Annotated in this window: 96 protein-coding genes, 4 tRNA genes and 2 riboswitches (2 of these 102 cut by a window edge); of the genes, 57 read left to right on the top strand and 43 right to left on the bottom strand. The window is 68.2% G+C overall.

Annotated features, from left to right (window positions below; translation table 11 throughout):
* Positions 1-1,627 carry the 5' portion of a hypothetical protein gene (locus tag DAT35_RS25135; protein WP_146209875.1) on the bottom strand. 161 nt of this gene lie to the left of the window's left edge, so the window shows 1,627 of its 1,788 coding nt (coding positions 1-1,627); its start codon is at positions 1,625-1,627; its stop codon lies beyond the left edge, outside the window.
* A 297-nt stretch (positions 1,628-1,924) separates the two neighbouring features.
* Here DAT35_RS25135 and DAT35_RS25125 point away from each other — a divergent pair, with 297 nt between their 5' ends.
* The 3 genes from DAT35_RS25125 to DAT35_RS25115 all read left to right on the top strand — a co-directional run bounded on the left by DAT35_RS25125 (position 1,925) and on the right by DAT35_RS25115 (position 4,587).
* A complete protein-coding gene (locus tag DAT35_RS25125) occupies positions 1,925-2,905 on the top strand; it encodes a zinc-binding dehydrogenase (RefSeq protein WP_108069664.1) in 981 nt (326 codons plus the stop codon).
* An 11-nt stretch (positions 2,906-2,916) separates the two neighbouring features.
* Positions 2,917-3,912 (top strand): Gfo/Idh/MocA family protein, encoded by a 996-nt coding sequence (locus tag DAT35_RS25120; RefSeq protein WP_108069663.1) that lies wholly within the window; start codon positions 2,917-2,919, stop codon positions 3,910-3,912.
* A gap of 129 nt (positions 3,913-4,041) precedes the next feature.
* Positions 4,042-4,587 carry a hypothetical protein gene (locus DAT35_RS25115; protein WP_108069662.1) on the top strand — a complete coding sequence of 182 codons (546 nt, stop codon included), beginning with the start codon at positions 4,042-4,044 and terminating at the stop codon, positions 4,585-4,587.
* Positions 4,588-4,602: 15 nt separating this feature from the next.
* Here the strand turns inward: DAT35_RS25115 and DAT35_RS25110 are convergent, their stop codons facing one another.
* Both DAT35_RS25110 and DAT35_RS25105 read right to left on the bottom strand, forming a co-directional pair.
* Complete coding sequence (locus DAT35_RS25110; protein WP_108069661.1) at positions 4,603-5,355, bottom strand: Imm52 family immunity protein; 753 nt, start codon at positions 5,353-5,355, stop codon at positions 4,603-4,605.
* A 13-nt stretch (positions 5,356-5,368) separates the two neighbouring features.
* Positions 5,369-6,907, bottom strand: coding sequence for a Tox-REase-5 domain-containing protein (locus DAT35_RS25105; RefSeq protein WP_233261690.1), 1,539 nt, complete (start codon positions 6,905-6,907; stop codon positions 5,369-5,371).
* A 212-nt stretch (positions 6,908-7,119) separates the two neighbouring features.
* Between DAT35_RS25105 and DAT35_RS61845 the strand changes: the two genes are divergently transcribed.
* Entirely contained in the window at positions 7,120-7,245 is a 126-nt protein-coding gene (locus DAT35_RS61845; RefSeq protein ID WP_255415204.1) for a hypothetical protein, read from the top strand.
* A gap of 47 nt (positions 7,246-7,292) precedes the next feature.
* Here DAT35_RS61845 and DAT35_RS25100 read toward each other — a convergent pair whose 3' ends face one another.
* Genes DAT35_RS25100 through DAT35_RS25085 form a run of 4 tightly spaced genes read right to left on the bottom strand, consistent with a single transcriptional unit; the run spans position 7,293 to position 11,500 of the window.
* A complete protein-coding gene (locus tag DAT35_RS25100; RefSeq protein WP_199242986.1) occupies positions 7,293-8,681 on the bottom strand; it encodes an adenylosuccinate synthetase in 1,389 nt (462 codons plus the stop codon).
* Positions 8,678-9,589 carry a hypothetical protein gene (locus tag DAT35_RS25095; protein WP_108069660.1) on the bottom strand — a complete coding sequence of 304 codons (912 nt, stop codon included), beginning with the start codon at positions 9,587-9,589 and terminating at the stop codon, positions 8,678-8,680. Before DAT35_RS25095 ends, DAT35_RS25100 begins: the two co-directional genes overlap by 4 nt.
* Positions 9,590-9,626: 37 nt before the next feature.
* On the bottom strand, positions 9,627-10,646 hold the full coding sequence (locus tag DAT35_RS25090) for a serine/threonine-protein kinase (protein ID WP_108069659.1): 1,020 nt from the start codon (positions 10,644-10,646) through the stop codon (positions 9,627-9,629).
* Between the two features lie 26 nt (positions 10,647-10,672).
* Positions 10,673-11,500, bottom strand: coding sequence for a transporter (locus DAT35_RS25085; protein WP_158501864.1), 828 nt, complete (start codon positions 11,498-11,500; stop codon positions 10,673-10,675).
* Positions 11,501-11,702: 202 nt separating this feature from the next.
* On the opposite strand from DAT35_RS25085, the gene DAT35_RS25080 reads away from it, so the two are divergent.
* Positions 11,703-17,432: an ATP-binding sensor histidine kinase gene (locus DAT35_RS25080; RefSeq protein WP_108069657.1), complete on the top strand. Its 5,730-nt coding sequence runs from the start codon at positions 11,703-11,705 to the stop codon at positions 17,430-17,432.
* Positions 17,433-17,462: 30 nt separating this feature from the next.
* On the opposite strand, the gene DAT35_RS25075 is transcribed toward DAT35_RS25080, so the two are convergent.
* The 3 genes from DAT35_RS25075 to DAT35_RS25065 all read right to left on the bottom strand — a co-directional run bounded on the left by DAT35_RS25075 (position 17,463) and on the right by DAT35_RS25065 (position 23,106).
* Entirely contained in the window at positions 17,463-19,199 is a 1,737-nt protein-coding gene (locus DAT35_RS25075) for a tetratricopeptide repeat protein (protein ID WP_108069656.1), read from the bottom strand.
* On the bottom strand, positions 19,199-22,348 hold the full coding sequence (locus DAT35_RS25070) for a DUF4175 family protein (protein WP_108069655.1): 3,150 nt from the start codon (positions 22,346-22,348) through the stop codon (positions 19,199-19,201). The genes DAT35_RS25075 and DAT35_RS25070 overlap by 1 nt, the downstream gene beginning before the upstream one ends.
* 167 nt (positions 22,349-22,515) lie before the next feature.
* Positions 22,516-23,106, bottom strand: coding sequence for a MarR family winged helix-turn-helix transcriptional regulator (locus tag DAT35_RS25065; RefSeq protein ID WP_108069654.1), 591 nt, complete (start codon positions 23,104-23,106; stop codon positions 22,516-22,518).
* A 358-nt stretch (positions 23,107-23,464) separates the two neighbouring features.
* On the opposite strand from DAT35_RS25065, the gene DAT35_RS25060 reads away from it, so the two are divergent.
* Positions 23,465-25,192, top strand: coding sequence for a rhomboid family intramembrane serine protease (locus DAT35_RS25060; RefSeq protein WP_108069653.1), 1,728 nt, complete (start codon positions 23,465-23,467; stop codon positions 25,190-25,192).
* A gap of 39 nt (positions 25,193-25,231) precedes the next feature.
* On the opposite strand, the gene DAT35_RS25055 is transcribed toward DAT35_RS25060, so the two are convergent.
* The 7 genes from DAT35_RS25055 to DAT35_RS25025 all read right to left on the bottom strand — a co-directional run bounded on the left by DAT35_RS25055 (position 25,232) and on the right by DAT35_RS25025 (position 33,399).
* The gene (locus DAT35_RS25055) at positions 25,232-25,960 is read right to left on the bottom strand and encodes an immunity 52 family protein (protein ID WP_108069652.1); all 729 of its coding nucleotides are present in this window, start codon (positions 25,958-25,960) and stop codon (positions 25,232-25,234) included.
* Positions 25,961-25,972: 12 nt separating this feature from the next.
* Entirely contained in the window at positions 25,973-27,406 is a 1,434-nt protein-coding gene (locus DAT35_RS25050; protein ID WP_158501863.1) for a Tox-REase-5 domain-containing protein, read from the bottom strand.
* A 491-nt stretch (positions 27,407-27,897) separates the two neighbouring features.
* Positions 27,898-28,959 carry a sulfate/molybdate ABC transporter ATP-binding protein gene (locus DAT35_RS25045; protein WP_108069650.1) on the bottom strand — a complete coding sequence of 354 codons (1,062 nt, stop codon included), beginning with the start codon at positions 28,957-28,959 and terminating at the stop codon, positions 27,898-27,900.
* Complete coding sequence (gene cysW, locus DAT35_RS25040) at positions 28,956-29,804, bottom strand: sulfate ABC transporter permease subunit CysW (RefSeq protein ID WP_108069649.1); 849 nt, start codon at positions 29,802-29,804, stop codon at positions 28,956-28,958. The genes DAT35_RS25045 and cysW overlap by 4 nt, the downstream gene beginning before the upstream one ends.
* 10 nt (positions 29,805-29,814) lie before the next feature.
* A complete protein-coding gene (gene cysT, locus DAT35_RS25035) occupies positions 29,815-30,654 on the bottom strand; it encodes a sulfate ABC transporter permease subunit CysT (protein ID WP_108069648.1) in 840 nt (279 codons plus the stop codon).
* A gap of 15 nt (positions 30,655-30,669) precedes the next feature.
* Positions 30,670-31,719 (bottom strand): sulfate ABC transporter substrate-binding protein, encoded by a 1,050-nt coding sequence (locus tag DAT35_RS25030; RefSeq protein ID WP_108069647.1) that lies wholly within the window; start codon positions 31,717-31,719, stop codon positions 30,670-30,672.
* A 285-nt stretch (positions 31,720-32,004) separates the two neighbouring features.
* The gene (locus tag DAT35_RS25025) at positions 32,005-33,399 is read right to left on the bottom strand and encodes an OprO/OprP family phosphate-selective porin (RefSeq protein ID WP_233261689.1); all 1,395 of its coding nucleotides are present in this window, start codon (positions 33,397-33,399) and stop codon (positions 32,005-32,007) included.
* Between the two features lie 343 nt (positions 33,400-33,742).
* Here DAT35_RS25025 and DAT35_RS25020 point away from each other — a divergent pair, with 343 nt between their 5' ends.
* From DAT35_RS25020 to DAT35_RS25005, 3 genes are all read left to right on the top strand, one after another.
* Positions 33,743-34,489 (top strand): adenosylcobinamide-GDP ribazoletransferase, encoded by a 747-nt coding sequence (locus DAT35_RS25020; protein ID WP_108069645.1) that lies wholly within the window; start codon positions 33,743-33,745, stop codon positions 34,487-34,489.
* A 3-nt stretch (positions 34,490-34,492) separates the two neighbouring features.
* A complete protein-coding gene (locus DAT35_RS25015) occupies positions 34,493-35,119 on the top strand; it encodes a histidine phosphatase family protein (RefSeq protein WP_233261688.1) in 627 nt (208 codons plus the stop codon).
* Positions 35,120-35,532: 413 nt separating this feature from the next.
* Entirely contained in the window at positions 35,533-37,167 is a 1,635-nt protein-coding gene (locus DAT35_RS25005; protein WP_108069643.1) for a serine/threonine-protein kinase, read from the top strand.
* A gap of 63 nt (positions 37,168-37,230) precedes the next feature.
* Here DAT35_RS25005 and DAT35_RS25000 read toward each other — a convergent pair whose 3' ends face one another.
* Positions 37,231-37,608, bottom strand: a complete 378-nt coding sequence (locus tag DAT35_RS25000; protein ID WP_233261687.1) for a helix-hairpin-helix domain-containing protein — start codon at positions 37,606-37,608, stop codon at positions 37,231-37,233.
* Positions 37,605-37,859 (bottom strand): hypothetical protein, encoded by a 255-nt coding sequence (locus DAT35_RS24995; RefSeq protein ID WP_047863136.1) that lies wholly within the window; start codon positions 37,857-37,859, stop codon positions 37,605-37,607. The genes DAT35_RS25000 and DAT35_RS24995 overlap by 4 nt, the downstream gene beginning before the upstream one ends.
* Before the next feature lie 243 nt (positions 37,860-38,102).
* Between DAT35_RS24995 and DAT35_RS24990 the strand changes: the two genes are divergently transcribed.
* From DAT35_RS24990 to DAT35_RS24945, 11 genes are all read left to right on the top strand, one after another.
* Positions 38,103-38,729, top strand: coding sequence for a hypothetical protein (locus tag DAT35_RS24990; RefSeq protein ID WP_108069642.1), 627 nt, complete (start codon positions 38,103-38,105; stop codon positions 38,727-38,729).
* Positions 38,730-38,842: 113 nt separating this feature from the next.
* Entirely contained in the window at positions 38,843-39,400 is a 558-nt protein-coding gene (locus DAT35_RS24985) for an FHA domain-containing protein (protein ID WP_108069641.1), read from the top strand.
* A gap of 6 nt (positions 39,401-39,406) precedes the next feature.
* Positions 39,407-39,641, top strand: a riboswitch (cobalamin riboswitch).
* A 50-nt stretch (positions 39,642-39,691) separates the two neighbouring features.
* Positions 39,692-41,719 carry a TonB-dependent siderophore receptor gene (locus DAT35_RS24980; protein ID WP_108069640.1) on the top strand — a complete coding sequence of 676 codons (2,028 nt, stop codon included), beginning with the start codon at positions 39,692-39,694 and terminating at the stop codon, positions 41,717-41,719.
* A gap of 53 nt (positions 41,720-41,772) precedes the next feature.
* The gene (locus tag DAT35_RS24975; RefSeq protein WP_108069639.1) at positions 41,773-43,341 is read left to right on the top strand and encodes an MXAN_6577-like cysteine-rich protein; all 1,569 of its coding nucleotides are present in this window, start codon (positions 41,773-41,775) and stop codon (positions 43,339-43,341) included.
* Between the two features lie 7 nt (positions 43,342-43,348).
* Complete coding sequence (locus DAT35_RS24970; RefSeq protein ID WP_108069638.1) at positions 43,349-44,227, top strand: ABC transporter substrate-binding protein; 879 nt, start codon at positions 43,349-43,351, stop codon at positions 44,225-44,227.
* A gap of 2 nt (positions 44,228-44,229) precedes the next feature.
* Positions 44,230-45,300, top strand: a complete 1,071-nt coding sequence (locus DAT35_RS24965; protein WP_108069637.1) for an iron ABC transporter permease — start codon at positions 44,230-44,232, stop codon at positions 45,298-45,300.
* A gap of 80 nt (positions 45,301-45,380) precedes the next feature.
* The gene (locus DAT35_RS59105; protein WP_158501862.1) at positions 45,381-45,533 is read left to right on the top strand and encodes a hypothetical protein; all 153 of its coding nucleotides are present in this window, start codon (positions 45,381-45,383) and stop codon (positions 45,531-45,533) included.
* 96 nt (positions 45,534-45,629) lie between these two features.
* Positions 45,630-45,702: transfer RNA gene (locus tag DAT35_RS24960), tRNA-Glu, on the top strand.
* A gap of 94 nt (positions 45,703-45,796) precedes the next feature.
* Positions 45,797-45,869: transfer RNA gene (locus DAT35_RS24955), tRNA-Gly, on the top strand.
* Between the two features lie 15 nt (positions 45,870-45,884).
* Positions 45,885-45,959 (top strand) — tRNA-Leu (locus DAT35_RS24950).
* Positions 45,960-45,982: 23 nt separating this feature from the next.
* Positions 45,983-46,057, top strand: a tRNA-Leu gene (locus DAT35_RS24945).
* A gap of 22 nt (positions 46,058-46,079) precedes the next feature.
* On the opposite strand, the gene DAT35_RS24940 is transcribed toward DAT35_RS24945, so the two are convergent.
* The 5 genes from DAT35_RS24940 to DAT35_RS24920 form a co-directional block, all read right to left on the bottom strand.
* Positions 46,080-46,238, bottom strand: a complete 159-nt coding sequence (locus DAT35_RS24940) for a DUF1427 family protein (RefSeq protein WP_108069636.1) — start codon at positions 46,236-46,238, stop codon at positions 46,080-46,082.
* The gene (locus tag DAT35_RS24935; protein WP_108069635.1) at positions 46,235-46,462 is read right to left on the bottom strand and encodes a DUF1427 family protein; all 228 of its coding nucleotides are present in this window, start codon (positions 46,460-46,462) and stop codon (positions 46,235-46,237) included. Before DAT35_RS24935 ends, DAT35_RS24940 begins: the two co-directional genes overlap by 4 nt.
* Positions 46,463-46,682: 220 nt before the next feature.
* Positions 46,683-48,548, bottom strand: a complete 1,866-nt coding sequence (locus DAT35_RS24930; RefSeq protein ID WP_108069634.1) for an amidohydrolase — start codon at positions 48,546-48,548, stop codon at positions 46,683-46,685.
* Positions 48,549-48,627: 79 nt separating this feature from the next.
* Complete coding sequence (locus tag DAT35_RS24925) at positions 48,628-49,287, bottom strand: hydrolase (protein WP_233261686.1); 660 nt, start codon at positions 49,285-49,287, stop codon at positions 48,628-48,630.
* Between the two features lie 215 nt (positions 49,288-49,502).
* The gene (locus DAT35_RS24920) at positions 49,503-49,871 is read right to left on the bottom strand and encodes a hypothetical protein (RefSeq protein ID WP_108069633.1); all 369 of its coding nucleotides are present in this window, start codon (positions 49,869-49,871) and stop codon (positions 49,503-49,505) included.
* Positions 49,872-50,032: 161 nt separating this feature from the next.
* On the opposite strand from DAT35_RS24920, the gene DAT35_RS24915 reads away from it, so the two are divergent.
* The 8 genes from DAT35_RS24915 to DAT35_RS24880 all read left to right on the top strand — a co-directional run bounded on the left by DAT35_RS24915 (position 50,033) and on the right by DAT35_RS24880 (position 62,199).
* Positions 50,033-50,665, top strand: a complete 633-nt coding sequence (locus DAT35_RS24915; RefSeq protein ID WP_108069632.1) for a response regulator transcription factor — start codon at positions 50,033-50,035, stop codon at positions 50,663-50,665.
* A 49-nt stretch (positions 50,666-50,714) separates the two neighbouring features.
* Positions 50,715-53,816, top strand: a complete 3,102-nt coding sequence (locus DAT35_RS24910; protein WP_108069631.1) for a sensor histidine kinase — start codon at positions 50,715-50,717, stop codon at positions 53,814-53,816.
* A 21-nt stretch (positions 53,817-53,837) separates the two neighbouring features.
* A riboswitch (cobalamin riboswitch) is annotated at positions 53,838-54,061 on the top strand.
* A 141-nt stretch (positions 54,062-54,202) separates the two neighbouring features.
* Positions 54,203-55,540, top strand: coding sequence for a hypothetical protein (locus DAT35_RS24905; protein ID WP_146209872.1), 1,338 nt, complete (start codon positions 54,203-54,205; stop codon positions 55,538-55,540).
* 2 nt (positions 55,541-55,542) lie between these two features.
* Entirely contained in the window at positions 55,543-56,229 is a 687-nt protein-coding gene (locus DAT35_RS24900) for a cell surface protein (RefSeq protein ID WP_108069629.1), read from the top strand.
* Entirely contained in the window at positions 56,229-56,738 is a 510-nt protein-coding gene (locus DAT35_RS24895; protein ID WP_108069628.1) for a ubiquinol-cytochrome c reductase iron-sulfur subunit, read from the top strand. Before DAT35_RS24900 ends, DAT35_RS24895 begins: the two co-directional genes overlap by 1 nt.
* Positions 56,739-56,876: 138 nt before the next feature.
* Positions 56,877-58,562 (top strand): adenylate/guanylate cyclase domain-containing protein, encoded by a 1,686-nt coding sequence (locus DAT35_RS24890; protein WP_108069627.1) that lies wholly within the window; start codon positions 56,877-56,879, stop codon positions 58,560-58,562.
* 104 nt (positions 58,563-58,666) lie between these two features.
* The gene (locus DAT35_RS24885; RefSeq protein ID WP_108069626.1) at positions 58,667-61,378 is read left to right on the top strand and encodes a serine/threonine-protein kinase; all 2,712 of its coding nucleotides are present in this window, start codon (positions 58,667-58,669) and stop codon (positions 61,376-61,378) included.
* Between the two features lie 26 nt (positions 61,379-61,404).
* A complete protein-coding gene (locus DAT35_RS24880; protein WP_108069625.1) occupies positions 61,405-62,199 on the top strand; it encodes an ABC transporter ATP-binding protein in 795 nt (264 codons plus the stop codon).
* Here the strand turns inward: DAT35_RS24880 and DAT35_RS24875 are convergent.
* Positions 62,196-62,600 (bottom strand): hypothetical protein, encoded by a 405-nt coding sequence (locus tag DAT35_RS24875; RefSeq protein WP_108069624.1) that lies wholly within the window; start codon positions 62,598-62,600, stop codon positions 62,196-62,198. The two genes, DAT35_RS24880 and DAT35_RS24875, sit on opposite strands and share 4 nt — an antisense overlap.
* 311 nt (positions 62,601-62,911) lie before the next feature.
* Between DAT35_RS24875 and DAT35_RS24870 the strand changes: the two genes are divergently transcribed.
* From DAT35_RS24870 to DAT35_RS24840, 7 genes are all read left to right on the top strand, one after another.
* Complete coding sequence (locus DAT35_RS24870) at positions 62,912-63,148, top strand: hypothetical protein (RefSeq protein ID WP_108069623.1); 237 nt, start codon at positions 62,912-62,914, stop codon at positions 63,146-63,148.
* Positions 63,145-64,020: a hypothetical protein gene (locus tag DAT35_RS24865; protein WP_108069622.1), complete on the top strand. Its 876-nt coding sequence runs from the start codon at positions 63,145-63,147 to the stop codon at positions 64,018-64,020. The genes DAT35_RS24870 and DAT35_RS24865 overlap by 4 nt, the downstream gene beginning before the upstream one ends.
* 138 nt (positions 64,021-64,158) lie before the next feature.
* Positions 64,159-64,395: a hypothetical protein gene (locus DAT35_RS24860; RefSeq protein ID WP_108069621.1), complete on the top strand. Its 237-nt coding sequence runs from the start codon at positions 64,159-64,161 to the stop codon at positions 64,393-64,395.
* A complete protein-coding gene (locus DAT35_RS24855) occupies positions 64,392-65,267 on the top strand; it encodes a hypothetical protein (protein WP_146209871.1) in 876 nt (291 codons plus the stop codon). Before DAT35_RS24860 ends, DAT35_RS24855 begins: the two co-directional genes overlap by 4 nt.
* Positions 65,268-65,393: 126 nt before the next feature.
* On the top strand, positions 65,394-66,224 hold the full coding sequence (locus tag DAT35_RS24850; protein ID WP_108069619.1) for a DUF2381 family protein: 831 nt from the start codon (positions 65,394-65,396) through the stop codon (positions 66,222-66,224).
* Entirely contained in the window at positions 66,221-68,065 is a 1,845-nt protein-coding gene (locus tag DAT35_RS24845) for a serine/threonine-protein kinase (RefSeq protein WP_108069618.1), read from the top strand. Before DAT35_RS24850 ends, DAT35_RS24845 begins: the two co-directional genes overlap by 4 nt.
* A 127-nt stretch (positions 68,066-68,192) precedes the next feature.
* Positions 68,193-69,011, top strand: coding sequence for a phosphatidylserine/phosphatidylglycerophosphate/cardiolipin synthase family protein (locus tag DAT35_RS24840; RefSeq protein WP_158501861.1), 819 nt, complete (start codon positions 68,193-68,195; stop codon positions 69,009-69,011).
* Here the strand turns inward: DAT35_RS24840 and DAT35_RS24835 are convergent.
* From DAT35_RS24835 to DAT35_RS24825, 3 genes are all read right to left on the bottom strand, one after another.
* Positions 69,008-69,772, bottom strand: a complete 765-nt coding sequence (locus DAT35_RS24835) for a YoaK family protein (RefSeq protein ID WP_108069616.1) — start codon at positions 69,770-69,772, stop codon at positions 69,008-69,010. The two genes, DAT35_RS24840 and DAT35_RS24835, sit on opposite strands and share 4 nt — an antisense overlap.
* Positions 69,773-69,881: 109 nt before the next feature.
* Complete coding sequence (locus DAT35_RS24830; RefSeq protein ID WP_108069615.1) at positions 69,882-70,226, bottom strand: histidine triad nucleotide-binding protein; 345 nt, start codon at positions 70,224-70,226, stop codon at positions 69,882-69,884.
* Positions 70,227-70,287: 61 nt separating this feature from the next.
* Positions 70,288-71,754 (bottom strand): hypothetical protein, encoded by a 1,467-nt coding sequence (locus DAT35_RS24825; protein WP_108069614.1) that lies wholly within the window; start codon positions 71,752-71,754, stop codon positions 70,288-70,290.
* Between the two features lie 49 nt (positions 71,755-71,803).
* Here DAT35_RS24825 and hprK point away from each other — a divergent pair, with 49 nt between their 5' ends.
* The 8 genes from hprK to ptsP all read left to right on the top strand — a co-directional run bounded on the left by hprK (position 71,804) and on the right by ptsP (position 78,499).
* Positions 71,804-72,769 carry an HPr(Ser) kinase/phosphatase gene (gene hprK / locus DAT35_RS24820; protein ID WP_108069613.1) on the top strand — a complete coding sequence of 322 codons (966 nt, stop codon included), beginning with the start codon at positions 71,804-71,806 and terminating at the stop codon, positions 72,767-72,769.
* Positions 72,766-73,632 (top strand): RNase adapter RapZ, encoded by an 867-nt coding sequence (gene rapZ, locus DAT35_RS24815; RefSeq protein ID WP_108069612.1) that lies wholly within the window; start codon positions 72,766-72,768, stop codon positions 73,630-73,632. Before hprK ends, rapZ begins: the two co-directional genes overlap by 4 nt.
* A gap of 308 nt (positions 73,633-73,940) precedes the next feature.
* Positions 73,941-74,387 (top strand): PTS sugar transporter subunit IIA, encoded by a 447-nt coding sequence (locus tag DAT35_RS24810; RefSeq protein WP_108069611.1) that lies wholly within the window; start codon positions 73,941-73,943, stop codon positions 74,385-74,387.
* A gap of 33 nt (positions 74,388-74,420) precedes the next feature.
* Positions 74,421-74,906, top strand: a complete 486-nt coding sequence (locus DAT35_RS24805) for a PTS sugar transporter subunit IIB (protein ID WP_108069610.1) — start codon at positions 74,421-74,423, stop codon at positions 74,904-74,906.
* Between the two features lie 4 nt (positions 74,907-74,910).
* Positions 74,911-75,627: a PTS sugar transporter subunit IIC gene (locus tag DAT35_RS24800; protein ID WP_108069609.1), complete on the top strand. Its 717-nt coding sequence runs from the start codon at positions 74,911-74,913 to the stop codon at positions 75,625-75,627.
* Positions 75,624-76,391 carry a PTS system mannose/fructose/sorbose family transporter subunit IID gene (locus DAT35_RS24795; RefSeq protein ID WP_108069608.1) on the top strand — a complete coding sequence of 256 codons (768 nt, stop codon included), beginning with the start codon at positions 75,624-75,626 and terminating at the stop codon, positions 76,389-76,391. Before DAT35_RS24800 ends, DAT35_RS24795 begins: the two co-directional genes overlap by 4 nt.
* Before the next feature lie 24 nt (positions 76,392-76,415).
* Complete coding sequence (locus DAT35_RS24790) at positions 76,416-76,694, top strand: HPr family phosphocarrier protein (RefSeq protein WP_108069607.1); 279 nt, start codon at positions 76,416-76,418, stop codon at positions 76,692-76,694.
* Between the two features lie 41 nt (positions 76,695-76,735).
* Positions 76,736-78,499 carry a phosphoenolpyruvate--protein phosphotransferase gene (ptsP, locus tag DAT35_RS24785; protein WP_108069606.1) on the top strand — a complete coding sequence of 588 codons (1,764 nt, stop codon included), beginning with the start codon at positions 76,736-76,738 and terminating at the stop codon, positions 78,497-78,499.
* Between the two features lie 69 nt (positions 78,500-78,568).
* Here ptsP and DAT35_RS24780 read toward each other — a convergent pair whose 3' ends face one another.
* From DAT35_RS24780 to DAT35_RS24750, 8 genes are all read right to left on the bottom strand, one after another.
* Positions 78,569-79,099, bottom strand: coding sequence for an MgtC/SapB family protein (locus DAT35_RS24780; protein ID WP_199242985.1), 531 nt, complete (start codon positions 79,097-79,099; stop codon positions 78,569-78,571).
* A gap of 8 nt (positions 79,100-79,107) precedes the next feature.
* On the bottom strand, positions 79,108-79,701 hold the full coding sequence (locus tag DAT35_RS24775) for an MXAN_6521/LA_1396 family lipoprotein (RefSeq protein WP_108069605.1): 594 nt from the start codon (positions 79,699-79,701) through the stop codon (positions 79,108-79,110).
* A 98-nt stretch (positions 79,702-79,799) separates the two neighbouring features.
* A complete protein-coding gene (locus DAT35_RS24770) occupies positions 79,800-80,825 on the bottom strand; it encodes an inorganic phosphate transporter (RefSeq protein ID WP_108069604.1) in 1,026 nt (341 codons plus the stop codon).
* Positions 80,825-81,451 carry a DUF47 domain-containing protein gene (locus DAT35_RS24765; RefSeq protein ID WP_108069603.1) on the bottom strand — a complete coding sequence of 209 codons (627 nt, stop codon included), beginning with the start codon at positions 81,449-81,451 and terminating at the stop codon, positions 80,825-80,827. Before DAT35_RS24765 ends, DAT35_RS24770 begins: the two co-directional genes overlap by 1 nt.
* A gap of 109 nt (positions 81,452-81,560) precedes the next feature.
* Positions 81,561-81,914 (bottom strand): response regulator, encoded by a 354-nt coding sequence (locus tag DAT35_RS24760; protein WP_146209870.1) that lies wholly within the window; start codon positions 81,912-81,914, stop codon positions 81,561-81,563.
* Positions 81,915-81,991: 77 nt separating this feature from the next.
* The gene (locus tag DAT35_RS24755; protein ID WP_108069601.1) at positions 81,992-84,457 is read right to left on the bottom strand and encodes a hypothetical protein; all 2,466 of its coding nucleotides are present in this window, start codon (positions 84,455-84,457) and stop codon (positions 81,992-81,994) included.
* A 93-nt stretch (positions 84,458-84,550) separates the two neighbouring features.
* On the bottom strand, positions 84,551-84,676 hold the full coding sequence (locus DAT35_RS61840; protein ID WP_255415203.1) for a hypothetical protein: 126 nt from the start codon (positions 84,674-84,676) through the stop codon (positions 84,551-84,553).
* A gap of 370 nt (positions 84,677-85,046) precedes the next feature.
* Positions 85,047-86,213 carry a hypothetical protein gene (locus DAT35_RS24750; RefSeq protein ID WP_146209869.1) on the bottom strand — a complete coding sequence of 389 codons (1,167 nt, stop codon included), beginning with the start codon at positions 86,211-86,213 and terminating at the stop codon, positions 85,047-85,049.
* A gap of 536 nt (positions 86,214-86,749) precedes the next feature.
* Here DAT35_RS24750 and DAT35_RS24745 point away from each other — a divergent pair.
* The 4 genes from DAT35_RS24745 to DAT35_RS24730 all read left to right on the top strand — a co-directional run bounded on the left by DAT35_RS24745 (position 86,750) and on the right by DAT35_RS24730 (position 93,133).
* Entirely contained in the window at positions 86,750-86,959 is a 210-nt protein-coding gene (locus DAT35_RS24745; RefSeq protein ID WP_108069599.1) for a herpeto-tandem family RiPP, read from the top strand.
* Positions 86,960-87,152: 193 nt separating this feature from the next.
* Positions 87,153-88,124, top strand: a complete 972-nt coding sequence (locus DAT35_RS24740) for a hypothetical protein (RefSeq protein ID WP_158501860.1) — start codon at positions 87,153-87,155, stop codon at positions 88,122-88,124.
* Between the two features lie 7 nt (positions 88,125-88,131).
* A complete protein-coding gene (locus tag DAT35_RS24735) occupies positions 88,132-90,264 on the top strand; it encodes a peptidase domain-containing ABC transporter (protein WP_108069597.1) in 2,133 nt (710 codons plus the stop codon).
* Positions 90,265-90,274: 10 nt separating this feature from the next.
* Positions 90,275-93,133, top strand: a complete 2,859-nt coding sequence (locus tag DAT35_RS24730) for a carboxypeptidase regulatory-like domain-containing protein (protein WP_108069596.1) — start codon at positions 90,275-90,277, stop codon at positions 93,131-93,133.
* An 82-nt stretch (positions 93,134-93,215) separates the two neighbouring features.
* Here DAT35_RS24730 and DAT35_RS24725 read toward each other — a convergent pair whose 3' ends face one another.
* The 3 genes from DAT35_RS24725 to DAT35_RS24715 all read right to left on the bottom strand — a co-directional run bounded on the left by DAT35_RS24725 (position 93,216) and on the right by DAT35_RS24715 (position 97,589).
* Positions 93,216-94,742 carry an aminotransferase class V-fold PLP-dependent enzyme gene (locus DAT35_RS24725; RefSeq protein ID WP_108069744.1) on the bottom strand — a complete coding sequence of 509 codons (1,527 nt, stop codon included), beginning with the start codon at positions 94,740-94,742 and terminating at the stop codon, positions 93,216-93,218.
* Positions 94,743-94,794: 52 nt separating this feature from the next.
* A complete protein-coding gene (locus DAT35_RS24720; protein WP_108069595.1) occupies positions 94,795-96,402 on the bottom strand; it encodes an FGGY-family carbohydrate kinase in 1,608 nt (535 codons plus the stop codon).
* A gap of 95 nt (positions 96,403-96,497) precedes the next feature.
* Positions 96,498-97,589 (bottom strand): urea transporter, encoded by a 1,092-nt coding sequence (locus DAT35_RS24715; RefSeq protein WP_146209866.1) that lies wholly within the window; start codon positions 97,587-97,589, stop codon positions 96,498-96,500.
* Between the two features lie 138 nt (positions 97,590-97,727).
* Between DAT35_RS24715 and DAT35_RS24710 the strand changes: the two genes are divergently transcribed.
* From DAT35_RS24710 to ureG, 5 genes are all read left to right on the top strand, one after another.
* A complete protein-coding gene (locus DAT35_RS24710; RefSeq protein ID WP_233261685.1) occupies positions 97,728-98,546 on the top strand; it encodes an urease accessory protein UreD in 819 nt (272 codons plus the stop codon).
* An 86-nt stretch (positions 98,547-98,632) separates the two neighbouring features.
* Positions 98,633-99,397, top strand: coding sequence for an urease subunit gamma (ureA, locus tag DAT35_RS24705; protein ID WP_108069593.1), 765 nt, complete (start codon positions 98,633-98,635; stop codon positions 99,395-99,397).
* Complete coding sequence (gene ureC / locus DAT35_RS24700) at positions 99,394-101,109, top strand: urease subunit alpha (RefSeq protein ID WP_108069592.1); 1,716 nt, start codon at positions 99,394-99,396, stop codon at positions 101,107-101,109. The genes ureA and ureC overlap by 4 nt, the downstream gene beginning before the upstream one ends.
* 12 nt (positions 101,110-101,121) lie before the next feature.
* A complete protein-coding gene (locus tag DAT35_RS24695) occupies positions 101,122-101,784 on the top strand; it encodes an urease accessory protein UreF (RefSeq protein WP_108069591.1) in 663 nt (220 codons plus the stop codon).
* Between the two features lie 8 nt (positions 101,785-101,792).
* The gene (gene ureG, locus DAT35_RS24690; protein WP_108069590.1) at positions 101,793-102,518 is read left to right on the top strand and encodes an urease accessory protein UreG; all 726 of its coding nucleotides are present in this window, start codon (positions 101,793-101,795) and stop codon (positions 102,516-102,518) included.
* Between the two features lie 3 nt (positions 102,519-102,521).
* Here the strand turns inward: ureG and DAT35_RS24685 are convergent, their stop codons facing one another.
* From DAT35_RS24685 to DAT35_RS24670, 4 genes are all read right to left on the bottom strand, one after another.
* On the bottom strand, positions 102,522-103,553 hold the full coding sequence (locus DAT35_RS24685; RefSeq protein ID WP_108069589.1) for a catalase: 1,032 nt from the start codon (positions 103,551-103,553) through the stop codon (positions 102,522-102,524).
* A gap of 23 nt (positions 103,554-103,576) precedes the next feature.
* Positions 103,577-106,216, bottom strand: a complete 2,640-nt coding sequence (locus DAT35_RS24680; RefSeq protein WP_108069588.1) for an RND family transporter — start codon at positions 106,214-106,216, stop codon at positions 103,577-103,579.
* A gap of 196 nt (positions 106,217-106,412) precedes the next feature.
* Positions 106,413-108,509, bottom strand: coding sequence for a site-specific recombinase (locus DAT35_RS24675; protein ID WP_108069587.1), 2,097 nt, complete (start codon positions 108,507-108,509; stop codon positions 106,413-106,415).
* A 111-nt stretch (positions 108,510-108,620) separates the two neighbouring features.
* Positions 108,621-109,199, bottom strand: a complete 579-nt coding sequence (locus DAT35_RS24670) for an ABC transporter substrate-binding protein (protein WP_108069586.1) — start codon at positions 109,197-109,199, stop codon at positions 108,621-108,623.
* Positions 109,200-109,431: 232 nt separating this feature from the next.
* On the opposite strand from DAT35_RS24670, the gene metK reads away from it, so the two are divergent.
* From metK to DAT35_RS24645, 5 genes are all read left to right on the top strand, one after another.
* Positions 109,432-110,607, top strand: a complete 1,176-nt coding sequence (gene metK, locus DAT35_RS24665) for a methionine adenosyltransferase (protein WP_108069585.1) — start codon at positions 109,432-109,434, stop codon at positions 110,605-110,607.
* A 270-nt stretch (positions 110,608-110,877) separates the two neighbouring features.
* Entirely contained in the window at positions 110,878-112,404 is a 1,527-nt protein-coding gene (locus DAT35_RS24660; protein ID WP_108069584.1) for an amidohydrolase family protein, read from the top strand.
* Between the two features lie 305 nt (positions 112,405-112,709).
* A complete protein-coding gene (locus tag DAT35_RS24655; protein ID WP_108069583.1) occupies positions 112,710-113,327 on the top strand; it encodes a flavodoxin family protein in 618 nt (205 codons plus the stop codon).
* Between the two features lie 66 nt (positions 113,328-113,393).
* Complete coding sequence (locus DAT35_RS24650) at positions 113,394-114,833, top strand: amidase (RefSeq protein ID WP_108069582.1); 1,440 nt, start codon at positions 113,394-113,396, stop codon at positions 114,831-114,833.
* 27 nt (positions 114,834-114,860) lie between these two features.
* Positions 114,861-115,343: the start of a methyltransferase gene (locus DAT35_RS24645; protein ID WP_108069581.1), read on the top strand. It continues 522 nt past the right edge of the window; the window shows 483 of its 1,005 coding nt (coding positions 1-483); it begins with the start codon at positions 114,861-114,863; its stop codon lies off the right edge, out of view.

The following is a 115,343-nucleotide window of genomic DNA, read 5'->3' as shown; positions in this document are numbered from 1 at the left end:
AGTCCAGGAGCGCGGCACTGACTGCGTGGCCACTCGCGCGCTCCACGTACTCGGCGAGGATGGCCTGTTCGGCGGCGTCCAGTCCGAGCTCCACCGCGGCGCCCACCACGTCCCAGGCCACGTCCTGGCACCCGATCAGGTCATGCGCCTCGTGATGATCCACCGCATCCGTCTTGAGGAGCCGCCCATCCGGCAGCACGAGCCACTCCCACGCGTGCGGCTTGTTGTCCGTCTCTACCCGGCGAACCTCGGCGGAGAGCGGAGCGAGTCTCGAGGCCCAGACGCCGAGCGCCTCGGCATGACCGTCGCCCAGGACCTGGGCGATGTTGTAGCGCGCCATCTCCCAGAGCTTCGCGAGCGAGGCACCTCGCCCGGGCTCCGCGGGGAAGCGGCGGGCCCGGAATCCCAGGTAGGCCCCCACTCGCGCCACGAGCTCCGCGCGATCGACCCCGTGTGCCAGCGGCAGGGGCCGTGCGCCCTCGAGCCACCGCTGCACGAGGAAGCCGTGCCTCAGTCCCTCCAGGGGCGGTGTCAGGCTCGCGTCCGAGAGCTGGCGAGCGCGCATCAGCCGCTTCTCCCCGTAGCTGCCGAGGCCGGCGAACTTGAGCAGGTAGGTGCCGCGCTCGGCCAGGAGGAGGTATTTGCGCCGCTCCTGCTGGACGTGCACCGCGGGCCAGTCGCGCTCGTCCGGGAAGAGCATGCGCCGCCACGCACCGCCGCCGATATCCACGAGTGGAGCGACGGCGACGCCGGTGAGATCCTCGACCCAGCCGAGGAGCGGTGCGCGGGCGTCGCTCGGGTGGACGAAGAGCGCATCGAAGTTGGCCGTGTACCGGCGAGCCCGCGCCCAGCGCATCCGATGAGGCTCGCTGGCCATGGGACCGAGCTCCCCTGTGTGGCTCGGGAAGAAGAGCAACCTGTCCTCGGGGATGCACCGGTCCTGGAGGAAGTCCGCCACCGCGCCGAAGGAGCTGCCCGACAGCCCGGGTCCCTCATCCACGATGGCGACGTGCGACTCCCGGGCTCGGGCCAGCAACTCCCGCTCCAGCTCGGGCCCGAGGCTGAGGGTTCGTTGGAAGGGATGCCCTTCCGGCCTCACGGTGAAGGGGGGCGCCGCCGTCGCCGCCGCGGCCGAGACTACACATGCGAGGCTCGTTCCGATGCCGCGGATGCCAATCACCACCGGTGGGCGCGGGAGCAGCCGGAGCGAGCGCGCGGCCTCCAGATACAGCTCCGGGTACAGCGCGTCATAGGCGTAGCCCTCGGGCATCTTGAGGGTGACCCGCTCCGGCAGCTCCAGGCTCTCGAGCGTGTCGAGCACCTCGTCGGGGACCTGGCCGTAGCGCACGAAGCCGCTCGCGTGGGAGTTCCGGAGCGCACGAGCGAGGGCTTGTGGAAGCGCGAGGCACGCCATGCTCTGGGGGTCCAGCTCGTCCTGACGCCGTTCGGCGAAGTGCGCATCGAGCAAGCCCTGGGCGAGCTCGCCCGCCTCGATGAGCAGGGCCACCAGCGCTTCATGACGGGCAATGCCGGCGGGCAGGGCGTCCATTCGACGCAAATGCTTACGAAGAGAAGCGAGCACCTCGGCTGGCTGTACCTCGCGCTCATGGTCTCCGTAGACGAGCATGGAGTCGTCTCCCCCTCCTGACCGCGGGGATTCACGGGAAGATAGGGGGGCCACCTCCGGAACGTGCGGTGTCGTGCAGTGCGCGCCCGGTGTGCAGGCATCCATCCGTGCGCCCGGCGCCGGGGGGCCGAGGGTTGATTGTCCGACGCGCCTGGTGCCGGTCTCGTGTAGCAGATGGCATTGGTGGCGTTCACCCGCTCACGCCCGAGGCCCGTGGTCCCGAGGGTCGATTGCCCTGGAGCCTGGCCCGGCCACACTGGGCCACTCCACACGCAGACATGGCGGAGGCAAGGACAGATGAACGCGGGAATGTCGAACGCGACGATGGCGGCGGCGGTGATTGCCGCGCCGAAGAAGGCCCGGGTCGAGCGCGTGGCACGGCCCGAGCCGGGGCCGAACTCCGTGCGGGTGAAGCTCGAGGGCTGCGGCCTGGGCGGGTCCAACCTTCTGGCCTGGGAGGGGCGTGAGTGGTTCCGCTACCCGATGCATCCCGGGGCGCCGGGCCGCGAGGGCTGGGGGGTGGTGGATGCCGTGGGCAGCGGCGTCACCGGCCTCAAGGTGGGGGATCGCGTGGCCACCCTGTCCTCGGCCGCGTGCGCCGAGTACGACGTGGTGAAGACGGACTCGGCGGTGCTGTTGCCGCCCTCGCTCGCCGGAAAGCCCTTCCCGGGTGAGCCGCTGGGCTGCGCGATGAACATCTTCCGCCGCGGTGACATCCAATCCGGGCAGACGGTGGCCATCATCGGCATTGGCTTCCTCGGTGCGCTGGTGACGCGTCTGGCGGTGAACGCCGGAGCGCGTGTCCTCGCCATCTCCCGCAGGCCCTATGCGCTCGGGCTGGCCCGCGCGTACGGTGCCTCCGAGTGCATCCCCATGGATGACCACTCCAGAATCGTGGAGCGTGTGAAGTCGCTCACGAAGGGAGGCTTCTGCGAGCGGGTCATCGAGGTGGTTGGGGAGCAGTGGCCGCTCGACCTGGCCGGAGAGCTCACGCGCGAGCGCGGCAGGCTCATCATCGCGGGCTACCACCAGGACGGGCCGCGCCGGGTCAACATGCAACTGTGGAACTGGCGCGGGCTGGACGTCATCAACGCGCACGAGCGCGATCCCAAGGTCTACGTGGAGGGCATCCGGCTCGCGGTCGACGAGATCGCCTCCGGTAGGTTGGATCCCTTCCCGCTCTTCACCCACCGCTTCGGATTGGACGAGCTCGATCTGGCCTTCGAGATGATGCGCATGCGTCCCGACGGCTTCCTCAAGGCGCTCATCACTGTATGAATGGACACTCGATGAGGAAGACCTCGCCCCGCCCGAGACTCGGCTTCCTGGGCGTGGGGTGGATTGGACGCAACCTCATGGAGGCCATCGTCCAGAGTGAGATGGCCCAGGTGGTGGGCGTGGCGGATCCGGTTCCGGCGGTGGCCCAGGAGGCGCAGACGCTCACACCGGGCAGCGAGCGGGTGGACTCACTCGACGCGCTGCTCGAGCTGGGGCTCGATGGGCTGGTCATCGCCACTCCCAGTGCGTTCCACGCGGAGCAGTCCGTGAGCGCGCTGGAGCGCGGGGTGGCGGTGTTCTGCCAGAAGCCCCTCGCACGTTCGGTGGAGGAGACCAGGCACGTGGTGAACGCCGCGCGTGCCGCGGATCGGCTCCTGGGCGTGGATCTCAGCTACCGCTTCACCACGGGGATGCGGCAGCTGCGCGAGCGCATCCATGGAGGCTCGCTGGGCGACATCTACGCGGTGAACCTCGTCTTCCACAACGCCTACGGCCCGGACAAGGCGTGGTTCTATGATCCGAAACTCGCGGGCGGCGGGTGCGTGATGGACCTGGGCATCCACCTGGTGGACCTGGCCTTCTGGGTGCTGGGCTTCCCCGCGGTGCGCCGCGTGTCGAGCCAGCTCTTCGCCCAGGGCCGCCCGTTGCGCCGGCGTGGGGAGGCCGTCGAGGACTACGCCGCCGCGCAACTGGAGCTCACCAGTGGCACGGCCGTTCAGCTCGCCTGCTCCTGGAAGCTGCCGGCCGGGTGCGATGCCGTCATCGAGGCCTCCTTCTATGGGACGAAGGGGGGCGCCACGTTCCGCAACGTGAATGGCTCGTTCTACGACTTCACGGCGGACCTGTTCTGGGGCACCCGGCGCGAGCGCCTGGCGGATCCTCCGGATGCGTGGGGAGGCCGGGCCGCCGTGGATTGGGCCACCCGTCTGGCCCACGGTGTGCGCTTCGAGCCGGAGTCCGAGTGCCTCGTCCATGTCGCGGATGCGCTCGATTGCATCTACGGCTGAGGCCGGTCCGGACCCGAGTCCCTGCGGGTGTCACCAGCCAGCGGGCTCGGGCTCTGGACGCTCGATGAGACTTGCGCGGTCCAGCCAGGAAGTTTGACCTGCTCGCCTGGAAACACTACCTTTGAGGTCATGGGCAATTGGTACGAAATCATCGCTGACCGCGATGTCTCGGAGGCCGAGGCGCCCCGCCTCGCGGAGCGGATGCGGGTCTGGCTTGCGGAGCGGAAGGTCATCGAGGCTACGCGCAAGAGGGAGTTTCTGGGCAAGTGGATCCATCGCCCGGGTCCCGCGTATCAATCCACGCTTGAGGAGCCCAACCTCTATACCAAAACAGTCAAAGGTCTCGAGTTCGTGGTGAGGCGAAATGTCTTTTTCCAAATGCCTCTCAAGTTGACGTGCGGTGCATGCGGGGTCCGGTTCGAACCTGACGGTGAGTCGTGGGAGCGGTGGAGTGACGCAGCGGATGCTTGGTGTCGCGGAGAGGACACTGTCCCCTATGTTTGCCCGGTATGTGGGGTGGCGGAGCGGCTGACGGAGTGGACCGGGGATGCTCCCTGGGGCTTCGGTTTCCTGGGCCTCGAGTTCTGGGATTGGGCGCCGTTGTCGGAGCAATTCATCCGAGAGGTCACGGAGCAGTTGGGACACCGCACCGTGGTCGTCCGCGGAAAGCTGTGAGGCCCTGGCCCGGTGTCACCTGCCGAGGGGCTCGGGTTTCGGGCGTGCGATGAGGCCCGCACGGTCGAGCAATTCGCGCACGCGCACGGTGAATGCCACATGCTCGGGGTTGCTCGCCGTCATGGGCTCGGGGGAGAGGACGAGGAGCCAGCCCAGCGCGCCCACCGGCTCGATGCGCACAGGGGCGGGCAGCGGCGGTAGAGTACCCAGACGGCGCGACAGGTATGTCAGCCAGCCCACCCGCACCTCGAAATCTCCCTTTTCCACCTGGTCTACCATCTCCGATGAGCTGGCCATGGCGAAGTCGGGGTCCCAGGCGGTGGCCATGCTGGTGAGCACCTCGGTGAGCACTGGCACGCGCAGCAGCCGCTCCCGCACCTCGCCCTGCCTGTCTGGCTTGAGCAGGCAATTGTTGGGGCCACCCCAAGGGGAGTATCCACCGCAAGAAATGGAAAGGTAGGTGGGCTTTTCCTTCGCATTCCACATGATCCGGCTGAAGCCCAGAGCCTCGATGACCTTCTTGCCGACGTCCGTGCGGTTCCTGCTCTTCAGGAGGAGTTTCTCCAGTTCCTCCACCTCCGGGAGGACAGGCCAGCCCGGCAGTTCTCGGGGGCTACCTCGACCCGCGTGGTACCAGTGGGTGAAGGACGGGTCACACCGCGCCAGCATATGGAAGAAGAGTTCCGCGTGCCGGCCGCACTCCAGCGCTGTTTCCTTGCGCGGGCCCCAGTATGCTCCCACGTAATAGCCCTCTGGCTTTGTCTGCATGCGTGCTCCTTCTCTACTGCGCTCGTGTGTAGTGGACGGTGATGTTTTTCCATCCTTCACTCTTGAATTCCTCACGAAGGAACTCCGCGACCTTGGCATCGGCGACATGCCAGGCGACTGGAAATCCCAGTTGCTGGGCAGCCTGTGACTGCCTCCTGGCTTGTGTCATCATCTCGTCGAACCCTCCGGACTTCACGTACCAGGACTTGGGCGTGCCATCCGGGTTGAAGAAGGCGAGGTATCCGGGACCCTTGGCCTCCAGCAACTCCAGGCCTTTGAAGCCGTCGAACTCCACGATGCCCACCATGTATACGTACCAGGCGGGCCGTCCCGTTATCTGCTCCTGGTAGTCCTGGGAACTCTTGGACTCGTTGGTGGGCTTCTTGTACGTCCACTGACCGGGTCCCTTCGGCGACGCCTTCTGGGTGGACTTGCCCGCCTTGCTGCTCGCGCCGCCGCTTTTCCCCTGACCCCGCCCCGCCATGTGCAGGACGGAGAGGCCTCCGAGGTCCATGCCCACCGTGGTGGCCGTCGTGCCTCCTGCCACCACGGCTCGGCCCAGCACCATCTCGCCCTCGGCCGTGAGCGAGAGCACTGGCAGCTCGGCTCCGAGCCCGCTGATGCGCCCCAGCGTGGCCTCTGCGCCCCCGAGCATCATGAGTATGTGCGTGGACAGACGCGCGGCTTCGCGTATCTGGTCCTCCCGGGACATGGCGCCGTAACGTGCGAAGTAGTCGGGCGAGGAGGCGATGAGGAGCGCCACCGTGGTGGGCAGTTGCGTGAGGTCCACCAAGGTGCGGATGGGGTGGCGGATGGATTGGGCAAGCGCCACCGCCATCTCCGCCATGGCGTCCTGCGCTCCGTCCAGCGCGGCGTTGAGCGGGTCTCTCCCCAGGCCCAGCTCGGCCAGGGGCGGGCCGTCCGCGCGCCGCAGGGCCTCGGTGACCGGGTAGAAGATGCCACCGCGTGAGAAGTAGAAGTCGCCCACCGCGAGGCGGCCCACCTTCCACTCGCCCCCCACCAGCTCGAGTGGGCCCATGCGCTGAAGGGGAGTGCCGGTGAGCGCTGCCACCAGGTAGCCATCCGGGCGCACCATCACCAAAAGCCGGAAGCGTTCGGCACGCCACTTCAAATCCTCGTACTCCACGCGCTCGCCACCCGCGAGCACCTCGCGCAGCAGCCAGTAGAGCACCCGGCGCGGGGCGAAGCTCCGCTGCGTCACACGTGTCTTCGCCAACTGGCCCAGAAGCTGGCGCGCCTGCTCCAGGTAGAGCGCCGCGCCGGCCGGGTGCCGGGCCTCTTCCCCCAGGCCACTGGCCTCCTGCGCTACCTGGAAGGCGTCCATCATCTGCTCGGGGAAACCGTCCGCGCTCCCCGCCGCCTCTTCGGGCGCGGGAGTGGAGGCTGGCTGCAAGGGCCCGGTGCTGTAGCGGAGCGAGGAGGGTCGTGAGTGGAACCCGGAGCCGCTTGTCAGGCTCCCGCGCGGATGGCCCGTGGCGCACCCTTCGAGTAGCACGACCACGGCCAGGGCCAGGAGGACTGCTCCACCCACGCCCGTTTCGGAGCGAAGCCGTGTGCACAAGAGAGGCAGGTCAACGGGGCGAGTGGACAAGCTGTACCTCCCTTACCGTTCATCGAGGACTCTACCGCCTGCCTGCCCACCGGCGGGCAGGCGGTGTCTCGTTCGTGCGCATGCCATTCCGACGGACCTGGGGACCCGAGGGGCCACGCGCTTCTGGGAACAGGCGGAGGGGAGGGAGAGCCATGGGCGTTCAGCGCGATGGGTTTTCTCCGTCCGCATCGGCGCGCGGTCATCCGGATCTGTCGCGGCTCAAGACGGTGATGAAGAGCCCGGTCATCTTCGATGGCCGCAACGTGTTCGACCCGTAGCGGGCGCGTGACGAGGGCTTCACGTACTTCGGCATCGGCCGCGGCGGTCAGGTCCTTCGCGGGAGGGTGCGGAGCGAGACGTCACTCGCTCGAGGTCCACGTGATACGAGGTCCACGCTCCTCCCCAGGAGCCGCTCGAGGTGGCCGAGGACGGCGTCCTCCTCCGGCTCACACTCCTCGAGCTGGGGCGTCACGCGTGCGAGCCACCCGGCCAGCCGGGCCTGCCGTTCGAGAGATGGGATGGTGGGCACGGCCAGCCGGGTGACGAGCCCCGCCTCCGTGCGATGCTCGATGAGCTCGGAGTCCCCCGGCATCGGCTCGTGCTGGTAGCCCGCGCAGACCTTCCAGGTGCGCAGCCGCTCCAGCATGTCGAGGTGCGTGATGGCCAGCGCATCGACTCCGCCCACCACGTCGAGCGCGTACCGGGCCAGCACCGCATCGAACCAGCCGTAACGGACGCTTCCCTGCCACGCATTGTGGACGTTGTGCTCGGACAGCAGGGGCCGGAGGGTCTCCGTCTCGGTGGGCAGGGGCCCCGCGCCATGGCGGACCGTGTGGCCGCGCAGGACGCCGATCCGTTCGACGTCGATGTCCAGCCCGCTCTCGGCGATCAAAGCCAGCGCGTTCGCTGGGGTGCAGCACGACCAGGTGGTGAATGGGTGGAAGCCATGCCACTCGTCGAGCAGGACACCCTGGGCCCCCTCAAACACGGTGGCCGGGGCCTCGGCCATCCACGTGGCCAGCGTCGAATCGGGGGCCACCAGCCCGAGCGTCACCACGTGCATCGCTTGTTCGAGCCACGCCTCGAGGACGGTCTTCAGCTCGAAGACGGCCCGCTCGCGTTCGACTCCGGGCCCGGCGGGAAGGGCGCTCCACAGCGTGCGCAGCTCCTCGTGCTTGCGCTCGCGGATGCGCTGGAGCTTCTTCCGTACCCGAGCCGCGTCTCGAAGCTCTCCCGCGTGCAGGGTATCCTCCGGGTGCTCCAACGCGTCCTGCACGGTCTCCCCGACGCCGACGCCGCAGCTCCCATGTCTCGACTCACCGCGGACCAGCTCGCGCAGCCGGTTGGCGGCCTGGTGGAAGGGGGTGATGACGCGCGCCCGCTCGCTGATGCGCAGCCGCGAGAACACGTCGCCCACTCCCTTGTCTCGCAGCGCCCGGCCTTCCAGCAACAGGGCCGTGGGGTGGATGACGACCGGATGGGACAGGAAGGTGCGGACGCCCGGAACGAACGTCCCCGCACCGAACTGCGCGAAGGTGTGGTGCCGGCCCTCGGGCGTGACGACGTTGTGTCCCGCCTGGGCGCCGCCGTTGTACCGCACCACGACGGTCGCTCCCGTTCGCCTCACCAGGAAGTCGGTCAGCAGTCCCTTTCCCGCGTCACCGAAGCCCAGGTCGATGACGATGGAGGCGCGCGGCCGGCGCGGGCCCGTCATTTGACGGCGTTGCGCCCGAGCGCCTCGGCCAGGGGCGTCAGCGCGCGGATGGTCGCGGCCAGCCGGTCACCGGGCACGTTCGCATCCCGCAGGACGCGGCTCAGCCCATCCACGTCCTTCACCAGTCCCTCGTGGAGAGAGACGGCGCCCGCGGTCACGAAGCAGATGTCCTGGGGGGACTCCATGCACAGCACATGGTCCCCGAGCAGGTCCCTCCACCTCCGCTCGCACTTCCTGCGGCGCTCGAGGTCCGGAATCACGAAGAACGGGACGAAGGTCTTCTGGAGCTCGGCGACGACCTCCTCGACCTTCAGGTCGTCATCGAGCCTGTCTCCGATGATTCCCTCGACGATGTGCTTGGAGAGGATGGGGTAGGGCAGCTCGTCCCCCGTCATGAAGAGGTAGCCCTTCTTCTTGCGCTTCACCCAGCAGTCCATCTCGGTGTGCTGGGCCAGGAAGTAGAGGCCGAGCTCATACGTCTCATGGCCCGTGCCTCCGCCGCCTCCTTCGATGAAGGACCAGGTCAGCCACTGGTCCATCAGCTCGGCGGTGGACTCGAACTGTCCGACCTGGAGGGGGGCGCTGTCGCTCGTGGCATCGCCCACGGCCATGAAGAGGAGCTGGGGATCCGGCACCTTGCAGTCGGTGAGGACCTTCATGAACTTGGGCAGCAGCTCCGTGGCCAGCAGCTTGGGAATGGCGCCCATGGAGCCCGTCACATCCAGCGCGAAGACGACGCCCAGCGAATTGGGATGCTCCGCGCTGTCGCGGCTCTCGCGAAGGCGGACGCCCTTCGGGTTCATCAGCGGGTGACAGGCCTTCTGCTGGAAGACCTGCTGCGTGGGGATCTGGGCGCGATCGCGAAGGAGCGCCTCGTGTGCGTCGTTGCTGTAGTTGCCGTATCCCATGGTCCGTGTTCCTTCGTATCGGCGAGCCGCCGCGCCTTCACGGCATCACGAGCGGGTGGAAGCTCGGGCGGCCGAAGACCGCGGACCCCACTTCACCAACCTGCTCACGCAGTGTCCAGGCACCCCCCTGGCTTTCATCGAGGCCCTCCGCGGAGGCGACGCGCCGCAGGAGCGCCGCCAGGGGGCCAGGCACGGAGCCCGGGACGGAGCCTCGCGAGGGCTCTCCTCCGAGGACGGCGATGATGCAACGCGCGCTCATCACCAGGTCCACCGAGGGGGTGAGCGTTTTCGAGCCGAGCAGGCGCGTGGGGTAGAAGTCCTCGAAGCGGGAGGAGACGGTGCTCAGGCGGGCCCCCGCGAGGTCCGTGCAGCTGAACCCCACGAGCCGGACGCCATGCTCCCCGTGTTGGACCAGCAGGTGCTGGGGGAGCACCGCGCCATGCACGAGCCCCGTGCTGTGGATGAAGGAGAGGGTCTCGAGGATCCGGCGCCACATCCAGATGGACACACGCGGGTCGATTCCCGCGGGGTAGGCGTTGCGCACGGCCTCGAAGGTATGGACGAAGCCGCTCGTCCACCGCAGAGCCATGGCCTGCGCCCCCGCGCGAGGCCCCTCTCGGAGGACCCCGCGGACCACGGGCTGGGGGAGCCGGGTGGTGAAGGTCGCGGCCCCATTCGCGGTGCTCTGCTGGAGCTGCTCGAGCACGTCCCACTCGTGCTGGAAGAGCGGCGCATCGCCCGGCTCTCGGAGCACCTTCAGGAGGACGCGCTCGGTGGGCCACCGGGCCCGCTCGGCGAGGTAGACGTCGGAGTGCTCACCGCGTGCGATGAGCCTTCCCGGTGCCCAATGACTGTCCCCGATGGACCACCAGGACGTGTACCCGAGGTGGGAGGGCAGGTTCCACGACTGGAAGGCTTCCCGGAAGCGCGCGGCGGAGACGGCCGTCTGATCGACCAGGACCGTGGTTCCGCAGAAGGAACAGATGACCGAGCGAGCGAATCGGCTCGGCGCGAGTGGTGCGTTGCACTGGGGACACTTCAGGACTCGCTCGGTCATGCGGGAGGCTTCCGGGGAACGTGGGCTCAGCGCTTGCGAGAGGGCTTCTTCTTGGACGCGGGCTTGCTGCTCTTGGAGTCGTCGTCCGACCGGCGCGGGCCCGAGTTGAGGTCGAACTCGTAGGTGGCTCCGAGCAGGATGCGGAACTGGTAGATGTTCGAGAGGTCCGGTGTCACCGCGACGCCAGCGACCGCTTCCAGCACCAGCCCCGGGTACACCTCGTGGCGCACCACCGGGACGATCTCCACCTGGTTGGCGTTGTCCGTCCATACCGGGGTGATGGCCGGCTCGGAGTACTTGCGGCCGATGACCTCCAGGCCGATGAGGGTGGCGTCAGTGAGGTTGTACGTTCCCGCCACGCTCAGCTGCACGGCGTCGGGGACGTCGAAGTCCGGGAGGGCGCCGCGGTCGCGCGTTCCATTGCGCAAGTAGCTCGCGTTGAACATGAAGCGCAGATCCCTGCTCGCCCGCACCTCGGCGATGAGCGTTGCCTCGCCGTCCCATGTCCCGTCGGAGAGACTCGGGGGGATGGCGTCCAGGTCGCTCGGCCCGGTGGGGAAGGTGATGCGGCCATAGGCGGCCAGCGCGAAGGCACGTGATTCCAGGAACGTCCACTGCAGGCCGAGCGGGATGTCACCGAAGGCCAGTTGGAAGTTGCCCAGGCCGGGCGTGCCGATCCCGAGGACCTCGAAATAAACGTTGGCCTCCAGGTTGTCGAAGATGCCCCACCGGATGCTGGGGGAGACCTGGTGGTAGGGCAGCGATTTGGCGTTGTCGAAGGCGAAGAAGCCCTGGTAGCGCAGCCCGATCTCCATGTTGCCGTGTTGCGTCGTCTCCGCGGTGCGGGTCACCATGGCCCGATAGGGTTTTGCACGGGCGGTGGGCGCGGCGAGACACAAGGCTGTTGCGAATGCGAGGGTCGAGAGCCGGGTATTCATACGGCGCTAAACTAGATGACCGCGTTCATCCACGCGAGCAGGCAATCGGTGACTCCCTCTCCCGATACTTCTGAAGGATTCCTCCCGCCGCCATCATGAAGGTCTCGGGGATTGGGTCGTGTCGCTCCAGATTCCTGGCTACCGCGACTTTCTACAAATCCATCAGGGGCGGCAGTACGTCGTATTCCGTGCCCGGGAGGAGAGGACGGGTGAAGCCCGGATCCTCAAGAGGGTCCAACCCGGGCCCACCGCCGCCCACGCCACCGCCGCGCTCCGTCACGAGCACGAAATGCTAGGCGGGTTGGATATTCCAGGGGTGGTGCGGCCCTTGGGGCTGGAGGAGGTGGCGGGAATCCTGACGCTCGTCCTCGAGGACGCAGGCCCGCTGGATTTGGAGCAGCACCTGTGGCAGCAGCCGCTGGAGACCGGGCTCTTCCTGACGCTGGCCATCCAGATTGCCGGCCTCGTCCGGAGCCTTCACCGGCGCAACGTCATCCACCGGGACCTCAACCCGTCCAACCTCGTCGTTCGGCCCGATACGTGGCAGGTGACGCTGATCGACTTCGGCACCGCGACGAGGGCCACGGGCCTGGTTGGAGAGTCGGAGGGGACGCTGGCGTACATCGCGCCCGAGCAGACGGGGAGGATGAACCGGCTGGTGGACCACCGAGCCGACCTCTACGCCCTGGGCGCCACCTTCTACGAGATGCTCACGGGCGTGCCGCCATTCGTCTCGGCGGACCCCGTGGAGCTCATCCATGCCCACCTGGCCCGGCCGCCCGTTCCTCCGGAGCAGCTCAAGCCTTCCATTCCCCAGGTGCTCTCCGACATCGTTCTCAAGCTGCTGGCCAAGATGCCGGAGGAGCGCTACCAGAGCGCGGAGGCCCTCGAGCTGGACCTGCGCGAGGCCCAGCGGCAGTGGCAGGCGTCCGGCACCATCGCTCCCTTCACGCTCGCCTGGCATGACCTGGCGCAGGAGCTCGTCCTCCCCGACAAGCTCTACGGGCGCGAGCACGAACTGGCCTGGCTGTGTGGTGCCTTGAAGCGTGTCACCGCTGGCCCCAGCGAGGTCGTCCTCGTCACGGGCGATGCCGGCTCCGGCAAGTCCTCGCTCGTCCACGACATGCAGGGGCGATGCGAGGGAAGGGCGCGGTTCCTCTTCGGCAAGTTCGACCAGCTCCACGGCAACCTGCCCCATGCCTCGCTGGTGGAGGCGCTCCGGGGGCTCGTCCGAGGCCTGCTCCAGGAGCCACCCGCCGCCGTCCTCTCCTGGCGCCAGAGGCTGCAGGACGCGCTGGGCTCCTCTGCTAGCGCCATGACTCGCTTCATTCCCGAGTTGGTGCAGCTCCTCGGAGAACAGCCAGCCTCCGCTCCCCTGGGAATCTCCGAGACCGAGGGCCGCTTCCAGCTCTCCCTGCAGGCCCTCATCCAGGTTTTCGCCACTCACGAAAGTCCCCTCGTCCTCTTCATGGATGACTTGCAGTGGGCGGATGGGGGCTCGCTCACGGTGCTCCGGAACCTGGCCACGGCGTCGGACCTCCGCCACGTGCTGCTCGTCGGCGCCTATCGCTCCAAGGAGGTGGGGCCGGAGCATCGCTTGACGCAGGTACTGGGGGCCATGCGCACCGCGGGCGTGGCCCTGCGTACCCTCGAGGTGCCGCCGCTGAACCTCGGGGCGCTCACCCGGCTCTGTAGCGACACCCTCCACCGGAAACCCCGGCAGGTCGAGCCCCTGGCGAAGCTCCTGTTGCGCAAGACGGCGGGCAATCCCTTCTTCGTCCAGAGGCTCCTGCGGTTTCTGCACCAGTCCGGGTTGCTGACCTTCGATGCCGAGCAGAGGGAGTGGAGATGGGACCTGGAGCGCATCGAGCAGGTGGAAGTCACCGAGAACGTCATCGAGCTGATGCTGAGGGCGGTGCGCCGGCTTCCCGTGCTCACCCAACAACTCCTGCAGGTGGCGTCCTGCTTCCGGGACCGGGTGGACCTCTGGCTGCTGGCCGCCGTGGCGGGGAAGTCCGTGGAGGAGACAGCCGAGGCGCTCTGGAGCGCCATCCAGGAAGGGCTCCTCGTCCCCGCGAGCCAGGGCTCCTGCTTCGCGTATGGGACGAGCCGGGGTTCCGGGAGTCCCGAAGCGCGTGCCGCCACCTACTGCTTCGTGCACGACCGCATCCAGCAGGCCGTGTACTCGTTGCTGTCGGATGAGGAGAAGCGCCACCTCCACCGGCAGGTGGGGCGCGGGCTGGTGGGGGGCGTCTCCGAGCACGAGCTCGAGGAGCGGCTCTTCGAGGTGGTCGACTATTTCGACATGAGCATGGAGTCGAGCCGGGACCTGGAGCCCTCCGAGCGGCTCCAGCTCGCCGGGCTGTACCTCCGGGCCGGCAGCAAGGCCGAGGCGACCTCCGCCTTTGGCTCCGCGCTCGTCTACCTGCGGCATGGCCTCGAGTGTCTCCCGCGGGAGGCGTGGGCGTCACACCACGCGCTGGCACTCCAGCTCCACCGGCAAGCGGCGGAGTGTGCACATCTCACCAGCGATCATGCCCTCGCCGAGGAGCTGGTCCGGGCCGCACTGCCCCATGTCACTTCCGACCTGGAGAAGTTGAACCTCTACGAGATTCACGTCATCGCCTACAGCATCTGCCGGGGCTACCTGGAGGCGATCCGGTGGGGGAGGGAAGGGCTGCGGCTGATGGGGCAGGAGCCACCCTCCGAGCGCGAGCTCGAGCGGGCGTTCGCGGACGAGGCTGCCCTCGTGAACGAGAAGCTGCGAGGCCGTACCCGGGAGGAGCTCCTGGGGGTTCCCTCCGCGCAGGACCCGCGGTTCCTCACGCTCATGCGGTTCATGTCGAGCGTCGTCATGGCCGCATGGTTCTCGAACCAGCACCTGTTGTTCGCCTTCTTCCAGGCACGGATGATCCACCTCTCCCTGGAGCGCGGCCACAGCCCCTACTCGGCGCATGCCTACGTGTCCTACGCGATGGTCCTGGGGTCCATGGGCGACTACGACATGGGCATGAAGCTCGGCGAGGCCGGAGTGGAGCTGAGCCGGCGCTACGCGGATCGAAAGCAGGAGTGCCGGTGCCTGCTCATCTTCGCCGCGGGCGTGAGCCACTGGCGGGTGCCGTTCCGGACCAACCTCCCCCTGCTGCGGAGGGCCGTCGCCGCCGGGATGGAGGGCAATGAGTTCCTGTTCGCCAGCTATGCCGCCGCGTACCTGGCGATCCTCCTGTTCAGCACGGGCACGGAGCTCCCGCTCGTCCATGCCGAAGCCGAGGAGAACCTGGTGTTCGTCCAGAAGGTCGGCCACCGGGACATGGTGGGTCTTCTCCTCGCCTACCGCCAGGCCGTCCGGTGCCTCCAGGATCGGACCCACCAGAAGGCGCGCTACGAGGATGACGGGTTCTCCGAGAAGGAGTACGCCGACTCCATTCGCGAGAGCCCCTCGATCCTTTGCGAATACCAGGCGCTGCGTGCCCAGACGTCCTACCTGCTGGGAGACCTCGCGGATGCCCTGGAGATGTCTCGCGCCGCGAGCAAGAACTACCCCCTCATGCAGCCGGCCCTCCCTGGGATCGACTATGTCTTCTACACGGCGCTGACGCTCGCGGCGTGCTACCCCGGGGCTGCCTCGTCCGAAAAGGACTCGCTCCTGTCCCAGCTCCAGGAGCACCTGCATCGGCTCGACACCTGGGCCCAGGGCTGCCCCGAGAACTTCCGCCACAAGCATCAGCTGGTCTCCGCCGAGCTCGCGCGTATCGAGGGCAATCAGGGCGAGGCGATGCGCCTGTACGACCTGGCCATCGACTCCGCCCACCAGAATGAGAACCCTCGGGACGAGGCCCTGGCCCAGGAACTCGCGGGCCGCTACTACCACTCCCTCGGCCACCGCCGGATCGCCTCCCTCTACCTCCACTCCGCCATGAAGGGGTTCGCTCGCTGGGGCGCCACGGCCAAGGTGGCGGCGCTCGAAGAGGAGTTCCCGGACCTCGCTCTGGATGAGGCCCTTCCCTGGAAGACGCCCACCACGCGCGAGCATGCGGAGTCACGGGGCGCCAGGCTCGACCTGCTGAGCATCCTCAAGGCCGCGGAGACCCTCTCGGGCGAAGTGGTGCTCGACAGGCTCCTCGAGAAGCTCATGACGGTCTGCCTCGAAGTCGCCGGTGCGCAACGCGGAGCCCTCCTCCTGCACGAGGATGGCTCCCTCTTCGTTCGAGCCATCGGCTCCACCTCCGCCGTCTCTCTCGAGCGCACCGTCTTCCATTCCTCGCGGCACGTTCCTCCCACCATGGTGGCCCAGGCGTACGACTCCGGGAGCGCCGTCATCCTCGCCGATGCCCGCCGGAGCCCCTTCTCCTCGGACTCCTACGTCGTCTCTCACGCCCTCAAGTCCGCCGTGGCCGTGCCCATCCGCCGGCAGGCCTCCTCCGTTGGCGTGCTCTACCTGGAGAACAACCTGGCCACCCGGGCCTTCGCGCCCGGTCGCATCCGGGTGCTTCAGCTCCTCTCCTCTCAGATGGCCATCTCGCTGGAGAACAGCCTGTTGTTCGAGAAGCTCCACGTGGAAGTGGAGGAGCGCCGCCGGGCCGAGCGCGCCGTGCGTTTCCTCGCGGAGTCCTCGGTGGTGCTCGCCGAGTCCCTCGACTACGAGACGACGCTGGCCCGCATCGCGCGCCTGGCCGTGCCCTTCCTCGCCGATTGCTGCATGGTGCTCGTGCAGGAGGAGCCCCAGACGCTCCACTGCGTCGCCATCGCCTGCGCCAGCACGGCCAAGGAGGCATTGCTGCGCGACATCCAGCGGAGGAATCCCCCTCAATGGGATTCCCAGTTGCCGGGGGTGGTGGCGGTACGCACGGGAGCGCCGCAGTTCATCCCCGAGGTGACCGAGGATTACCTCCAGGCCTTCAGTCAGGAGACGGGGTACGCGGAGCTGATGCGAGCCTTCGGCACCCGGTGTGGTGTGGCCGTGCCGCTGATCGCTCAGGACAAGAGCATCGGCTCCATCAGCCTCTTCCGCGTCACCCCCGAGTGTGGCTACGGGCCCGCCGATCTCGCGCTGGCCCAGGAGATGGCACGCCGTGCCGCCATCTCCATCGACAATGCGCGGCTGTACCGCGAAGCCCGCGAGGCCGTCCGCCTGCGCGACGAGTTCCTCTCCATCGCCTCGCACGAGCTGTACACCCCGCTCACCTCGCTCAAACTCTCCATGCAGGGCCTCGAGCGCGGGAACGCCTCCATCTCCCCCGAGGCCCTCTCCCGTATCTCCCAGAACGCCCGGCTCCAGATACGCCGCCTCACCCGCCTCATCGACGAGCTGCTCTCCGTCTCCCGGCTCCAGGCGGGTCAGGTCCACCTCGAGTTCGAGGAGGTGGACCTCGTGGCCATCACCCGAGGCGTCGCCGAGGACTTCCGTGAGGAGTCCGCCCGCTCCCGTTCACCGCTCCTCATCCGGGCGGACGCCCCCGTCTTCGGCCGCTGGGACAAGACCCGGCTCGAGCAGGTCATCACCAACCTTCTCGCCAACGCCATCAAGTTCGGCAACCGCAAGCCGGTGGAGATCTCCGTCGACTCCAACGAAGGCACCGCGCTGCTCACGGTGAAGGACCACGGCATCGGCATCGCGCCGGACAGGCTGCCGCACATCTTCGAGCGCTTCGAGCGGGCCGTCTCCGTGCGTGAGTACGGAGGGCTGGGCCTGGGGCTCTACATCGCTCACGAGATTGTCTCGGCGCTGGGAGGCTCCGTGCAGGTGGAGAGCACGCCCGGAGAGGGCACGTGCTTCACCCTCCAGCTTCCGCGCGCGGGTCCCCCTGCTTCCGGAGTCGGTGACCCGCAGGCCGCCGGGCATGCGTGACGGCCTGGCCGCGGCCAGGCCCGATGGGCCTCAGGGGCCTCCGTCCTTCACGGGGGCGGCCTTCGGCGCAGGCGCGGCCTTCTCGTCGGCGTTGGCGATGTTCTCGCCTTCGACCAGCTCCTTGTCGTCGCGCATGAAGTCCTGGGCCATCCGGTCCACATCATCGGGCTTGAGGCCGGTGAGTACCACGCTCGCCGCCCGTGTGCGGGTGACGAGCGCCGTCTCACCCAGTGCCCCGTGGATGCGCATCAGCGCGAGGTGGATTTCGGGGTCGAAGGGATCCGCGGCCAGGGCCTCCAGGTAGGCCTGCTTCGCCTTCGGGTAGTCCTTGCGGAACAGGAGGATGCGGCCCAGGTGCACGCTGGTGCTCGGCGAGCCCGGGTGGACGCGCAGCGAGCCGCGCAGCACGGCCTCCGCCTCATCCAGCCGGCGCAGCTCCAGCAGGGCCAGGGCGTACTTGTTGGACACGGACTCGTACTTGTCGCCCACCAGCTTGTGCGCCTTGGCGTACTCCTCGGCGGCGGCCTTGATGCGGTTGCGCTCGCGCATCAGCTCGCCCAGGTGCGCGAACTTGCGCGCCGGCACTTCCGTCACCTCCGCGAAGTCGCCGAACGAGATTTCACGCCCCTTCTTCTTCTCGTCCTGGTCCTTGGCGTTCTCCTTGAGCACCACCTCCTCGCGCGGCAGCAGCTCCTTGGGGAAGGGCTGCTTCTTGATGTGCGCGAGCCAGCTCTTCTCGAAGAGGGCGAAGGGCATGCCCGTGGCCGACTCCACTGCCTTCTTGTCCTGCTTGCCATCGCGCAGGCCGATGATGATCTCCCGCAGGCCCTTGTTGCCCTGCGTGGAGTAGATGTAGTCGATGGCGTAGTAGACCTCGGCGAAGGCGGTGGCCGCGTCCTCGGCGGTGGGCAGCATGGCGATGGACGGATGCATCTTCTCGAAGGGGATGAGCTTGTCCTCCTTCACCCGCCGGCCCAGCAGCGCCAGGGTGGAGGGCGTCATCGCCTGTCCCGGCTTGCCGCGCCAGCGCGACTCCAGGAACTTGGCCAGGCCCTCGTGCAGCCAGATGGGCACCGTGTTGTGGCTCATCTGGCTCACCACCAGGTGGATGTACTCGTGCGCCAGGGTGTCCTGCCAGTCGTAGCCCCGTGCCACTGCCTTGGGGCTCGTCACCATCAGCTTGTTGAACTTGCAGATGGCGATGGTGCCCGTCGTTTGAATCTGCTGGTAGGTGAGGGTGCTGACCTTCGACAGCTCGCGTGCGTTGTTCACCACCTCCACGCGAATCTTGCCCGGGGGCCGGTGTCCCAGGTCCTCGGCGAGCGCGTTGTGGATGGACTCCAGCGTCTCGAGCGCGTACGGCACCAGCACCTCGTCCTTCCCCTTGGGGTAGAAGAAGATGAAGTGCTCGCTCTCCGCGCGGGCGTGGTCCTTCACGATGTTGCGCGTGTCCTTGGCCAGCCGCAGGTAGCTGCCCGGCTTGTCCTCGATGTTGGCCGCCTGGAGCAACTCGACGGCCTCGGTGTAGCGGCCCTCCTCGAAGGCCACGCGGCCCTGGAAGTACTTGAGCGGCTCGATGTCCTCCGGGACGAGGCTCTCCAGCGCCTGCAATTCGCGCCGTGCGCCCGGCACGTCCCAGCCATCCAGCGCCGCCTCCACCTTCCCCAGCCGCTCCTTGGCCTCGGCCTTCAGCGACTCCTCGGCCCAGGCGGGCGCCGTGGTGAGGAGCACGGCCAGCGCGAGCAGCAATCCCCTCGTGGCGTGCATCACTTCACCAGCTCCTCGTAGTAGCGCTTCACCTGGTCCCGGTACTTCTCCGGCGCCCCCTGCTTCATCGCGTCCAGCAGATCCTTCCGGAACTCCTTCGGCGCCTGGTAGGCCTCCTCGTCCGGAATCTCCACCTTGTCGCGCGGGTCGCGCCCGTTGCCCTCACTCTTGCCCATGCCCATGGGCAGGGGCAGCCCGCGCCCCTTGCCCCGGCCGCGCTGGCTCTCCTTCATCTGCTGCTGGAACTGCTTGATGCCCTCCAGCGCCGCCTGCTGCTCGCCATAGCCGCGGTTGGCGTCCTTGCCCTGCATCCGCTGCGCGGCCTCGCCCATCCGCCGGCCGATCTCCTCCATCTGGTCCCCGGCCTCCTGGCCGAAGAGCGGCGCCATCTGCTCCATGTCCTGCATCTGCTGGCGCAGGCCCTTGGCCTTCTCCTCCAGCTCCTCCTGCTGCTGGGCGAGCTGCTGCAACTGCTGCTTCTCCTGCTGGCTCATCTGCGAGCCCGGCGGCGGGAAGAGCGACTGCAGCTTGCGGTTGACGTCCTCCACCGACTTCGCGTCCTTCTCCAGCTTCTCGGCGAGCTGCGCGGACTGCTTCCGCACGTCGTCCGGGTTGCCGTACATCTCGTCGAGCGCGCGCTGCTGCTCGCCGTAGCTGGAGAGCTGCTGCGCCGCCTCGGAGGCCCGCTGTGCCGCCTCGGCCGCCAGGTCGTAGTCGTCCACCTTCAGCGCGTTCTTCACGTTCTCCAGCTCGGCCTGGGCCTCCTCCAGGGGACGCGAGGCCCGGCTGCTGATCTCATCGGGCCGCAGCTGCTGGTAGTTCTTCTGCACCTGCTCGACCTGACGCTGCAGCTCGTCCTTCATGGCCTTGCCGCGCTCGGCCAGCCGGTCCTTGTTCTGCTGCCGCGCCTGGTCGCGCAGCGCCTTGGTGGCGTCGGCCACGCGCTGCTGCTCCTGCGCCGTCTTCTCCAGGTCGTTCATGAACTGGCCGAACTTCTGCGCCAGCTCCGGGAACTGCTCGCCGCCGAACTGGTCCTGCGCCTCGTTCAGGCCGTTGAGCATCTCGTCCATCTGCATGGACAGCTCCTGCAGCTTGGCGAGCGCCTCGTCCGTCTTGCCCTCGCGCATGAGCCGCTCCACCTCGTCGAGCGCGCTCTGCATGTCCTGGTCCTTCATCATCTCCTGAAGGGCCTCGGCGTTGAGGTGCTCGTCGCGGATGCCCTGGCGCATCTCCGCCATGCGCTGCATCAGCTCGTTGATGCGGTTGCGCACCTGTTGAATCTGCTGCATCACCTGCTCGCGCACCTGCTCATCCGGGTTCTGCTTGTACTGCTCGATGAGGTTGGCCAGCTCACGCCTCTCGGAGGCGAGCTGTTTGGCCAGCTCCTGGAGCGCCTCCAGCTTCTGCCGGTCCAGCAGCGACTCCAGATAGAGGATGTCCTTCTCCAGCTCGGAGATTTCATCGTCCACCAGCGCGCCCAGGCGGGCCCCGGTGCCGAAGTCATCGCCGGCCCGGCGCTGCTGGGTGCGCAGGTAGATGCGGCGCAGGTCCCCCGTGGCGCGCACCCGCTGGCCCAGCGTCGCGGAGATGTTGGCGAGCGCGGTGACGAGCTCGGCGGGATTGTCCCGTTCACGGCCCAGCTCCTGGGAGAGCGCGCGCATGTCCGCCACCAGCGTGAGGCCACTGGTGTCCACCGCCTGTCCCGAGGCCACCTTCTGCGCGTCCTTCACCTTGTCCCGGTCCGGGCCCTCCAGGCGATCCGCCAGGTGGTCCACCATGCGGCCCCAGATGGCCTCGGCCTTCTCCAGGGCGGCGCGCAGGTGCTCGGCGGCGCTGTAGACGCGCAGCACCTGGGTGCGGCTCACGCCCCGCTTGGGGCCCTCCACCGCGTCGTTGTCCTTCGCCTCGATGTAATAGGAGATGCGGTCTCCCGGCTGCACCTTCAGCGTGCCCAGGTTCCACTTGTAGAGGCCCTTGTCGCGGCGCCCATCCTCCTTCGGCAGGGGAATGCGCGTCTCCTCTTTCGCGCCCGGTGTCCGGAAGACGAGCGCCAGCCCGTTGAGGCCGTAGTCGTCGGTGGCCTCGTACTTGAGCGTCACCTCCTGGCCCGGGTCGATCTCAATCTCCGCCGCGGGCGTGAGGAGCTGGACCTGGGGCGGGGTGTCCGCCTCCACGTTGAGCGGGATGTCCGGCCCGGTGGCGATGGGCTTGCGGCCCGTGCCGTAGAAGAGGAAGTGGTAGTTGCCCGTCTTCTTCGCCACGAAGGTGCCGGCCAGCTCGCGCTTGCCGGTGACGGTGAGCGGGAGCGTCTCGCCGTTGACGACGAGCTCCGCGCGCTCCACCTCGCGGTCCGAGCGCGTCTTGAGCTGCACCTCGGTGCCGGCCGGCGCGCTCACCTCGCCGTTGGTGCCCGGCACGGTGCGCTGGGTGAGTCCCGTGTAGGCCGGGTAGCGGTACGTCAGCTCGATGTCGCCGGTGATGGGCTCGCGCTGCTCGGCCGTGGCGCTCTGGCTCGCGGACTCGAGCGCCTTGCCCAGGCCCACGCGCCACTGCGCGCCCGCCAGGCCCAGCACCACCGCCAGCACGAGCGCCACGCCGCCCAGCACCAGGCCCGCGTGCTTGAGCCGCGTGCCGTCCACCACCGTGCCCGCGTCCACCTGCTCGGCGCGCAGGTCCATCTGCCGCAGGAAGGCCTCCGCGAGCTCAGCCGAGTGCTGCGAGTCGCGGCCGTGCTCGTGCGACAGCTCCACCGCGGCGAGCACGTCCAGGGACAGCTCGGGCCGTCGCTCGCCGATGAGACGCGCGGTGCGGACGTCGTCACCCACGGTGCGCAGGGAGAGCCAGATGCCGAAGGCACAGGCCACGAGCGTGCCCGCCACCGGGGAGAGCATCAGCACCCAACGGCCAGCGGCCGGGGCGGCGAGTGCCAGGAAGCCACCCGCCACCGCCAGGAGGAGCAGGGTGGAGGTGCCCAGCAGCGCGCCTTGCAGCCAGAGCTGGCGGCGCTGGCGGGCTCGTACCGCGGCGAGCAGCCGCTCCACGCCATGCGAGCGGGGCTCCTCGCGAGGCTCCGATGGCGGAGCGGGAGGCTGCGGGGGTAGCGGAGGCGGGAGCTCCGGGCCTGGGGTCTGCGGGGATTCGAGGTTCACGCTGTCACGTCCGCTCGGTCGTGTGGCAACCCATGGCCGGGCCACCTATTTCCCGAATCTGTAGCAGGCCCGGGCGCGCGGCGCGTCTCCCAGCTCTCCGGACGGGTTCCACGCGCTTCCGGGTGTCTGCCGGTGGAACCTTGTCGGGGAGCCGGGAGGCGAGGGGTTCAACGGCTGGCGGTCTTGCTCGAGGCGGCCTCGTCGTCCTTCGCCAGGGGTAGGTGCCCCTCGGGGCCGGACGGGGGAGTCCCGTTGGGGTGGTCGGCCGGGGCGTCGCCGGCGCCCAGCTCCTCGGCGAGCGCGGTCAGCACGTCCTGGGCGCCCGCGAGGCGGGCGTGCGACATGCGCGAGATGGCCCGTTGCACCGCGGACTCCACCGTCCCCGTGGTGGGGATGTCCATCCCACGGCCCGCGTCGGTGAGGGCGAAGAGGGCCTTGCGCCCGTCGAGCGGGTCCGACTTGCGCTCGAGCAGCCCGCGCTTCTCCATGCGCTTGAGCACGCCTGTGAGCGTACTGGGGTGCACGTGCATGATTTGCGCGAGCCGGCCTGCGGTGATGCCCGGGAAGCGGCCCACGAGCCGGAGCACCAGCCGTTGAGGGCCCGTCAGCCCGAGAGTGGCCTCCATGCGCTTGGACGTGGATTGCAGACCATGGTCCACGGCCCACAGCAGTCGCATGAACTCCAACACCTCTCCCAGCACAGGGGCCTTGTTCGCATCTGCGGAAGACTGCGTACTGACCTCTTCGTTCGGCTTCATTTCTACGGTGTCCCCCAGAATGCCTTCATTTCTACAGTGTCCCCCAAATTCCACCCGGGTGTCGCCTGTCTCATCTTTGGACAGATCGTACGCATAGGACCCACCAGGGTAGAGAATGTATTGCGTGGAGCGCGGATGCGGGACAGGACGCACCGGCGCCCACCTGAGGACGGTCCATGTATTTGTTGGGTTCCCTACCTTTTTACTCCCCGAGCCGGATGGCGATGATGCAGTGCGTCAATTCGGCGCCGAGGGATACCGGGGGGAGCGGCCAGGGGAGGGCGGAGGAGCGGGGGCGCGCCCCCGTTGAGCCCGGGAGGGGTGGCCCGCTTGGGGGCGCGGTAACACCGAGAGGGACATGCAACAGGTCGAACTGAGAGGCGATGACGAGGAGACCTTCCTGCATCCGTCGGAGCTGGAGGAGGAAATCCGGCGAGGACGGGTGCTCAGCTCGGCCGAGGTCCGCTACGTCCCCTGGACAGGGACGGAGTTCGCCCGCATCGAGACGATCGCGACGTTGGCCAGCGCCGTGGATGCACCCGCGGCCCGAGCGGCGGCGCGGCTGGCGAAGAAGCCCTTCCCGTGGGCCACCGCGCTCCTCTGCGTGCTGCTGCTGCTGGCCTTCTTCCTTCAGGCCAGGCTCGGCCAGATGGGGCTGGCACCCGAGCGGCTGGGCGCTGTCGGGTTCGAGCCGACGATACTCGAGGCGGCCTGGTGGAGCCCGTGGACGGCGCCCTGGCTCCATGCCCACGCCCCGCACCTGTTTTTCAACCTGCCGCTCCTGGCCTACAGCTGCTTCCGGGTCGAGCGGGTGCTGGGCATGACGGGCCTGCTCCTGGTGCTGCTCGGGGCGAGCCTGGGGGCGGCGCTGCTCATCGTCCCTTTCTCGGCTCTGCCGGTCGTGGGCTCGTCGGTGCTGGCCTACGGCGCCTGGGGCGCCCAGCTGGGCCTGGGGCTGCGGCTGGGGGAGGCCATCCCTCGAGATCAGCGCGCCGCCTACGGCTGGCGCTCCTACGTGCTGTTCGTCTTCTTCCTCCTGCTGCCTAGCTTTTCGGCTCCGAGCGTCTCGGTGCTGGGCCACGTGGGCGGCTACCTCGGAGGGCTGGCTGTGTCGCTGTGGGCCCGCCCGGAGACGCTGGCACCTCGCACGGGCAAGGCCCTCACGCGGCTGCGCGTGCTGGGCGCCAGCCTGGGCCTCCTGGCGCTCCCGGCGGGACTGGCGTGGCTCCTGGCCTCCTCGCCAACGCTGCTCTGCTCGCTCAGCCGGCACGCCGGAGTCCCCAGGGACGGGCTGGAGTTGTCGATCTGCTGGCGCATGGCAAACCACCCGGGCTCGCTCGCGGGGCTGAACGCGTGGCAAGTGGGCCCGAGCTCCGACAGCGCCGTCTTCGCGGCCTCCCACCTGCTCCGGCAGCCGGATCAACTGGATCCCGAGCTGCTGCACCAGGACTGGGAGCGGCGCCTGGGAGGCTCCGTCACCCGGACCGAGGTCTCGGCCCTACAGGAGGGCTGGCGGGCCTGGACGTTCACCGGGCAGAACCGCAGCGTTTTCGAGCAGGCCCGCGTGGAGGGAATCCGGATTTACCGGATCGGCTGGTACACGGAGCGCTCCGTGACGCCGTCCCGCCAGGCGTTCTACGAGGCCGTGCTGAAGACGGTTCGGCTGTCCGAGCCGGCCGAGTTGAAGAGCCGACGGGAAGCCTGGTCGAAGCTCCAGGATTCTCCGCAGCGCACCTTCGAGTATGGCGAGGCCTTGCAGGACCTCGGGCGCTACGACGAGGCCCTGGCGCTCTTCGCGCGGCTGGAGACCCGCGACGACGGTTGGGAGTGGGAGTCCACCCGGGCTCGCTTCCAGATCTGCTCCGCGCATCCTCGCCTGGTGGCCTGCGGGGGCACCTGGCGCGAGGACTGGCTGAAGAAGGCGACGCTGGAGGACGTCGAGATCCGCATGCCGGCCATCCAATGGCTGGTGGCCGAGGGCCGCTGCCCGGAGGCCCGGACGCAAGCTCGTCGGCTGGAAGGCGTGCCCGAGGTAGATCCCGAGGAGGTCAAGCAAATCCTGAGCATCTGCGAGGCGCCGCGATAGTTCCAGCATGAACCACGCGCACCTCTTTGAAGACGCCGGTTATGACGAGGTGGATGCGTAGGCGCTGGACTCCTGCAGCAACCCCGCTCGTTCGAGCGACGCGCGCACCTGGTCGGCGAGGGCGACGTGCGCCGGGTTGTCCACGGTGAAGCGCTCCGGCGTGAGGATGACGAGCGTGCCCTTGTCCTCCACGGGCTCTACGCGCACGGGTTCTGGCAACGGGGGCACCTCTCCCCGGCGGCGCGAGAAGTACATGAGCCAACCCGTGTAGGGGGGGCCTACGGGTTCTTGCCTCAGCTTTCGATAGCCATGCGAGAAGACCCCACCGTGGTCTGGCTCCCAGGCCAGAGCCATGGCGCGCACCACCTCTGTCATGACGGGTGCGGAAAGTATCCGCGCCTCCTCTGGGTCTTTCGAGGGCGGATAGAGAAGGCACACGTTGGGAGAGTATTCCGAGGCGGTGCCACACGTGAGACTGATGTTGCTACCGCACCTGATTCCATTCCAGGCACTAAAGTTGAACCCATCCTTGTCTGTCTTGCCAAATCGATACGTCTTCCGGCTGAAGAAACGCAGGAAAGTCTCGTATGTGGGCTCGAACTGGAGTTGGAGTGCCTTCTTGAGAGACTTCGCCTGCTCGAACCAGTGGGTGTAGAGAGGATCGCATTGCGAGAGCAGCCGGATGAAGGCTTCCGTGCGCCGGGCGCATTGCTCGGCGGATTCGGCGCGTGCCGGCCAGTAGACTCCCGCGTAATAGGTCTCTTTCATGGGTGACGTGCCTCAGGGCTGCGGTCGGGTATAGACAACGGTGATACCTCTGATGCTCGCGTCCTCGAACAGTTTGTTGATGATGTCCACCATCCGGGGCTCCGCCACATGCCAGCGGATGGGTACACCCTGGGCGAACTGGAGCTGTCTCTTGGCCGCCTCAACGAGCCCGTTGGCGCCTTGATAATATTCCTCGTATTCGAAATTCTCGTCGAACCACTTGTCGTAGCCAGGGCCCTTGGCGTCGAGCAGGAAACCGTCCTGGGGGTTGTACCCGTCGAAGTCCATATACTCATCGCCCAACCAGACACGATACACCCAGCCCGGGGGCGCCTTCGTCACCTGTGACTGGTACTTGCGTGCTCGCGGCTTCATGCCCTCGTTCTTGGGTATCCACTTTCCCGGCCCGCCCGCCGGTGGCGTCCACGAGACTCCGCCCGCTGCCGCTACGCCTACCGACGCCATGTGCAACACGTAGGTGGCGCTGAGCGCCCCTCCCGCCACGGCGACAGCACGCCCGGGTATCGCCACCAGTTGCAGCGCCAGCTCGCCCTTGCCCGTCAGAGACAACAGGGGCATGGAGAGGCGGCTCAGCTTGTCGCCCCATAAGGCCGCCGCGGCCGCCCCCTCACCCGCGGTGCCCACCGTCAGCAGCACGTGCGTGGTGAGCCGTGAAATGAGCCGCACCTGCTCGCCTCGTGGCTTGTGGCGGAAGGACTCCCAGTACTCGGGAGCGTTCTGGACGAGCTCGCGCACCGCGCCCGGCAACCGGGCGAGGCCTTCCAGTGTGTCCCAAGGGTGGATGAAGGTATTGACGAGCCCCTGCACCGAGTCCACCAGCGCCAGCCCCGCTCCCTCCAGCGCGGGCAGCAACACCCCGTTATCCGGCACGTAGGGGCCGAGCGGCTGCGCATTTCGGGGCACCTCCAGCCCCGTATCCACCGGCCACAACTGTCCGTCCTCAATCGCGTAGAAGGGGCCCACCTCGTACCGGCCGGCGCGCAGGGTGCCGTCTTCGGCCAGCCGCACCTCACCGGCCTTCTGCACGGCCTCATCCGTGATGGGCCGCACCAGGTAGCCGTCTGGCCGCAGCACGCGCAGCCGGTGGAAGCGGTCCATGCGCGCGTGCAATTCCTCTCGTGATACCGGCTCCGACCCTGTGGCCACCTCCAGCAGCAGGTGCACCGCCATGCGCTTCCGGGCGAAGTCGCCCAGCGTTGCCTCCGCGTTCAGCAGGTGCGGCAACAGCCGCAGCGCCTGTTCGGGCGAGAGGGTGCGCCCGTCTACTGGAAGTGCCTCGGCGGGTACGCCCGCATGCACCAGGAAGCCCTGGAAGTAGTCCAGGCTCATGGGCACCGTCCAGGGACGCCCGTCTCCTACTCCATCCGGCCAGCCCACTTGGCCCTCGCCCCCATCATCCAGCGTGTCATCTTCGCTGGCCGCCATCGGACGGTGTGTCCGAGTTGGGGTCTTCGTCAGGGCCTCATCCGCCAATGCTTTGAGAGTGCTCTCTCCTTCGCCTCCCGGGCTTTCCGGGTCACCGTCCTTATTGGCTGCTCCCTTGCTGCCTGGCGGTGAAGTTGGAACGGAACTGGAGCTCGTCGTGGGCCGCTGCTTCAACGCGCGTGGAAAGGCTGGCGTCAGGGAGTTGGAGTGCAGGCCTGGAAACAGACTGGCTGGAGGGGCGCCGGTGGCGCATCCAGCCAATGCCACCGCCGCAACCATGGCCAATGCAGCAGCGGAGTACCCGCATCCGCGTACGCGGGGGGCAGGGTAATGCACGGGCATGGGGCAGGCCTCCGAGGAATTAGGATTCCAGATTCTACCTGTCCAGCCCGGCCCTCCCGGGGCGGCCGTCACGCAATGAGACCGTGCCGTGAGGAACAGAGGTGGCCGCGCGTGCCGCGGCGGAGCACCGGGGATTGCCGCCTCCGCCCTCAGATGGCGAAGTCGCCGAGGAACACCTTGGCCATGCGCACGTCGGCGTGGACGAGGTCGCCCTCGACGACGCCCAGGTTCTCGAACTCGGCGCGGGGCACCTCGACGGTGATCGTCTCTCCGGAGGGCAGCTTGAGCAGCACCTTCACGTAGCCGCCCACGGACTTCAGGCGCTCGACGAGCACGGTGCTGGAGCCGTTGGCCCCGTTGGCGGGCTTGGCGATCTTGATGTCATGGGGGCGGACGAACGCGTGCACCGCCTCGCCCTCGCGGGCGCTCTGGGGCGCCTCCACCACGAGGGTGCCCACCTCGGCTCTCCCGGATCGGACGTGTCCGCGCAGGATGCTGGTGCCGCCCACGAAGGAGGCGACGAACGGCGTGGCCGGCCGGTCATAAATCTCTTCCGGAGGGCCCGCCTGGGCCACGCGCCCGTCCGAGAGCACGACCACGTGCTGTGAAATCTCGAGCGCCTCCTCCTGGTCATGGGTGACGAGCAGGGTGGTGACGCCCGTCTGCTCGTGCAGGGAGTGGAGCCACTCGCGCAGCTCCACGCGCACGCGGCTGTCGAGCGCGCCGAAGGGCTCGTCCAGCAGCAGCAGCTTGGGGCGGATGGCGAGCGCCCGGGCGAAGGCCACGCGCTGCCGCTGTCCGCCGGAGAGCTGTCCGGGGTAGCGCTTGCCCAGGTCATCCAACTGCACCAGGCGCAGCATCTCGTCCACACGCGCCTCGATGTCGGCGCGGGGCAGCCGGCGCGTCTCCAGCCCGAAGGCGATGTTCTGCCGCACCGTCATGTGCTTGAAGAGCGCGTAGCTCTGGAAGACGACGCCGATGCCCCGCTTCTGCACGGGCTGGTGGGTACAGTCCACGCCCTCGATGCGCACGGAGCCAGAGTCCGGCAGCTCGAGCCCGGCGATGAGGCGCAGCAGGGTGGACTTGCCCGCCCCGGAGGGCCCGAGCAGCGTGGTGATGGCCCCGGACGGAGCGTGGAACGACACGTCCGAGACAGCGGGTGTTCCCCCGGCGGTGAAGCGCTTGGTGAGCTGCTCGACGATGACACTCATGGGGACTCCGCCTTCCACTCGACGTACTTCTTGACGGCCAGGGTCACCAGCGCGAGCACCGTGAGCAGCGAGGCCACGGCGAACGCACCGGAGAGGTTGTATTCGTTGTAGAGAATCTCCGCGTGCAGCGGCAGCGTGTTGGTCACCCCGCGCACGTGGCCGGAGACGACGGACACGGCGCCGAACTCGCCCATCGCGCGGGCGTTGCACAGCAGCACGCCGTAGAGCACGCCCCACTTCACCTTGGGCAGCGTGACATGCAGGAAGGTGCGCCAGCCGCTCGCACCCAGGGAGAGCGCGGCCTCCTCCTCGTCCTGCCCCTGCGCCTGCATGACGGGCAGCACCTCGCGCGCCACGAAGGGGAACGTCACGAAGACGGTGGCGAGCACGATGCCGGGCACCGCGAAGATGATGTGGATGTCATGCGCGTCCAGCCAGGGCCCGAGCCACCCCTGTCTGCCGAAGAGCAACACGAAGATGAGCCCGGCGATGACGGGCGACACGCTGAAGGGCAGGTCGATGAGCGTGAGGAGCACGTCCCGGCCGGGGAAGCGGAAGCGGGCGATGAGCCACGCGGCGGCGAGCCCGAAGACCAGGTTGAGGGGCACGGCGATGGCGGCGGCCAGCAGGGTGAGGCGGATGGCGGACCAGGACTCGGGCTCCTGGATGGTGGCGAAGTAGTAACCCACGCCCTTCTGCAGGGCATAGGTGAAGACGGCGACCAGCGGCACCACGAGGAAGACGCCGAGGAACACGAGCGCCAGCCCAATGAGCAACCAGCGCACGGCGGCGGGGCCGGAGACAGTGCGTCGGTTGCGGCGTGGAGCGTGCGAGGTCGGGTGCATGGCGGAGGTCCTATCCGGGCCGGGCCTCGAGCCGGCGGCTGCTCCAGCGCTGCACGAGGTTGACGGCGAGCAGGAGCGCGAACGAGGCCGCGAGCATCACCCCGGCGATGGCCGTGGCGCCCGGGTAGTCGTACTGCTCGAGCCGGGTGATGATGAGCAGCGGGGCGATCTCCGTCTTCATGGGCATGTTGCCGGAGATGAAGACGACGGAGCCGTACTCGCCAATGGCCCGGGCGAAGGCGAGGGTGAAGCCGCTGAGCAGGGCGGGGAACACGCTGGGGAAGAGGACGCGGGTGAAGACCTGCCAGGGCGTGGCCCCGAGCGTGGCGGCGGCCTCCTCCACATCGGCGTCGATGTCCTCGAGCACGGGCTGCACGGTGCGCACCACGAAGGGCAGCCCGATGAAGGTGAGCGCCACCACCACGCCCAGGGGCGTGAAGGCCACCTTGACGCCGAGCGCCTCCAGGTACTGCCCGTACCAGCCGTTGTGCGAGTACAGGGTGGTGAGCGTGAGTCCCGCCACGGCGGTGGGCAGGGCGAAGGGCAGGTCCACCAGCGCGTCCACCAGGGCCTTACCCGGGAAGCGGTAGCGCACCAGCACCCAGGCCACGAGCAGGCCGAACACGGCGTTGGCCAGCGCGGCGAGCAGGGCCGCGCCGAAGCTGAGCCGGTACGCCGCGAGCACGCGGGGAGCGGCCACCGTCTCCCAGAACTGGGCCCAGGTGAGGCTGAAGGTTTTCAGGAAGAGTCCGGAGAGCGGCAGCAGGACGATGAGGCCCAGGTACAACCAGCTGAGCCCCATCGTCAGTCCGAAGCCCGGCAGGACGCGGCGTCTTGCGCTCGGGTACATGCGGTGCGGCTCCGGCTACTGCGCCTTGGGGACGTAGAGCTGATCGAAGGCGCCTCCGTCGTCGAAGTGCGTCTTCTGCGCCTTCTTCCAGCCGCCGAACACCTCGTCGATGGTGAACAGGCTCACCGCGGGGAAGTGGCTGGCGTACTTCGCGGCCACCGCTTGGGAGCGCGGCCGGAAGTGGTGCTTCGCGGCGATCTCCTGGCCTTCCTCTGAGTAGAGGTACTGGAGGTAGGCCTCGGCCGCGGCCCGCGTACCCTTGCGCTCGACGTTCCGGTCCACGATGGCCACGGGCGGCTCGGCGAGGATGCTCACCGAGGGGACGACAATTTCGAACTTGTCCTTGCCCACCTCGTCGGTGAGCAGGAATGCCTCGTTCTCCCAGGCGATGAGCACGTCGCCGATGCCGCGCTCGGCGAAGGTGGTGGTGGCGCCGCGCGCCCCCGAGTCCAGCACGGGCACGTTCTTGAAGAGGCGGGAGATGTAGTCGCGCGCCTTGGCCTCGTCACCGCCGGACTTGCGCAGCGCGTAGCCCCAGGCGGCCAGGTAGTTCCAGCGCGCGCCGCCGGACGTCTTGGGGTTGGGCGTGATGACGGACACGTCGGGCTTGAGCAGGTCCTCCCAGTCGTGGATGGCCTTGGGGTTGCCCTTGTGCACCACGAAGACGATGGTGGACGTGTACGGCGAGCTGTTGTTGGGCAGCCGCGACTGCCAGGTGTCCGGCAGCAGGTTGCCCTTGTCGTGCAGCATGTCCACGTCGTACGCGAGCGCGAGCGTCACCACGTCCGCGTCCAGCCCATCGATGACGGCGCGCGCCTGCTTGCCGGAGCCGCCGTGTGACTGCTTGATGACGAGCTTCGTCCCGTTCTTCGCCTCCCACTGCTTGGCGAAGGCGGCGTTGAAGTCCGTGTAGAGCTCGCGCGTGGGGTCGTACGAGACGTTGAGCAGGGTGATGGGCTCCGTCTGTGCGGCGCCCGGCTTCGAGCAGCCTCCCAACGCGGGCACGACGGAGAGCAGCAGGGACAGCAGGGCGGCGGCGGGCTTGTTCGGGGACAGCGGCTTCATGGCGGTACCTCGATGCGGAAGGGTGGCGGCGAGGTCTCGGTGGGTTCGAGTCCCATGAAGCTCGAAAGCCCACCTTCCCTCGCGGGTCGTGTGGGCTCTCCAGAGCTCGCGGCCGTCAGCCTTCAGGCCTCCAGCGGGCGAGCGCCCACTCCGGGTGCCGTTGGCAACACGACATCTTCTGGCGGGGGGTGGGCATGAACGGACGACAAGGTGCCCGCGGGGCATCCGTTTGTCAAGCGGTTCGTCCGTTATAGCGGATGGCGCCCGGAGGCGCCGATCCGTGGATCACCAACTGGCCTGGAAGCGCTCGAGCAGGACGAACTCCGGCTTGCGGTCGCCACCGTCCGCGGCACCGCCCTCGAAGGTGGTCCGCTCCAGGTCGAGGCCGATGCGGTTGTTGCCGCCGATGTACCAGTTGGCGGCGGCGCCCCAGCCCTTCGCCACGCGCGCGGAGCGGTTGGGGTCCGCGAAGCGGGGGAAGGCCTCCGGGTCGATGTGCAGCTCGGCGTAGTGGGCGGCGAGCTCGACGGCGCCCCAGGTCCCCTCGGAGGGCCGCACGGGGCGGGCGGGGCGGACGCCCTCGAAGGTGGGGCTGCCTCCGAAGAGCACGTAGGACGCGGCGACCTGCCACGCGTCGTTCCTCACCTGGTCGTGCTCGGTGCCGCGCCGCAGCTCCTGCGTGGAGGTGACGTACTCGGCGAGCAGGCCGAACGGCCCGAAGTAGAAGTAGCCCTGGGGCGACAGCCGCGTGTGCACGCCATCCGCGATGACGGTGTCCGCCGGGGTGGTGGTGCTCGAGAGGTAGTTGAAGAAGGTCTGCTGCCCCACGGTGCGGAAGGGGGCCAGGCCGGTGGCCGCGGTGGTGCCGTGCTGGCTGCCGCGGCTTGCCGCCAAGCCGAACCCGAGTCCCTGCAGGGGCTTCAGGTCGGTGCGCCGGAACGGGTGCACGAAGAGGCGGCCCACGAGGTCCACGTTGTCGTCGAGGTTGGCGTCCACGCTGGCGTCGTCGGGCGTGCCGTTGAAGGCCCCGGCGGCGTAGGAGAGCACTCCGCCGAAGGCCTCTCCGAAGAGCTGGGCGCCCTCGTCCCGGTTGGGGACGAGGTTGGTGGGCAGGTTGCGCTCGACGAAGACGATGTTGGTGTCGGACTGGAGCTGCTCGAGTCCGATGGGCGGCTTGAACTTGCCCACGCGCAGCCGCAGCTCGGACCAGGGGCGGATGTCCAGGTACGCATCCTGGAGCACCGTCGTGCCACCGCCAAAGTCGGGCACCAGGCGGAAGTCGATGCTTCCAAAGAGGGTGCCCTCGAGGACGGGGCGGGCCCGCCGGATGAGGAAGGTGTTGACCGCGGGCCGGTCCTTTTCATCCAAGAAGAGACGGCCATCCGCCTGGATGTAGCCGCGCAGCTTGAGTTGGAACTGCTTGTCGGAGGAGGCGAGCGTGAAGCCCTCTGGCCCGGCGTTGACGACCACCTTCGGGGCGGACTGCGGCTCGGCGGCGGGGCGCGAGGGCTCCGTCTTCGGGCTCTCTTCCTTCGAGGGCTCCGTCTTCGGGGGCTCCTCCTTCTTCACGTCCTCCGTGGCCTGCTGGGCCCACGCGGCCGTGGGGAGGGCCAGCCACGTTGCGGCGAGCACCGCGCGCGGCAGCGCTCCACGGCGAGGAGACTTCCATGACTGCTTCATCCAGGGTGAATCGTCCAAGGTGAGACCTCGTTTGGGGAAATCAGCCCGCGAGACGTCCGGATGGATTCGAGGACACCTGAAACTCGAGAGCCCACCGGTTCCTCGCGGAAGGTGGGCTCCTGAACAATGCGGCTGTCAGCCCTCAAGCTTCGTGCACGCGAGCGCCCACCCCTGGAAAGCGACAGCAACAGACCATCAGCGAGAGGGAGGTGGGCATGGAGCGGGGGAGACGGTGCCCGGGGGGCCTCCGTTTGTCAAGCAGGTCGTCCGCTATAGCGGACGGACACTCCGTGTGGAGTGCAGTGCCATCCGCGTGAAAAACGTGGCAAGAGGCGCGCTCTCCATGAGGCGCCTGTTCGCCGGCATCGCATTCCTCAGCCGCATCCCCGTGCCCGGGGCGGCCACGTTCGACGCGGCGGACGTGGGCCGCGCGACGTTGCTGTTTCCCGTGGTGGGCGCGCTGCTCGGAGGGCTGCTGGTGCTGGTGCGTCACGCGCTCTACCCGGCACTGCCGCCCCTGGTGGCCGCCTTCCTGCTGCTGGCCGTGGGGGCGTTGCTCACGGGCGCGCTGCACCTGGACGGCCTGGCGGACATGGCGGATGGCTTCGGGGGCGGGCGCACGAAGGAGGACGTGCTGCGCATCATGCGCGACCACCTCATTGGCGCGTACGGGGCGGTGGCGTTGTTGCTGGTGGTGGGGCTGAAGGCGAGCGCCCTGGCGGCGCTGCTCGAGCGGGGCCAGGCGGATGGCGCCCTGCTGGTGGCCCCGGTTCTGGGGCGGTGGGCCTCGGTCTTCCAGGGCCGGTTCCTGCCGTATGCCCGTCGCTCGGGTGGGTTGGGGTCGGCCATCACGGACCATGTAGGGTGGATGGAGTGGGTGGGAGCGACGCTGCTGACACTCGGAGGGGTGGGGGGGCTGCTCGGCTGGTGGGGTGGCGTGGTATTCGGGGGAGTGACAGCGGTGTCCGCGATCCAGGGCGCGTGGTGCAAGACACGGATTGGGGGGATTACGGGAGACACGATGGGAGCGAACACGGAAGTGTGTGAAGCGCTGGTGTTCGTGGTGCTGCTCGGGTGGGGGGAGGGGTAGGCGATGATGGACTGGCGACTTCCGAAGGGCGTGACGCGCATGGTGCTGGTGCGGCACGGGCAACCGGTGGAGGAGACGCGAGGCCGGTGCTACGGGCGGCTGGACGTGGGGTTGTCCTCCACGGGCCGGCTGCAGGCCGAGCGCGCCGCGCGTTTCCTGGCCGAGGCGCCCCTGCTGCGCATCTACGTGAGCCCGCGCCAGCGCGCGCTGGAGAGCGCGGCGCCCCTGGCGGAGTTGAAGGGGATGTCGGTGGACGCGGAGGAGGCGTTCCGGGAGATCGACTTCGGCCTCTTCGAGGGCCTCACGTACGAGGAGGCGGAGGCTCGCTATCCGGAGGTGTACGCGGAGTGGATGGCGCATCCGGCGCGGGTGCAGTTCCCCCAGGGGGAGAGCTACCCGGAGATGCGCGAGCGGGTGAGGTCGGCGGGCCGGACGCTGCGCACGCGGCACGCGGGAGAGACGTTCGTGCTGGTGTCGCACGGCGGGGTGAACCGGACGTTGCTGGCCGAGGCGCTGGGCATGCCGGACGACAACCTGTTCCGGCTGGAGCAGGGGTACGGGGCGGTGAACATCATCGACTTCTACGGTGACGAGCCCATCGTGAAGCTGATGAATGTGACGTTCGGCTGAGCCCCGGGCAGGGTGCTGCCTCTTGGAGAGGTGCCCCTCGGGTGCGCGAGGTCGGGGCTATTGTTCGGACATATGACGCGTGGCGCTCAACGTGTACTCGACGAGGCCCTCAGCCTCTCGCCTGAGGAGCAGGTGCTCGTGCTGCGTGAGCTGCTGGCCCGCCTGGAGGGAGAGCCTGCGCTCGATGCCGAGGTGGAGTGGGCTCGGGAGATAGAGGGTCGGGCGGCAGAAGCGCGCGCCGAAGCCCCTTCGGCTGGAGACTGGGCGACGGTCTGCGACGAGTTCGAAGCAGAGGTCCGTCGGCGGTAAGCAGGCGGCTGACGTTCTCGGCCCACGCACGGGCGGAGCTTCGCGGGCGTTGTGGGAAGTTGGGTTCGGGCGTATGGCCCACGTGTCCGGTAGACTCGTCCGCCATGGAAGCCGCCGCTCCCCGAGTGCCGCACTCCGCACGACTGCTGCAGGAGTTCCTGGACCAGGACGTCGTCCCACGCGAGATGACCATCGCGCGCTTCATGCGCGGCATGATGGTGCTCGGCTGCGTGGCCTCGCTGTTGCTCATCGGGGTGATTGGCCCCGGCCTGTCGCTGTGCCTCGCGGGGCTGACGGGGGGGCTGGGCATCTACTACACCCTCATGCTGTGGGCGCTGCGGCAGAACGGCTTCCATCCGGCGATGCAGTGGGTGGACAGCGCCATCACCGTGTCCATTCCGGCGGTGGCGTGCGCCATCGACGCCTACTTCCACGGTGCCGTGTACGCCCTCACCACGCCGCCAGCGATGGCGTGGGGCGCGCTCATCGTGGTGTGTGCGCTCCGGGCGGGCAAGAAGCTGGCGTACTCGGCGGCGGCGCTCGCCGCGGTGGAGTACCTGGCGCTGTACGTGTTCGTGTTCCAGCCGCGGCTCCCGCCCGAGCCCATGAGCACCCTGACGTTCCCGATGGTGCTGCTGCGCTGCGTGTTCCTTTTCGCCTACGGGCCGCTGACGGCGACGCTGGCCGGCCTCATCGTGAGCAAGGCCGAGGCGGCGCTGCGCGCCATCCGCGAGAAGGACGTGATGGGGAAGTACTTCCTCCACGAACGCCTGGGCGTGGGCGGCATGGCCGAGGTGTTCCGCGCCACCTATAGCCCCGAGGGCGGCTTCGAGAAGCAGGTGGCCGTCAAGCGTATCCTCCCGGCCTACGCGGACAATGAAGAGTTCCTCGCCATGTTCCGGCGGGAGGCCGAGCTGGGCTCGCTGCTCATCCACCCCAACATCGTGCAGGTGCTCGACCTGGGGCGGCACCAGGGCACGGTCTTCCTGGCCATGGAGTTCGTGGACGGCATGCCGCTCAGCTCGCTGCTGGGGCGCCTCGCCCTGAGGCGGCTGCCCCCGGCGGCGGTGGCCTACATCGGTGCGGAGGTCGCCTCGGCGCTGGCGTACATGCACGGCCGCACGGGACCCCGAGGCGAGCCGCTGGGCCTGGTGCATCGCGACCTCAACCCGCCCAACGTCCTGCTGTCGCGCATCGGTGAGGTGAAGCTGTCGGACTTCGGCATCGCGCGTGCGGCGAACCGGCTCGCCCTCACCAAGGTGCAGACGGTGCGCGGCAAGGCGGGCTACATGGCGCCGGAGCAGGCCTACGGCAAGCCGCTGGACGGCCGGGCGGATCTCTTCGCGCTGGGCCTCACCCTGCACGAGGCCCTCACCGGCGAGCGCGCCCTGCAGGGGGACAGCGAGACGGAGCTGATGGTCGCCTCCACGCGGCAGGAGGTGCTGCCGCCCTCGCACTTCGTGCCCGGTATCTCGCCCGCGCTGGATGCCATCATCATGGGAATGCTCGTGCTCGACCGGGAGCAGCGCACACCCTCGGGCGAGGTACTGCATCAGCAGTTCTCGGCACTCACGGGTCAGGAAGCGCCCTATCCCCATGGACGGCAACAGCTGGTCGAGGCCATGCGTCATGCCACGACCCAGACCTCCATGCCCGTGCGGCCGCTCCTGCTCACGCCCGACATGGCCCTCACCGAGCAGGCCGAGCCGGTCCAGCTGCCCCGCGGGGCTCGCCAGTGAGCCTCACCCGTGGACGCGGGAGGGAGGATGCCCGGGACTCGGGGCACCCTTCCTCCCGGGCGCTCAGTGCTTCGCCGCCGGATCGCCCGTGACGCGGACCTCGCCCATCTGCACGGGCACCTTGTCCGCCTTCAGGGTCGTCGGGCCCTCCAACGTCAGGTGGGGCTTGAGCCTCAGGAACTGCTTCTTGCCGAAGCCCTTCACCCGCACCAGCTCCTCGATGCGCTTGAAGGCCCGCTTCTGCCTCCAGGCGATGATGCGCTGCGCGGCCTTCGCGCCCACGCCCGGCAGCAGATCCAACTGCGCCACCGTGGCCTCGTTCAGGTTCACCACTCCCGTGTACTGCGTCCGGGTCTTCGCGCTCGCCGCCTCTGCGCTCCCGGGTCCGAGCAGCACCAGTCCCAGCAGCGCGGCGACCACGCCTGCCACCCGCCTGCTCACGAGTGGCCTCCCACCGGCAGCGAGTCCAGCCCACCGTCGAGCCCGTAGCGCCCGCCGCCGCCCGCCTGCACCGTGTCCTTCTTGTCCCCCGCCTCCCGCACGTGCAGCTTCCCATCCAGCGGAAGCACATCCAGCAGCACGTTGAGCGAGCCATCCTTGTTCACGAAGGCGCTCCCCGCCCGCACCCAGATGCTCCCGCCCTTGCCCTCGCGGATGGAGAACACCGCCAACCGCTTCCCCGCCGTCAGCATCTCAATCACCTCTCGACCATCTCCTTCGCGCCTCCATTGGCGCGGCGTCACTCCTGAGCAGATGCCATGCCAGTGACGCTTCCCTCGGAGGTCGCGCGTGTGAGGCGTACAGCATCGCTCGGAGTGTCCCGGGTGTGGGATGGCGTGGGCCCGACACTCCGAGGCGCAATTGGCTGGCGGGTTCCTCCTTCCGTGTCGAGGATGGCAGCGGCCGGAAAATCATCGATGAGGAGGAGCAGGCTCATGCGCTTCCGGATTCTGGGTGTCGTGCTGCTAGGGCTGCTGTCGGGTTGTTCCACCTCGGGGCGGCTTCTTCCCACGCCTGCTCCCGAGGTCGTCGTCTCGACGGACGGGCGCATCGCCGCCATCGCGAGCAATGGGGTGCGGCTCGTGGCGAGCGCGGACACCTGGAAGGGCAATCCCTCCGACCTCGAGAACGCCCTCACGCCGGTGGAGCTCATTCTGGAGAACACCAGTGGCCGGAACCTGCGCGTCGAGTACGCGGACTTCGCGCTGGTGGGCGAGGCACGTTACGCCGCGATCCAACCCCAATCGCTCTCCAGGCCCGCCACGAGCGCCCATGTGCCGGTGGCTCCTCCTTCGTACTCCCCGTATGGTCATCTCAGCCGGGAGTCCCAACCCACCTGCCTGACCTGCTCCGCGGGATTGCCGACCGCGGACATGCTGCGCCTGGCCTTTCCCGAGGGCCTCCTGAAGGATGAGTCCTCCTGGTCGGGCTTCCTCTACTTCCAGCTTCTCGGCGCTCACGAGCGCCAGGTCACGCTGCAGGCCCGTCTGGTGGATGCGAGCACCGGAGAAGCGTTCGGCACGCTGCGCATCCCCTTCCACGTGCGCGGCTCCTCCCGCTGAGCACCTCCACCGTGGGTGTCCTCCCTTCCCTCACTGGCCGAGGGGGGACTGGCCCGGGGCTCTCTTCGTGCACACCGTGTTCGTCACTCCCACGCGTGCTGGAGGGCCGTTTCGTGCACCTGAAGTTCTCCGTGCTCGCCTCACAGTTCCTCGATGATCCTCAGTCCGTGCGACGCGCCGTGTGCTGGCCGGTGCTGGTCTGGGAGGCACCTCCCATGGGAGTGCGTCCGCTCTTCACTCGCAGCACGCTGACCGGGCTGTCGCTGCACCGGCCCACCGTCGCCGAGCCGCTCGTGCTCGAGGTCCGCAAGCGTCCACAGGGCGTCATCCCGCCTCCGGGCATCAGGCTGGGACGTACGCCCGACAACGATGTCGTCGTGGAGGACCCCACGGTCTCCCGGGTGCACGCCACCTTCACCGAGGAGAAGCACACGAGAGTCTGGTACGTCGCTGACAGTGGCAGCCACAACGGCACCTGGCACAACGGCACCCTGCTCATCCCCGGGCGGCCCACGCCGCTCTTCGATCGCGCCTCGCTGCGCTTCGGGGACATGCTGGCCACCTTCCTCCAGTTCTCCGCCTTCAACGAGTTCATCCTCGACTGGTTGGCCCGCCATTCCCGAGGCAGCCGGACGCACGTGGGCGAGGGTGGCTTGACGCGCGGGGGTTGAGCCCCTAGGAAGGGCCTGCCCTTGGGTGCCCATGTCGGGCCTTCAAGAGGGAAGCCGGTGCGAGTCCGGCGCGGTCCCGCCACTGTGATCGGGCAGCCCTGAGGTCAGGGAAGGGGTCCTCGGCAGTCGCCACTCCGGTCTCGAGACCGGGGGAAGGCGGAGGAACCCTTCTGGGAGGCGCGGTGTGCGCCTCGGCCGGAGCCCGGAAGCCAGGAGACCTGCCCGGGGGTGTGGGCGTGAAGCGCCCGCGAAGGCCTTCTCTCTTCGCCGGAGAGAGCGGAAGGCGGGTCCATGCGGTGGTTGCACCTCGCCGGGCGGCTGCTCTGCCTGGCGCTCAGCACGAGCGGCGTCGCGCGGGCCCAACAGGCAGTCGAGCCTCCTGTCCGGGACACGCCGGCTCTGGACGCCTCTGGCAGTGATGAGCCCCTGCTCGTGCCTCCCGTGGAGGTGCAGGAGGTGCCCGTGACTCCCGAGCCCCCGGACTCGGCCACCGTGAGAGATCCGAGCGGCGCCCTCACCGTCATCCGAGTGGACGAGTTCGGCGGCGCGGCCCGGGACACCGCGGCGATGCTGTCCACCGCGCCCGGTGTCACGCTGCAGGACCTGGGAGGCTACGGGCAGAGCAAGAGCCTCGTGGTGCGGGGCGCGTCCGCCAACGGGACGCTGGTGCTGCTCGACGGCATTCCCCTCAACGGCGCGGGCGGCATCGCGGACCTGTCCCGTGTGCCGGTGGCGCTGGCCGAGCGCTTCGAGGTGCTGCGCGGCGGCGCCGGAGCACGCTACGGCTCGGGCGGACTGGGGGGGGCCATCAACATCATCACCCGTCGTCCCGGCGCGAGCGCGCGTGTCGCGGGTGAGCTCTCCTATGGGAGCTGGGATACGGCGCTCGGGTGGCTGTCGGCCTCGGGGCCGCTCGCGGGTGGCGAGGCGCTGCTGCTCGTGCACGGAGGCACCTCCAGCGGGCGCTTCCCGTACTTCTTCGACCCGAGCCCCACGCTGCCTGGGGATGCGCTCCTCGAGCGCCAGCGCACCAACAACGACGCGCGTGGGGCGGGGGGCCTGCTGCGGCTGCGGAGGGATCTGGGCGGGGGCTTCTCCGCGGACCTGCTGGGCGAGCTCTCCTTCGACGATCGAGGCCTCGCGGGCACCGCGCAGAACCCGAGCGAGGACGCGAGGCAGTCGGGAGGACGTGGCTCGGCGAGCCTGCGCGTGTCGGGCACGCTGCCGGGCGGAGTGCGGACGAGCGCTCGCGCCTACTACCGCCGGGACCGGGTGGCGCTGTCTGGTGGGCCCTGGGGCCAGTCGAGCCCGCAGGTGCAGCAACTGGGAGGGGTGGAGCTGGAGGGGCAGGTGTTGCTGGGCGGGTGGCACTCGGTGTCCGCGCTGGTGGGCGTGGGCGGTGAGTCCGTGTCCGCTGCGGAGACGACCGAGGCCTCCGGTGGCGAGCCCGCGTGGCTGCGCGCCAGCGTGATGGCGATGGACGAGGTGCTGCTGTGGGACGGGCGGCTGACCGTTGCTCCCTCGTTGCGTGTGGAGCGGGCGGGCCCGTACACGCTGCTGTCCCCGAAGGTGGGCGCCACCGTGCTACTGCCCTGGGGCTTCGAGCTGCGCGCCAACGCGGGCCGCTCCCACCGAGCGCCCTCCTTCCTGGAGCTGTACGTGCGCCAGGGCACGCTCCTGCCCAACCCGGACCTGCGCCCCGAGAGCGCGCTGTACGCGGACGCGGCGGTGGTGCACCGCACGAGCGTGTCCGTCGCCTCGGTGGGTGGCTTCGCCAGCCTCTACGAGGACCTCATCTCCTACGAGGCCTATCCGCCCGGCGCGGCCAGGCCGTACAACTTCGCCAACGCGCGCGTGATGGGGCTCGAGGCCGAGGGGGAGTGGAGGCCCCATCCACTGATCTCCGGCGTCTTCAGTTACACGCTCACCCTGTCGAATGACCTGCAGCGGGACGGGCGCTTCTACCTGCGAGAGCTGCCCTACCGGCCTCGCCACAAGCTGGCCGCCCGGGTGATGGGCGGGCCCAGGTGGCTCACGGGGCGCGTGGAGGTGGCGGCCCAGTCCGCCCACTTCCTCACCCGGGATGGCGCGATGTCGCTGCCCGGGCGCGCCTTCGTCCACGCGGGAGTATCCAGCACGTTTGGTTCGCGCACGGAGCTCACGGTGTCGTGCGAGGTGAAGAACCTCTTCGATGCGCGTGCCGAGGACTTCGTTGGATACCCACTCCCCGGCCGCTCCGTGTATCTGTCGGTGGCCGGGGCCTTCGGGCCGGGTGCCTCCTCTTCTGCCTCCTCGGCTTCTCGGACGGATGCTCCATGATTCGGAAAGACTCTCACCCCGGTCCTCATTCGAGCAGAGCGGGGGCATGCGCGATGCTGCTCCTGGGGACGCTGTCCCTGCTGCTGGCGGGGTGCCCGGAGGAGGTCCTCCTGTGCCCCGAGGGACTGGTCCGCTGCGGCAATGTGTGCGCGGACCTTTCCAGCACCTCCGCCCATTGTGGCGCCTGTGGTGTGGCCTGCTCCACCACGGAGGTCTGTATCGAGGGCGCGTGCCGCTGCCGCTCGGGTGCCACGCTGTGTGATGGGCGGTGTGTCGTCACGGCCTCGGACCCGTCCCACTGCGGCGGCTGCGCGGGAGCGGGGGGCACGGCTTGTGCTCCGGACCAGGTATGCGAGCAGGGACAGTGCAAGGCGTCCTGCGCCCTGGCCTCCTCCGAGCGATGTGATCGCTCGTGCGTGGACCTGGACACGGATGCCTTCAACTGTGGGGCCTGCGGCGACGTGTGCGCGGACTCCCGGAGCTGCCGTGGCGGCATCTGCACCTATGACCTCGTCGCCGCATGCTTCAACACCGGGCAGGTGGTGGGCATCCAGGCGGGCTCGGACGTGAAGGGGCCCCCGATGGCGGTGGGGACCAATCCCCAGACCGTCGCGCGCATGCAGGACGTGCTGCTGGTGCTGGATTCCTCCACGCGACTGCTCCAGGCCCGGCTCGTCGACTACGGCGAGCTGCCCGCCCGGAACACCACGGGCCTGGTGCCCAATCACTTGCTCGTCCAGGACCCCTACGTCTTCATCCTCAACTCCACGAGCAACACCCTGCAGGTGCTCCGGCGTGACGAGGAGCCCTCCAGCGACCCCGGTCCTCGCTTCCCCGATGGCATCACGCTCACCAACGTGGGCAGTGTGAACTTCGGCGCGAACACCAACCCGTATGGGTTCACGTTGAAGGGCTCGGATGCGTACGTCACGCTGCTGGGCAACCTTCAGACGGCTCCGTCCGCGGGTGGCAAGGTGGTGCGGGTCTCGGTGGCCGATCCCTCCGCGCCCACCATCACAGACACCTTCGAGCTGCCCACGGGCGAGGCCCTGAAGCCCTTCTCGAAGCACACCTCCGTGCCCTCGCCCGCCGGCATCGTCACGCACCACGGCCGGGTGTATGCCGCCCTCGGCAACCTGGACCCCACGGACTTCTCCGTGGGGGGCCCCGGGTTCCTGGCCCGCATCAATCCCTCCACTCGCGCGGTGGACCTCCTCGAGCTCGGCGAGGGCTGCCTCAACCCGTTCTGGGTGGCTCCCGTGGGGGAGCGGTTGTTGGTGAGCTGCAGCGGCGCGGCGACCTATGACCGCAGCTTCAACCTCCTCGACGTGAAGGGGACGGGCCTGGTGCTGCTCGGCGCGGATGACCGCGTGATCGCCTCGTTCGCGCTGCGGTGCCCGGTGGGGACCTCGTGCCCACACCCCTCCGCCGGCCGGTTCTCCGTGGTGGGCACCCGCGTCTACGTGGGTGACAACAGCGCGGGCCGCATCTTCGTCGTCGAGGTGGTGGGCGATTCGCTCGTGGAGCGGCGCGGGCTCGGGTCCGGTGCCGAGCCCCCCATCCTCGCCTGCCCCCGGAGCAATGGCCCTTCCCTCGTTGGTGACGTCGTCGCGATTCCCTGAGCCTCCCATGAAGACCCGTCTCGTCCCGTTCGTCCTGCTCGCCGCGCTGTGCCTGGTCACCGCCGCACGCGCCGATGCCCCCAAGGGAGGCCCCCGCTTCCTGGGTCCCAAGCCTCCCGAGAAGGTGAAGCGCGTGGTGACGCTCGCCCCGTCCCTCACGGAGACGGTGCTCGCGCTCGGGGCCGGGAGCACCCTCGTGGGCGTCTCCCGCTTCGACGAGGCGAAGGAGGTAGCCGGCCTGCCTCGCGTGGGCGGCTTCATCGACCCGTCCGTCGAGGCCGTGGTGGCCATCAAGCCGGACCTCTTGCTCGTCCAACCGGGGCCTGGCAACCAGCGGCCCGTGGAGAAGCTGGCCGAGCTGGGGATTCCCGTGCTGCTGCTGCCCCTGCACACCGTGGCCGATACCCTGGCGGCCCTTGGCGCCGTGGGCAAGGCGCTCGGGAAGGAGAAGGAGGCCGAGGCCCTCGTTCACAGCATCGAGTCCACACGTGCTCGCATCCGCGAGGCCGCCAAGACGTTGAAGCCTCCCCGTGTCCTGCTCGTCTATGGCTTCGAGCCGCTCGTCGTCGCGGGGCCCGGCTCCTTCGCGGATGAGTTGCTGCGCGATGCGGGAGCCATCAACATCGCGGCGGACGCGGGCTCGGCGTACCCCGTGTATTCCGTCGAGCGCGCCATCCGTGCGCGGCCGGACGTGGTGGTGGATGCCTCGGACGTGGACGTGGGCAAGGACAAGCTCGTCGCGCTTCCGGGGCTCTCGCAGGCCCGGTGGGTGGAGGTGCCGTCGATGGCGCTGCTACAGCCGGGGCCCTCGCTGGGGCGGGGGCTGGAGGAACTGTTCTGGCTGTTGCACCCCTCCATGAAGCCCGATGCAGGGACTGTGCGCTAGGCATGCGTGAGCCAGGCAGAGCGAGTGGGGGAGCGGGATTCACCCTGGCGCGGGCACTCGGGCTGTGCGGGGTGTTCCTCGTCCTGGTGGTCGCGGCGTTCCTCGTGGCCGTCCGTTTCGGAGATGAGCCCATCTCCCTCTCCACCGTGCTGGGCGACCCCGGCTCCACCGACGCCGTCATCTTCTGGTCCCTCCGCCTGCCGCGGGCCCTGCTGGCGGCCATCGTCGGCGCGGGGCTCGCGGCCTCCGGGTCCACGCTGCAGGGCGTGCTGCGCAACCCGCTGGCGGACCCCTTCATCCTCGGTGTCTCCGGTGGCGCGGCGCTGGGAGCCACCCTCGCCCTGGCCGTGGGGCTCGGCACGGTGGGCCAGGTGGCTTCGGGCCTCACGGTCGGGCTGGCGCGTCTCTCGGCCCCGGCCCTGTTCGCCTTTCTCGGTGCCGCGGCGGCCATGGTCTTCGTGCTCGTCGCGAGTCAGGGCCATGGGGGCCGAGCGCCCTATGCCGCGCTCCTCATCGGCGTCGTCTTCAACTCCTTCGCCTCCGCCGCCATCACCGTCATCAAGACACTCTCCGACCCGAACCGGCTGGGGGAGATCGTCTACTGGCTCGTCGGGTCCCTGGGCTACGAACGCATCGGCACGCTCGCCCTGTCCGCGCTCCTCCAAGGTGGGGCCATTGGCGTGATGCTCGCGCTCTCGGGACGGCTCAACCTGCTCACGTTGGGTGATGACGACGCGGCGTCGCTCGGGGTCTCCGTGGCGGCCACGCGGCGGGTGCTGCTGCTCGCCGCGAGCGCCAGCGTCGCCGGAGCCGTGGCGATCTCGGGGCTCATCGGCTTCGTCGGGCTCATCGTGCCCCACCTGCTGCGGCTCGCTTTCGGGCCGGACCAGCGGCTGCTCGTGCCGCTCTCCGCGCTGGGGGGCGCGGCGTTCCTCATGCTCGCGGACCTGCTGGCGCGGTTGGCGCTCCCCTTGTTCGGGAACCCGCTTCCCGTGGGGGCGGTGACGGCGCTGCTCGGTGGGCCGCTGTTCCTGTCGCTGCTGTACCGCAGCGGGCGTGTCCCGGTGGCCTGAGGGGCAGACGGGCGGCGTGAGCGCGCGCTGTCAGGAACGGATTTCCGCCGCGTCTTTTCTCGATGAAAGGAGCGGTGACCATGACGACGGTGACGACGCAGAGCCCGATGAACCTCAAGCACCTGAACGACGCTGACACTGGCATCGACGCGCTCTCGCGTACCGGTCTGGATACCGCTCTGGACCTCCTGCTCGGCCTGGAGCTGGTTGGCGGCCGACCGCCCGGACTCTGAACCTTCCGCGTCCTCGTCTCGAACGAGGCACGGGACTCAGAGGCCGGGCTCCCAAGAAGGGACCCGGCCTTTCTCTTTTCCGGGTCCCGACTTCCTGCCCCGTTCGTCTATCGGCGAAGGACACCGCACTCTCACTGCGGAAAGACGGGTTCGACTCCCGTACGGGGTACTCGCAACACAAGCTCCTGGATGCGATTGGATCGCAGCACGGCCGTCTACCGTGTGAACTGGGTTCGATTCCCTGCAGGAGCGCTCGCACACATGCGGTCGTGGCCGAGAGGCAGAGGCCCCTGAGCGCCACTCAGGTGTACGCGGGTTCGAATCCCGCCGACCGCTCTTCGCAGTCCCGTTGCCGGAGTAGCCCAACCTGGTAGAGGCCCCAGATCGAGAGTCTGGTGGTTGCGGGTTCGAATCCCGCCTTCGGCACTCACAGTCCAGCAGAGTCACATGCCGCGGTAGCCCAACCTGGTAGAGGTGCTGCGCTCAGAACGCAGAGGTTGCGGGTTCGAATCCCGCCCGCGGTATTCGCAGTGGTGGTACGCGTGCTCAGCTCAGGAGATGATCGCCGATCAGGTAGCCGACGGTCATGGCCAGCACCAGCAGCGCGCCTTGCAATTTTGGCGGGGCGGGCAAGGGGATGTCGAGCAGGCGGCAGCCAGCACCGATCGTCAATGCCAGGACGGGACCGACGATGGCCGGCATCATGTGCGCGTCTCCTTGATTTCACCGCTGGGCCCGCCGCAGTTATGGCGGTGCTGAGCAGGGTGCGTCGCGATGTAGCGGTCGGCCAGCAGGTAGCCGCTCGTCATGGCGACAACGAGTGAAGCGCCCACCAGCACCGGCGGCGCGGGTACCGGAATGCCCAGCCAACGGCAACCCAAGCCGATGCTGAGACCGAGCAACAAGCCTATACAGAATTTCCAGCTCAAGGGACGTTCTCCTGCGTGACGACGTGAGGGCTTGATGGCGTGGCGCCGACGAAGTGACGCACGGACGGCGGCAGTGCGTCGCGATGCAGGGCACGAAATGTGATGCAGGAACTCTTCGCGCTCCGCCTGCTCGATGCGGTATTCCACCGTACCTGGGATGGCGGAGCGGTGCCCATGCCCCAGTCGCTGGAGCATGGGCAGCAGATGGGTCACGCCCGTATCAGAAGGCGTAGCACAAGCATCCCAATGCACCCCAGAAGTCGCGCAGCCCGCCGCCCGGCGTTTGGTAGTGCGCGGCGTGATCCTTGCCATGCCCATGCACGGCACACGACGTTCCGTGTGAGTGCGAATGCCGTTGCGCTTGAGCGAGCATGGCACGGACCTGCGCCTGGGTGCCGCCCTGGTAGCCACCGAACCGGTTCACTGGAGACCAGTCCGGCATGGGCTTGGGCAGCACGGGGGCGAGCGGGCCGAAGTCATCGCTGCCATGCACCACCTTGCCGCCCACCACGGTCAGCACGCTGGTGATGTCCTTGATCGCCTCTTCCGGCACGCGGAGGAAGTCCGAGGACAGCAGCGCGAAGTCGGCATAGTGGCCAGCCTTCAGGAGGCCCTTGCGATCCTGCTCATGGGAGAACCACGCGCTGCCGTGCGTATACAGGCGCAGCGCTTCTTCTCGTTCCAGCCGGTTGTCGTCGCCGTACATCGACAGGCCGCCCACGGTGCGGCCGGTGACCAGCCAGTACAACGACACCCACGGGTTGTAACTGGCCACGCGCGTGGCATCGGTGCCGGCGCCGACCGGAATGCCCGCGTTCAGCATCTTGCGCACCGGTGGCGTGTTCCGGACCGCCTCGCTGCCGTAGCGCTCCGCGAAGTACTCGCCCTGGTACGCCATGCGATGCTGGATGGCGATACCGCCCTTCAAGGCGTACACGCGTTCGAGATTGCGGTCGGAGATGGTCTCGGCGTGGTCGATGAACCAGTGCAGTCCGTCGAAGGACACCTCGCGGTTCACCTTCTCGTAGACATCGAGCACGCGGCTGATGCTCTCGTTGTAGGTGGCATGGATGCGGAACGGCCAGCGGCGCTCCGCCAGCAGTCGCACCACGTCTTCCAGCTCGCCCTCCATGCCCTGCGGCAGCTCCGGGCGCGGTTCACGGAAATCCTCGAAGTCCGCCGCCGAGAAGACCAGCATCTCGCCAGCGCCGTTGTGGCGCAGCATGCCGTCACCCTGGAGCGGCTTCAGCATCCGCGTCCACTTGTCGAAGTCCGCGAGCTCGCCACCCTTCTTCTGGGTGAACAGGTTGTAGGCGATGCGCACCGTCAGCTCGCCGTCGGCATGCAGCTTCTGGATGATCTCGTAGTCTTCCGGATAGTTCTGGAAGCCTCCGCCGGCATCGATCACCGAAGTGATGCCCAGCCGGTTCAGCTCGCGCATGAAATGGCGGGTGGAATTGAGCTGGAATTCCGGCGGCAGCTTCGGTCCCATCGCCAACGTCGCGTACAGGATCAGCGCGTTGGGTTTGGCCAGCAGCAGGCCGGTGGGATTGCCCGCATGGTCTCGTTCGATCCGCCCACCGAGCGGCTCCGGACTGTCCTTGGTGTAGCCGACCGCGCGCAAGGCGGCGCGGTTGAGGAGGGCCCGATCGTACAGATGCAGGATGAAGACCGGGGTCTCCGGCGCGGCCTCGTTGAGCTCCTGCAGCGTCGGGAGCCGCTTCTCGGCGAACTGGTGTTCGGTGAAGCCGCCCACCACGCGCACCCACTGCGGCGCTGGCGTCCGGGCCACCTGCTCCCTGAGCATCGCCATCGCGTCGGCCAGCGTGCGCACGCCGTCCCAGCGCAGCTCCATGTTGTAGTTCAAGCCACCGCGGATCAGGTGGAGGTGGCTGTCATTGAGGCCGGGAATCAGGCGCCGGCCTCCGGCATCGATGACCCGGGTCTTGGCGGTGGCATGTGCCATCACCGAGGCATCGTCGCCGACTGCCAGCACGTTGCCCTCGGCGACGGCCAATGCCGTCGCCGAGGGGTTGTCCTTGTCCAGGGTGGTGATCCTGGCGTTTCTGATGATCATGTCGGCCATCGGTACAGTCCTTCCTATTCCGGCGACTCGAGCCGGAGACAATTGTTATCACCTATGAGATCCGATGGCCGCATGGCCATCAGTGACCGCCTTCGGACGCGCCAAACATCGTCTTGGCGTACTGCAGGCCGATTCCGTAGCCGCCGGCGTGGGTCTTGGCGATGCCGGTGGTCAGGGCGTACGTGGCCTCCCGCGCCCAGTCGCGCTGCAGCTCGAGCAGGTACTGCACGCTGGTCATCGGAATCGCACCGGCCTGGATCATCCGCTGCACCGCACGCTCGTGCGCCTCGTCGGACACATCACCACAGGCATCGGTGATGATGTACGCCTTGAAGCCCTGCTCGATCGCCGACACCACGGGACCCACGATGCACACGCCGGTCCACAGGCCCGCGAACACCAGCTTCTCCTTCTCGTACGCGTTGATCTGCGCGATCACGTGCTTGTCTTCCCAGGCGTTCATGCTGGTGCGGTCGTAGACCTTCGCGCCAGGAAACACCTCGGTGATCTCCGGGAACAACGGCCCCGAGAAGCTCTTCTCCGCGACCGTGGTCAGCAGGGTCGGCACGTGGAAGCCGGCGGCGGCCTTGGAGATCAGCGCGGTGTTGTTGCGCAGCTGCGCGATGTCGATCGAATGGGTCGCGAAGGTCATCTGCGACTGGTGGTCGATCAGGATCAGGGCATGGTCGGTGGGCGACAGCAGGCCATTTCCGGGCGTCGGGGTTGCTTTGGGAATCATCGGGTTGCTCCTCGGATAGGGGTTGTCAGGTGATGCCTGATTGCTGGCGGGACCGGGCATTTGCTCGGAAGTGTGCCGTGCCAATGTTTTCAATGGCGTGCGGCCCGTGGGTCCCGTCCATTGCTGACAAGATAGAGCGACTGGTCTCGGGGTAAAACACCCGGAAGCGTATGGAAACACTCACCCGAAAGAGGGAGGGACAGCTCGCCCGCCATTCATCCACGCTCGTTCCTTCTTCGCGGCGACAGGGTGACCACGCGTCTTCCGAACAACCGGGCATCCAGCGAATGAGCGCCGGGTCCGAGGAGCATCAGTGCGCCCGCGGTCAGGATCCTGATGCCCAGCTCGGGAAGGGTCGTGCCGCCCATGACGATGAAGTCGTAGACATTGAGCAGACAACACATAGCCGCCAGGGCAGGCGTCAGAGCTCCCAGGCAGATACCGACGGCCGGGAGCGCGAGCAGCGCATGCTTCAGTAGCCCGTCAGATGGGTTGAACCGCAGTGATAAGGCAACCGAGAGGCGCAGCAGCAGCAGACCGGCCCCCGGGCCACCTTCGGGAAACATGGAGAAGAGGCGTTGCACCGGTCCAGACTACCCCGCTGGCGGAACGCGAAAATATCTGGAATAAGGGAGTCCGTCCTCCCCTATTCGGGGGATTTCGACGGCGGTGATGCCGGGTATCCAGCACCTCTCCGCTGGTCGAGTTCCATGGAGCGAGGCTGTTTGACGGAGGGTTCTGAGCGATGAGTTCCACCCACCCACCCATTCGAATCCTGGTGGTCGACGACCACCCTCTGCTGCGCGAAGGGCTCAGCGGCATGATCGCCGGACAGCCGGATATGACGCTGGTCGCCGAGGCGGAGAATGGGGAGCAGGCCTTGCAAGCCTTCCGCGAGCATCGGCCAGACATCACGCTGATGGATGTGCGGATGCCCATGATGAACGGCATCGATGCGATCTCCGCTATTCGCGCGGAGTTCCCCGCGGCGAGAATCATCGTCCTGACGACCTACAAGGGCGATGTTCAGGCGCTGCGCGCCATCAAGGCGGGTGCGGCCGGATATCTGCTCAAGAGCATGTTGCGCAAGGAGCTGGTGGAAACGATCCGTAGCGTGCACGCGGGACGCCGCCGCATTGCCGCGGATATCGCCTCCGAGATGGCCGAGCACATGGCCGACGACGAATTGACGGCGCGAGAGCGCGACGTCCTGCTCCACGTTGCCGCCGGCAGCGCCAACAAGGAAGTCGCCGCCAAGATGGGGATCTCCGAGGAGACGGTCAAGACACACATGAAGAACGTCCTGACCAAGCTCGGCGCCAAGGACAGGACGCATGCGGTGGTGGTCGCGGTGAAACGGGGAATCATCGATATCTGAGCGTGGATGCGCAGCCGCAACGGCTCGTAGCGCGAGGGGTAGGACGCCGATGGCTGCGACGAAGGTCCGGGGACCTACCCCACTCTGGCGCCAGGTGCTGTTCCTCGGGCTCGTCGCGGTGCTGGCGTCCTTCGCGGACGTGGCGCGGGCGTCCGGTCAGGACCGGCGCCTCTCGCAGTTCCACCACACCCGGTGGACGATCAAGGAAGGTGCTCCCGGCCAGATCTCGGCGATCGCCCAGACCGAAGACGGGTATCTATGGCTCTCCGCCGCCGCGACGTTGTACCGCTTCGACGGCGTCCGCTTCGAGCGGTTCGAGCCTCCCTCGGGAGAGCCCATCACCACCATCCAGACCTTGTACGCCCCGCCCGGCGGCGGGCTGTGGATCGGCTTCCAGTTCGGCGGCGTCGCGTTCCTGCAGGCCGGACGCGTGACCTGGTATCGCGGCACCGAGGGAGCACCGGTCAATCAGGTCTCGGCCTTCGCGACGGATCGGGACGGCAATGTCTGGGCCTCCTCGAGGAACGAAGGACTGTTCCGCCTGTCCGGCTCGCGCTGGGAGAAGATTGGAGAGTCCTGGGGGTATCCCGGCGACCAGGCCCGGTCTCTGTTCGTGGACCGGGATGGGGTGCTGTGGGTCGCCACCGGCAAGACCCTGCTGTATCTGCCGCGCGACGCGCGCAGGTTCGTTCCCACGAGCGCCAGCGTCGGGTGGGTATTCCAGCTGCTGCAGGCGCCGGATGGAAAGATCTGGATGTCGGAAATGGGCGGTGACGTGCGGCCCATCCCGGTGCCTGGCTACGGACAGACGGAGAAGCCGCCGGCCCTGCACGTGGAGTCGGCGAGCCTGTTGTTCGCCCGCGACGGCAGTCTGTGGATCCCCACCCTGGGCGACGGGATTCGCCGCATCGCTCGTCCCGACCGGTTGCCGGCTGGCGACGCGATGGCGGCCAGCGGGGCGGTGGAGTCGTTCACCGAGCGGGATGGCCTGAGTGCCGATTACGCGTGGCCGGTGCTCGAGGATCGCGAGGGCAACGTCTGGGTGGGGACCAGTGGCGGGCTCGATCGCTTCCGCGCCAGTTCCATGGTGCTGGCGGAGTTCCCGCGCGGCTCGCATGACTTCGCCCTGGCCGCCGGGGAGGGCGGCGCGGTCTGGGCGGGGACCACCAACCGCCCACTGATGCGCCTGCATGACGGCGAGGTCGCATTCGAGCACCTCGACCCCGCGGTCCGTTCCGCCTACCGCGACGAAGAGGGCGTGGTCTGGCTGGGTGCGGACAACGGCCTGTGGCGGGTGGAGGACGGCCGCCTGAGTCACGTGACGCCGATGCCGCAGGATTCGGCCACGACGATGCAGGTGCAGGCGATGACTCGAGATCGCCGTGGGACGCTCTGGGTGTCCTTGACGAACCTGGGCCTGATGCAGTGGTCGGATGGCCGCTGGAGCTCGGCGAAGGCGCGCCTGGGACTGCCGGACGACGCGGTCATCCACACCGCGATGACCGATGGCCGTGGGCGGGTCTGGCTGGGCCATCGGCAGGGCACCATCACCCGGGTCGACGGTGACGAACTCAAGCGGTTCACCGATGCGGACGGGCTCAAACTGGGCGCGATCACCGCCCTGGCCTCCGGCGGCCGGTACGTGTGGGCCGGTGGCCAATTCGGACTGGCTTTCTATGACGGCGAGCGTTTTCGTCCGCTCCTCGCTGACGGCGATGAGCCGTTCCGCGGCGTGAGCGGCATCGTCGAGCGCTCCGACGGCAGTGTGTGGGTGCATGCCGTGCCGGGGGTCTATCACCTCACGGCGGAGGAGATTCAGCGCGCGGTAGGCGATCCCAACCATCGCGTGCGCTACGAGTTGTTCGATTTCCTCGATGGGCTTCCGGCCAGGCCGACGTTGCTGCGTCCGTTGCCCACGGTGGTCGCGGGCGACGATGGGCGCCTGTGGTTCGCCACCAGCAACGGCGTGGTCTGGATCGATCCCGAGCGGATCGTCCGCAATTCGTTGCCGCCGCCGGTCTCCATCGTCGCCGTGCAGGCCGATGGCCACCGGTATGCGCTGGCGTCGGACGTGACGCTTCCCATCCATCCCGTGAACCTGGAGATCGACTACGCCGCGCTGAGCCTGTCCATTCCCGAGCGCGTGCGCTTCCGCTACCAGTTGGAAGGTGTGGATGAGCGTTGGCAGGACGTCGGCACGCGGCGCGCCGCCTATTACGGCAACCTGGCGCCGGGGCGGTACCGCTTCCGCGTGATGGCATCGAACAATGATGGCGTGTGGAACGAGCAAGGCGCGAGCATCGAGCTCGTCGTCCCGCCCGCGTTCTACCAGACGTGGTGGTTCCGCACTCTCTGTGTGGCGGCCGGTCTGCTGCTGCTCTGGGGGATGTACCTGCTGCGTCTCCGCCAGCTGACCGCGAAGGTGCGCGGCCGTCTGGAGGAGCGGCACGCGGAACGCGAGCGCATCGCCCGGGAGCTGCATGACACCCTCCTGCAGAGCGTGCATGGGCTGGTGCTCCGGTTCCAGGCCGTCGCCGAGCAGCTCCCCGAGCACGCCCCGGCGCGGCAGGCCCTGGAGAAGGCCCTGGACCGCGCGGACGAGGTGCTGACCGAAGGCCGCGACCGGGTGACGGAGCTGCGTTCGTCCGCCAACGGCGGTCGCGACCTGTCCGATGCGCTCATGCGGGTGGGAGAGGATCTGGCGGAGGACATCCCGATGTCGTTCCGTCTGATCGTGGAAGGCATGCCGCAGGAGTTGGACGCCGCCGCGCAGGCGGAGATCTTCTTGATTGGCCGCGAGGCCCTGGTCAACGCGTTCCAGCACGCCAGGGGCTCGGCCGTGGAAGTCGAGCTCTGCTACGTCTGCAACGAGTTGCTCGTGTCGTTCCGGGATGACGGCGTGGGCATGGCCCCGGAGATTCTCGAGATGGGCGGCCGTCCAGGGGGAGGCCTCGCGGGGATGCGCGAACGGGCGGCGAGGCTGGGCGCTACCCTGCACGTCTGGGGCGGAGCCGACGCTGGGACGGAGGTGGAGCTGAGGGTCCCGGCCGCGATCGCCTATCGGGTGAGGCCGAGAGGGACGTGGCGGGCCTGGCTGAGGAGCTCCTTCCGCGTGAGGCGAGGACGCTCCTCGCGGCCGGGTCGCAGTTGACAAGACCCGTCCCGCCGCCATATCCCGCCCACCGTCTTCGGTTCCTCCTCGTGGTTGGTGGAGGCTTGAGGGAACCCGGTGAGAGTCCGGGACTGCCCCGCAGCGGTGAACGGGAACGAACGCCGTCATGGCGCACTGGCCCTCCTCTGGAGGGTTGGGAAGCGACGGCCAGTAGGGAAGGTGGCCTGGGTACGAGGCCACGCTGCCCGTGAGTCCGAAAACCTGCCGAGGACCCGTGCCGGTGGCACGGACAACACCGAGGCCTCCGAGGGGAGGTAGCGGGTGCGCCGTCATGTGCGTCCTCTGTCAGGCCGTGCCCGCCGTGCATCCCGCTCCCGCTTCTCCTCGAAGGCATTGCGCCCGAGGGGGCGAGGAGCAGGACGCGGATGAAGACAGCAATGATGGGTTCGCGGCGGTTCGGCCGCTTCGCGGTGGTCCTGGGTGCTCTGTCGCTGGGGCTGCTGGTCACCGGCTGCGAGGATGAGTGCGTCGACTCGTACGACTGCACGAACAAGAAGGGCAGTGCCCCCGAGGGCAAGCGGTACGTGTGCGAGTCCAACCGCTGCGAAGTGCGGGACAACACCCCTCCGGCAGGGGACGCGGGCACCGACGCGGGAACGGGCACCGACGCGGGTACGGGCAGCGACGCGGGGACCGATGCGGGGACGAACCCGGGCACGGATGCTGGCACCGACGCGGGTGTCTCGTGCGCGGACCTTCCACATGACGCGAAGCTCGGCACGCTGCAGCTCAAGACGGGCTTCGCCGCCGCCGAGTCCGTTGCGCTCCCGGCGGGAATCAGCCAGGTGACGGCTCTCAAGAGCGGCACCGACTTCAAGCTGTACGGCCTGCGCGGCTCGGACAAGAGCCTCTACGAGCTCGGCACCTGGCCGGACATCGCTCTCGGCGGAGCGGCCCTCAAGTCCGTCATCGCGGATGCGGATCGCAGCGAGAGGACATACCTGAGCAGCTTCCTGGCCAATGATGGCACCCGGCTGCTCGCCGGCTATACGAAGGATGGTCCCTTCACGAACATTCCCGGCACGGTCCTGGTGTACGACACGGCCAGCCCGGACAAGTCCACCTACGTCTCCGCGAATGGCAACTACGCCGCCGCGGGTATCGCCGGGTACTTCTTCATCAATGGTCAGGGCGTCGAGGGCGTGAGCGCAGGGGGCAATGCCATCTACGGGCTGAAGACGGACACCTCTCCCTTCCAGGGCGCGCAGGTGGCCACCTTCCCGGAGGCGGGTGTCTTCAGCAGCTCCGTGGCCGTGACGAGCTCGGACATCGCCGTGTTTGGTTATGGCAAGTACGACAACGCCGTGAAGGCGACGACCAACTTCCTGCGCGCCGTGGCTCCCGCGACGTACTCGCCCGTGCTCACGGGTGGGTCGCCCCTGGCCCTCTCCGATGCCAACGCGCCTCAAATCTACTCGGGCACCGACTTCTTCTCGGCCGCCGGCTTCGGTGATGGCGTGGCGCTCCACCGCGGCGTCACCGACATGACGACGTACGAGTCCTTCACTCGCGACGTCTCGCGTATCTCCCTGACGACGGGTGGAATCGATCCGAAGGCCGTCACCGTGGGTGACCTGAAGCCCGTGCTCACCACCGACAACAACTGCACCCAGGTGGGCATCCTGACTCCCCTGGGCGCGGATCTCCTCGTGGGCGTGAGCGACAAGAACGGCAGCCGGCTCGTCCGCATCCAGAAGCAATGACCATGAAGACTCATGCCACCCTGGCGCTCTGGCGCGCCTGTCTCGTCCTGTCCCTGCTCGCCGCGGGCTGCGGGGGTCCCTCCGACCCGGAGGACGACTCGCAGCAACCCGTGGTCTGCCCGAGTGACAGCAACCCGTTCGCCGACAAGGTGGTGTCTTTCACGCCCGGCGCGTTCGCCGGCTTCGGCCAGGATGGCTACCCGGACATCGTCCTTGGACCGCCCCACGGGGGAGGCTCCGGCATGGGCTCGCTGGACGTGCTCTCGCTCGGAAAGCGGGGGGAGATCGTCCTCGAGCTCACCGATCTCGGCGTGGTGGACGGGCCCGGCGTGGACCTGCTCGTCTTCGAGAACCCCTTCAGCAACTTCTCGGAGACGGGCTTCGTCGCGGTGAGCGAGGACGGCCAGACGTGGCATGAGTTTCCCTGCGCCCCCACGGACTACGCCGGGGGCAATCCCGGCTGCGCGGGCGTGAAGCCCGTGTTCTCCTCGCCGGACAATGGCATCAGCCCCACGGATCCCTCCGTGGCGGGGGGGGACGGCTTCGACCTGGCCACCCTCGGCGTGGCCCGGGCCCGCTTCATCCGCATCCGGGATAGCGGGGAGAACTCCTATGGGTCCACTTCCGGCGGGTTCGACCTGGATGCGATCGCGGTGGTGAACGGCTCCCCCATTTGCGAGTGGAAGTGATGAGTGGCTCGCGGGGGGACACGGACTCCGGGCTCGAGCGGCGGGCCGTGCTCGGCTCGCTGCTGCAGGGCACCTGTGCCCTCGCCGCCCTCTGTGCCGGCTGCGGCCCCGAGTGGCACGAGGCCACCGTGCTCCCCCCGTCCTCCGATGCCGCGGCCTGTGGTGTCACGCCCGGCTCACCCCAGGAGGGCTGGGTGGAGGTGAAGCTCACCGAGCACCCGGCGCTGCGTGAGCCTGGGGGCTCGGCGGCGGTGCGTCTCCCGGAGGCCCTGCTCGACGTGGTGGTGATGCACACCGCGTCGGGCTGCTTCGCCGCCGTATGGCACATCTGCACGCACGGCGACTGCTACGTCTCCTACGTGCCCGGAGAGGCGCTCCTGGAGTGCCCCTGCCACGGCTCGCGCTTCGGCGAGGATGGCCGGGTGTTGCGCGGTCCCGCCACCCGTTCCCTCCAGGCCTTCCAGGTGGCGCGGGTCGGGGATTCGTTGTGGCTCCACCGGTCCCGCTGAGGGGGCGGAAGTGGCCCGGGGCACTCCAGCGTCACGGCCGGATTTGACTCCGGGTGTCAATGGGATGGGCCCCGTGCGGGTCTCTCGTGCCCTCGCGTGCGCGAAGCGGGGGCCGGGTCGTGTAATCTCCCGGCCGCGATGTGGCAGATCATCATCAACGGCCCGGGTTATTTCGACACTGCCTACGAGCTTCCCGAGGGCGTCACGCACCTCGGCCGCGCGGATGAGAACGACATCGTTCTGGGCGGAGACCTCGTCTCGCGGCGGCATGCCCGCCTCGTCGCGGAGGGGGATAGCCTGCTCATCGAGGACCTCGGCAGCCGCAACGGCAGCCGCGTCAACGGCGCGTCCCTCCAGGGCAGCATCGCGCTGCATCCCGGCGACACCATCTCCCTGGGCGAGAACACCCTCTCGGTGCGCCAGCCCCACCAGGTGGAGAACGCCGCCACCGAGATGGTGGACCTGGGCGCCGGGGGCGTGCGCCGCTTCGGCCACGGCGACGACGTGGGGGCCTCCGTCATCCTCGCCAAGAACGTCAAGAACGTGGACCTGCTGCGGGCGCTCGACAACTTCTCCAGCCCCTTCGAGAGCCCTCTCGCCACCGCGACCCCCTTCTCGCCGGCGCCCACCTCCGCTTCCCGCGGCGCCTACGAGACGCTCGTCCTCCTCTTCCACGCCGCGGAGGCGCTCGCCACCGCCTCGAACCTGACGGCCTTCCTCGATGCCACCATGGACCGGGTGCTCGAGCGCATCGAGGCCACCACCGCCGTGGTGCTGCTGCGCCACCCCACCGGTGTGCTGGTGCCCGCCGCCGTGCGCCACCGCGGCAAGCTCGCCAAGGGCGAGGTGCCCGTCTCCGATGGCATCATCGACGAGGCCCTGCGCCAGGGCCGCGCGCTCCTGGTGGGCGACGTGCGCGATGACCGCCGCTTCGCCGGCCGCGAGAGCGTCATCCTCTATGGTGTGGACCGGGTGCTCTGCATCCCCATCGGCGTCGAGCCCCCCTTCGCCGGGGTCCTCTACGTCAACACCTCCGCGAAGAACGACACCGAGCTGGAGGTCATGCTCGATGCCTGCACCGCCGTGGCGCACCTGGTGGCCACCGGCGTGCAGAAGTTCTCCGCGGCCTCGTCCGGGCCGTCCCCCCTGCGCCACCACCTGGAGCGCTTCTTCGCCCCCGAGGTGGCCGAGCGCCGAGCCTCGGAGCTCCAGGGCGCCGGCGGCAAGCTGCCCGGGCTCGAGGAGCGCAACCTCACCGTCGTCCATGCCGAGCTCGTCGGCTTCGGGGCGTTGTGCTCCCGCCTCGGCGCCGCGCGCGCCACCTCGGTGCTCAACGACTTCCACGCGCATCTGGGCGGCCTCGTCTTCAGCTACGAGGGCATCCTCGAGGCCTTCTTCGGCGAGTCGCTCCGGGCCCTCTTCGGCGTGCTCCACCCGAAGACCGATGACGCCGTGCGAGCCGTCCGCGCCGCGCTCGCCCTGCGCGCCGACTGGGAGCGCTCCATGGCCCGCCGCCCCGTGGACGAGCGGTGCGAGCTGCGCATCGGCATCAACACCACCCGCGCCCTGGTGGGCCTGGTGGGGCCCGAGTCCCGCCCCTCGTACACCGCCGTGGGCGAGGGCGTGAATGTCGCCTCCCTCCTGGCCGCCACCGCCGCCCCCGGCCAGGTGCTCATCACCGGCAAGACGCTCGCCGTCATCGGCGCCCGCTTCGACGTCATGCCCCTGGGCGAGCGCCTCCTCCGCCCTCCTCGCGACAAGGTCGCCGCCTTCGAGGTCTCCGACGAGGACGTCCCCCAGCTCACCAATCCCGGTGTGGGGTGATGTAAGTCCTTGTGGTGGGAGGTTGGATTGATGCTCGCACTCGGACCCGGATCAATGCGAGCATGGGCGCCCCCCCTCGCCAGCATGTGCGCCCTGCGTCCGGCATGAACACGTCGTCCTCGAACGCTCGACTGCGTCCGTTCCGGCCCGTGCCGTTCGGCCGCTATACGCTGCTGTCCCAGCTGGCCACCGGCGGCATGGGAGAGATCTTCCTCGCACGCCTGGAGGGGGCGCAGGGCTTCGAAAAGCTGTGCGTCATCAAGAAGATATTGCCGCAGCTGGCGGAGGATCCGGAGTTCGTCGAGCGCTTCGTGGGAGAGGCACGCACGCTGGTGAAGCTGTCGCACGGCTCCATCGCGCAGGTGCTGGACATGGGGCTGCACGAGGGCGAGGCGTACATGGCCCTTGAGCACGTGGACGGCAAGGACCTGCGCAAGGTGGCGGCGCGGGCGCGCGACCGGCAGAAGCCGCTGCCGCTCACCTTCGTGCTGTTCGTGATGGGGCGGGTGCTGGACGCGCTCGCCTACGCGCACCGCAAGAAGGGAGATGACGAGGGGGAGCTGAACCTCGTCCACCGGGACATCTCGCCGCAGAACATCCTCATCTCCTACGAGGGGGAGGTGAAGGTCATCGACTTCGGCCTGGCCAAGAGCCGGCTGAGCGCGGCGAAGACGAACCCGAGCATCATCCTCGGCAAGTTCCTCTACATGTCGCCGGAGCAGGCCCGGCACCAGCCGGTGGATCGCCGCAGCGACCTGTACGCGGTGGGCCTGTGTCTGTACGAGCTCATCTCCGGGAAGAACCCGTTCGACCTGTTGCCCCCGGGCGAGCTGATGTCCGCGGTGGCCCAGCCGGACATCCAGCCCCTGACCCAGGTGGCGCCGTCCGTGCCGCCAGCGGTGGCGCAGCTGGTGATGAAGGCGCTGGCGGTGGAGCCGGCGCAGCGCTTCCAGACGGCGGAGGAGCTGCGCGCCAGGCTCAACACCTGCCTGCTGGAGCTGGACCCTGGCTCGGGCCCCGAGACCGTCAGCCAGTACATGCACGAGCTGTTCGGCCCGGAGTACCTGAACGAGCGGCGGCTGCTCGCGAGCCTGCGCGAGGTGGGACGCGCGCCCGAGCCGGAGCCGGTGGTGATCGGCATGCCGGAGGGGGCTCCACCCAGGCCCATGCCGACGCTGCCGCCGAAGACGATCCGTCTGGATGGCCCCGTCGAGCCGCTCTCCTTCAGGCCCACGCCGCGAGCCCGTGATGGGGGACCGGCGCGCGATGAAGGCGAGACGCGGCCGGCCGTGATGGTGGACGAGCCCACGCGGCCCGCCGTCGATGTGGAGGCCATCGAGGAGTCCCGGCGTGAGCGTCTGTCACCGCCGGAAGGCACACCCGTGGTGCTGGCCCCGGAGCCGGGCTCGGGTGTGGGGAGGGCCTCGCTGACTCCGTATGGAGCCTCGCCCGGCTCGAACAGTCCGACGCGCGAGGCGCCGGTGTCCGTCTCCATGCCTCGGCCCCCCACACCGCCCGGTGTGCCGGCCGTCGCGCCCATGCCGCCGCAGGCTCCGCCGGAGGTGGTGGCCATCGAGGACACTCCGGTCTGGTCGGTGCCGCTCCGCACGGACGAAGACCTGGACGCCCACGCACAGTCCCTGGAAGCCCACGAGGGGCCTCTGGCGCCGGAGCTGGACGCGCGGACCGAAGACGCGGAGGGGATGCCCGTCCTCGACACCGGGGAGCCGGAGGAGGGCGCGGTGGACGTGCTCCTGGAGGACACGCATCCGCGCATCCAGATGCCGGTGCCGCGCGTATCGCACGATGACACGGATCCTCGCGTGGTCATGCAGGACGTCTATGCCGAGGACACGCATCCGCGCGTGGTGCTCGATGAGTCGCTCCTCCGCGACTCGGATGACGAGGTGTCCCAGGGGGGCAGGAAGCGGCCTCGCCGGCGGGTGACGTCGACGGGCGTGCCTGTGGTCTCCCCACGTCCGGCGTCCTCTTCTTCGAGGCGGGAAGACATCACCGCTCGGGACGACGGGAACGGTGGAGGCGAGGACGGTTCGGCCGACGAGGCCGCGCCGCCGGTGGCGCAGGAGATCACCCGCCGCACCTCCGTCCCGACCCGGTCGGGGCTCCCCTGGGGATTGATCATCATGGGGCTCGCGCTGCTGCTGGCGGGTGGTGGCGTGGGGGCAGTCGCCTTCTTCTTCCAGCAGCACCATTCAGACCCGGAGGTGGTGCCGCCCCCTCCGCGAACGCGTCCGCTGTCCTCGTCCGGGAGCAAGGCGACCCGGACGCCCTCTCCCTCCACCGAGCCTGCCCCGGCTCCCGCTCCGTCCGCTCCGCCGCCGTCCGAGCCTGTCCCCGAGGCCGCGGCGCCATCCTCCCCCCCTGCTGGGGAGGCGGAGACGGCCGCGCCCAATCCTGCTCCTGTTCCTGCTCCGGCGGAGGCGCTCGCTGCGGCTCCTCCCACGGCGACACCAGCCCCGGACACGGAGCCCCCACCGGTCGATTCCTCCGCGGATCAATCCCTGCTCGCTCCGCTCGCGCCTCTGACCAACTCCGCGTCCAGCAAGCGTCCACCGGCTCGCGGCAAGCGTCCCTCACGCAACCCATCGATCCTGCAGAAGGAATGGGCCCGCACGCGCAGCGCCTTCAAGGCGCTCACCCGCGTCTATGCATGTGAGAGCCTCGACTTCCTGTGCAGCCGTTACGAGAACCTCGAGGCCGAGGTGGTGGGCATGGGAGACGTCGAGAGCGCCGAGCTGCTCGGACAGGTGAAGGCGTTGTACCGGGAAATCCAGAAGAGGAAGGGCGGCTCCTGACCCGGGCCCCTTCCCACCCGCGCACCGTGGACACGCTGCTCGACATCCAGGGACTGAGTGCCGGTTACGGAGCTTCTCCCGTGCTGCGGGACGTGGACTGCGTGGTGCGCGCCCGGGAGCTGTGGGTGGTGCTCGGGCCCAATGGCACGGGGAAGAGCTCGCTCCTGCGCAGTGTGCTCGGGGCGATGCCGTGGACGCGCGGGGTCATCCGGTTGCTGGGGCGGGAGCGGAGGGAGTGGGAGGCGCGGGAGCTCGCTCGGAACGTGGCATGGGTGCCGCAGACCTTCGAGCCCGCCGAGGGCTTCAGTGGGTTGGAGCTGGTGCTGATGGGGCGCAGCCCACACCTCGGACTGTGGGGCCTCACCTCGGCGAGCGACGAGGCGCTGGCGCGGGAGGTGTTGGCGGAGCTTGAGGTGGCGTACCTGGCGGAGCGCTCCTGCGAGGCCATGTCCGGAGGCGAGCGCCGGATGCTGCTGTTGGCCCGCGGTCTGGTGCAGCAACCGAAGCTGCTGTTGTTGGACGAGCCCACCGCGTTCCTCGACGTGGCGCACCAGGTGGGCGCGCTGGAGCGGGTGCGCGCGAGGGTAGACGCGGGCCTGGGCGCGGTGGCGGTGCTGCATGACGTCAACCTGGCGGCGGCCTTCGCCACGCACGTGCTGTTGATGCGCGACGGGCACGTCCTGGCCCAGGGGCCCGCGTCAGACGTGCTCCAGCGCGAGCGGCTCGAGGTCCTCTACGGCGTGCCCATGGAGATGGCGAGCGCTCCCTCGGGTGCACGCCTGTTCGCCCCCCGCGCGAGAGGGACGGCCGAGGGGCGTTAGCGCGAGTCGGTTGTCATATAGTCCTTCAGTTGATCCAAGGCCTGCTTCCGGGCGTTGTCCGGACCCGAGCCCACTCCCAGCGGCGCGGGCCGCCGCTCCGGAGGCACCCACCGAGGCGCGCTGAGGATGTAGGGCGGCCCCTCGCTCTCCCGGCTCGAGGAGTCCGGGTGTCCCTGCCAATGCTCGGGCGTGGTGAGCCCCGCGCCGCCCGAGCCTCCCTGTCCTCCCAGGGCCTCTCCGCCGCTCTGGGCCTCCGAGGCGGACGGGCTCTTGTACTTCTCCTGGATGGGTGTGGAGGGCCGGCCCACCTGCTTCGCGTTCTCCGTCTCCCGGGAGACGCAACCCGTAGCGAGCGCCCCGCCCAGCCCCAGCACAATCGTCCATCCGAACCAGCGCTTCATCGTCTCCCTCCTGACGGTAGTTCGTTCGCTCCTGTCTCTTGAAGGTAGGGATGGAGAGGGGAGCGACCACGGCGGGAAGGAGCGCACGCCCGGCCGGCTGGAGGGGGCCTCGGTGCTTCCGGTGCGGGGAGACGGACAGGTGGGGTGGTGACGCGCGTGGGGTTCGAGTGCTTCCTGCGAGGGGCACGGCTCAGACCCAGGAGGAGCCTCCCTTTTCCGCGACGGAGATTCCGCGTTGAAGGGCGGGGTGCAACAAAGGCGTATGATGCCGGCGGCTCGTTGGCGTGGTGCCTCTTTCACGAGGAGGACACATGCGCTGGCGACGGGTGTTCGCGTTCACGTTGCTGATGGCGGTGGGGACGGCGTGCCCGGAGACCTGGCGGGAGGGCGGCACCATCGACCGGGCGATGGCGAAGGACATCGAGGAGGAGTTGCACCGGCACAACTGCGACCTGAGCAAGGAGGAGTGGTTGAGGAGATGTAAAGTTCCTGCTGATTGGGCGGATCGCAAATGCCCGCATCAATGTCAGTTCAGGAGCGCCGAATGATGCGCTGGCGCACGCCCCTCATCGTTGTGCTGAACCTCTTCCTGGTTCTGCCGTTGGCCTGGGCTCTCCATATCGCCATGTTTGGACGATTGCGTCCGGCTTCCGTATCGAAGGTGGCTCCGATGTTGTCGGCCGAGGAGCGCCGGAGCCTGATGACCTACGAGCGTCCCTGCGGCGGGGCCAAGGAGTGCCAGCCTCCACTCGCGTGCTTCGTCAATGGGCGGACCATGTGGGTGTACTGTACGGACAGCAAGTGCATGACGGATCAGCAATGCACGGAGGAGATGGCCTGCCGCACGGTGAAGACGCTGGGAAACGGTCCCGCCATCCGCCACTGCACGCTCGTGGGAGGGCAGAAAGAGGGGGATACCTGCTTCGAAATGCCTCCTTCTCGTGATACGGCTTGTGAGCGGGAACTCTTGTGTCAGGGCAGCCGATGCGGGCGGCCATGCCGGTTGGACGAGCCCGCGAGCTGTCCCGAGGGGTTCTTTTGCCAGGAGGGACTCAATGGTCCTTCCTGTGTGCCCACCTGTGAGGGCCGCGCGTGTCCCGAGGGGCAGGAATGTGTCCGGCTCGACGAGGGCGTATCCATCTGCGCGCAGGTGTATGGCCAGAACTGTCAGCGCACGCCCTGCCCAGACGGGCAGAAGTGTGTCGTCGAGAATCCCTACAACCACCCGCGCGAAGTCTGGGGCACGTGTCTCATCTACTGTGACGAGGCGAATCCCGCTTCCTGTCCCGAGGGGTTCGTCTGCGATATAGGGGCTTGCCGCAAGTCCTGTGACCCGGCCGTCCCCAACGTCTGCGGCCCCCATTACAAGTGCTACCGCTACTCCGAGAAGTACGCCTGGACGTGCGACCCGGACATGTGAGGCGCATGGCTTCATCCGGACCCCAGCCATGAGGCCGACTCCGCCGAGAGGACGGCTCCGACAGGCTCGCACTCAAGAAGCGAAGGCGTATGATGCTGGCGGCTCGTTGGAGTGGCGCCTCTTTCACGAGGAGGGCTCATGCGCTGGCGACGGGTGTTCACGTTCATGTCGCTGATGGCGGTGGGAACGGGGGGCCCGGAGACCTGGCGGGAGGGCGGCACCATCGACCGGGCAATGGCCAAGGACGTCGAGGAGGAACTGCACCGGCACAACTGCGACCTGAGCCAGGAGGAGTGGAAAAGGAGATGTAAAGTTCCTGCTGATTGGGCGGACCGCGATTGCCCGCATGAATGTCGTTTCAGGGGGGCCGAATGATGCGCTGGCGCACGCCCCTGCTCGTTGTGCTGAACGTCCTCCTGCTACTGCCCTTGGCCTTGATGCTCCATGTGGCCCTGTTTGGAGGATTGCGTCAGGCTCCCGCATCGAAGGTGGCTCCGATGTTGTCGGCCGAGGAGCGCCGGAGCCTGATGACCTACGAGCGTCCCTGCGGGGGACCCAGGGAGTGCCAGCCTCCACTCGCGTGCTTCGTCAACGCACGGGCCATGTGGGTGTACTGCACGGACAGCAAGTGCATGACGGATCAGCAATGCTCGGAGGAGATGGCCTGCCGTACGCTGAAGACGCTGGGAGACAGTCCAGCCATCCGTCACTGCACGCTCGTGGGAGGGCAGAAGGAGGGAGACACCTGTTCCGACATGCCTTCTTCACGGGATGAGGCGTGTGAGCGGGAACTCATATGTCAGGGCAGTCGATGCGGGCGGCCATGCCGGATGGACGAGCCCGGAAGCTGCCCCGATGGCTTCTTCTGTCACGAGGGCCTCAATGGTCCTTCCTGTGTGCCCACCTGCGAGGGCCGCGTGTGTCCCGAGGGGCAGGAATGTGTCCGGCTCGACGAGGGCGTGTCCAGCTGCGCGCAGGTGTATGGCCAGAACTGTCAGCGCACGCCCTGCCCAGACGGGCAGAAGTGTGTCATCCAGAATCCCCCCCATCACCCGCGCGAGGTCTGGGGTACGTGTCTCATCTACTGTGACGAGGCGAATCCTGATTCCTGTCCCGAAGGGTTCGTCTGCCAGACAGGGGCTTGCCGCAAGTCCTGTGACCCGGCCGTCCCGAACGTTTGCGGCCCCCATTACAAGTGCTACCGCTACTCCGAGAAGTACGCCTGGACGTGCGACCTGGACCTGTGAGGCGCGCGGCCTGCTGCCGACCCCACGCCTGAAGTCAAGCCCGCCGAGGTGACGGCTCCGGTAGTTTCATGCTTGCCCTGAAGAGGAGGCCTCTCCTAGCCTGCGTGCCCTCTTCCGGAGTGCCGCGTGCGTCCTGGTCCCTGGCTCCTGCTCTCCCTGCTGCTCTCCACTCTGGCTGTCGCACGGAACGGCTCCGGCGGACGGTCGTTCCAGATACGCACGCTCGTGGCTCCGTCCCGGCCCGGTGAGGTGCCACCCCTGGAACTGCACGCCTCCGCGGGCCTCACCACGCTCGTGTTGTTCGGCTCCCCCCTGAAGTCCGGGGCCGTGGAGCTCCTGGAGGGCAGTGGGAGTGTCCAACTCGTCCGCCTGGACGACGGCTCACTCGTCGTCGCCCTCTCCCGGGACCTGGCTCCGGGCGAGCAGGTGCCGTTCACCGTGGCCGTCGAGACCGGCACCGAGCCCCTCCGCTTCGTGCTTGTCACCCGACGTGATGCGGTGGACCTGCGGGTGCAGGTGGTTCGCACCCAGGAGTCCACGGGTGAGGATGCCGCCGAGAGCGTGGCCCGTGGTCTCCTCGACGCGCCGGATGCCCGGACCACGCTCGTGCTGCCCCGGGGCACGAAGGAGCGCAGCGCCCTGGGCTCGCAGGCACAGGCCCAATCCGTGCTGTGGATGGGCCGGCGCCTCTTCGCCATCGTGGCGATGCGGAGCCAGAAGCGGGGCGCTCCACCCTGGAAGCTGGTGCAGGCGCGACTGCGGGCGACGCTCGCGGATGGGGCCCTCCTGGAGTGGCCCGCACGGCTCGTGTCGGGAATAGCTCGAGGGGGCCGGCTCCACGTCCTCACCAGTGTGCTCCCGGAGGGGGCTTCGGGGCTGGAGGTGGCGCTGGACGGAGAGGACTCCCCAGGAGACTACCAACCGCTGCCGCCGTCGGAAATGGACGGGTCCCCATGAGACGCCTGCTGCACCCGAACCAGCTCCGCGCGGGAGACCGCGTGCGGGACATGCGCATCGTGCGCCGACTGGGCGTCGGCGGCTATGCCTTCGTCTTCCTGGTGGAACGTAAAAGCCGCCGCGCCGTGATGAAGATGGCGGCCCTTCCCGCCTCCCAAGCGGACGAGGACCGGGTGGATGCCTGGATGCGGCGCGAGGTGCTCTCACTGGAGTGCGTGGAGCACTCCCACCTGCTGCCCGTGCGGGAGTGGGGCCGGTGGCCCGATCCTGAGGCGGGTCATGCCTATTTCGTCACGCCTTACGTTCCCGCGAGCACCTTCCACGTGTGGCGCTGGCGCGAGCGGGCCTCGCTGCACCGGGCCGTGGGGGTGCTGTGCGAATTGTTGAAGCCGTTGGAAGCCTTGCACGAGCGCGGCGTGTGCCACCGTGACATCAAGGCCGACAACGTCCTGGTGCGCGAGGGCGATGACAGGCCCTTCCTCATCGACTTCGGCGCGGTACACCTGCCCTGGGCACGCCCCCTGACGGAAGGGCTGGCGCCGGGCACGCTTTACTGTCAGCCACCCGAGGCCATCGCCTTCCTGGCCTCCGAGGCCGCTCGTCGGGGCTCGCGCCTGGAGGCCCGGCCCTCCGCCGACCTGTACACGTTCGGCGTGCTGCTGTACGAGACCCTCACCGGCTGCCGTCCCTTCAACACCGGGTGGCCGATGGAGGAGTTGCTGGTGGCCATCGCCTCCACCCCTCCGCTGGAGCCTCAGCTTCTCGCACCCGAGGCACCTGCCTCGCTGTGTGCCCTGGCCTCGAGGCTGCTGGCGAAGGAGCCCGGGCAGCGCCCCCTGAGTGCTCGCGCGATCCGTGAGGAGCTGGAGCGGCTGAGAAAGGAGGAGGGGCACACGGAAGCCTGGCAGGTGCCCGCGAAGCCGCCCTCCGAGTGCGCGCGGGCGAAGGAGCGCTTTCCAGACGTGGACGTGCTGGAGATGACGCGGGAGGAGTCCCCGCGGCCCGCGTTGCCCCTTCCTCGCCGATGGGCTCGCGGTCTCGCGCTGGTGCTGGTGTTGGGGCTGCTCGGGGTAGGGTGGATGCTTCTCCGCATGGCGCTCGTCTCCTCTGGGGAGGACGGGTTCCACGCGGAGCCCACCGCGCCGGCCTTCCCGGCGTCCACCGAGAAAGGAACGCAGTCCGTGCCCTCCGCTCCCTCCACCGAAGCGCCCCCTGCTCCGCCCGCCCCGACGCCAGAACCCTCGCGCCTGTGTGCGGTGCTCACCCGCCTGCTGGGAGTGGCCGCCGCGCAGTTCGTCGGGTGTGCCACCCTGCCCGAGCGTCCCGACCCCATCGGCTACCTGGCGAGCTGCCCTCCCGAGGCTCGTGCCACCCCCGTGAAGCTGGGCTTCGCGCTCGAGGAGAACCCTTCCTTCCTCTACCCGGGCTCTCCCGCGACTCCCGCCTCGGATGATCCCATCGAGGAGGGCGGCCCCCTCAATCTCAAACCCGGGCCCGTCTCCGCCTACATGAGTGCCAATGTGAACGGCCAGGAGGTGGAGTTCATCATCTCCGGCGAGGCGGTGACGCTGCCCCAACGCGTCTACATACGGTTCGATCGGCTCCATCTGCCGGATGGCTCCTTACTGCCCATCTGCGGCGTGGCGGTGAATGGCTTGCACGAGTACGGCCTCGAGACGTTCGCGAAGGTGCCCACGCGAGGCGTCAAGATAGACCCGGACAAGGTGGACAAGAGTCCTGGCAGCGTGGTGCTCGATGGCCCCCGGTTCGAGACGGTGCTGCAAGGCCCCGAGGGCTACCCCGTGCCGCGCATCAGCCTGGCCCCGCCCGATTGGCGCTGACCTGGCGGAATGCCGCGAGGGCCTCCGCCCCGCTCTCCCAGGGGAGACGATGGCGCTTGTTTCCCTGCCCGGTTGTCATCGCGGGCGCTCCCGTGCTCATTCATCACGGCTTTCTTCTGGAGCGTCTGTGTTCTTCAACCGTGCAAAGGGAATCCGGTTCCTGCCGTCCGAGCAGATCTCGGCAGGAGTGCTGAGCCTCATCAAGAGCGCCGAGCAGCGCCTTGTCCTGGTGACTCCCTACCTCAAGCCATGGAATCACCTGCGTGACGCCATCCTCGACAAGGCCCGGGAGGGCCTGGAGGTGAGCCTCATCGTTCGTGCGGACGAGTTGGAGAAGGCGGAGCCCTTCCTGCGGTTGTTCGCCGAGGCGGGCGTGGTGGTGCTTGCGCTCGAGCGCCTCCACGCCAAGCTCTATCTGAGTGACTCCGAGGCCATCCATACGTCCATGAATCTCCTCGAGACCTCGGCGCTCAACAGCTGGGAGTCGGCCATCAGCATCTCGGCGAAGGACGCGCCGGACTTCTACAAGGAGTTCTCCGAGCAGGTGCGGACGCTCCAGGCGAAGTCGTCCAGGGTGGAGCTGCGCTCCGTCCCAGCGCACGCAAGAGATGCGCGCAAGGACGAGCCGCGGCGGAGGAGCCGCTCCGCGCCGGGCAACTCGCTCCCGACCCGAGAGCAGCTCATTGGCCATCTCGGTATCAAGAAGACACAAGACCTGGCTCCAAAGGTCATCGAGGCCCGCAGGCATCATCCGCGGGCATACGAGTCCTGGTCGAAGGCAGAGGACGAGCTCGTGGAACAGTTGTCCCAGCGAGGCCTCTCGCCAGAGGTCATCGCGAATCTGACGGGACGTCAGCCCACGGCTCTGGAGATCCGGCTCAAGGAGCAAGGGCGCTGTGAGATGAGCGCCGCGCGGAGAGGGCTCCGGGCCGTGGGGCCGAGCTAGGAGCTCGTGGCGGGGATGTGGCTGCCCGCGGGGCTGATGTCGAGCGCCATCACCAGCAGCAGCACCACGCACGGCACGGCCATGGCGGGCGCGCCGTAGTGCAGGAAGAGCACCGAGCCGAGGATGCTGCCCGTCAGGAAGGCGAAGGCGAGGCCCAGATGCAGCCGCGTGCGCTCGAACTGCTCGGCGGAGGGCAGGTCCAGCACCTTGTTCCACAGGCCGCGCAGGCCCCGCTCCCGGGCGCCGTCGCGCACCCAGACGACCATGCGCACCGTCTGGATGCCGATGTCGGTGAGCACGCCGGTGAGGTGCGTGGTGCGCACCACCGCACCGGAGACGCGGGTGACGAGCGCGTTCTGCAGTCCCATGGCGAAGGCCAGGCCCCACATGAGCGTGGGCTCGTTGGCGTCGGGGTGCTCATAGGCCCACAGCCCCACCGCGCCGAGCGTCACCGTCTCCACCAGGAGGGCCGGGGCGTGACGGCCCCGGTGTCTATGGCGCGAGGCATCCAGCAGCGCCGCCGCGGTGATGGCGCCCACGAGGAAGGAGAACACCATCCTGCCTGCCACGAGGGCGCCACCCCACTGGCCGTTGGCCACCGCCTCGCCCACTTCGGAGACGTGCCCCGTCATGTGGGTGATGTGATGGCCGAAGGCGAAGAAGCTGGTGGCGTTGACCGCTCCCGCCGCCCCTGCCAGCAGCAGGGCGAGCGTGGAGTAGGCGAGGCGGCTGCGACGGGACGTCGCTGCACTGAAGGGCATGGCTCCGGGCAACCCCTGTCGGAGGCGTCGGGCAGGGGTGTACCACTTCTGCTGCTTTCCTGCTGGCACACCCGGCCGCCTGTCGGGGAGCCAGGCAGGCGAAGGCCGCCTATCCCGGCGGCCACTCCATGGGGCGCCCGCCGAGCAGGTGCAGGTGGATGTGGAACACCGTCTGCCCGGCGTTCCGGTGCGTGTTCATCACCAGCCGGTAGCCGCTGTCGGCCACGCCGCGCTCGCGCGCCAGCTTCGAGGCGGTGAGGTACAGGTGGCCCACCAGCTCGCGGTGGTCCACGGTGAGGTCGTTCACCGTGGGGATGTGCTCGGTGGGGATGACGAGCAGGTGCGAGGGCGCCTGAGGGTTGATGTCCTCGATGGCGAAGCACTGGTCATCGCGGTGGACGACCTTGGCCGGGACATGGCCATCGCGAATCTTGCAGAAGATGCAATCAGACATGGGCCCCGGCTTAGCAGCGCCGTGCGCGGGGGAAAATGGTCTTCTCGGGCAGAAAGTCCGCTCACGGAAGTCGCGAGGACCAGGCCGGGTCCGCGGCGCAACGCCCCTGGGGCAGCCGCACGAGGACGAAGGGTCCCTCGGAGGCCACCACCTCGCCGTGGGCCACGGCTCCGGACACGGTGAGCACGTGGCTGAAGAGGCCGGATTCGCGCCCCGGCCCGTTGTGCGCGTAGAGGGGCACGTCGCGGTGGAAGTAGCTGTAGCCGCCCGTCCAGGCCAGGTGCACCGCCTCCACCTTCAGGCCGCACACGCCCGGGAGCTGGCCGGCGGTGATGAGCAGGCGGTTGACGGGCCCGAAGTCATCCCAGGCGCTCGCGCGGGGCTTCAGGTCTTCGTACTGCCCCAGGTCCCCGAAGGTGAGCCGCCCCACGCGCAGGCCGGAGGCGCCCGCCACCGCCACCACCACCAGCGGCAGGGCGAGCCGGGCGGGCGAGGGCGGCAGGTGGCGCAGCACCGCGTCCAGCCCCACGCCGGCGAGCGCGGCGAACAGGGGCAGTACGGGCACGAGGAAGCGCAGCTCCTTGTGGGGCTGCAGCGCGTGGAGGACGAAGAAGGCGGTGGCCATGGCGAGCAGGCCCGGGGCGCGCCGGGCCGCGAGCACCGAGAGCCCCAGCGCCACGAGGGTGACGGCGCCCATGGAGCGCAGCAGGACGCGGCCGTAGTACTCGAAGGGAGCGGTGCCCCAGACGGCGGCCTTGCCCTGGACGAGGTTGAAGTCCAGGTACACGAGGGCCGAGTGGAACCAGCGTCCCCAGGTGAGCCTGTCCAGCAGGCCGAAGAGGAAGGCCCACCCGGCGAGCACGGCCAGGGCATCGCGTGCCGCCCGCCAGTCGCGCCGCGCCGCCAGCACTCCCACCAGGCCCACGCAGAAGACGCCATTCTGCAGGCGCAGCAGCACGGCGATTCCCAGCAGGGAGGCCCCGGCCACGACCGCGCGGCGCGAGGCTCCCGGCGCCAGTGCCAGCGCCAGTCCCAGCACCACCGGCAGAGCGGAGGCGTTCTCGCTCATGGCCCGGGGAGCGAAGTACAGGGGGACGGCGGCGAGCGCGAAGAGCGAAGCCCCCGCGGCCGCGGCCAGCGCCGAGGCCCCATACGCCCGCGCCAGCCGCCAGCTCCCCCAGGCGGTGGCGGCCCCCAGCAGCCCGAAGACGGCCCGCGTCAGGCCCAGGTATCCCCGGGGCCCCTCCAGGCCTACCACGGTGGCCAGCTTGAACAGGACGGCCACCAGCGCCGGCAGGGCCCAGTTGCGCGCCCCCTCGATGAACTCCCACGCCTGCATTCCGTAGCCGAAGACGAGCCGGTGCGCGGGCTCCAGGCTCTGGAAGACCTCGTCCGGCCAGTAGATGCCGTCATCCGTGAGCCCCAGCCACACACGGAGTGCGGCACCCACACCCACGATGAGGATGAGGGTGGCCAGGGCGAGGCGTCGCTCGGAGGGGGCTTCAGGGGAGGGCGAGGAGGCGGACATGAGGGTAGAGCACGCAAAAAGTCCGGCGGGTGATATTCCACCCTTGCCGATGAACTCTATCCGGGTATCCCAGCTCCTCGAAGACCGCGAGTACGACCTCCGGCTTACCCTGGTGGCGGGCGAGCGTGGGCTGCAGCACCGCATCAACTCCTCGCGCATCCAGAAGCCGGGACTGGCCCTCACGGGCTTCACCGAGCACCTCCATCCGCACCGGGTGCAGGTGTTTGGCAACACGGAAGTCTCCTACCTGCTCACGCTCCCGGTGGAGCGGCAGCGCGAGGTGCTGGCCTCGCTCTTCCAGGAGGAGCTGGCCTGCGTGGTGGTGACCAAGGACCTGGCGCCGCCGCCCGCGCTGGTGGAGGCGTGCGAGAAGGCCGGGCTGGCGCTGATGCGCTCCCCGCTGCTCTCCAGCGCCTTCATCCAGCAGGTGCAGGCCTTCCTGGAGGAGGCCCTCACCGAGTCCAGCAGCCTTCACGGCGTGCTCATGGACGTGTTCGGCGTGGGCATCCTGCTGCTGGGCAAGAGCGGCATCGGCAAGAGCGAGATTGCCCTGGACCTGGTGATGCGCGGCCACCGGCTGGTGGCGGACGACATCGTGGACGTGACGCGGCGGAGGCAGGGCGTGGTGTACGGCGCGGGCAACCCCGTCATCCGCCACCACATGGAGATCCGCGGCCTGGGCATCATCAACATCAAGGACCTGTTCGGCGTGGCCTCGGTGCGCGAGCGCAAGAAGATCGAGCTCGTCATCGAGCTGCACGAGTGGGACCCGCAGCAGGAGTACGACCGGCTGGGCGTGGAGGACCGGTTCATGAACATCGTGGGCGTGGACATCCCGCTCTCGGTGGTGCCGGTGCGCCCGGGCCGCAACATGACCACCATCATCGAGGTGGCCGCCCGCAACCAGTTGCTCAAGCAGCAGGGGCACCACTCGGCGAGGGAGTTCGCCGAGAGGCTCAACCGTGCCATCGCCGAAGGGGCGATGCGCCGTTCCATGGGTGAGGAAGTCGAGTGAGCGCCGCTCCGGCCAAGCACATCGTCGTCATCACGGGCATGTCCGGCTCGGGCAAGTCCACCGCCATCCGAGCGTTGGAGGATGTCGGGTTCTTCTGCATCGACAACCTGCCGGTGCTGCTGCTGCCCAAGCTGACGGAGCTCGCCGGAGGCGGGCAGTTCCAGCACCTGGCGCTGGTGGTGGATGCGCGCGAGGGCATCTTCCTGCACGAGGCGCCGCGGGTGCTGGACGAGGTGCGCCGGGTGGGGCACCACGTGGAGGTGCTCTTCCTGGACGCGAGCGACGAGAGCCTCATCCGCCGCTTCAGCGAGACGCGCCGGCGCCATCCGCTGGCGCCCACGGGCAGCGTGTCCGAGGGGATCCGGGCCGAGCGCGAGGCGCTCAAGGACCTGAGGGAGCTGGCGGACCAGGTCATCGACTCGTCGGTGCTGAACGTGCACGACCTGAAGCGCATGGTGCAGGCGCGCTTCAACCCGGAGCCGGCGAGCGGGCCGTCGCTGTCCGTCATGTCCTTCGGCTTCCGGCATGGAGTGCCGCCGCAGGCGGACCTGGTGCTCGACGTGCGCTTCCTGCCCAACCCGTACTTCGTCCCGGAGCTCAAGGGACTGACGGGGAAGGACCCGCGCGTGGCGGCGTACGTGCTGGACCGCGAGGAGACGCAGCAGTTCGTGGAGAAGGTGGTGGACCTGTGCCGCTTCCTCTTCCCGCGCTACCAGAAGGAGGGGAAGGCGTACCTGACGGTGGCTCTGGGGTGCACGGGAGGCAAGCACCGCTCGGTGGCCATCGCCGAGGAGTTGCGCAAGCGCCTGTCCGGGGACCACCCGCGCGTGCAGTTGTGGGACCGCGACATCGATAAGGAGTAGGGGGCTCGCCCCCGCGCTCACACACATCTCCACCCCGCTCCGTCTGGATGAGTGGCAAGATGTGAAGGTGTGGGTCCGCACCCTCCCGCCTGTTGCTGCCTCCTCGTCTGGCAGCCGACAGCCCATCGTCCGTTTGGAGGTGAAATTGCGGGCGGGGAGGCGAGACCTGACTTACCTTCCTTCAGGGAAGGGAAGGTGGGCGAGGGTAGGGAGCAATCGAGGGTGCCAGCGGAAACTTTCGGTGGGGGTTGCGCATCGCACCATTCAGGCGTAGTGAGGCAGCCCTGGGGGGCTGGTGAGAGGTGATCATGGTCGGCCTCGTAGTGGCATCGCACGGACGTCTGGCGGACGAGCTGGTAGCCACCGCCGAGCAGATCGTGGGCAAGTTGCCCGCGGTGGCGACTTGCAACATCGAGCCCGGGACCTCGGTGGAGGATCTCCGGACGAAGATGCGGCAGGCCGTGACCGGCGTGGATCAGGGTGAGGGGGTCATCGTCATGGCCGACCTCTTCGGGGGCACTCCGTGCAAGGAGTCCCTGATGCTCTGCTCCGAGCGCTGTCAGTCGGGCAAGCTGGAAGTGCTCGCGGGCGTGAATCTCCCCATGCTCCTGAAGGCCAACTCCCTGCGCTCGGAGGAGATGCCGCTGTCGGAGATGGCCAGTCAGCTGGCTTCCTATGGCCAGCGCAACATCACCTGTGCGTCGGCCCTGTTGCGAGAGGCCCAGCAGCGTCAGCCGGCCGTGCCGCGAACTTGACGGCCCCCCGAGGGTGGGCGATTCGAGACTGCTGTGATCACCCTGGTCCGCGTCGACAACCGCCTCATTCATGGACAGGTCGTCGAGGCCTGGCTGCCGCATCTGAAGGTCTCGCGCGTCGTCGTCGCCGACGATGAAGCCGCCTCGAGTCCGCTGGTGCGCGCCGCCATGGCCCTGGCGGTGCAGAGCGCCATCGAGGTTCAGATTCTCCCTCTGGCGCAGGTGGACTTCGCGAGCATCTCCAAGGACGCGGTGAAGACGCTGGTGCTGCTGCGGGACGTGGAGGGAGTGCCCTTCGCCCAGGCGCACGGGCTGAAGGTGGACCAACTCAACCTGGGCAACGTGCACTTCGGGACGGGCAGGCGCCAGGTGTCGCCGTCCGTCTTCCTGGCCGAGTCGGAGCTGCAGGCGTTGCAGCGGCTGGCGGGCGAGGGCGTGCGGGTGGAGGCGCGAGCGGTGCCGTCGGAGAAGCCGGTGGAGCTGACGGACCTGCAAGAGCGCTGGGGAAAGGCGGGGTGAGCCGGTGAGCGTGGGCTGGACCCAGGTGGCGCTCGCCGGCATCTGGGGCGGCCTCGTCGCGGTGGAGCGCAAGGCCTTCCTCCAGGCCATGTTCTCCCGGCCGCTGGTGGCGGCCACGGCCATGGGCATGCTGCTCAACGACGTGCCCTCGGGGCTCTACGTGGGCATGCTGCTGGAGCTCTTCCACCTGGGCACCGCCAACCTGGGGGCCTCGCTGCCGGACAACGACACGCTGTCGGCCACGGGCACCTCGGCGGCGGCGGCCACCATGGCGGCGGCCACCGGCGCGGGCTCCACTCCGGCCCTCTGGTCGCTCGCCATCCTCCTCTTCGTGGGACTGGGGCGGGTGGGTCGTCTGGTGGACCGGGCGCTGGAGAGCCACTCGGCACGGCTGGCCCGCAAGGCGCTGGCGTCGGCCGAGGCGGGCCAGCTCACCCGGGCGATGCGGCAGAACCTGTGGGGCATGTGGCCGCACTTCGTCCTCTTCGGAGCGGTGACGGCCACGTGCGCGCTGGTGGGCTTCTTCCTCGGGCCGCTGCTGGAGCGGCTGCCCCTGCCGGTGCTGCGAGGCCTGGCGTGGGCCTATCCGGCCATGGGCTCGGTGGCGGCCTCCATCGCCGTGGCGGGCAGCCATGCCCGGCGCGCTCCCGTGTACGCCACCGTGGGGGCCGGGGTCGTCGTCGTGGGCATGGTCCTCTTCGAGCTGAAGGAGCGGCTGTGAGCGTCCTCAGCCCGCCCCTCACCCGAGGAGTGCTGCTGCGCGTCTTCCTGCGCTCGCTCTTCCTGCAGGCCTCGTGGAACCCCCAGGGCATGCAGAACCTGGGGCTGGCCTACGCCATCTACCCGGCGCTCGAGCGGCTCTACCCGGACAAGCAGGCCCTGGAAGTGGCGGTGCGCCGGCACCTCGTCTTCTTCAACACCCACCCCTACGTGGCGGCGGCCATCGTGGGCGGCGTCCTCTACCACGAGCAGCGGATTGCCCGGGGCGAGGAGCCGCCGGACAAGGTGGTGGCCTTCAAGGCCGCCCTCATGGGCCCGCTGGCGGCGCTGGGCGACGGCTTCTTCTGGCTCTCCTTGAAGCCGGCCACCGGTGCGGTGTGCGCGGCCCTGGTGCCCCTGCTGGGCGCGTGGGCGGCGGTGCTCTTCCTCTTCCTCTACAACCTCGTCCACCTGTGGCTCCGGGGACGGTTGTACTTGATGGGACTGTCGTTGGGAGACAGGCTGGTGGAGGCGGTGGCGAGGGCCAACCTCCCTACCCGGGGAGCGAAGTTGCGGTCGGTGGCGGCGGCGTGCGCGGGCGGACTGGCGGCCTGGCTGGCCGCCACCTTTGGGGCCAACGCGGGCGGCCGTTACGCGCCCCTGTTGTCCGTGGGCTGTCTGGCCCTGGGGGTGGTGTCCTACCTCCTGGTCGCCCGTCGGGTTCCAAACTACGTGGTGCTCTACCTCGCCGCGGGACTGGCCTGTGCGGCGGGTGCCTTCTTGTAGAAGAGGGGAGAACAGGGACTGGCAATGTCGAGCGTGGCCGAAGGGACATTCGAGATCATCAACGCGCTCGGGCTGCATGCCCGGGCGGCGGCACAGCTGGTCCAGATGGCCAACCGCTACAAGAGCGAGGTGACGCTCGAGTGCGAGGGTCAGAAGGCCAACGCCAAGTCCATCATGGGCGTGCTCATGCTGGCGGCGGCGCAGGGCATGCACGTGACGGTGACGTGCAAGGGCGAGGACGCCGAGGCGTGCCTCCAGGACATCCAGAAGCTCATCGCCAACAGGTTTGGCGAATCGAAGTGAAGCCAAGCGCGCGGCGAACGGCCGCGGAAGAAGAAGGAACCGTGAGCAGCCAGGCCACCCCTACGTTGAGCATCAAGGGCATCGGCGCCTCCCCCGGCGTGGCGGTGGGCCACGCCTACCTCCTGGACCGCAAGCGGGTGCGTACCCCCAAGCTGCGGCTGGCCGAGGCCGAGGTCGACCCCGAGCGGATGCGGATGAAGACGGCGTTGGATCTGTCCGACCGCCAGCTCTCCGAGCTCAAGGAGCAGATAACGAAGACGGAGGGCCCCGAGCACGGGCTCATCCTCGAGGCGCACCGGTTGATGCTCCACGACCCGATGTTCGTGGACGAGGTGAACCGGCTCATCGTGGAGGACCGCATCAACGCCGAGTGGGCGGTGCGGCGGGTGGCGCGCAAGCTCAAGCACCTGTTCGATAACATCCCGGACGAGTACTTCCGCGAGCGGCGCTCGGACGTGGAGTACGTGGCGGACCGGGTGGTGCGCAACCTGATGGGGCAGGTGGTGGACGAAGAGGTGGTGCTGCCGGACCACGCGGTGGTGGTGGCGCACGACCTGTCCCCGGCGGACGCGGCGCTGATGGCGCGCAGCGGGCGGGTGGCGGGCTTCGTCACGGACCTGGGTGGCCAGACGAGCCACACGGCCATTGTCGCGCGGGCCCGTTCCATTCCGGCGGTGTTGGGCGCGGGGCGTGCGAGTGAGCAGGTATCGCCAGGAGACCTGGTGGCCCTGGACGGGAAGCGGGGCCTCATCCTGGTGAACCCCACCGAGGACCAGCTGGCGCTCTTCCACGAGACGATGCGCCGGCACCAGGAGATGGAAGCCCGGGCCCTGGCGGCGAAGGACTTGCCGGCCGAGAGCACGGATGGCTTCCGCATCCGCCTGGTGGGAAACATCGAGTTCCCGGAGGAGATTCAATCGCTGCTGGCCCACGGGGCGGAGGGCATCGGCCTGTACCGCACCGAGTTCATGTTCCTGGACCGGGACAGTCCGCCGAGCGAGGAGGAGCAGTACCGGGCGTACCGGCAGGTGCTGGAGGCGATGGGCGGCAAGCCGGTGACGATCCGCACGCTGGACCTGGGCGGAGACAAGGTGCCGGGGCGGGGCAAGCACGAGAAGGAGCCCAACCCGGCGATGGGGCTGAGGGCCATCCGCTACTGCCTGGCCCACCGGGATCTCTTCCGGGTGCAACTGCGCGCACTCCTGCGGGCGAGCGTGCACGGCAACATGCGGCTGATGTTCCCGCTCATCTGCGGCATGAGCGAGCTGCGCGAGGCCCGTAGCGAGCTGGAGGCATGCCGCACGGAGCTGGGGCGCGCCGGAGTGCCGCTCGGCAAGCGCTTCCCGGTGGGCATCATGGTGGAGACGCCGAGCGCGGCGCTCATCGCCGACCGGCTGGCCCAGGAGGCGGACTTCTTCTCGGTGGGGACCAACGACCTCATCCAGTACTCGCTGGCCATCGACCGGCAGAACCGCGAGGTGGCGTACCTGTACAAGCCGCTGCACCTGTCGGTGCTGCGCTCGCTGCGGAACATCGTGGCGGCGGCGAAGGACGCGAAGATACCGGTGGCCATGTGCGGAGAGATGGCGGGCGACCCCCTCTACGCGCTGGTGCTGCTGGCGCTGGGCTTCGACGAGCTGTCCATGACGGCGGGGCAGATTCCGACGGTGAAGGACCTCATCCGCAAGTCGAGCCGGGCGGAGGCGCAGCGGATGCTCGAGGAGGCGATGGACCTGACGACCGCGGAGGAGATCGAACGCTTCATCCGCACGGAGATGGACCGGCGCCTGACCGATCTGGAGTGAGTCTCTACCCGCTCCCCTCATTCGGGGAGCGGGTTCCGGGCCTTCGTGGGCCGAGCCCGCATCGGATCCCTACTGCCGTGGCTTCTCCGTGCTCGGGACCTCGCCTTCTAGAGGCCGGGTGAGGATGTCCACGTCGGCGATGACCCCATGCTTCTTGCGGAAGCGGCGGATGGCGCGCTCGAGGACGCGGAGTCCGATGAGGGCCACGAGGGCGAGCACCGTGGTGGCGGCGGCGAGCACGGGAAAGCCGAGCCCGACGGCGAGGCCCACGGACGCGGTGAGCCAGAGGTTGGCGGCGGTGGTGAGGCCCTTGGTGGAGGCGCCGTGGTGGAGGATGGCGCCGCCGCCGAGGAAGCCGATGCCGACGACGATCTGACTGGCGATGCGGCTGATGTCGGCGCGGACCTCCAGGGGCACACCGGCCTCGAGCGGATGCTCGACGAGCAGGCTGCACAGGGTGAAGAGGCAGGCGCCGAGGCACACGAGGATATGCGTGCGCAGGCCCGCATCCTGCCCGCGCAGCTCGCGCTCGAAGCCGAGCGAGAACCCGAGCCCGAAGGCGGTGACGAGCCGGATGAGGGCGGTGGTCTGGTCCACCATGCGCCCGCCTACTCCCCGAGCTCGATCTTCTCGGTGACGTCCTCGTCGTTGAGCTGCGGGCGGGGGAGGGTGTCGAGGGTGGCGCTCAGCAGACGGAAGGTGGGAGCGACGTAGGGGGAGACCTCGGGACCGAGCTCGCCGGTGTACTGGGCGGTGAGCTCCATGTAGCGCGCGTCGTCGGAGGGCCAGCTTCCGGCGGCCTCGGCGGACCAGACCTCCTGACCATCCCGGCAGCGCAGGAGCTGGGCCTTCACGGCGGCCTCCACCCCGTTGCCTTTGCGCCTCACGTCGGGGGAGAGCCAGAGGACGCCCTCGAGGTTGTCGACGCACAGGCCCTTGAAGGAGGCGTCCTCGGGGCTGCCAGCGAGGGCGACATTGGAGCGGGCGATGAAGTCGCGGTTCTGGTTGACGTAGCGGCGGGCGACGAGGCTCCACAGCTCGCCGACCTCCTGCTTGCCATCGGGGAGTGGCTGGGTGACCACGACGAGCCGCTTGACCTGGGTCTTGTCCACGGCCTCGTAGTCGGAGCGGACGCGGCTGCCCTTCACGGTGGCGCAGCCGGCGAGCAGCACGAGTCCCAGCACGAGCGCGAGTCGGTTCATCGTCGGATTCCTCTCCCGGTCCCGCTCCCGGCACGGGAGGGGGGCGCCCGTTTCTACACCACGCGAGGGCTGGAAGCGCACGTCCTCGCGCGGACCACTCACTGCACGGCCATCATCACCAGCCGGGACAGCCCGTAGACCAGCACGGCCATCAGCGCGGAGGCGGGGATGGTGAACACCCACGCCCAGATGATGCGGCCGGCCACGCCCCACTTCACCGCGCGCCAGCCCTTCGTCGAGCCCACGCCCACGATGGCGCCCGTGATGGTGTGCGTGGTGGACACGGGGATGCCCAGCTTCGCCAGCGCGATGATGGTGACGCCTCCTCCCGTTTCCGCCGAGAAGCCGCCGATGGGCGCCAGCTTCGTCAGGCTGTGGCCCATCGTCTTCACGATGCGCCAGCCCCCGAAGAAGGTACCCAGGCCGATGGCCGCGTGGCACGAGATGATCATCCACCAGTCGATGTGGAAGGGCCGGTCCCTCCAGATGGTGCCGAAGAGCACCACCGCGATGATGCCCATCACCTTCTGCGCGTCATTGGTGCCGTGGCTGTAGGAGAAGATGCCTGACGACACGAGCTGCAGGCGCCGGAACCACGTGTCCACCTTCAGGGGCGTCTGCTTGTGCACCGTCCACGTGCTCGCCAGCATCAACAGCGTGCCCAGCACCATGCCGATGAGCGGCGAGAGCACGATGAACGCGGCGATCTTCGCGATGCCCGAGCCCACCAGCCCCGCGACTCCGAGCACCGGCAGCGTGGCTCCAATCATTCCCCCCGCCAGAGCGTGCGAGGACGAGGAGGGCAGGCCCCACCACCACGTCAGCAGGTTCCAGGCGATGGCGCCCATCAACGAGGCGAAGATGACCAGCAGCACGGCCTCCGGGCCCTGGGCCCGCAGCATCTCGAAGTCGATGATGCCCTTGCCCATGGTGTTGGCCACCTTCACCCCGCCTCCGAACGCGGCGATGAAGTTGAAGAAGGCGGCCCAGGCCACGGCCAGGTTCGGCGACAGCACCCGCGTGCCCACCACGGTGGCGATGGAGTTGGCCGCGTCGTGGAAGCCGTTGATGAAGTCGAAGACGAGCGCGACCGCGACAATCAGGATGACGGCGGCGAGCAGCATCAGGAGTGCTCCAGGACCACGCCTTCAATCACGTTGGCCACGCTCTGGCACTTGTCCGTGGCTGTCTCGATGAAGTCGTAGATCTCCTTCCACTTGATGACCGTGAGCGGATCCGCGCCACTCTTGAAGAGCCGGCCCAACCCCGCGCGCAGCGCCTCGTCCGCCTGCGACTCCAGGCGCTTGATGTCCTTGCAGCCCGCCAGAATCTGCTCCGGCTTCTTGATGAGCCGCAGCGCCGCCACCACCTCGCGCACCTTCTCCGTGGAGAGCACCAGCAGCCGCGCCAGCTCGGTGGCGTCCGGCAGGCTCTCCTTGATTTCGTAGTAGTGCAGCCGGGCCGCCGCGGCGTTGGTCAGGTCCAGCACGTCGTCGATGCGCGAGAGCAGCGAGTGGATCTGCCCACGGTCGAACGGGGTGATGAACTGCTTGTGCAGCCGGTTGAAGGCGTTGTGCGTCACATCGTCGCCCTTGTGCTCGATCTCCTTGAGGGCCTGCACCTTGGCGGCCACGTCCCGGTAGTCGCTCAGCAGGGCGTGCAGCATCTTCGCCCCCTCCACGGTGACGGCGCACTGGGCATCGAAGTCGTCGAAGAACTCGTCCGACTTGGGCATCAGCTTCTCGAGCATCGTGCTTCTCTCCTGGGACGGACGTGACCTTTTCGTGACCCGTCCGTTGCGGGGCGTGAGTACCTCAACGGGAAGCCAGTGACAGCATGAAAGATGAGCGGGACGGGTCTCAGGGGGCCCTCAACAGCGCGGTCACCCGCGCCACCACGTCCTGCACCTTGAAGGGCTTGAGGATGACCTCCACTCCGCTGATCCGGCTGTGAGCGTCAGGACGGGCGGAGATCACCAGCACGCGCAGGTGGCTCGTGGTGGGGTCCGCCCGGAGCTCGCGGTACAGCGCGGCGCCGTCCATGTCGGGCAACATCAAATCCAACAGGAGGAGGTCCGGAGGGGCCTCGCGCACCCGCGCCAGGGCTTCCTCTCCGGTATGGACCTGGGTGGTGGAGAAGCCGGCCCTCCCGAGGTTGTACGCCAGCAGCCCCGCCAGATCCGGCTCGTCGTCGACGATCAGGATGTGCGGCATGCGCGGACTGTAGGGCACTCACCGGAGCGGCTTGTGACACTTTCGTGACATGCCGCCCCGGGGGCCCGCCGTGCCGCTCAGGTAATCCAGCTACTGAGTGACTCGAACTCCCACTGGCCGTCCTTCTTCCGGGCCACGTAGCTCCCGCCGCGCCAGTGCTCGTTCCACTCGATGAGGGCCGTGTCTCCCCTGGTGTTGAAGAGGAACTGGATGCTCAGGGGGTAGAAGCGGCCGAAGCGCTCCTGGGCCGTCTTGAGCTCCTCGGACGAGAGCACGAGGGTCCGCGAGGGCATTCGCACGCCGCGCAGCAGGCCCCGGTCCATCTCGAGGAAGGTCGCGTCATAGCGCGACTCGGGCGTGGTGCCCTTGGGAAGCCGCAGCACGTTCTGGGAGTCGCCCTCGTCGGGCAGGCCGACCTCCAGACCCTTGGGAATCGTTTCTCCCGTGTTCAGCCAGGCGAGGAACGCCGGCAGGAGCTGGGCTCCCGGGCTCTCCGTGCCGCGACGGGCGGCGGGCACCTGCGGCAGGGGATCCTCCTCGTCGGAGAGGCCATCGGCATCGCTGTCCGCGACGTTCGGGTCGGTGAGCAGCCGCTCCTCGACCAGGTCGGGGAGTCCATCCGCGTCGGTGTCGTTCCGGAGCTCGGCGAGGCTGGCCTGGAGGAAGAGGCCCTTCTTCTCCCGCTTCGTGCGCAGCCCGATGGGCGGGAAGGTGATGCTCTTCTCCTCCAATTCGCGCACCGAGGCCTCGAGCCGGAGCGTGTCGCCCTCGAGCATGGGGAGCGAGGACTTCGTCGCGAGCTCGTAGGGCCTGTATTGCCTCAGGCCCGTGTAGAGGATCGAGCTCCACGTCTGACCTCCATTCTGGGACTCGAGGAGCCAGTAGCCACCGCCGGAGACCTCGCCCACCGGGTCGAGGCGCTGCGAGAGGGCCAGGAGCAGGACGCGCTTTCCCGAGCGCTCGGCTCGCACGGGGCGGAAACCTTCGGGAGGCTTCAGCCCCTCCTTGATGGGGCTCCAGCGCGCGGCCGCCTTCGGCTTGGGAGCCTCGGAGAGCGGGTGCTCGGTGAAGGGCGAGGCGGGAGGAGCGGCGAGCAACTCGCGGATGCGCGAGGCGAGCGGGTCCGGTTGCGCGGTGGGCTGGACGTCCGAGGCCTGCTCGGGAATGGCCGCGAGGGCGGACTCGAGCCGCGTGAGCCGCGCCTTGTCCTCGGCCTCGAGTGTGGCCCGGGCCTGGGTGAGGAAGGAGAGCTGTGCATGCAGGGGAGGCTGCTTCGTTCGCGAATCCTCCCGCGCGGATCCCACCGCCCAACCCAGGAACTCTCGCGCGCTCTTCGAATAGCGGGTCTGGAGTTGCTGGGCGAGCAGGACGCTCCACGGGTACGGGAGTCCCCGCTGGCAGGACTGCTCCAGGACGAGGAGCTGGAACGGATCGGCCTCGGGCTCCGGCTTCAGGTGGAAGGTGAGGATGGCTCGCTGGAGCGCGGGCACACAGCTCTCGTCGCGGGCGTTACCCTCGGCGGAGACCGGGGCGGCGGCCTCGAGCCATGGCTTTGCCTCCTGGGGTGCACCGCCGATGAGCAGGGCCGCGGAGAGGCCCGGGCGGAGGTCTCCCGGCGCCGTCATCTCTTCGCTCTCGCCGTTCAGTCTGGAGGTGATGCGGGCATCCTGGACGGTCCATTTCCCCGCGAGGAGATTGTCCCGCTGCGTGGCCGGGAGCTGGTGGAGCACTTCCACCGCGAGCGATGGCAGCTCTTCATCCAGGAGGTCGCGGAGGAGTCGCTCGATGAGCTCCGCGGGGAGGGTCCCCTGCTGCCGGGAGCGCAGGGCCTGGTAGGCGGCGAAGTAGAAGAGGGTGGCCTCCCGGCCTCTCTCTCGAAACCCGAGCGCCTCGAGCGAGCGCGGTAGTGCATCCAACTGACGGCTGACCGCATAGGCCGCGAGCGAGACGTTCCAGTCGTCGAGCCCACCCCCCAGCCGCGAGAGCTGGAGCGCCGTCTCGACGGGGTCGGGCGAAGCGTTCAGCGCCTCGAGGAAGCGAGTCTCGCGCTCCCCGGCCGGCAACTTGTAGGTTCCGGGGAGGGTGAGCATCGCCGCGAGCACGGCCGGATTGCCTGGTGCTTCACGCGCGGCCTCCAGGTAGAGGTCCAGTGCGCGTTGGAGCTGCTCAGGCTCCACGTCGAAGACGAAGCCTCCCGCGGGGAAGGCCAGGAGCTGACCGCTGAGCAGGTCTCGCGCTGCGGTCTCGTTCAAGGCGTACCGCTTCCGCAGCTTCGCGATGGCGTGCTGGGGCTCGGGGCGCTCGAGTGCGGCGCTCACGATGACCCGGTGGGGATCCTCCAGGCCCAGGCGCTTGAAGCGCCACTCCTCTTCGAAATCGGGGGCCTCCTTCAACTTCCGGAACTTCTGCAGGAGCCCACTCAGCTCCGTGTCTGTGAGCTGCGCGGGAGGCTTGGGGGCAAGCGCGAAGGCGGGAGACGCGCTCGCGCAGAGGAACAGCGCCAGCAACCATCGGCCCACGACGAAGACACGCTGCTCGAGCACGAGAGCCCCCTTCCGGTGGAAGCGCCAGAACCCGCCGCCCGCGTGGGGCGGCGGCTGGACACGTGCGAGCAGGCTACCGCGATTCGTGAGCGCTCAGACCTTGTAGATGAGGTCCATGTACTTCTTGAGCATGTCACTGATCAGCCCCCGGAAGGGGACGGTGCCCGCCATGCCGTAGACGGGAGCCATGGTGCCCTTCTCGCTGGGGTTGGCGCGCACGTGCTCGACGGGGCCTTCAGGTCCTCGAGCGAGGGCCACATAAGGCAGCGTGGTGTTGAGGCGCTCAAGATAGCCAAGAGGCCCAGGCCCCTGCCGCGCACCTGATAGGAGCGCGGCCTGGGCAGGCGTGTACACCCAGGGGGCTGGGCGGCCTGTGCACAGGCCGGGCGCACAACTCGGGTGGCCCCCTCAGCGGCCCTCCTCGGCCCCTCCGCTCTAGCCCACGCTTTCAACAGGCCTCCCATCCTTCTTATGTTTTTATGTTTCCTACGTCAGCCCCATGAATTTTGAGCTTGCAGCCTTACCGCAGAGGTTGGCACCTCAACTCTACTGTCCACGTAATCGGGGCAAGCCCACCCGCCGCCTCCAATCACGGCTGCCACGAGACACTGAAGTTGGTGAAGTACAGCGAGTAGTCCGCATTGCCGAGCGTCGCCGGAACGATGAAGTAGCCCGTCTTGCCGGCTGGGAACGGATAACGCGGATCGGTGAACAGCTTCGCGCCTTTGAGGCTGTCACTGATGATGGGGGTGGTGCTGCCCTTCGGGGTGACCGTGTAGCTGATCTCTCCTGCATCCGTCACGGTGATGCGGAAGGTGTAGGTCACGTTGTTACTCAACGCATTGGGCACGCAGGTGCCTGAGACAGCGTTGCCTGTGGGCCAGAAGGCCTCGACTCGCACCGACGTCGCTCCCACACCGCAGTCAGACTCGCCAATGAGGATTCCCAGAGCGTGGTGGGCTGTGCTGCCATCGATGTTCGACATGTCCAGGGGAAGTTGCCCATGGAGCCCGATGGCGATGTGCTCGTGCTGGCTCGCCGTGAAGTAATCCGGTGACCACAGATCGAAGCTCATGATCTGACGATAGGTGCCAGTCAGCTTGCCTGTGCTCAGCACGCTGCGGTAGCCGACATAGTAGTTACGGAAGCCGGTCTCGCTCTGGCACCCGGTGTTGGCGCCACAGCGCCGCGCCATGTAGTGGCCACCAGGGATGACGGGGAACCCGTCTGGCCCGGTGCCGGGAATTCCCGAGAAGGTCGAGGTGAGCTGGACATAGCCAGCGATATGATCGTACGTCCAGCCTTGCGACAGCAGGGTCTGCAACTCCCAATTCGAGCTCGTATAGATGTGGACCAGGTCCCCCGTGTTGGCGTTGAACTTCCCCAGTCGGTAGAGGGGAATGGAGCCGGGTACCTGCTGAATGTGGAGATAGCCTTCAATGCCCTCCGCGACATAGCCGTTGCTGAGCACGTAACTCTTCTCGTCGGGATAGTCGTCGGTCAGGTACACGTGCTCGACCTGCGGCGGGCCCTTCCAGTAGCGCCGAAACGGTGACGCCGTGGGCTGAGACGAGCGCTCAAGGTAGGCGGCGATGCCCTGCGGGGTGTAGCCGATCTGGGTCGAGTAGTACGACTCCGCGTAGTTGATCGTGTAGAAGTGATCGGTCGCGCTCGCGCTGTAGGTGTGGTGCAGCGGAGTGAGCGGAGGAATGGGCTGATACGGGATGGCCGCGGATACCTGTGAAGAGGCTGTCACGAGGAACAGGATGCTGGCTGCCAGAGCCGCTCGGATGCTGCTGGAGTGGGACATGCGCAAGGTCCTTTCGGGTCATTAGAGTCGAGGTCCTTGCGATGTGTGGGAACTGACCGGCAGGGCTGCTCGAGTGTCTGGCCCCATGCTGTTGTTCATGGGGTGGCGGTGGGTGGCTCGAGCCGCTTGAGGACCTTCACCGCGTTCTCGTTCTTGGGGTTCAGCTCCAGGGAGCGGCGGGAACTCTGGATGGCCAGCGGCAGACCGCCCATCCCCCTGCCCTTCGCATGTTGCTCCCAAAGCAACACATCTTACCTGTTGCCTCCAAAGCAACACCTCTCGCCTGTTGTCTCCAAGGCAATGCCTCTCACCTGTTGCCTCCGAGGCAATACCTCTCGCCTGTTGCCTCCAAAGCAACACCAGATATTGGCTCCTTCACTGCCAGGCCAAATACGCAAATGTCAGGATAATGGCTTTCCACAGACGCCGTCGCGAAGTACACTGAGCGTGGGATTGAATCCCTCAATCTCAGAGAGGACTTTATGCTGGCTGAGACGCAGACCCACCAGAAGTCGCCCATTTTCGGATTGCAGTACATCGAGGAGGAGGAGGCGAACATCCTCGATGTCGTCGGTTGCTCTGGGTTGTCCAGCAGCACGACGACCACGACGGAGCCCCCCACCACGCCGGCCGTGACCATCAAGCTCTGCGGCGACGGCTTCGACGTGTCCGACATGGAGCTCTCGCTCTAGTCGCGAACGCAGCTCGTTTTGTTTGAGGGAGAGGGCGCTTCGGCCATGCCGAACGCGCCCTCTTCCACCGTGCGGCTCCTCCTTGGATGAGGCTTCTGTGATCCTGATTGTGACGGCGTACGCCCAAGACACCACTGTGTTGCGTCTCCAGGATGTTCTGACGGCATCGGGCGAGCGTCCCGTGGTGCTTGACATGCAGTCGGTGGAACGGTCCGTCGCTGTCTACGTTTCCCAGAGCAATGAAGGCCGCGGCAGCCTCCAGCTCCAGATAGGTGAGCGCCGCTTCGACGCCTCGGAGATCAAGTCGGCCCTCCTGTGGCGTGGCTGGCAACGCTTCTCCCATGATTCGGCACTCCATGGCCTCGCGTCCAAGGCAAAGGAGTGGGCGTTCTACAAGCGGGAGTGGAAGTCGTTCTGCTCGGGTTTCGGCCTCGCGCTGAAGGCCAGCGATGTCTTCTGCGTGAACCCGCCCCCTTTCAATACCGCCTATGAAGAGAAGTGCGCGCAACTGCTCGTCGCGGCACAGCTCGGGCTCGAGATTCCCTCGACGCTCTACACGGCGGACATGCGCTTCGCGCGCGACTTCCACGGCCAGCAGGCCGGGTCCATCATCTACAAACCGTTCACCCCCTTCGTCACCACGAGTGGTGGAACGGCGGAGCGTCCCGCGCGCGTGGGGACGCTCTACACGAGTCGGGTCAAGGAAGAGGACCTGAATGAAACGGAGGGCCGCGTTCCGACCCCAGGCATCTTCCAGCCCTACATCGACAAGCAGGTGGAGCTGCGGATCGTCATCGTGGGCCGGCGGATCTTCGCGTGTGCCATTCACTCCCAGGACAGCCGGCGTACCCGGACGGACTGGAGGCGATACGATCTGGAGCACGTGCGGCATGAGCCTTACGAGCTGCCCGCGGAGGTAGGCAACAAGCTCCTGCGGCTCATGGATCGCCTGGGACTCGTGTTCGGCAGTGTCGACATGATCGTGACCGCGGATGGCCAGTTCGTCTTCCTGGAAGTGAACCCCAACGGGCAATTCGATTGGATCGCTCAACTGGCCGGACTTCCGATCTACGAGAATCTGGCGTCCATGCTGCGCGCCGGGAGCATCGATTATCCCCTGGTGTCCTCGAGCATTCCGCGAAGGGAGGTGGCCCGTGCTGGGTAATTGGAGCATGGGCCGGCGCACTCCGTGGGTACGTGCCGCCGACTCCTACGATTGTGGCGCAGCCGCGTTCGCCAGCATCGCGGGTCATCATCGGCATCACATCTCCCTCGAACACTCCCGGTCATTGGTCGGAACCGACCGCGACGGGACTTCCCTCGCGGGACTCAGGGATGGAGGACGGGCGATCGGTTTCGACGCCAGGCCCGCGAAAGCGACGTATGACGCACTGGCACACCTGAAACTGCCCGCCATCCTGCATTTCAAGGGGGACGTCGGGCACTACGTCGTCCTGGAGGCGTGGACACCCGAAGGCGTGGTGATCATGGATCCACGGCTGGGGCTGCGTCGCCTCCAGCGCCAGCAGCTCGAGTCCTCCTGGTCAGGTTATGCCGTTGAATACCACCCCACGGCCGCGCTGAGCACCCGCCCCCCTGACTTCAAGGCGTTCACCGCGCTGGTGCGCACCCTGACGCCTCATGTGAATCCACTGCTGCTGGCGCTGGGCATCTCCGTGCTCGCCACGGTCCTGGGATGGAGCACCTCGTTCTTCCTCAAGAAGCTCTTCGATGACATCGTTCCAGCTGGAGCACATGACTCCCTGACGTTGCTGGGGGCGGCACTCGTCGCCGCGGGGGCCTTACAGTCGTTGTTGCAATTCGTCCGCATGTGGTTGACGGCACGCATGGGACGCGCACTTCAGCAGACCTACGGCAGACAGTACATCCAGCACCTGATGACGCTGCCCATGCGCGTGTTCGACAGCAGGAACATCTCGGGCTTCGTCATGCGCGTCAATCAACTCGACGCCATCCAGGGCGCGCTCACGGAGGGGCTGGTTGCATTGCTCGTCGAGGGACTGGTGTTCGCGGGGACTTTGGGAATCATCGTGTTCCTGGATCCGGTCCTGGCCATCTTCTCGCTCGGCTCGATTCCTCCCATCTTGCTGGGGACGTTCTTCCTGGCGGAGCGCGTCAGATCGGCCCAGCTCGACACGATCACCCATGGAGATGACTTCGCGGGCCGGCTGCTCGAGGTCTTCGAGGGGATTCGTGTCATCAAGATCGCCTCCGCCGAGAAGGGCTATACCCGGCTGCTCCTCGACAAGTTCGACACGCTCGTGGCGGCACGGCACGAACTGCGCGTCGCGATGCTCCTGCCCTTGCTGTGGAGCATGTTGACGTCCACGTTGGTCATCGGTGCCGTGCTGTGGTACGGCGGGGCACGCGTGCTGGCGCATCACATCAGCGCGGGGGAATTCCTGGTGATTTTTGGCATGGTGGCGTTGCATCTCACGCCCCTCCAACGGTTGCCGACAATGCTTCTCAATCTTCATTCGGCCTTCATCGGAATGGCGCGGTTGGATGAAGTCTTGAGCCTGCCCGCGGAGGAGACCCGCGTTCCGAGCCCTGTCACCCTTCCGTCCGTGCAAGGGCATCTCCAGTTCGACGGTGTCTCTTTTGAATACAAGCACCGCCGCCCCGTTCTCAAGAACCTCAGCTTCCAGATCTCCCCGGGCGAGTGCGTGGCAATCATCGGTGAGACGGGCTCGGGCAAGAGCACGATCGCGAACCTGCTGGCCGCGTTCTACCTGCCCACTTCCGGCGAGGTCCGGATCGACGGCGTGAGCACCCGCGAGCTCGAGCCCCGCGAGCTACGGCGGCACGTGAGCGTCATGTTCCAGGGAAGCCATGTGTTTCAGCAGTCCATCAACGACAACATCACGATGATGCATCCGCTGCGCAAGGACGACGTCTCGCGAATCGCGCATGTGGCGAACGTGGCCTCGTTCATCGACTCAATCCCGCAGGGATACAATGCCCAGGTGGCGCAAGGCGGCGCGAACCTCTCGACCGGTCAGTTGCAGCGCATCAACATCGCCCGGGCGATCATGAAGGACGCCCCCATCCTGATCCTGGATGAGTCCACGAGCAATCTCGATAGCACCACGGAACGCGGGGTCATGGCGGCGATCAAGGAGGCGCGCAAGGGGCGTACCACCCTCATCATCACCCACAAGCTCAGCACGGCGATGGATGCGGACAGGGTGCTTGTCTTGTCGAAGGGCGAGTTGGTCGAACAGGGGACGCATGAGGAGCTCCGGCGTCTCGGTGGGCAGTACTGCAAACTGTTTCCGAGGTAGGTGAAGGCACATGAGCCTGTCCAACCGTTTTCGCCATCCGCTCGCCATCGCGCTGGTCCTGGCGGTCCTCGCCGCCCTCCTGCTGTGGTCGCGCTCTCGGGAAGACGGCTCGCGGGAACACCGCGCCGAGGTTCCCCCCGCCGCCCCCGCCGTGCGCGCGGCCCCCTCCCGTGGCCTGGCTTCGACTGGGGAGACCCCGAGCTCCACTCCACTCCTGGAGACTCCCGCCGCAGCCAGCGAAGGAGCCTTCGTGGTGCGTGTCGTGGCGGCGGGCCGGCCGCTCGAGGGCGCACACGTGCGGGCATTCCTGAGGGGGCCGGATGAAGGCACTGGCTCTGTGCGCTGGCTGCGGGCGGCCGAAGGAATCACGGGGCCAGACGGAACGATACGACTGTCGACGGCTCCGGGTTCATACCTGCTGAGCGCGGCCGCCGAGGGGCATGGTCCCGCGCGCCGCGAGGTGGATCGTCCGGACGGAGAGTTGGAGACGGCGGTGGAGCTGTCGCTGAGCGCGGCCGTGGAGCTGCGAGGCCGCGTCATCGCCGCCGGGCGCGGCGAGCCCGTTCCACTCGCGGAGCTGTCGCTGCGTCCATACACGGAGGCGGTCCACCCGGGCGCGCGCGCCGTGGAGCTGCCGGAGGAGACGGCGGTGGCGATCTCGAATCCCCACGGCCACTTCACCTTCTCCGGGTTGTCGCCGGGCCGCTATGCGCTCACCGCGCAGGCGCCGGGCTACAGCCAGCGCACGATGCGCATCGTCACGGTGCCGTCCGCCGACGGGCTGGAGGTGGAGTTGTGGGGCGCGAGCGTGCTGGAGGGCTTCGTGGTGGGCGAGGACGGGCAACCCGTCGAGGGCGCGGAGGTGATGGCCCTGGGCAGGACGCAGCTGCCCCATGTCACCACGAACGCCGGGGGTGCGTTCTCTCTGGAGGTGGCCAACGGCACCTGGCTGCTGGCGGCGCGGCATGGCGAGCGCCTGGGGCGCGTTCCGGGCCTCCTCTCGGTGGGGCCGGGGGAGACGCGGAGAGAGCTGCGCATTACCCTCGGAGCGGGTAGCGGCCTGACGGGAACGGTGACGGTGGCGGCGAACGGTGCGCCCGTCCCGGGAGCGAGGTTGGTGGTCAGCCCCGCGGGTGAGGATGGCGAAGTGAGCCAGACCTCCGCGGATTCACAGGGGCGCTACACGCTCAACCTGCCGCCGGGTGAGTACGACGTGGTGGCGCTGGCCCCGCGCCTGAGCCGCGCGGTGCGCACGGCACTGGTGGTGGTGCCAAACCAGAGCACGGTCGTGGACTTCCAGCTCCAGGGGGCGGGAACCCTCACGGGAGTGGTGTCGGACCCGGACGGGCGGCCGGTGGTGGGCGCCTACGTCAAGCCGCGCGGGCGGAACTCCAGCGCGCGAACGGACGCAAGCGGAACCTACCGCCTGGATGGACTGGAGGTGGGGGGTCTCATGGCGATGGCGCGACGGGAGGACTCGGCACACTGGACGCTGCAGGCCACGAGCGTGAAGGCTGGAGAGACCACCCGGTTGGACTTCACCCTGAGGGAGACAGGGACTGTGCGGGGCCAGGTGAAGCTGTCCTCCGGGGCGCCCCTGTCACAGCCGATGACGGTGCGCGCCCGCGCACTCCAGTCCCAGATCCGCGGTGGGGAGCTCACGTATGCGGACACGGACGCGCAGGGCCGCTACACGCTGGAGCTGCCCGCGGCCAACTACCAGCTCGCCGCGCTCCTCCCCAACTCGCGCATCACCGTCTTTCGGGAGGATGAGCCCACGGTGACGGTGGCGGCGGGCACGGAGGTGGTGCAGGACCTGACGCTGTCCGATGATCGCGGTGTGGAGGGGGTAGTCCTGGAGCCCTCCGGAGCTCCCAGCCCGAACGCCCAGGTGGCGGGTATCCAGACGGGGCAGTACGCCATTACCAGCAACATCCGGGCGGACGAGGAAGGGCGCTTCGCCTTCCCGCCGCGGGGCGCGAATGCCACGCCGTTGCGGCTCATGGCGCACAACGCGGGCCGGGTGGGCGAGCTGACCGCGGCGAAGGAGAAGGAGGAGTCCGTCATCCGCCTGCGCCCCGCGGCCACCCTGCAGGGCAGGATCGTGACACGCAGCGGCACCGCGCCCAAGGGCTTCCTCCTGAAGCTCCTCCAGGAAGACGGCACGGCGCTGCCATGGGAGACACGCGAAGTCGTCGAGCGCTCCTTCACGGGGGATTCCTTCGTTCTGACACAGGCGCCAGGCCTTCCCTTGCGTGTGAGCGTCCGCACAACGGACGGGCGCACGGGAGAGGCCCAGGTGAAGCTCGAGCCGGGACAGAGCGCAGAGGTGGAGGTCACGCTCACGGGCGGCGCGGCCTCCATCTCGGGCAGGGCCGTGTGGAGCAATCGCGCACCGGCGCAGAACGTGGCCATCTATCTGGACAAGTCCATGGCGGGCTCGGGCGATGCGGTCACCGGGGCGGACGGCCTCTTCCGGCTGAACGACGTGGCACCTGGCAATCACATCGTGCGGCTGTATCCGTTGAATGGAATCCCCGAGACGCGCACGGTGACGGTGGCCTCGGGCGAAGCGGTGGACATGGGGGACGTGCCGGTGTCCAAGGACAAAGCGGCTTCAGGCACGGTGGGCGCGGGCTTCAGCGAGGAGCGCGGCTGGGTCTCCGTGGCGTGGCTGACACCGCAGGGCCCGGCGGAGCAAGCGGGGCTCCTCGTGGGAGACCGGCTGCTGATGGTGGATGGAATGGTGGTGCGCAGCCGCCTGGAGGCCGAGCAGCGCACCGCGGGCGCGCCGGCGAGCCCCATCCAGCTCAGCATCCGGCGCTCGGATGGACGGGAGTTGCAGCTCCACTTCGCCCGCGCGGACTGACCCTACCGCTTCACCAGAACCCGCCGCCCGCGTGGGGCGGCGGCTGGACACGTGCGAGCAGGCTACCGCGAATCGTGAGAGCTCAGACCTTGTAGATGAGGTCCATGTACTTCTTGAGCAGGTCGCTGATCAGCCCGCGGAAGGGGACCGTGCCCGCCATGCCGTAGACGGGAGCCATGGTGCCCTTCTCGCCCGGGTTGGCGCGCACGTGCTCGACGGCGGCCTTCAGGTCCTCGAGGAAGCGCTCGGCCACTCCGGGCTGGGTGTGCCGCTGGGTGACGCACAGGTGCACCGCGGCGGGCTTGTGCAGGCCGTTGAGGCTCCAACCCTTCGCGCTCATCCGCTCCATCACCTTGTAGATGTCCAGGGTGTTCGAGCCGAAGGCGATGACGAAGAGCGGCTCCCCGAGCACGTGCAGGTCCGGGATGGCGCGGATGCCGCGCTTGATGGTCGCGGCCGTCTCCAGGATGCGCTTGGTGGCGTCCAGGTAGCCCTCCTCGCCGGTGGACACGAGGGCGGCCCAGGCCGACGCGATGAGGGCGCCGGGCCGGCTGCCGGAGAAGGTGGGCGAGAAGTAGATGCCGCCGGGCCACTCGGTGGCGGTGTAGTACTGGTGAGAGCGCAGCTCGGTGCCGCGGTAGAGCACCACGGAGCTGCCCTTGGCCGCGTAGCCGAACTTGTGCGTGTCCGCGGACATGGACGTCACGCCGGGCAGCCGGAAGTCGAAGGCCGGCACGGGGTAGCCGAGCCTGCGCGCCCAGGGCAGCACGAAGCCGCCCAGGCAGCAGTCGGTGTGGAAGCCGATGCCCCGCTTGCGCGCCAGCTCCGACAGCTCCTCGATAGGGTCGATGACCCCGTGGGGGAAGCCCGGCGCCGAGCCGATGAGCACGATGGTGTTGCGGTTGATGGCCTTGCGCGTGGCCTTCACATCCGCGCGGTAGTCCTCGCCCACGGGCACGCGCACCATCTTGATGCCGAAGTAGTGCGCCGCCTTGTCGAAGGCGGGGTGCGCGCTGGAGGGGGCCACCATCTCCGGCCGGGTGATGCCCTTCGTCTCGTGCGCCCAGTCCCGGTACGTCTTCATCGCGAGCATGATGCTCTCGGTGCCGCCCGACGAGACGGAGCCGCAGATGTGCTCCTCGGGGGCCCGGCCCGCGTTGGCCTCGGCGGCGCCGAGCATGTTCGCCGTCATGGCCACCACCTCGGCCTCGAACTTGGTGGCGCTCGGCCAGAGGTCCGCGTGCAGCGGGTTGCTCTGCGAGTTGATGGCGTACACGCGGTTGAGGAAGTCGATGTGCTCGGAGTCCCCGTGGTACACGGCCCCGGACACGAGGCCATCCCGCCACCGGTCCTCCTCCTTTTCCTCCATCTGGCCCATCTCGCGCAGCACCTCCTGGCGCGCGAGCCCCTTGGCCGGGAGCTTGTCGTAGGTGGGCAGCTTGCCGCGGTAGGGCTTCAGGTCGCCCTCCAGCCCGGCCAGCATCGAGTCCGTCTCCTTTGCCAGCCGGTTGCGCAGCAGGGGGATGCTCTTGAGGTAGCGCTCCGCCGTCGACAGCAGCCGGGGCGGCACGCGGTTGAGGAGGCTCGTTCCGAGCTCGGGCAGGTCCATGGTGTTCTTCCGGTCGTCAGGGTGTCCTGGCGCGTTCATGTCGTTCTTCATGTCAGGCGCTCCGGGCTCCGTTGAGCCGTGCGAAGATGGCCTTGTTGCACTTGTAGAGGTTCACGAACTCGCGGAAGAGCTCGTCGTAGAGTCCGCGGTTCTTCGGGTTGGGCTCGAAGGTGTTGGCGACGGGGACGAGCGAGGGAATCTCGTCCACGGTGAGGCGCCCGAGCGCCACCGCCGCCTGGAACGCGGCGCCGCGCGCATTGGCCAGCACGGGCTCGTCCACCTGCTGAATCCGCCGGTCCAGCACGTCCGCCACCGTCTGGCACCACAGCTTCGAGCGGGCCCCACCGCCGATGATGCGGATGGAGTCCAGCTTGCGGTCGACGAACTTCTCCACGTAGGTGAAGAGCCAGCGCGAGTTGTAGGCCACGCCCTCCAGCACGGCGCGCACCATGTGTCCGCGCGTCGTCTTGAGCGACTGGTTGAAGAAGCCGCCGCGCAGCCGCTGGTCGTCCACCGGGCTGCGCTCGCCGTTGAGCCAGGGCATGAAGATGAGCCGGTCGCTGCCGGCGGGGACTCGTTCGGCCTCCTTCTCGAGGACCTTGTAGAGGTCCACCGGCTCGTGGCCGGGGCTGTCCTGGACGTGGGCGAGCTCCTCGTGGCCGAAGAGGATGTTGTCCTTGAGGAAGGACAGACAGATGCCGGCGGACTCCTGCTCGTTGGTGAGCAGGTAGCGGCCGGGCAGCGCCGAGGGCAGGGTGCCCATCTGGTGGAGCACGTCCGTCTTCTTGTACGGCACATGGCAGCTCAGCCAGGAGGACGTGCCGATGCACAGGTGGGGCTCGTGGTCGCGCACCGCGCCCGAGCCCACGGCGGCCGCGAGGATGTCCGGCGCACCGGTGATGACCTGGATTCTCTCGCTCAGGCCGAGCGCCCGCGCGGCCTCCGGCTGGAGGGGCCCGAGCACGGTCGCGGCCGGCACCAGGTCGGGCAGCTTCTCGCGCGGCATGCCCGTCATCTGCAGCAGGCGCTCGTCGTAGTTGATGCGCTTGAGGTCCCGGTTGTCCGTCACCCAGTGCAGCGTGATGGAGTCATACGAGGACGCGAAGCGGCCACTCAGGCGCAGGTTGAGCCAGTCCTTGGGCTCGAGGAACTTGTACGTGTTGCGGTAGATCTCCGGGTGCTCGCTCTGCAGGTAGAGGATGTGGCCGAGCGGGTCCTTCCCCGAGAGGCTGGGGGCCCCGCCGGTGAGCCGCACCCAGGTGAGGAGCCGGGCGAGGCCATAGCCCTCGATGGGGATGAACCCGTTGGCCACGCGCCGCACGTGGGAGGCGCCGCGCGAGTCCATCCAGATGATGGCGGGCCGCAGGGGCTTGCCGCGCTCGTCGACGGCGACCGTGCCGGACCACTGCGAGCTCACGTTGATGCCGATGATGTCGTCGGCGGAGATGACTCCCGAGTCCAGCAGGCGTCGGGTGCCGCGGACGATGGCGGTCCACCAGGATTCGGGGTCCTGCTCGGCGCCTCCGTCGGGCAGCAGCTCGAGCTCTATCGGCTCGACATCTCCGCCGAGAATCTTCCCCCGGGTGGTGACGATCGCCAGCTTGACCGCCGAGGTTCCGAGGTCAATGGCGAGGATGGACGCGTTGTCTGTGGTGGGCACACAGCTAGTCTAACGGGCCGGAGAGGTTCGTGGGCCAGTCGTGCGCGCCCCGAGCGTTACTTTCTGGAAAGCACCTCGCATGGCCGCGAAGGCTGTCAGCGCGGCAGGCGCAGGTGCTCCTCGGGGCTCGTGACCTTGGAAAGTGGGACCGCGCGAAAGCGGTTCGTGGCGCGGCTCACCGACAGGAAGACGAGCGTGGTGAGGCAGAAGGGAAGCGTCAGCACGGGGATGCCAAAGGTGCCGGACCAGATCCCCAGCCCCGCGTACGCCACCGTGGTCGCGGCGGCACAGACCAGGCCGTAGAGGATCGAGCGCCACGTGCACACGAGGAAGACGCCGGCGATCGCCTCGGCCGAAACCATCGCGTTGTAGCCCCACAGCCCGTGGTACTCGGACACCCCCTCTCCTCCGAACGCCAGGCCCACGAGCAGGCCTGTCATCGAGCCCAGGAGCGCGAAGAGGCCCCCGATCCGTGACCACACGAGCAGGCCGACCAGGATGAGCACGCCGGAAAGGACACGATCGGCGAAGACGATCTGTCCGATTCCGCGGAAGAGGGCCTCGAAGAGTGCGCTGGACAGGCTGCCGCCGGTGACGGCGTTGGCGGTCTCGCGCAAGGTGGTGTTGATGGGTTCCTGCACGTGCCTGGCCAGCAGCGGGCCATGCTGGATGTGGGTCATCGCGAAGGTGGCCAGCAGGCTGGGGAGCGTGACCAGGTTGAAGGGCAGCGTCAGGGGTGGAAGGTGCAGCAGGTCCACGAGCAGGAGTGAGACCGTGAGCATCACCAGGGTGCTCATGGCCGAGACGGCGATGATGTAGAGGATGACGATGGGGCTCCACTCGGGAATCAGGAAGGTCGCCAGGGCTCCGCCCACCAGCGCGCCGTTGTAGCCATACAGCCCCGCGCGGATCCGAGAGCGATCCAGCCGCAGGAGGTGGGCGGCCGCCGTCGCGGCGACCAGGCCGATCAGTGTCGCGACACCGAGCCAGGGCGAGGCGGCGAAGAGCCCGAGGAGGATGAACAGGCCACTCACCGGGTTGTTCGCGAAGAGGATCTGCCCGACACCCCGCAGGCAGGAATCCACGAAGGCGAGTGGGGGGTGGCGGTCGGCCCGATTGCCCCATTCCGGCATGGTGCCAGCGAACGGGAGCTTCGTCTCAGTGTGGGTCTCGGTTGAATCTGCCACCGTGTCCCTCCCGGTTCAGGATGTGGACCACCGGTAGCATGAGGGGCGGTGTCTCCTCGCACCTTGCTCTCCGCTATCGTGATATGGGGGACGATCCGTATTTCAATGATGCCGCTCGAGCACATCCCTTCACGCGAAGTGTCCAGAAACGGTCGCGCGGGAGGCGCGCGGCTCGCCTTCGAGCGGGTGGGGAAGCGCACCGTGGTGCGCACCGCGCTCGCGCACAGCCCGCTGCGCCTGCTGACGCCGCGCAACCATGGGCACGCCGCCTGGGTCTACACCAGCTCGCTCGGAGGGGGACTGGTGGATGGAGATCACCTCTCCCTGGAGCTGGATGTGGCCGAGGGGGCCACCGCGCTCCTGTCGAGCCAGGGCTCCAACCGCGTCTACCGCTCGCCGCGAGGCTGCCGCAGCGAGCTGTCGGCCCGGGTGGCCGAGGGCGCGTTGCTCGTGCTCGCGCCGGACCCCACCATGTGCTTCACGGGAGCCCGGTATGTCCAGCGGCAGGACGTCCAGCTCTCCCCGGGGGCCTCGCTCGTGCTGATGGACCTCGTCACCGCGGGCCGCAGCGCCAACGGCGAGCGGTGGGCTTTCTCACACTTCGCCTCCACGCTCCGCGTCCACCGGGAGGGGCGGGCCCTGATGGACGAGTGTTGGCTGCTCGAGCCCTCCCATGGGCCCCTCCCCGAGCGGCTGGGCCGCTTCGATGCGCTCGGGACCGTGCTGCTCGTGGGCCCCGCCGTGGAGTCTGCCCGCGAGACGCTCGCCGGGCTCGTGGGCGCCCTGCCCGTCACCCCTCGCGCGGGGCTCGTCTGCTCCGCCAGCCCGCTCGGGTCCGATGCCCTGGTGCTCCGGGCCGCGGCCACTTCCGCCGAAGTCTTGTTGCGCACAGCACGCGACTGGCTGTCCTTCCTGCCCGCTCTGTTGGGTGATGATCTCTGGGCGCGCAGGGCGTGAATCCGCGCTTCGCTCCGGGTGAATCGTGCTAGGGTTGCCCCCCGTTTCTCGGGCCCCTGGCCCGGGACTCCTACCCGGAGGGGCACATGCATTTGTCGCCGCGGGAAATCGACAAGCTGCTGCTGCACGGCGCGGGCTTCCTGGCCCAGAAACGCCTGGCGCGGGGGCTTCGGCTCAACTACCCCGAGTCGGTGGCTCTCATCGCCACCCAGCTCCTTGAGTTCATCCGCGACGGCCGGAGTGTGGCCGAGCTGATGGACCTGGGGCGCAAGCTGCTGGGGCGCTCGCAGGTGATGGAGGGCGTGCCGGAGATGATCGCGGAGGTGCAGGTGGAGGGCACCTTCCCGGACGGCTCGAAGCTGGTGACGGTGCACCACCCCATCGAGGCCGAGCACGGTGACCTGTCACTGGCGCTCTATGGCAGCTTCCTCCCCGTGCCGCCGCTGGAGCGCTTCACGCGGGCCGCGCAGGAGGAAGTGCGACCGGGCGAGGTGCTCGTGCAGCCGGGCGAGCTGGTGCTCAACGAGGGCCGCGACGCCGTCTCGCTGGAGGTCACCAACCGGGGAGACCGTCCCATCCAGGTGGGCAGCCACTACCCCTTCTTCGAGACGAACCGGGCGCTCGTCTTCGACCGTGCGAAGGCGTACGGGCGGCGGCTGGACATCCCGGCGGGCACGGCGGTGCGCTTCGAGCCCGGAGAGAAGAAGACGGTGCCGCTGGTGGCCATCGCGGGAGCGCGGGTGGTCCAGGGCGGCAACGCGCTGGGCTCCGGGCCGGTGACGCCGGAGAACCAGGAGCGCGCGCTGCGTGAGGTGGCCGCGCGGGGCTTCGGACACGAGGAGGGCGCATGAGCCGGAAGATGGATCGCCGTCACTACGCGGACATGTTCGGTCCCACCACGGGCGACCGGGTCCGGCTGGGCGACACGGGGCTGGTGGCGCAGGTGGAGAAGGACCTCACCGTCTACGGGGACGAGTGCAAGTTCGGCGGCGGCAAGGTGCTGCGCGACGGCATGGGCCAGAAGGCCGGAGTGGGTGACGCCGAGGCCCTGGACTGTGTCATCACCAACGCGCTCATCGTCGACTGGACGGGCATCTACAAGGCGGACATCGGCATCAAGGCGGGGCGCATCGCTGGCATCGGCAAGGCGGGCAACCCGGACGTGATGGCGGGCGTGACGCCGGGCATGGTGGTGGGCGTCACCACCGAGGCCATCGCGGGCGAGGGGCTCATCGTCACGGCGGGCGGCATCGACTCGCACATCCACTTCATCTGCCCACAGCAGTCGGAGGAGGCGATCGCCAGCGGCATCACCACCTGGGTGGGCGGCGGCACGGGGCCGGCCACGGGCACCAACGCCACCACCTGCACGTCGGGCGCGTGGCACATCCGGCGCATGTTGCAGGCCACGGACAGCATTCCGCTCAACATCGGCCTCACCGGCAAGGGCAACACCTCGCGTCCCGAGGGCCTGCTGGAGCAGATCGGCGCGGGGGCCATCGGCCTGAAGCTGCACGAGGACTGGGGCACCACGCCGGCCACCATCGACACCTGCCTGACGGTGGCCGAGGGCGAGGACGTTCAAATCACCATCCACACGGACACGCTGAATGAGTCCGGCTTCGTGGATGATTCGATCGCCGCGTTCAAGGGCCGCACCATCCACACCTACCACTCGGAGGGCGCGGGTGGCGGGCACGCTCCGGACATCATCCGGGTGTGCGGCCAGCCCAATGTGCTGCCCAGCTCGACGAACCCCACGCGTCCGTACACGGTGAACACGCTGGATGAGCACCTGGACATGCTCATGGTGTGTCACCACCTGGACCGGGAGATTCCCGAGGACGTGGCCTTCGCCGAGAGCCGCATTCGCGGCAGCACCATCGCCGCCGAGGACATCCTGCACGACCTGGGCGCCATCAGCATGATGTCCTCGGACAGCCAGGCGATGGGACGGGTGGGCGAGGTCGTCACCCGCACGTGGCAGACGGCGCACAAGATGCGCGAGCAGCGCGGACGCCTGCGCGAGGAGCGCGGGGACAACGACAACCTGCGCATCCGCCGCTACGTGGCCAAGTACACCATCAACCCGGCCGTCGCCCACGGGATGGTGCACGAGGTGGGCTCGGTGGAGGTGGGCAAGCTGGCGGACCTGGTGCTGTGGCGGCCGGCCTTCTTCGGCATCCGCCCGGAGCAGGTCATCAAGGGTGGCTTCATCGCCTGGTCGCAGATGGGAGATGCGGGCGCCTCCATTCCCACGCCGCAGCCCTATTACATGCGGCCGATGTTCGGAGCCCGAGGGCGGGCGCTGGGCGCCACCAGCATCGCCTTCGTCTCGGGGCGAGCGCTGGCGGATGGCATGGTGCGGGAGCTGGGGTTGACCAAGCAGCTCTCCGGGGTGCGCCGGTGCCGGGGACTCGGCAAGCGCGACATGAAGCTCAATGACGCCCTGCCCGCCCTCACGGTGGACCCTGAGACGTACGAGGTGCGCGCGGATGGTGAGCTGCTCGTGTGCGAGCCCGCCGTCCGGTTGCCGCTGGCGCAGCGCTACTCGCTGTTCTGAGGGACACGGGCCATGGGCTACCCGTGGAGGGTGCTGCAACTGGCCGATTCGGGCTTCCCCACCGGGGGCTTCGCGCACTCGGGGGGCCTGGAGGCGGCGGTGCAGCAGGGCGAGGTGCGCGGCCGCGAGGGACTGGCGCGGTTCGTGCGCGAGCTGCTCTGGCAGACAGGGCATGGTGCGCTGCCGCTGCTGAGCGAGGCTTGGCGCACGCCCTCGTCGCTGGAGGCGCTGGACGCTCGCGCCGAGGCGTTCTTCACCAACCATGTGGCCAACCGGGCGAGCCGCACCCAGGGGCGGGCCTTCCTGGACACGTGCGCGCGCATCTTCCCCGGGCCGGTGGGCCCGTTGCGGCAGGCGGCCCGAGAGGCGGGGGTTCGCTACCACCACGCGCCGCTCTTCGGGGCGGTGCTGCGCGCGCTGGACGTCGAGCTGTCGGATGCCCAGCAACTCCTGTTGTCCCTCACCCTGCGGGGCTCGCTGTCCGCGGCGGTGCGGATGGGCATCGTGGGCACGCACGAGTCCCACCAACTCCAGCACCAGTGCGCTCCGCTGCTGGACGAGGTGCTCGAGTCCTGCGCCGGGCTGGGCCTGGAGTCCCTGGCCCAGACGTCGCCCCTGATGGACCTGCTGGGCTCCACGCACGACCGGCTCTACTCGCGGCTGTTCCTTTCCTGAGGTGAACCATGCACGACGACCACCGCGGCCACGGCCACGACGACCACGACCACACGCATGAGGAGTGGGACCACCCCGGCCACTTCCACGAGCGGGACGAGCCCAAGACGCGCGACTTCTCGTCGAGGTCCTTTACCATCGGCATCGGCGGGCCGGTGGGGAGCGGGAAGACGGCGCTGGTGCTGGCGCTGTGCCGGGCGCTGCGGGACACCTACCGGCTGGGCGTGGTGACCAACGACATCTTCACCAAGGAGGATGCCGAGTTCCTGGTTCGCAACAAGGCGCTGTCGCCCGAGCGCATCAAGGCGGTGGAGACGGGCGGGTGCCCGCACGCGGCCATTCGCGAAGACGTCAGCCACAACCTGCTGGCGCTCGAGGAGCTGATGGAGGAGCTGAAGCCGGAGCTGCTCATCGTGGAGAGCGGGGGCGACAACCTGGCGGCGCAGTACAGCCGCGAGCTGGCGGACTACACCGTCTACGTCATCGACGTGGCGGGCGGGGACAAGGTGCCGCGCAAGGGCGGGCCGGGCATCACGCAGTCGGACCTGCTGGTCATCAACAAGACGGACCTGGCGCCGCACGTGGGCGCGGACCTGTCGGTGATGGATCGCGACGCGAAGAAGATGCGCGGCGACGGGCCCTTCGTCTTCACCCAGGTGACGAAGGGCGTGGGCCTGCAGGAGGTCATCGACCACCTGCTCAAGGCGTGGCGCAAGGCCACGGGCGCGGCCTGACGTCTACCCAGCGAGCTTCACCACGTCATCGGGCTCGGGCGCGGCCTGCCGCTCGATGACGCTCTCGCGGTAGGCGATGGCCCGCGCCCGCATCATCGCTCCGAGCGGGCGCAGCTCCTCCACGGCGTGCCACGGGTCGAACGACATCCGGTCGATGAGCTCCTCCAGCTTCGCGCCGCTCGCGGACGTGACGTCCTGCTGGGGCAGCGTGAGCCGGGCCAGCTCGTGGAAGGGAGCCCGGTCCTCGGGCCAGACCACCGAGGCGTTCTCGATGGGGGTGGTCCGCTCGTCCACGAAGAGCTGGACGCGGAGGCTCCACGAGAGCGGGCCGGAGCGCAGGCGGGAGATGAGGTTCTCCCGAAGCGCGTCCGCGGTGCCTCCGGCAGAGGGTCCCACGGGGAAGAGGGCGAGCTTCGCGGCCATGGTGCCGAAGCGGAGCGGCAGCGCCGTGTAGAAGGGCACGGAGGCCAGGGACGGCACCTTGGGCATGGAGGCCAGGCGCTTGAGGAGCGCCAGGGTGCGGCCGGGCCCGAAGGTTCCGATGAGGCGCGGGAGGAGCAGCGCGGGCCCCGTGGCGTTGGCGCGGACGAAGGAGACGAACTCGTCGGGGGTGGGGAAGGGCGTTGCCGGGGTGTGGATGAAGAGGAAGTCCTGGGTGCGCTTGTCCTCGAGGCCGGGGATGAGCTTGCGGCCCGGGACGCCCACGAGCTTGAGGGCCATGCCCCGCACGTCCGGGGTGCGGTCACGCTGGTGCCGGCCCGAGCCGTTGGAGAAGCGCACGTAGACGGGCCAGGAGCGGGGCTCGGCGAAGACGGCGACGCGGAGCGCCTCGGGGAGGCCGCTGGAGACGACGAGCTCGCCGGTGGCTCCGACGTGTCCCTTGGCGTGCAGGGCGCGCGAGGGGTGGCCCCCTCGTGCATGCTTCTTCTGCAGCTCACGCAGCTCGGAGGCGTAGCGCTCGAAGCGCTCCACCTCATCGGGAGCCACGGTTTCCTTCCAGTCGGTTGCGCCGGAGATGTTCATCCGACGCAGCATGTCATGCCTTCAGCGGGAGTGCTTCAGGCGGCCTCGGACTTGGACTTGTCGGAGGGCTGGCCAGGAGCCTGCTGCACACCATCCTGCAGCTTGCGCGGCAGCCGGTCCCACATCACCTGCATCACCGCGGCGAGCACCGTGAAGGACACCACCAGGGTGGTGATGAGGCCGATGCACGCCACGATGCCCATGGACTTCAGGCCGTTGTGGCTGGCGGCGAGCAGAGCGGCGAAGCCTGCGGCCGTCGTCAGCGTGGACGAGGCCACCGCGGCACCCACGCTGCGCAGTGCCACCACCGGCGAGGTGCCTTCCAGGTAGCGGTGCAGCAGGTACAGACCGTGACTCACCCCGAAGCCCAGGAGGATGGGCAAGATGATGATGTTCATGAAGTTCAGGTGCAGGTCCGACAGCGTCATGATGCCGAGCATCATCGCCAGACCCACTGTGAGCGGGATGACGGAGGCCAGCGCCAGCTTCACGTCGCGGAAGTCCGCGAAGTGCATCACCAGAATCCACAGCGTGACGAGGAAGATGGCCCACTTGCCGTCGGAGAGCACGATGCGCGCCAGCCGAGCGAACAGCGGAGCCGCGCCCGCCGCCCGCCGCTCCATCGCCGGGGCGAGCACCTTGCCCGAGGCGTCCTTCACCTCGGGGGTGGGGATGTGGCTCGTCTGGTCCACGAAGGTGAGCATCTTCTTGCCGTCCCACAGGTCCACGTTCGGGTAGATGAACGTGAGGTAGCCGTGGTTCTCCGGCTTCGTCTCCGGCAGGTGGACGAACTGCGAGGCGTAGATGTCCGGCACGCCGTGCACGTCGAAGGGCCGGGCCTCCAGCATCTTCATGAAGAGGGCCGCCTTGTCCTGGGCCTCCGGAGGCAGCGCCGCCACGTCGATGTCCTTCAGCTCCTCCTTCCACTCGGCGAGGATCTTCGCGTTGGCCGCGGCCGTCTCCGGGGGCGGGACGAAGGTGTAGATGCTCACCACCTGGTCGATGGCGGAGTACTTCTCCTTGTTCTTGGGATTGGTGAGCTCGTCGTAGACGGCCTTCGTCTCCTCCAGCGTCTTCGTGTAGACGGCGATGGGATCGCTGGAGATGTTGAAGCGCTGGCTGATCTCATCCTGGAGCCGCACCGACGGCTGGCCCTCGGGGATGAGGGCGCGGCTGTTGTAGTTGAAGCGCACGCCGGCCTTGAGGCGCTCCGCCAGGGAGGCGGGCTTGTCCGTGGGCACGTCCGCGTCGCTCCAGGGGATGGCGAGGGCGCACATGGCGCCCACGATGACGGTGCTCACCCCGAGCATCAGGCCGGGGCGGGGGATGCGCAGCTCCTTGCCCGTGGAGGCGCTCTGCGTGGCCGGCGGCTTCATCTCGCCGATGAGCTTCTTGGGCCACGTGGGGTTGATGCGGCCGGCGATCGCCAGCAGCGCCGGGCTCCAGGCGAACAGCAGCACGCCGATGATGAAGGTGCCGCATCCGGCCAGGAAGCCGAACTGGCTGAAGCCGCGGAACTCGCTGCGCATCAGCACGAAGAACGAGCCCGACGTCACCACCGCGGCCACCAGCGCCGGCCGGCCCGCGTTCACCACCGCGTCCTGGATGGCCTGATCGTAGGGCTTGCCCTGGCCCAGCTCCAGCCGCGTGCGGAAGATGAAGTGGATGCCGTAGTCGATGCCGAAGCCCATCAGCAGACCACCGAGGATGCTGGTGATCATGTTGAGCTCGCCCACGGTGATGTAGGTGAAGCCCATGGTGATGATGGTGCCGATGACCGTGCCGCTGGCCACGATGAGGGTGGGCACCCACTTGCGGAAGGCCAGGATGGTGATGACGAAGATGGCCGCGAACGCGATGAGCGACACCGGCTGGAGCGACTCCTCGATGGCGTACGAGTCGTCCACCGCCGTCTTGTAGGAGCCCGTGAAGCCGTAGGCGACGAGCTTGTCGTTGCCCATCAGGTCATAGTCTTCCTTGAGCTGCACCCCACCCGCCGAGTACGCCGCCAGGTCCTTGCGCAGCTGCTCGACGAAGTCCTTCGTCTTGCCGAGCTGGTTGGAGTCCCACATCGGCTTGATGAGGATGAGCACCATCTTCCGGTCATTGGAGATGTAGTAGTCGTCGCGGATGCTCTTCTTGCCGACGCTGCTGTACTTGTTGATGAGGTCGGTCAGCTCGAGCTTCACCGGCTCGGTCTTCTGGATTTCGATGAAGAAGGGGTTGTTGCGGCGCAGCTGGTCCTTGAGCCACGCCATGATGCGGCGCTTGCCCTCGACCAGGTCCTCCGTCTTGATGAAGAGGGCCATGTTCTGCTGCACGAACTCGACCGGCACCTTGTAGGTGATGAAGCGGACGTGCTCCTTGTCCGCCATCAGCTTCGCGGCGATGTCGTCGGCGACCTTCTTGAGCGTGGGCTCGCTGTCGGCACGCAGGGCCAGCATCAGGTAGCCGCTGCCACCGACCATGTCGATGACGCGCTTGACCTCCTTCACCTCGGGGAGGTCCTGCGAGATGAGGTCCAGCTGGTTGGAGTTGATGGTCAGCTTGGTGGTTCCCCACAGCGACACGCCGAACAGCGCGAGGAGCACGAGGAGGACGAGCCCGGGCCTGCGGACCAGCAGGCCGGCATAAGCAAGAGCAAGGCGCGGCGGCTTGTGGGTCGAGTTACTCATTCGGCGCGGACCCTACCGGAGAACCGCCCCTACCAGAAGCACGGCGGTGTCCCTCGTCTGCCCGGCTGCCCAAGGGGATTTTCCTCGGGATTTCCCCTCCCTCTGGCAGAGGAACAGGGGAAGGTTATTCCCGCGTCTTATGGGTCCGGGATTTCAACCAGAGCGGACTGACCTCGTGACTTCCAGGGGGGAGGGCTCAATCCCGAGGGGGAAGGAGGAAGGAGCGGGGGTCCCTCAGGAAGCGCGCGCTCATCAGCCGCACCAACCGCAGCATGTCCGACAGGGGCACGTCCCGGGCGCGCAGGGCCACGGCCAGGGCGAGCGAGAAGGAGACTCCGAAGTTGATGGCCAGGGTGAGCCCGATGCCTCCCAGGGCCGCGAGGAAGTCCGGTCGCAGCACGGCGTTGGGCCCCAGGGCGAACCCGGCCAGGCACAGCTGCCCGAAGGACAGCGTCACGTGCCGCACGTCCAGCGGCAGTCCAAAGAAGGCTCCCACCACCGGAGGCAGCGCCAGCAGCACGCCGATGCTCACGTTGCCTCCCAGTCCGGCGATGTGGTGCGCGAAGACGTCCGATAGCTTCCGCGCCCCGGAGTCGCCCAGCGCCCGCCGCAGTGCCCGGTGGTGGGCAATCGCCTCGGGGAGGCGGTGGTACACCGCGAAGTTCTCCAGCCACCCCGCCACCAGACTGGAGAGCCACAGCAGCACTCCGGTCAGCGCCGCGTAGAAGATGGTGCCGCTGTGCCAGGGGTGCAGCGCGTGCACCACGTAGTCCGCCTGGGCGGCGTTGAGCAGCGGGCGCCCCTGCCACCAGGCGAAGCCCATGGACAGCGCCACCGCCACCGGCAGCACCGTGCCCATGTTCCCCACCGCCGTGGCGAGCTGCGAGCGGGTGATGCGGGGAATCAGCTCCATCAGGTGCGACAGCCGTCCGCTCGAGCCGCCCTGGCCGATGGCACTCCCCAGCGTGGCCGCCGTCATGGAGGGCTGCTTGGTGGCCAGTGCCGAGCCCGTCGCCTGCATCATCAGGAAACTGGCCACGTAGGTGCCCGCGAGGGCCAGCCCATAGAAGAAGGGCGCCAGCGCGAGCGTGGCCGCGTACAGCTTGAGGATGGCGGTGAAGGCGGTGATGAACCCGCCGCCCGCCGCCGCATGCACCATGGCGTGGTATTCGGCCCGGGTGCTGGTGATGTAGTGCTCGCCCGAGTGGCCCGCGCGCTCGATGACCTTGCGCGCCAGCAGCCGCGCGTTGCTCGCCACCACCGCCCGCACCGAGCGATCCGTGTGGGCCCGGCGCAGCAGGTCCGCCACCAGCGCGAGACTCTCCCGCCAGCGTGCCTCACCCGGGGCCGCGCCCAGCACCCGAGCGATGGCCTCCATCCGCTCCAGGCTCCGGCGGATGCGCTCCAGCCGGTACACCAGGTCCACGCTCACCCCGTACTGCTCCAGGTGGCTGGAGACGATGGCCACCACCTGCCGGCACTCCTCCACCACGTCGCCCAGCTCCCGCAGTGAGTCCGGCGCGGCGTCGCGGGCCTGCACGCCCTCGCACACCCGGCGCAGCTTCAGGAAGGGCGAGGCGCGGAAGGACACCTCGGGGCAGCGCTCCCGCACATCCTCGGACAGCCCCAGGGCCGCCGTCTGCACGGACAACAAGCCCAGGGCGTCCACCAGGTCCGTGCGTATCACCGCTTCCGGTTCCCTCGCCGGGGGTTGGGCACTGCCTCCCACCAGCGTGGAGAGCCGCGCCAGCAGCGCCGGAGGCAGGGTCTCCAGCCAGGCGGCATCCTCTGGCACCGGAAAGAGGCGCAGCAGCAGCTCCGAGAGCTGGTGGTCCTCGGGCGGAGCGGGCAGCAGGTGCCGCGCGAGCCGATCCGACACCTCGCCGAAGAAGCCCTGCCCCGCGGGCAGGCCCACCTGGGAGAAGAGCCTCAACCCGCTCGTGCCGCCCATCACCTCGCGCACCAGCGCGGCCACCGGCTCCCGGGACGACGCACGGGCCTCCAGCACGCGCACGAGCAGGGCCAGACGCGTCACCGCCGCGGGGGCCTCGGGTTCGGCGGGCTCCACCAATCCCAGCGCGGGCCTGGACTCGCGCAGCCAGGCGACACATCGCTCCACCCACTCCAGGCGGGCTTCCAGCCCCTCCTCGGGCACGTCGGCCAGGAGCTTCTGCAGGTCCCTTACCGCTGGGTGGCCCGGGGCTCGCGGGGCGAACTCGACGCAGAAGGCGTCTACCTCCCGGGAGGAGCGGCCTTCGCGCGCGGGGGCTGGCTGGAGGAGGGTTGCGGACATGGGCCAGTCTCTCGGCGGGGGGAGCGCCCCAGGCTATGTCCTCGGGCGCCCGCCTCCAACCGCCTTCTCCTCCGGGCGCCTGTCCGCCTGCTCCCGGAGCGCGAGGTGCGACTACTTCTTGCCGCCCAGCTCGGCTTCCTTCTTGCGCATCAGGTCCAGCAGGTGCTCCCAGCCGCCCTGCTTCAGGATGGGCTGCACCTGATCATCGCGGATGCCGGTGAGCATCGAGTCGCCGAGCACCGCCACGTCCAGCACCTTCCAGCCGCCGCCCTCCTTCACCACGGAATACTGGAGCTTCATCTCCTGCTTCTTCAGGGGGTGCTCGATGACGATGGTGGACTTCACCTTCGCCTTGTCACCCTCGAGCGCCGGGTCCTCGTAGGTGATGGAGGAGAGGTTTTTGAAGTTCTCGCGCACCTTGGGGAAGGCGATCTTCGAGAAGAGGCTGTTGAAGAGCTTGATGAACTCCTTGCGCTGGGCGTCGGTGCCCTTGTCCCATTCCTCGCCGAGCAGGAAGCGGCCCTGCTGCTCGTTGGCGAGCTGCTTGATGGCCAGGTCATCCTTGCTGTAGCGCACGGACTGGACGACGGTCTTCACCGGCTTGGCCACGGGCTCATTGGGCGCGGCGAGCGCCGGCAGGGCGAGCGTGAGGGTGGCCAGCAGGGCGAGGGGACGGAGTCGGGCGTTCATTCAGATCCTTCCTTGGAGAGAGGGCGTGTTTCTGTAGCTCAGAGGAACGGCCGGGGGCGCGCGAAATTCACGTGTCACCCGATGGAGGGCACGGGGGGCGGGCCGCCTGCCAGGTGGGTCTGGAGTGCAATTCTCGGGGGCTCCTCCGGGTTTGACTCCTCTAGAGCCCAACGTCTAGTGTGCCCGCGTTTTCACGCCAAAAGCGGTGCGCGTTTACCTACCTGAAGAAGACATGCCGACCGACTACCTGTTCACCTCCGAATCCGTCACCGAAGGGCACCCGGACAAGATCGCCGACCAGATCTCCGACGGCGTGCTGGACGCCATCCTCGCCAAGGATCCCCAGGGCCGTGTGGCCGTGGAGACCCTGGTGAAGACGGGCCTGGCCATCGTCGCTGGCGAGGTGACCACCAACTGTTACGTCGACATCCCGAAGATCGTGCGCAGCACCATCTGCCGCATCGGGTACACCGACAGCTCCATGGGCTATGACGGCCACACCTGCGGCGTCATGGTGGCCATCGAGGGCCAGAGCCAGGACATCGCCCGGGGCGTGGACAACAAGAAGGAGCAGGGAGCCGGCGACCAGGGAATGATGTTCGGCTTCGCCTGCGACGAGACGCCGGACCTCATGCCGGCCCCCATCCACTACGCCCACGCGCTCACCCGGCGCCTGGCCGACGTGCGCCGCAAGACGCACGACTGGCTGCGCCCGGACGGCAAGAGCCAGGTGACGGTGGAGTACCGCAACGGCCGTCCGGTCCGCATCGACGCGGTGGTGGTGTCCACGCAGCACTCGGACGACATCTCCAACAAGCGCATCCACGAGGCCATCCGCGAGGACGTCATCGCCAAGGCGCTGCCCAAGAAGCTCATCGACGCGAAGACGAAGGTTTACATCAACCCCACGGGGCGCTTCGTCATCGGAGGCCCCATGGGGGACTCGGGCGTCACGGGTCGCAAGATCATCGTGGACACCTACGGAGGCATGGGCCGTCACGGTGGCGGCGCCTTCTCGGGTAAGGACCCGTCCAAGGTGGACCGGTCGGCGGCGTACATGGGCCGGCACATCGCCAAGACGGTGGTGGCAGCGGGCCTGGCGCGCCGGTGCGAGGTGCAGGTGTCCTACGCCATCGGCGTGGCAGACCCTGTCAGCGTGCTGGTGGAGACCTTTGGCACGGCCACCGTGCCCGAGGAGAAGATCCAGACGGCCATCCGCCGCACGTTCGGACTCAAGCCGCGCGAAATCACGGAGTACCTGGACCTGCTGAGGCCCATCTACCAGAAGACGGCGGCGTACGGGCACTTCGGGCGGACGGAGAAGGAGTTCACCTGGGAGCGCACGGACAAGAAGGACGAGCTGCGTGAGGCGGTGGGACCGTCTGCCGCGCACCTGAAGGCGGTCTGAAGCAGGGCGCTGGCGGACCGTCAACGCTCGACATTCCCTGGTGTTGAAACGCGCGTGGGCCCTCGTAAGGCTCACGCGCGTTTTCGTTTTCTTTGGTGCGCCCGGCATGGGCATCGTGGTGGATGCCCTCCCGGAAGTCAGACTCGAGTTCCATGAATGGCGTGTGAGCTTCAGGCTCGGCGCCGCTGGCTCCTGCAAACCACTCTGGTGCTTCGCGCGTGGTGTCACTACAAGTGCACCGGTGAAAGCAGAGAGTGAAGGGAATTCGAGATGAGTGGAAATTTCTGCGAATCCGGTATGGTCCGAGATGGAAACCCATTGAGGATGGGAGCATCCCGTCGCCAGTTTCTCGCATTGGGGACCGTATCCATCGGTGCCGCGGCCGCGGCTCCTGTTTCGGCCCCCGTGTCAGCGCCAGCGCCTGGGTCGGGTTCGGGTGAAATGCCGCGGGACAGCGGTGCTGAGGGTTGCCGATACCTTCTGAAAGGAGGTGCGGTCCTCAGCATGGATCCGAAGGTGGGGGACTTCGCTCGTGCGGACGTGCTGGTCCAGGGCAAGAAGATCATGGCGATCGGGCCCGAGCTCAATGTCACGGACGCGGCGATCATCGACGCAACGGGCACGGTCGTCATGCCGGGCTTCATTGATACCCACCACCATCAGTTCCAAACCGCGTTGCGGAGCTTCCTGGCCGAGGGACTGCTGTCCGACGACGGTCAACCGCACGGCAGGAAGAACTATCTCAACCTGGTTCTGGGACAACTGACGCCGGTCTACAGGCCGGAGGACGTCTACATCGGCGAGCTCTATGCTTCGCTCAGTCAGTTGGACGCCGGAGTGACGACCGTCGTCGACACGTCGCAGGTGAACCACACTCCGGAGCATTCGGATGCGGCCATTCGGGCGCTGCGGGAATCGGGACGCCGTGTGCGCTATGCCTATTCGTCGGGCATGGGTGCTGGCTGCGCCTACCCGCGTGACATCCTGCGGCTGCAAAAGCAGTACTTCTCCTCTAGTGACCAACTGCTGACCCTGGCGATGGGGGCGGAGCTCGGGGGGGTCCGCGAGGAGTGGGCTCTGGCTCGCCAGCTCGGTGTGCCCATCGTGTCTCACCTCGTCGGCGGGTTCGGTCATACGAGGACCCTGGAACGACTTGACCGGGAGGGGTTGATCAAATCAGACAATGAATTCTTCCATGCCACCTCCCTCTCGGAGGCCTCCTGGAAGGTGATCGCGGATACCGGGGCGGGCATCTCCATCGCCGCTCCGGTCGAGTTGACCATGCGGCACGGCACGCCGCCGATCCAGACCGCACTCGACCACGGTGTCCAGCCATCGCTCAGCAGCGATGTCGAGTGCACGATGACCGCTGATTTCTTTACCCAGATGCGTACCGTCTTCACGCTTCATCGGGGGCTCGTCAACGAGCGTGCGCTCAAGGGGGAAGCGCAACTACCCAAGCTCCTCACCTGCCGTGATGTGATCCGCTTTGCCACTGTGGAGGGGGCGCGTGTGGCGCATCTTTCCCACAAGGTCGGTTCGTTGACTCCCGGGAAGGAGGCGGACATCGTCCTTCTGCGCACGGATGCCATCAATGTCGCACCGCTCAACAATGTGCCGGGCGCCATCGTGACACTGATGGAGCGCAGCAATGTGGACACGGTCATCGTCGCTGGAAGGATTCGGAAGTGGCGGGGAGCCCTCGTCTCTGTCGACCTGGGCCGCCTTCGTTCCGAGATCGAGGCGTCGAGAGACTATTTGTTCAAGAAGGCCCGGGTCCGGCTCGAGCTTTTTTGATAGGGCCTGCGCTCTGGGGGGAGTCCATGGCAATGCGTGGCAAATCCCTGACAACACGATTTGCATTGGCCGGGAGCCCGGCCTTCATCGCCTTGATTGATGAGTCAGTTGATTGATGAGTCAGTTGCTCAGTGCAACGATTGTTAGCTCAAATATTGGTGCATAAACCATATGTGCGGGGCGGTAATTTTTACCTCCATGTCACCTTCCTCTAACGTCAGTCGAGAACGAGGAGAACAGGCGATCTGCGCAAATCAATCAGTTGGTTGTTGACTGGTGGAAAATAAAAACGTACTCAGAGAAACATGAAAGCGCGAATCGCGGTCGTCTACCACAGTGGTTATGGACACACCGCCAAGCAGGCCCAGTCTGTAGCAGAGGGGGCACAGAGCGTACCTGACACGCACGTGGACCTCCTGTCGCTCAACGAGCTCTCCGAAGGGCTGTTCAAGACCATCGATGCGGCTGATGCGGTCATCATGGGCTCGCCCACCTATATGAGCGGGTCGAGCGCGGTGTTCCGGCGATTCGTCGAGGCCACCAGTGCCGCCTGGGGGGACAACCTCCGTTGGCGTGACAAGGTGGCCGGCGGCTTCACGAACAGCGGCTGCATGAGCGGTGACAAGCTGCAGACGCTGGTGGAGATGGCTCTTTTCGCCGCACAGCACGGGATGATCTGGGTCGGCATGGCCTCCTTTGGAGGTTGGAACACGAGCTCCGGGTCCAGCGAGGATCTGAATCGTCTCGGCAGCTGGCTCGGCGCCATGGCGCAGTCCAACAACGATCAGGGCGGAGACGTCGCGCCCCCCGCGTCGGACCTGCGGACCGCGGCAGCGCTCGGAAAGCGTATCGCTGAAGTCACCCATACGTATATCGAGGGGCGGGCTTCCAAGAAGGCGGCACGGACACCACAGCAGAGCTGAGCAGTACGCCATAGAGGGGGCGACCCGGCTGTGCAGTTCGAGGGGGGGCGGCCGGGTTGTGACAAGATGACTGGACTTGATGACATCCTGAAGCTGGATGCCGTTGGCCAGGCTGACCTCATACGCCAAAATGAGGTGACGCCACGAGAGTTGGTCACGGCAGCAATTCAACGCATCGAGCAGTTCAACGGGAAGATCAACGCTGTTGTCTCCAAGCGGTATGAGGGCGCGCTGCGTGACGCGGAAGGTCCCGCGCCCGAGCAGTTGAAGGACTCACCGCTGTGGGGTGTTCCCTATCTCTACAAGGACCTCGGTCCTTCGTGCGCGGGTCTGCCGACGACGGTCGGCTCCGCGTTTCTCGACGGGTTCGTGTCTGGGCACGACAGTGAGCTCGTCCTGCGCTTCAAGCGTGCCGGTCTCCTGCTGCTTGGGAAGAGCAATACCGCGGAGTTCGGGGTGCTTCCAACCACCGAGCCCGCGTTCACCGGGGTGACACGCAACCCATGGAACCTCCAGCTCTCTGTTGGAGGTTCCAGTGGCGGAGCCGCGGCCGCTGTCGCCGCCGGGCTCGTCCCCGTCGCACACGCCAACGACGCTGGCGGTTCCATCCGCATCCCCGCGTCCTGCTGTGGTGTCTTCGGTCTCAAACCGACTCGGGCTCGTGTTCCCATGGGACCCGATGTCGGTGATTTGATGAACGGGTTGGCCTCGGAATTCGTCGTGAGTCGCTCGGTACGCGACAGCGCCGCCCTGCTCGATGCCGTGGCGGGTCCATCCCTGGGTGATCCGTATTTCGCTCCTCCCGTCGCCGGCAGATTCCTGGACGCCGTGGGCTCTGGCCCCACGCGGCCCCTGCGAATAGCAGTCACTCTGGACGATCAGCTCCATCCCGAGTGCGTTCGAGCCATCAAGGAGGCCGCGGGTCTTTGTGCGGATCTCGGCCATGAGGTCGTGTCGGACGTCCCGCCGGTTCGTTTCTCGGAATTGCACGAACTGTTTCTCGTCGTATGGGCCGCGGGCGTATCTTCCGCCATCTCCAGCTATGCCGCGCTCAGCGGACGTGAGCCGAAGCCGGAGCTGTTCGAAGAGACGACCTGGTGGTTGTACGAGGAGGGGCGAAGGATCAGCGCCGCCCGCTACCTGCAGACCATCACCCGGCTTCAGCAGGTGTCGCGCCGCCTCGCCTCGTTCTACGCCCGCTACGACGTGCATCTTTCGACCGTGACGTCCGAGCCGGCACCGAAGCTGGGTGTACTCAATTCAGGAGCGCCCCGGGTTCAACTCGATCGCGCGCTCAAATTCGTCGCAGATACGTCACTGGCGAACCTCACCGGACAACCGGCAATGTCAGTCCCTCTTTGTATAGCTGCGGATGGCACACCTGTCGGAGTCCATTTCTCGGGTCGTATCGGCGACGAGGCCTGCCTGCTTTCCCTGGCAGGTCAGCTCGAGACGGCGCGGCCCTGGGCGAACCGTCTTCCTTCGCTCTCCGCGCACACTCATTAGTCCATCGTTTCTCAAGGAGAATTCCCTATGTTCCATACGACTGACGACTCTGCTCTTGTGGGCAACCCCATTGATGATGTCATTGGTTCCACCATCAAGTATTCGGCGCTCGTCTCCGCTGCCAAGCTGGGGCTCATCAAGGCGCTCGATGGCCGGGCCCTGACTGCCGCCGAGCTGGCCAAGGAGCTCGGTGCGAGTGTCCAGGGTGTCGAGGCGCTGGCCGACGTGCTCGTCGCCGTCAACTATTTCAGCAAGGAGAACGGTCGTTACCGCCACGGTCCGATCGCGGAGCAGTGGCTGAGCTCGAAGGCGCCCCAGAACTTCATGCCCGCCCTGATGTGGGGCTATGAGCTGTGGAACGTCATGTGGGAGCTCCCTCAGGCCATCAAGGATGGGAAGCCGGCGCAGTCCCTGTGGGAGCGCTGGGCTGACCGCCCCGAGGCCGGCAAGGACTTCTCGGACTACATGAAGGTGAAGTCGACCTTGACCGTGTCGTCGATCGTCGAGGCC

The organism is Vitiosangium sp. GDMCC 1.1324, from assembly GCF_003044305.1.
GTDB lineage: Bacteria > Myxococcota > Myxococcia > Myxococcales > Myxococcaceae > Archangium.
The sequence above is the reverse complement of the archived record's forward strand: the minus strand, read 5'-3'. Positions and strand labels throughout refer to the sequence as shown.

Bases quoted from the DNA above. Each gene is read 5' to 3' on its own strand.
- DAT35_RS25125 (WP_108069664.1), top strand. From the start codon at position 1,925: ATGAACGCGGGAATGTCGAACGCGACGATGGCGGCGGCGGTGATTGCC.
- DAT35_RS25120 (WP_108069663.1), top strand. From the start codon at position 2,917: ATGAGGAAGACCTCGCCCCGCCCGAGACTCGGCTTCCTGGGCGTGGGG.
- DAT35_RS25115 (WP_108069662.1), top strand. From the start codon at position 4,042: ATGGGCAATTGGTACGAAATCATCGCTGACCGCGATGTCTCGGAGGCC.
- DAT35_RS25110 (WP_108069661.1), bottom strand. From the start codon at position 5,355: ATGCAGACAAAGCCAGAGGGCTATTACGTGGGAGCATACTGGGGCCCG.
- DAT35_RS61845 (WP_255415204.1), top strand. From the start codon at position 7,120: ATGGGCGTTCAGCGCGATGGGTTTTCTCCGTCCGCATCGGCGCGCGGT.
- DAT35_RS25100 (WP_199242986.1), bottom strand. From the start codon at position 8,681: ATGACGGGCCCGCGCCGGCCGCGCGCCTCCATCGTCATCGACCTGGGC.
- DAT35_RS25095 (WP_108069660.1), bottom strand. From the start codon at position 9,589: ATGGGATACGGCAACTACAGCAACGACGCACACGAGGCGCTCCTTCGC.
- DAT35_RS25090 (WP_108069659.1), bottom strand. From the start codon at position 10,646: ATGACCGAGCGAGTCCTGAAGTGTCCCCAGTGCAACGCACCACTCGCG.
- DAT35_RS25085 (WP_158501864.1), bottom strand. From the start codon at position 11,500: ATGGTGACCCGCACCGCGGAGACGACGCAACACGGCAACATGGAGATC.
- DAT35_RS25075 (WP_108069656.1), bottom strand. From the start codon at position 19,199: ATGCACGCCACGAGGGGATTGCTGCTCGCGCTGGCCGTGCTCCTCACC.
- DAT35_RS25065 (WP_108069654.1), bottom strand. From the start codon at position 23,106: ATGAAGCCGAACGAAGAGGTCAGTACGCAGTCTTCCGCAGATGCGAAC.
- DAT35_RS25060 (WP_108069653.1), top strand. From the start codon at position 23,465: ATGCAACAGGTCGAACTGAGAGGCGATGACGAGGAGACCTTCCTGCAT.
- DAT35_RS25055 (WP_108069652.1), bottom strand. From the start codon at position 25,960: ATGAAAGAGACCTATTACGCGGGAGTCTACTGGCCGGCACGCGCCGAA.
- DAT35_RS25050 (WP_158501863.1), bottom strand. From the start codon at position 27,406: ATGGCGGCCAGCGAAGATGACACGCTGGATGATGGGGGCGAGGGCCAA.
- DAT35_RS25045 (WP_108069650.1), bottom strand. From the start codon at position 28,959: ATGAGTGTCATCGTCGAGCAGCTCACCAAGCGCTTCACCGCCGGGGGA.
- cysW (WP_108069649.1), bottom strand. From the start codon at position 29,804: ATGCACCCGACCTCGCACGCTCCACGCCGCAACCGACGCACTGTCTCC.
- cysT (WP_108069648.1), bottom strand. From the start codon at position 30,654: ATGTACCCGAGCGCAAGACGCCGCGTCCTGCCGGGCTTCGGACTGACG.
- DAT35_RS25030 (WP_108069647.1), bottom strand. From the start codon at position 31,719: ATGAAGCCGCTGTCCCCGAACAAGCCCGCCGCCGCCCTGCTGTCCCTG.
- DAT35_RS25025 (WP_233261689.1), bottom strand. From the start codon at position 33,399: ATGAAGCAGTCATGGAAGTCTCCTCGCCGTGGAGCGCTGCCGCGCGCG.
- DAT35_RS25020 (WP_108069645.1), top strand. From the start codon at position 33,743: ATGAGGCGCCTGTTCGCCGGCATCGCATTCCTCAGCCGCATCCCCGTG.
- DAT35_RS25015 (WP_233261688.1), top strand. From the start codon at position 34,493: ATGATGGACTGGCGACTTCCGAAGGGCGTGACGCGCATGGTGCTGGTG.
- DAT35_RS25005 (WP_108069643.1), top strand. From the start codon at position 35,533: ATGGAAGCCGCCGCTCCCCGAGTGCCGCACTCCGCACGACTGCTGCAG.
- DAT35_RS24995 (WP_047863136.1), bottom strand. From the start codon at position 37,859: ATGCTGACGGCGGGGAAGCGGTTGGCGGTGTTCTCCATCCGCGAGGGC.
- DAT35_RS24990 (WP_108069642.1), top strand. From the start codon at position 38,103: ATGCGCTTCCGGATTCTGGGTGTCGTGCTGCTAGGGCTGCTGTCGGGT.
- DAT35_RS24980 (WP_108069640.1), top strand. From the start codon at position 39,692: ATGCGGTGGTTGCACCTCGCCGGGCGGCTGCTCTGCCTGGCGCTCAGC.
- DAT35_RS24975 (WP_108069639.1), top strand. From the start codon at position 41,773: ATGCTGCTCCTGGGGACGCTGTCCCTGCTGCTGGCGGGGTGCCCGGAG.
- DAT35_RS24970 (WP_108069638.1), top strand. From the start codon at position 43,349: ATGAAGACCCGTCTCGTCCCGTTCGTCCTGCTCGCCGCGCTGTGCCTG.
- DAT35_RS24965 (WP_108069637.1), top strand. From the start codon at position 44,230: ATGCGTGAGCCAGGCAGAGCGAGTGGGGGAGCGGGATTCACCCTGGCG.
- DAT35_RS59105 (WP_158501862.1), top strand. From the start codon at position 45,381: ATGACGACGGTGACGACGCAGAGCCCGATGAACCTCAAGCACCTGAAC.
- DAT35_RS24940 (WP_108069636.1), bottom strand. From the start codon at position 46,238: ATGATGCCGGCCATCGTCGGTCCCGTCCTGGCATTGACGATCGGTGCT.
- DAT35_RS24930 (WP_108069634.1), bottom strand. From the start codon at position 48,548: ATGGCCGACATGATCATCAGAAACGCCAGGATCACCACCCTGGACAAG.
- DAT35_RS24925 (WP_233261686.1), bottom strand. From the start codon at position 49,287: ATGATTCCCAAAGCAACCCCGACGCCCGGAAATGGCCTGCTGTCGCCC.
- DAT35_RS24915 (WP_108069632.1), top strand. From the start codon at position 50,033: ATGAGTTCCACCCACCCACCCATTCGAATCCTGGTGGTCGACGACCAC.
- DAT35_RS24910 (WP_108069631.1), top strand. From the start codon at position 50,715: ATGGCTGCGACGAAGGTCCGGGGACCTACCCCACTCTGGCGCCAGGTG.
- DAT35_RS24905 (WP_146209872.1), top strand. From the start codon at position 54,203: ATGAAGACAGCAATGATGGGTTCGCGGCGGTTCGGCCGCTTCGCGGTG.
- DAT35_RS24900 (WP_108069629.1), top strand. From the start codon at position 55,543: ATGAAGACTCATGCCACCCTGGCGCTCTGGCGCGCCTGTCTCGTCCTG.
- DAT35_RS24895 (WP_108069628.1), top strand. From the start codon at position 56,229: ATGAGTGGCTCGCGGGGGGACACGGACTCCGGGCTCGAGCGGCGGGCC.
- DAT35_RS24890 (WP_108069627.1), top strand. From the start codon at position 56,877: ATGTGGCAGATCATCATCAACGGCCCGGGTTATTTCGACACTGCCTAC.
- DAT35_RS24885 (WP_108069626.1), top strand. From the start codon at position 58,667: ATGAACACGTCGTCCTCGAACGCTCGACTGCGTCCGTTCCGGCCCGTG.
- DAT35_RS24875 (WP_108069624.1), bottom strand. From the start codon at position 62,600: ATGAAGCGCTGGTTCGGATGGACGATTGTGCTGGGGCTGGGCGGGGCG.
- DAT35_RS24870 (WP_108069623.1), top strand. From the start codon at position 62,912: ATGCGCTGGCGACGGGTGTTCGCGTTCACGTTGCTGATGGCGGTGGGG.
- DAT35_RS24865 (WP_108069622.1), top strand. From the start codon at position 63,145: ATGATGCGCTGGCGCACGCCCCTCATCGTTGTGCTGAACCTCTTCCTG.
- DAT35_RS24860 (WP_108069621.1), top strand. From the start codon at position 64,159: ATGCGCTGGCGACGGGTGTTCACGTTCATGTCGCTGATGGCGGTGGGA.
- DAT35_RS24855 (WP_146209871.1), top strand. From the start codon at position 64,392: ATGATGCGCTGGCGCACGCCCCTGCTCGTTGTGCTGAACGTCCTCCTG.
- DAT35_RS24845 (WP_108069618.1), top strand. From the start codon at position 66,221: ATGAGACGCCTGCTGCACCCGAACCAGCTCCGCGCGGGAGACCGCGTG.
- DAT35_RS24835 (WP_108069616.1), bottom strand. From the start codon at position 69,772: ATGCCCTTCAGTGCAGCGACGTCCCGTCGCAGCCGCCTCGCCTACTCC.
- DAT35_RS24830 (WP_108069615.1), bottom strand. From the start codon at position 70,226: ATGTCTGATTGCATCTTCTGCAAGATTCGCGATGGCCATGTCCCGGCC.
- DAT35_RS24825 (WP_108069614.1), bottom strand. From the start codon at position 71,754: ATGTCCGCCTCCTCGCCCTCCCCTGAAGCCCCCTCCGAGCGACGCCTC.
- hprK (WP_108069613.1), top strand. From the start codon at position 71,804: ATGAACTCTATCCGGGTATCCCAGCTCCTCGAAGACCGCGAGTACGAC.
- DAT35_RS24810 (WP_108069611.1), top strand. From the start codon at position 73,941: ATGGTCGGCCTCGTAGTGGCATCGCACGGACGTCTGGCGGACGAGCTG.
- DAT35_RS24790 (WP_108069607.1), top strand. From the start codon at position 76,416: ATGTCGAGCGTGGCCGAAGGGACATTCGAGATCATCAACGCGCTCGGG.
- DAT35_RS24780 (WP_199242985.1), bottom strand. From the start codon at position 79,099: ATGGTGGACCAGACCACCGCCCTCATCCGGCTCGTCACCGCCTTCGGG.
- DAT35_RS24775 (WP_108069605.1), bottom strand. From the start codon at position 79,701: ATGAACCGACTCGCGCTCGTGCTGGGACTCGTGCTGCTCGCCGGCTGC.
- DAT35_RS24770 (WP_108069604.1), bottom strand. From the start codon at position 80,825: ATGCTGCTCGCCGCCGTCATCCTGATTGTCGCGGTCGCGCTCGTCTTC.
- DAT35_RS24765 (WP_108069603.1), bottom strand. From the start codon at position 81,451: ATGCTCGAGAAGCTGATGCCCAAGTCGGACGAGTTCTTCGACGACTTC.
- DAT35_RS24760 (WP_146209870.1), bottom strand. From the start codon at position 81,914: ATGCCGCACATCCTGATCGTCGACGACGAGCCGGATCTGGCGGGGCTG.
- DAT35_RS24745 (WP_108069599.1), top strand. From the start codon at position 86,750: ATGCTGGCTGAGACGCAGACCCACCAGAAGTCGCCCATTTTCGGATTG.
- DAT35_RS24740 (WP_158501860.1), top strand. From the start codon at position 87,153: ATGCAGTCGGTGGAACGGTCCGTCGCTGTCTACGTTTCCCAGAGCAAT.
- DAT35_RS24735 (WP_108069597.1), top strand. From the start codon at position 88,132: ATGGGCCGGCGCACTCCGTGGGTACGTGCCGCCGACTCCTACGATTGT.
- DAT35_RS24730 (WP_108069596.1), top strand. From the start codon at position 90,275: ATGAGCCTGTCCAACCGTTTTCGCCATCCGCTCGCCATCGCGCTGGTC.
- DAT35_RS24725 (WP_108069744.1), bottom strand. From the start codon at position 94,742: ATGGACCTGCCCGAGCTCGGAACGAGCCTCCTCAACCGCGTGCCGCCC.
- ureA (WP_108069593.1), top strand. From the start codon at position 98,633: ATGCATTTGTCGCCGCGGGAAATCGACAAGCTGCTGCTGCACGGCGCG.
- ureC (WP_108069592.1), top strand. From the start codon at position 99,394: ATGAGCCGGAAGATGGATCGCCGTCACTACGCGGACATGTTCGGTCCC.
- DAT35_RS24695 (WP_108069591.1), top strand. From the start codon at position 101,122: ATGGGCTACCCGTGGAGGGTGCTGCAACTGGCCGATTCGGGCTTCCCC.
- ureG (WP_108069590.1), top strand. From the start codon at position 101,793: ATGCACGACGACCACCGCGGCCACGGCCACGACGACCACGACCACACG.
- DAT35_RS24685 (WP_108069589.1), bottom strand. From the start codon at position 103,553: ATGCTGCGTCGGATGAACATCTCCGGCGCAACCGACTGGAAGGAAACC.
- DAT35_RS24680 (WP_108069588.1), bottom strand. From the start codon at position 106,216: ATGAGTAACTCGACCCACAAGCCGCCGCGCCTTGCTCTTGCTTATGCC.
- DAT35_RS24675 (WP_108069587.1), bottom strand. From the start codon at position 108,509: ATGTCCGCAACCCTCCTCCAGCCAGCCCCCGCGCGCGAAGGCCGCTCC.
- DAT35_RS24670 (WP_108069586.1), bottom strand. From the start codon at position 109,199: ATGAACGCCCGACTCCGTCCCCTCGCCCTGCTGGCCACCCTCACGCTC.
- metK (WP_108069585.1), top strand. From the start codon at position 109,432: ATGCCGACCGACTACCTGTTCACCTCCGAATCCGTCACCGAAGGGCAC.
- DAT35_RS24660 (WP_108069584.1), top strand. From the start codon at position 110,878: ATGAGTGGAAATTTCTGCGAATCCGGTATGGTCCGAGATGGAAACCCA.
- DAT35_RS24655 (WP_108069583.1), top strand. From the start codon at position 112,710: ATGAAAGCGCGAATCGCGGTCGTCTACCACAGTGGTTATGGACACACC.
- DAT35_RS24650 (WP_108069582.1), top strand. From the start codon at position 113,394: ATGACTGGACTTGATGACATCCTGAAGCTGGATGCCGTTGGCCAGGCT.